The following is a 110,853-nucleotide window of genomic DNA, read 5'->3' as shown; positions in this document are numbered from 1 at the left end:
CCATCACCCGCCTGTCCCTGGCGCTGCCGCGGCTGCGCGCGGGCACGCTGGTGCAGGCGCATGCGCTGCTGCTGCCATCGCCGCGCGCCAATCTGCTGGTCGTTCGCGAGGACGCGGCGGCGCTGCCGGTGGTGCGGCGCTTTGCCGACTGGGTACGCGCCGAGGCAGAAGTCACAGCCGCCGAGCTCGCGTGCTACGGCTAGGGGAGCGCCGGACGAGAATCGGATCGCCATGCCGACTCCCTCCTGCCTGCGGCGCCAGCTCCTGGTGCTGCCCCTCGCAGCCGCGCTGCCGTCGGCCCGTGGCACCGGCACGCCGCTGACGCTGCGCCTGCCCGACCCCAATGCCTACAGCGCCCACGGCGCCTTCTTCATCGAGGCCTTGAAGCTGGCCCTGAGCAAGACGGCCGACGGCGAGCCGGCGCCGATCCTGGTTCACGCGGCACCCGATCTGCCCCGCCCGCGCATGCGCCAGATGCTGCAGGACGGCCTGCTGGACCTGATGTGGAGCACCACCACGCCCGAGCGCGAGGCGCAGGCACTGCCGGTGCGCTTCAACCTGCTCAAGGGCATCAACGAGCTGCGCCTGCTGCTCGTGCGAACCGCCGACCTGCCCGCGCTGCGCCCACTGCGCACGCTGGACGCACTGCGCCGGCTGCGGGCCGGCGCGGGCACCTACTGGAGCGACGCGCAGATCCTGCGGGCCAACGGCTTCACCGTCGAGACGGCGACCAAGTCCGAGCTGCTGTTCCGCATGCTCAAGGCCGGCCGCTTCGACTTCATCCCACGCACCCGCGAGGAGATTGACTCCGAGCTGCTGCAATTCGCCGATCAGGGCTTCGCCGAGCTGCCAGGGGTGGCGTTGCAGTACAAGCAGCCGCTGTACTTCTTCGTGGCACGCGACAAGCCGCAGCTGGCCGAGCGGCTGCAGCGCGGCCTGGCGCTGGCGGCGGCCGATGGCAGCTTCGACGCCATCTTCATGGCCGAACCCGGGCTGAAGGCCGCGCTGATGCAGTTGCGCGGCTACACGGGCCTGAGGCTGCAGTTGCGGGCGCTGGAGGCCGAGACGCCGCGTTGACGCAGGCTCAGGGCGCGCTCGCTGCGCTGGCGGCCTTGGGCGGCGAGGCCTCGACCTTCTCCACCTTGGGGTCGTCCCAGGTGCCGGTGATGTGGAACTCGCGCGTGTTGGCCGCAGCCATCGGGCGGCTCAGGATGAGCTGGGCCAGGAAGGCACCCAGCGCGATGGCCGGGTTGATGGCCGCGTAGGCCAGCGACGCGCCGCCGGCCGACACCTCGGGCACGACGACGACGCGCAGCTTCTGCGTCTCGGCCGCCAGGTCGGCGCTGCCGTCCACCAGCACGGCGGCCTGCAGGCCGCGGATGCGGATGTTGTCGCTGCGGGCCACGCCGGCGGCGATCTTCACGTCGCCGGTCACGCCGTCGAAGGTGAAGCCCTCGGCGAAGACGTCGCGGAAGTCCAGCAGCAGCCGGCGCGGCAGCGACTGCAGGCTGAGTACGCCCAGCAGCCGGCCGACGCCGGGTTCGGCCTTGAGGAAGGTGCCGGTGTCGAGCTGCACGTTCAGCGCGCCGGCCATGCTGGCGTAGTGCGGCGCCAGCGGTGAGCCGTCCCAGCCGACCTGGCCGGCCAGCGCGCCCTTGCCGCCGCGCAACACCTGGCCCTGGCCGAGGCGCTCCAGCAGCTTGCCGGCGTCGGCGATGTCGAGCTTCCAGTCGAGCTGGGTGCGCCGTGTGGCGCCGGGGTTGCCACCCTTGGCCGCGCCCCACACGCCACTGGCGTGCAGCGTCGCCTCGGGCGAATGGAGTTCCAGCTTTTCCAGCTTCCAGTCGCGCGCCGCCGCGGGCGCCTGGGCCAGCACTTCAAGCCGGCCCAGCCGCTTGCCGCGCAGCTCGAAGTCGTCGACCTCGATGTCCAGCGAGGGCAGCGGGCTGCCCGCCGTGTCGGCCTTGCCCGGGTCGATGAGCTCGGTGACGGAATCAACCTCCTGGCGCGGCAGCGACAGCCGGGCCAGACGCGCCTGCACGGCATCGATCTGCCCGCCCTTGACGCCCTTGAGTTCGATGCGACCGGCGATCTGCTCGGCATCGACGTTGATGCGCCAGTTGGCGCCGTCGCGCGCCACCAGCGCCGACGCGCGGCCCAGCTGGCGGCCGCCCACCTTGAGCGCCTGGCTGCGCAGCGAAATCTGGCTGGGCAGCAAGCCGGCGTCGTCGCCGTCACTACCGCCACCGTTGCTGCCGGCCAGCGCACCCAGCCGCTGCTGCCAGGCGTCCAGGTCCAGCGCGGCCACGTTGACCTGCAGCAGCACGCCGCTGGCCGGCAGCGCGGGGAGCTTGTCCTGCACGGCCAGCACACCGCGCAGCACCTGCGAGCTGGCGCCGGACACATCGCGCTGCAACTGGGCCTGCAGCAGCGGCGCCGCGCTGGTGCCAACTTCCAGCCTCAGCTCATCGCGGCCCACGCCGGTGGGCGTCATCAGCAGCCGCAGCGGCAGCACGGCCTCAGCCTCCTTGCGGCCTGGCGCCGGCAGGTCCAGCGCCAGGCCTTGCAGGTTGCTGGTGACGCTGAGTTCGCTCTGGCCATCCTTGGGAATGGCGAGCTGGAAACGGTAGGCCGCCTGGCCGCTGGCGGCCTGCGCCAGGCGGGTGACGGCGCCCAGCTCGGTGGCGCGGCGCAGACCGTCGGCGGTGGCCTGGCCCTGCACGGCGAAGCGCAGGCCACCGCCCGGCTGCGTGCCGCCTTCGATGCCGGCGTCGCCGCCGAGCAGGCGGGCCGTCACGCCGGCCAATTGCAGGCCCTTGCGGTCGAAGTCGACGCGGCCGCGCACGCTGCCCAGCGCCGGCAGCTCGGGGCGCAGCTTGAGGTCGACACCGCCGAGCTGGAGCTGGCCCTTGAGCGTCGTCTGGGAGGTGTCGTCCAGCGGGATGCCAATGCCAAGCTTGAGCCCGACCGGACCCTGGGCCGAGGTGGTGCTCAACGCGTGGCCCAGCCATTCGTCCAGCGGCGAGGCGCGCACGAAGCGCAGCAGGTCGACACCGGCGCCGCGGCCGTTGCCGTCGAGCTGCAACAGGCGGCCGTGGTGCAGGTCCTTGATGCCGCCGTTGACGCCGCTCAATTCATAGCCCAGCACCTTGGCGTGGCCGTCCTTGATGAACATGCCGGCGCGCTCGAAGACGAGTTCGGCCTCCACGCCTTCCATGGCCGGCCAGTTGGTGCCGACGTCGCTGGGCGGCACGTAGGCCAGCGTCACGCCCTGGGCTTGCGTCGCAACGCGGAAGACCCCGCTGGACTTGGGCGCGTCGAAGGGGAAGTCGGCCAGTTCGCCCTTGATGCGCACGCTGGTGTTGCGCGCTTCGCCGCCAAGAATGGCGCGCGTCACATAGCTGCGCGTGTTCGGTAGGCTCTGCGGGATGTAGCGGGCCACGCGCGTGGCCTCCACGCGCTGGATGCGGCCGGTCAGGTCCAGGAAGCCGGGTGTCGCGGCACCGGTGGGGCGCCGCCAGGCGACGTCGAACTCGCCGCTCAGGTCGGGCGTCTGCAGCTGGAGATCGCGCAGCTTGAGCTCGACATCGCCAGGCGTCTTGCCACCGGGCTGCGGAAGCTGCCAGCTCATCTGCGTGGACAGCCGCGTGATCGGCAGCCGCGGGTCTTCGAACAGGCCCGGCAGCTCGACCTCGCCGTCATGCACGGCCAGCCGCGCCGAGCCACCGCGCTCGCTGGCGTCCAGCTCCAGGCTGGCGCCGCGCAGGCCGGGACGGCCGACGTGGCCTTCCTGCTCGCTGGGCTTGGCAGACAGCCCCAAGCCGTCGATCTGGGCCTTGACGCGGTAGCTGCGCGGCGCGTCCAGCGTGCCCTGCCACTGGCCGTTGAGCGCCGTCAGCACGCCGCGCGGCTCCAGCTCGGTCAGCAGCTTGTGGGCGCGCTCGCCCAGCGGCAGGCGCTGGGCGATCTGGGCCATCAGCGCAAAGTCCAGGCGCTGGGCGTTCACCTCGCCGCCCAGCACAGCGTCGCCGGCGCCCAGCTGCAGCACCACGCCCCAGTCGGAGCGCGGCCAGGCCACGCCGTCGCCGCTGACGAAGCCGAGCTGGTGGGCCTGCAGGGTCAGGCGGTCCTTGGCGCGGGCCAGGTCCAGCCGGCCCTCGATGTGGTCCAGGTCCAGCTCGGGCGCGGACTCCAGCAGCCGCAGCCGCACGGCGCGCAGGGCCAGGTCCAGCGTGGCGGCCACCGGCTGGCCGTCCTTGATCTCGCCCCAGGCGCGCACGGCGCCGTCGCCCTCGCTGAGCTGGAAGGGCAGGTCGACGTGGCGGCGCAGCTGGCTGAGGTCGGCACGCGGCAGCTCGGCGTAGAGCTGGCCGCTCCAGTGCTGGTACTCGCCGGGGCGCTTCAGCAGGCTTTGCGTGAACTTGCCGCGCAGCGTGAAGCGCTGGCCCCAGTCGGCGGGCGGGGTGGCGTCCAGCCGCAGTTCGTGGCGGCGCAGGCCGTTGCGCATGATGAAGTTCAGCGCCGACAGCTCCAGCGGCCGCGCATCGGCACGTTTCTCGTCCACCCAGCGCACGCGGCCGTTGACGATGGCGAGTTCGGGCTGGCTGAACAGCCAGTCCATCCCGGCCTCGGTGGTGCCGGCGTCCGTCTTCTCGGCATCATTCAGGTCCAGGCCGCCAATGAAGATGCGGCCCTTGGCGTCGCGGCGGATGATGAGTTCGGGGGTGTCGACCAGCAGCTGCGAGAAGCGCGGCTCCAGCGCGAGCAGCGAGTGGGCCGACAGCACGGCCGCAACACGCGGCAGCCGCAGCGCCGGGCGGCCGGCGGCGTCCAGCACCTGCACGTCACCCAGCTCCATGCGTGGCATCCAGCCGCCGGTTTCGACCGTGATGCGGCCGATGCGCAGCTCTACCCCCAAAGCCTTTGAGGCTTCCTTTTCCAGCCAGGGACGCCAGTCATTGGCGTGCGGGAGAATGGCCCAGTGCAATACGGACCACGCCACCACCGCCAGGGCCCACACCAGGGCCAGGCCCAGCAGCAACCAGCGCAGGCTGTGCCAGCACAGGCGCAAAGGCCAGCGCGTGGCGCGGGTGCAGCGGTGGAGGGCGGCCGAGAAGAAGTCAGACACGTTGTCTTGGGGCACGTGGAGAAGAACCGGCCGGCAGTCAATCTAGCACAGGGTCATGAACGCACTGTTTCCCGTTCTTGCTGAACACAGCCGCTACGTACAGCGGGTTCGCCGCCGTTACACGGCCGAGTTGACGCTGCTGCCGGCGGGCCTGCCCGACCGGGCGGTCATCGCGGCGCTGATAGCCACCCTGGCCGCGGGCCGGCCACTGGCGAGCAGCCTGCGCGTGGCCCGCCACCTGGTGCTGGAGCGCCTGGCGGTGCTGGACATCGAACAGGCCGCGACCGTGGAAGATGTCACGCTGGCGATGACGCACCTGGCCGAGGTCACGCTCGACATGGCGCTCACCGCCGCACGAACCGAGCTGGATGCCATCCACGGCGAACCGCGCAATGCGGAGGGGGGCGACATCGCCTTCTGGGTGCTGGGCATGGGCAAGCTCGGTGCGCGCGAGCTGAATGTCTCGTCGGACATCGACCTGATCTATGTTTACGAAGACGACGGCCAGACGCAAGGTCCAAGGCCCGTCACGGCGCACGAGTACTTCTCCAGCGTGGCCAAGCGCCTCTACACGCTGATCGGCGACGTGACCGACGACGGCCAGGTCTTTCGCGTCGACCTGGCGCTGCGCCCCAACGGCAAGAGCGGCCCGCCGGTCGTCAGCCTGGCGATGCTGGAGGAGTATTTCCTCGTGCAGGGCCGCGAGTGGGAACGCTTTGCGTGGCTGAAGAGCCGCGTCGTCTCGCCGCTGTCGGGCATGGGCTCGCCGAGCGATGCGCGCACGCTGCAACTGCGCCACCTCGTCACGCCCTTCGTCTACCGCCGCTACCTGGACTACGGCGTCTTCGAAGGCCTGCGCCAGCTGCACGGCAAGATCCGCAGCGAGGCCAAGGCGCGCGCGGCCGGCCGGCCCGAGCGGGCCAACGACGTGAAGCTGTCGCGCGGCGGCATCCGCGAGATCGAGTTCATCGTGCAACTGCTGCAGGTGGTGCGCGGCGGCCAGTTCCCCGAGATCCGCACGCGCTCCACCGTCAAGGCCCTGGCCCAGCTCGCCGGTGGCGGGCTGATGAAGGCCGAGACGGCGCAGAAGCTCAGCGAGGCCTACGTCTTCCTGCGTCGCGTGGAACACCGCATCCAGTTCCTGGACGACCAGCAAACCCACTGCCTGCCGCAGGGTGACGCCGACCTGGCCTGGATCGCCGCGTCGCTGGGTCTGAAGTGCACGCGTGAAGCCTGTGAGCTGTTCGAGCAGCTCGGCGAGGTGCGCGAGCTGGTGGCCACCGAGTTCGACGCGCTGCTGCACGAGGGTGGCAAGCCTCAGGGCGGCTGCAAGGGCGGCCAGTGCGGTGGCCCCAAGCCTGCCGTGGACGGTGAGGACTTCCTGGCCGGCCTGCCGCCGCCGCTGGCCACCGCCGTGCGCGCGCTGGCCGACACGCCGCGCGTGCAGGGCCTGCGCGAGGAATCGCGCCAGCGCCTGGCCAAGCTCTTCCACCGCGCGGCGCAAGCCGTGGCGGCCGAGGAATGCTCGCTGGACGCAGCCCTGCGCTTTGTCGACTGGGTGGGCCCGCTGCTGCGCCGCGAGAGCTACCTGGCCCTGCTCGTCGAGCGCCCCGCCGTGCAGCAGCGCCTGCTGCGCCTGCTGGGCCTGGCGCGCTGGCCGATGCGCTACCTGATGCAGCACCCGGGCGTCATCGACGAACTCGCCGACCCGCTGCTGCTGACCGCCCGCTTTGACCGCGAGGCCTTCATCACCGACCTGCTGGAACGTGAGCAGGGCTGGGAGCGCAGCGGCGAGGCCGACGAAGAGGCGCTGCTGGACACGCTGCGCCGCGCCCACCACGCGGAAGTCTTCCGCACGCTGGTGCGCGACGTCGAGGGCCGCATCACCGTCGAGCAGGTGGCCGACGACCTGTCGCTGCTGGCCGATGCCGTGCTGCAGATCGCCATCACCTGGGCCTGGGCCCGCTTCGGCAAGGCCCACCGCCCAGATCCCCGCCTGGCCGTCATCGCCTACGGCAAGCTGGGCGGCAAGGAGCTGGGCTACGGCGGCGACCTGGACGTGGTGTTCGTCTTCGACGACGAAGACGAGAACGCCAGCGAGATCTACGGCGCCTTCGTGCGCCGCCTCATCACCTGGCTGACGCTGCGCACGGCGGCCGGCGAGCTGTTCGACATCGACACGGCGCTGCGGCCGAACGGCAACTCGGGGCTGCTGGTCACGTCGCTGGCCCACTTCGAGGCCTACCAGACCGGTCGCGGCAGCAACACCGCGTGGACCTGGGAGCACCAGGCCATCACGCGGGCGCGCTTCTGCGCCGGCAACGCCGAGCTGGCCGAGCGCTGCGAGGGCGTGCGCCGCCAGGTACTGACCGCGCCGCGCGACGCCGAGGCGCTCAGGCGCGAGGTGCAGGCCATGCGCGAGAAGGTGCGCGCCGCACGCCCGGTGCGCGAGGGCCTCTTCGATGTGAAGCACAGCGAGGGCGGCATGATGGATGCCGAGTTCGCGCTGCAGACGCTGGTGCTGGCCAACGGCGCGGATCACCCCGAGCTGCTGGACAACCTGGGCAACATCGCACTGCTGCAGCGCTGCGAAGCCGTCGGCCTGCTGCCGGCCCGCGTAGGCGTTGGCGCCGCCAATGCCTACCGCGAACTGCGGCGCGTGCAGCACAAGGCCAGGCTGGACGAGCAGTCCACCGCGCTGGACGCCGAGGCCGCCGCACCGCTGGCCGCGCATCGGGACGCCGTGCGCGCGCTATGGCAAGCCGTGTTTGGTTGATGCTCTGCGCGGCGCTCGCCGCGCTTTCGCTGCTGGCCTGGCCATTGCCGCGTGAGGCGCTGGACTGGCAGCCGGCACTCGTCGTATCGCAACCCTGGCGCGCAGTCACGGCCGCCTTCGTCCACTGGACGCCTATCCACCTTGCGGCCAACCTGGCCGGCTGCGCCGTCCTTGCGCTCCTCGGCCACCGCGCCGCCCTCGGCAAGCCTGAAGCCCTCGCAGGCCTCATCGCGCTGCCGCTGACTCAGGCAGGCCTGCTGCTGCGCCCCGAGCTGCTGCGCTACGCTGGCCTTTCCGGCGAACTGCACGCGCTGGCCGCCATCGCTGCGCTGGCCCTCGTCGTGCGTGGCGGCCGTGAGCGCCTCATCGGCGCAGCAATAGCCCTCGGCCTGGTCATCAAGCTCGCCCTCGAATCTCCGCTCGGCCCCGTGCTGCGCACCACGCCCGGCTTCGACTTCCCCGTGGCGCCCTTCGCCCACCTCACCGGCGCCATTGCCGGTGCGGTTGCTGGTGCGTTGGTGTGGCGATTGACATTTCGGACAATACCGAAATAATTGCTTCCTCCCACGGAGGACAGCGATGAGCACCACCCCACACACCGCCTTCGGCATCGGCCATTTCGACGTCGCCGGCCCCGACCTCGAACGTCTCAGCCCCTTCTACGCCGGGGTCTTCGGCTGGCAGATTGAACCGCGCGGCCCGGGCTATGCGCAGCTGCAGACGCCCGCCGGCAGCCCCAACGGCGCCCTCGTCGAGCAGCCCGAGGCGGCCATCACCTTGGGCATCGTCGTGCCCGACCTGGCCCGCGCGCTGAGCCAGGCCGAAGCGACCGGTGGCCGCGTCGAGATGCCCGTCACCGACAATGGCTGGGTGCGCAAGGCCCAGGTGCGCGATCCGGCGGGCAATCTGCTGACGCTGATCCAGGGTGACTGAGACCGAACTCGACGAGGCCTTGCGCGCGCTGGCCCACGCCGAGCGCCGCGTTTTCGTGCGCGAATGCCTCAACCGAGAATGCGCGGCCGGTGAGCTGGCCGAGATTTCGTCCCTGGCCATTGCCAGCGTGTCCGAACACCTGAAGGTGTTGCGCAAGACGGGCTTGTTGACGCTGGAGGTGCGCGGCAGGTTCTGGATGTACCGCACCGACCCCGCGCGCCTGCAGCAGGTGCTGGCCGCCTTGCAAGGCAGTTTTGAATTGGAAAGAGAGAACGACCATGGGACGTGAAGCCCTTTGCACCGCCCGAGTGGGCACCGAGACCGCGGAGGTCACGGCCCTGCTCGAATCGACCACCGTCGTGCTGCGCGGCGACATCAAGCGCCGTTGGGAGATCGCTGCGCTGCAGAACTTGCGCATCGCCGGCGAGGAGCTGCTGTTCGAGTTTGGCGATGAAGCCGTCGCCCTCGTGCTGGGCGAGAAGGAAGCCGGCAAGTGGTTGAAGAAGCTGCAGACGCCGCCGCCCACGCTGGCCGCCAAGCTGGGCGTCAGCGCCGAGACCCCCGCTCTGCTGATCGGGCCGACGGTGGGCACGCTGGACCCGGCGCTGGCCGAAGCACTGGCCGGCGGCATCACGACCAATGTGCGCGAGGCGCGCATGCTGGTGGCCGTGCTGAGCAACCCGTCCGAACTGCCGCGCATGGCCGAGTTCCATGCCGACATGATCTGCAAGACGGTCTGGGTGGTGCACCCCAAGGGCCCGGAAGCCAGCCCGTCGGACACCGAAGTGCGCGTGGCGATGCGCGGCTGGGGCTATGTGGACAACAAGACCAGCGCGGTGTCGGACAAGCTGACGGCGACGCGCTACGTGCTGACCACGCCGCCGGCCAAGAAGCGCGTACGCAACCGCTGAGTTGAAACTGCCCCTCGCCCAATCTCGCCGTGCTGGACGCCGGCGAGCTTGGTCGGTCCCCCGAGGGGGCGGCGATGCTTGCGGCATTGAGCCGCAAGCACATCGCCAGCGCGGGCCGGCTTGGGAGCGGCCCGGCGCTTGGCCCGCAAGGTTCATGCGTCGCGGGTAACGCGAATGCGGAATGAGTCGCCTAAGCCTCGGGCTCTAAATCACATTGGCTTCGACGAGAGGCCGACCATCGAGCAGGCGCTGCGGCGTCAGCGCGGCGATCAGCGGTGCCTCCAGGCCCGCGATCAGCCGCGCCATCGAGAACCCCACGGCCGGCGACTGCTGCATGCCGTGGCCCGAGAAGCCGCAGGCCGTGAAGGCATTCGCGTACCCCGGCAGCCTGCCCGCCAGGCCGTTGTGGTCGAAGGCGTTCATCTCGTAGTAGCCGGCCCAGGCCGAGCGCACGCGCAGCGCCTCCAGCGCCGGCACGCGGGCGGCGAGCGTGGGCCAGAGCTGCTCGTCGAAGAGGCCGAGGTCGATGTCATCCAGCGAGGCGTCGTCGACATCGGCGCCACGCGGCGGGCCGCCGGCCAGGATCAATGAGCCCTCGGTGCGAAACCAGAAGCCACTCGGGTCGATGACCAGCGGGCAGCCGGGCAGCGCGGCCTGCGTTTCGAGCACGAAGACATCGCGCTTCCTGGCGCTGACGGGCAGCTCGAAGCCGAGGGCCTGGCCCAGCGGCGCGCTCCAGGCACCGGCCGCAATCACGAAGGCGTCGCCACCGATGCGCGTGCCGTCTGCGCAGCGCACGGCGGCCACACGCTCGCCCTGGGTGTCGAAGCCTCGCGCCTCGGCTTCAACAAAACGCACGCCACAGGCCTTGGCCTTGCGCCGAAAGGCGCGATGCAACGCGGGGCCGTCGAACCAGCCCTCGCCGCTGAGGCCCAGCGATCCGAGTGCGAGATCGCCCACGGCCAGCCACGGAAAGCGGGCCACGAGTTCGGCCGGGCTCAGCAGTGCGACGTCCACACCCTCGGCTCGCTGCAGGGCATGCACCTCGCGTAGCGTCGCTGCGCCGGCTGCGGTCGCGAGATAGAGATAGCCCGGCTCGACAAGGCCGATGGCGGGCCGGTCGTCGGCCGTCGCCAGCTCGTCCGCCGCGCGGCGCAGGAACTCGATGCTCCATCTCGACAGCGCCATGTTGACCGGCTGCGAGAACTGCTGGCGGATGGAGCTCAGCGACAGCGAACTCGACGCCCGCGCGTAGGAGGGATCGCGCTCGATGACGGTCACCGCAGCGCCATGGTCGCGAGCCAGGAAGCAGGCGGTGGCGGCGCCCATCACGCCGCCGCCGATGACGGTCACTTCGAACATGCTGGCAGCATAGGGGGCATGAGCCCCCAGACCCGCCACACCCATCTCGACCCCCGCGCCATCTCCCTGCTGCTGCTGTGCTGCTTCCTCTGGGGCATCAACCAGGTCGCCGCCAAGGCCGCGCTGACCGAGATCACGCCGCTGTGGCAGGCGGGGCTGCGCTCGGCCGTGGCGGGCCTGCTCGTCTGGCTGTGGTCGCTGTCGCGCGGCATCAAGCTGTTCGATCGCGATGGCAGCCTGGGCGGCGGCCTGCTCGCCGGCCTGCTGTTCGCGGCCGAGTTCGCCTGCATCTTCGTGGGCCTGCAGTACACCAGCGCGTCGCGCATGGTGGTGTTCATCTACCTGTCGCCCTTCGTCGTGGCCCTGGGCATGCCGTGGATCGCGCATGGGGAGAAGCTGTCGGCCAGGCAATGGGCCGGCCTCGTGCTGGCCTTCGGCGCGGTGGCCTTTGCGTTTGCGGAAGGCTTCTCGGCACCGCACAGCCCGCGCCAGTGGTGGGGCGACGCCCTCGGCGTGGCCGCCGCCGTGCTCTGGGGCGGCACCACGCTGGCCATCCGCGCCACCAAGCTCAGCGCCGCGCCGGCCGAGAAGACGCTGCTCTACCAGCTCGGTGTGTCGGCCCTGGCGCTGTGCGCGGCGGCCGTGTTCGCCGGCGAGGCGCTGCCGCTGCACTGGTCGCCACGCCTCATCGGCCTGTTCGGCTTCCAGGCCGTCATCGTGACGTTTGCGAGCTATCTGGCCTGGTTCTGGCTGATCCGCCACTACGCGGCCACGCGGCTCGCCGTCTTCACGCTGAGCACGCCGCTCTTCGGCCTGCTGGCGGGCGCCCTGCTGCTGGGCGAGGGCATCAGCACCCGGCTCATGGTGGCGCTCGCCGCGCTGGCCGCCGGCATCGTGCTCGTCAATCGCTGATGTCGCCGGTGCGCTAGAGCCCGCAAGCCAGCCTGCATAGACTGCATGCTTCCACTCAGGAGACACCCATGATCACGCTCTGCGGCATTCCGCTCTCGAACTACTACAACAAGGCCAAGCTGGCTCTGCTGGAAAAAGGCATTCCCTTCACCGAGGAATACGTGAAGACGCATTCCCATGCCGAGGAAGTGCTGAGCTGCTCGCCGCTGGGCAAGGTGCCCTTCCTGAAGACGCCCCACGGCGCGCTGTGCGAGAGCCAGATCATCGTCGACTACCTCGAAGCCGCCTACCCCGACGCGCCCAAGCTGATCCCGGACGACCCCTGGCAGGCCGCCAAGGTGCGCGAGCTGATCACCTATGTCGACCTGCACCTGGAGCTGGTTGCGCGCGAGCTGTATGCGGAGGCCTTCTTCGGAGGCCAGGTCAGCGACGGCACCAAGAAGCGCGTGGCCCGCGTGCTGCCCGAGAACATCGCCGCCTTCAAGCGCCTGGCCAAGTTCGGCCCCTATCTGGCTGGCGACACGTTCACGATGGCCGACTGCGCCGGCTGGGTCAGCCTGCCGCTGGTGGGCATGACCACCAAGATCATCTACGGCGAAGACTTGCTGCAGGCCGGCGGTGTGGACTGGAAGCCCTACGCCAAGCTGATCGGCGAGCGCCCGCATGCCATCAAGGTCGCGGCCGACCGCAAGGCCGACCAGGAACGCTCGCTGGCGGCCAACCGCGCCTGAGACTCACCCCGCCTTGACCGCCGCCCACGCCGAGATCGAACTGAAGTTCCTTGTGCCGGCGGCATCCCGCGCGGCGCTGGCGGCGGAGCTAGCTGGGCGGGGCACACCGCGGCGCGTCTGGCTGACAGCCGCCTATCTCGACACGCCCGACTTGCGCCTGGCCCGCGCCGGCCTGGCCTGGCGCATGCGCCGCGAAGGCGGGCGCTGGGTGCAGGCCCTGAAGACGGCCGGCCGCGGCGCGCTGGAACGCTTCGAGCATGAGGTCGTGCGCCACGACGGCAGCCCCGACGCGACCGCCCACGCCGATACGGCGCCCGGCCGTGCACTGATCGAACTGCTCGGCCAGGCGAGCGCGCAGGGGCTGGACGCCAGCGTGAGCTTCCAGACCCAGGTGCGGCGGCTGACGCGGCGCGTGCGCACGCGCGGTGCCGTCGTCGACATCGCGCTGGATGAGGGCCGGCTGCTGGCCGGTGACGCCGTGCAACGCCTGCGCGAGGTCGAGTTCGAGCTGGTGTCGGGCTCACCCGTCGCGATGCTGGCGCTTGTCGAGCGCTGGCGCCAGCGCTTCGGCCTCGTCTACGACCCACGCAACAAGGCCGAGCGCGGCCATCTTCTCGCCGCTGGCTTGCCCCACCCGCCGTTGCGCAAGGCCAAGACGCCGCGCTATGCCGCGGACGCCAGTGCGACGGAGGCCTTCGGCGCCGTGCTCGACGAATGCCTGGCCCATATCGGCCACAACGCCATCGGACTGGTCGATGGCGACCCGTCGCTGTGCGTCGAGCATGTGCACCAATTGCGCGTCGGCATCCGCCGGCTGCGCAGCGCGCTGCGGGTCCACCAAGGCTGGGTAGCAGAGCCACCGACCGAACTCGTCGACGGCCTGCGCGGGCTGTTCGCGGCCCTGGGCGCGGCGCGCGACCGCGACGTGCTGGGCAGCGGCGTCGCAGCGGACCTCGCCCGCGCCGGTGCGCCCACGCTGGCCCCGCCTGCCGATGCCGAGGTGCCCGACCCCGCCGTCCTCGTGCGCGCCAGTGATACACAGCGCCTGCTGCTGGCCTGGATCGCCTGGCGCACCGGCCTGCCGCCTGTGAGTGACACGCCCGAGCCGTTGAAGCGCCTCGCGCGCCGCCGCTTGCGCCGCTGGCACAAGACCCTCGTCGAGGGTTGCAAGGCCTTCGACGAACTCGACACCGCGGCCTTGCACACGCTGCGCAAGCGCGTGAAGCGCCAGCGCTATTGCCTGGAGTTCTTCCTACCCCTGCTGCCGCGCAAGGCCACCGCGCGCCATCTGCAGGCGCTGGCCGCGGCCCAGCAGGCGTTGGGCGAAATCAACGATCTCGGCGCGGCCCGCGACGCCTATCAGGCCCGCGTGGCCACCGAGCCGGCCGCCTGGTTTGGCGTTGGCTGGCTGACCGCCCGCCTCGCAGAGGCTCGCGAGCGGGCGCGCGATGAACTGGGCCGGTTGGCGGCTGTCGAGAGGCTGCTGCGCTAGGCTGCGTGCAGCCGTTGCACTGCCAAGGGGCCCCTCCTGGAAATCATCTTCGAACTGCTCGCCGAACTGCTCTTCCAGGTCGTTGGAGAGTTCCTTGTCGAGCTGGGCCTGCACTCGCTGGCAGAACCCTTTCGCAAGCAACCCAACATCTGGGTCGCCGTGCTGGGCTATCTGCTGCTCGGAGCGCTGCTGGGTGCGCTGAGCCTGTGGATCTTCCCCAGCCACCTGACACGCGATGGCTGGCCGCGGCTGGCCAACCTCGTCGTCACGCCCGTGATCGCCGGCTTCGCCATGACGCTGATCGGCTTGTGGCGCGCGCGCCGTGGCGATGCGGTGCTGCGCATCGACCGCTTCGCCTGCGGCTATCTGTTTGCGCTGACGGTGGCCGTCGTGCGCTACAACTTCGCGAGCTGAGACGCCATGGATGCGGTTCGCTGGATCCTCATCCTCATCGCGGTCGGCACCGCCGCTGCCGCGGCGCTGTGGCTGGCGCTGAGCGGGCCGGCCGCCAGCCCGACCCCGGCGCCGCAGGCTACGACCGTGACGGCCTTGCCTTTGAATCTGCCAACAGCCGCTTCGGCGGCTTCGGCGACCAGCAGCACCACGGTGCGTGCCACGTCAGCAGCATCCACACCCTTGCCCGCGGCCAAGCCGCCGGCACTGCGCATCGGCTCCGAGGGCTATGGCCCGCACATCGATCGCGCACTCACCGGCAACGACGCGACGGCGGCCTGGGAGGCGGTGCAATGGCTGCGCAACTGCGCCTCGACCGAGCAGCGCCGCACCAGCTACGAGATGGTGCGAGCCCAGGGCGTGGCGCCCGAGATGTTGACCCAGATGATGCAGGAGGTGGACGCCGAGGCGCGGCGGTGCCAGACCGTCACGGCCCAGCACCGCGCCATGCTGCCCGAGCTGGCCTCGCGGGCCATGCGCGCCGGTGTACCCGAGGCCGGGTCGGCCTACGCGGCGGCCGTGTTCGCCGAAGACCTGACGCCAGCGCAAAGGCGCGAGGTGGCCGATGCGATGCGGCGGGACGCGCTGGCGGGCCACCCGCTGAGCCTGCTGAATGCCGCGCTGGCCAGCGAGGCCTGGGGCCTGACCGAGGCCGAGCGGCTGGCCTTCGTCTATGCCTATGGCGAACTGCCCGACCAGCCCGCCGCCAAGGGCACGCTCAAGTCGCTGGCTGAAACGGGCGCGCTGCGCTTCAAGACACCGCCCACGCCGGAGCAGCTGGCCGCCGCCAAGTTGGCGGGGCAGCAGATCCTGGAGCGCGCCCGGGCCGGCCGGCAACCCTGAGCACGCCTCAGGGCATGCCGTTGTCGACGAACTCGGCGAACCCCGGCCGGCTGCTCAGCCGCTGCATCCAGGCCTCGACAGCCGGCAGCGCCGCGCGCTCGATGGGCGCGTTCTTCCAGCGCTGGGTCGACAGGCCGAGCACCACGTCGGCCAGCGTGAATTCAGGCCCGACAACGAAGGCGCCGGTGCGCGCAAGCTGCGCGTCCAGGATGCCCATGTGCTTGTTCCAGTTCGCCACGCCGGCCGCAATGGCCTCGGGCGCCGCGGGCTGGCCGCGCACCAGGGCCATGAAGGCGACGCGCCAACTGTTGTTCAGCTCGCTGGCCTGCCAGTCCATCCACTGCTCGACCGTGGCGCGCTTCTTGGGCTCGGTGGGCAGCAGCTCGCTCGCATGGAGCTTGGCGGCGAGGTAGCGGCTGATGGCATTGCTCTCCCACAGCGTGAAGTCACCGTCGATGAGGACGGGAATCAGGCCGTTGGGGTTCATCGCCAGATAGCCCGCCTCCTGGGGCGAACGAAAGCCGGCGCCCCAGTCCTCGCGTTCGAGATCGAGGTCGAGCTGCGCGGCAGTCCACATGACCTTGCGGACGTTGATGGAAGTGAGGCGACCGAGCAGCTTCATCGTGGCAGTTGAACGAGGGATGGAGCGGGCCATTGTGTCAGCCGGACCCCGCGGCACAGCCATGCAAAATCGCGCCCTTGCTGGCCCTCTTCACCCCGACAAAGGTATCGCCATGTTCCTGAAGGTCAAGGATGTGTTGACCGCCGCCGAGATCCACGAGCTGACGCGGATTGCCGGCGGGCTCCAGTTCGTGGACGGGCGGGTATCCAACCCGCACAGCCTGGCCAAGAACAACCTGCAGGTGGACATTGCACAGCCCGACGCGGGCCGGGCCGCGCAGATCGCCGGCGAGGCCATCATGCGCAACGAGGAGATCCGCAACTTCGTGTTCCCCAAGCGCATCGCGGCGCCTCTGCTTGCCAAGTACGACCCCGGCATGACCTACGGGATGCACGCCGACGCGGCCTTCCTGCCGGTGCCCGGCGGGCCGCTGCGGTCGGACGTGTCGGGCACGCTGTGGCTGGGCGATCCCGCGGCCTACGAAGGTGGCGAGCTGCGCATCCATCTCGGGACGGAAGCCGTCACGATCAAGGGCGAGCCCGGTTCGATGATCCTCTACCCGTCGACCACGCTGCACGAGGTCACGCCGGTCAGGTCCGGCCAGCGGCTGGTGATGATCACCTTCATCGAAAGCTACATCCCGGACCAGACCCAGCGCGAACTGCTCTGGACGCTGAACGAGGTGAACGCGCTGGAGGGCTACAACATCAGCTGGGAAAACCGCACGCGGCTGAACTACATCAGCTCCAGCCTGCACCGCATGTGGTCGGCCTGAGGGGCTGGCCGTCGGCGCATCTCCCGGTGTGGCTCAGCCGAAGGCCAGCACGATGTCCCAGGACACGGCCAGCGCATCGCGCTCCTGCCTGGCTGCCGGCGTGCCGGGCCGCGAGATCAGGGTCTTGCGGTCCTCGGGCTCCTGCAGCTTGAGCAAGGGGTCGGTCTCGTTCAGGGCCTCGCCCTCGAAGTACATCTGCGTGACCAGCCGCGTGGCCTTGCCGCGCACGTCGAAGTGGATGTGCCGGGTGCGGCCGCCATAGGCGCCGGGCTGGATGGTCTTGAGCAGATAGCTGCCGTCGGGGCCGCTGCGGATACGCGCATAGCCCTGAAAGTTCGAGTCCAGCGGCGCCTTGCTGGTGTCGCCCGGGTGGCTGTAGCGCCCGGCGGCGTTGGCCTGCCAGACCTCCAGCACCGCGTTGGGAATGGGCTCACCACGCGGGTTGACCACGCGGCCACTCACATAGAGCAGTTGCCCCAGCGCACGCGCCTTGTGCCCGGCCATGAGGCTGAGGTCGAAGTCCTGGTCTTTCGGCAGGCTCAAGGGGTAGAACGGGCCGAGCGCGTCCTCGGCGGTCTCGTGGCGCAGCGGCTCGCTGCCTGAGGCTCGCGACACGCCCACCAGGGCTGCCGCGCCGCCGAGAAGGCGGCGCCGGGACAGGGCTCCGACGGGATGCTGATAGAGGTCGAGCTGGACGGCGGTCGGTGTCAGCATGGCTGAGCCTCTCAAGACGAGCGATCGGCCATCCTAGTCCTGCCGCCGCCGGCGTACATGTCAGCTCGCCGTCCGGCGCAGCCACATCCCGAACAGCAGCGCCGTCACATACATGCTGACCGAGTAGAGCGCGGCCGGCAGCGCCACCGGGAACTGCTGCAGCACGCCGAGAGCGAGATAGAGGGCCAGCGTCGAGTTGTGCACGCCGACCTCGTAGCCGATGGCGATGCACAGCGGCCGCGGTAGGCGCACCGCGCGGCCCAAGCCATAGCCGGCACCCAGGCTCAGCAGGTTGAACGCCAGCACCGCGCTACCGAGCTCGCCCGCGGCACCGAGCAGGGCCTCGCGCTCCTTGGCGATGGCCGCCACGGTCAGCACCACGAGCAGCACGGCCGACAGCACCTTCACGGGCTTCTCCAGCCGCGCAGCAAGCTCGGGCTTCGTGCGGCGCAGCACCATGCCGAGCAGCACCGGCACGGCGATGACGCCGATCACCTCGACGAGCTTCTGCCATGGCAGCGGCACAACCTGCCCACCACCGGCGTAGTGCGCAATCGCCCAGTTGGCGATCAGCGGCAGCGTGACGAGGGACAGCCCCGTGTTCAGCGCCGTCAGCGACAGGTTCATCGCGACATGCCCGCCGAACAGATGGCTGAACAGGTTGGCCGTGATGCCGCCAGGCGACGCGGCCAGCAGCATCAGGCCCACGGCGTACAGCGGCGGCAGGTTGAAAGCGGCGATGACGCCCACGCAGGCAAGCGGCAGCACGATGAGTTGCAGGCCGAGTGCCAGCACGGCGGCCAGCGGGTAGGCACGCAGGCGCCGGAAGTCGTCCAGGGTCAGCGAGAGACCCAACCCGGCCATGACGATGGCCAGCGCTGCGAGCAACGCGTTGGTGAGCACGGCAGTGGTCATGATCAATCGCGGTGGTTGCTGTTGAGACGGTCCAGCTTGCGCAGCAGCGCCGGCCAGACGAAGGCACCGCCCATGCCCCCGGTCTGCACGCGCATGGCCTCGGCGGTGCCGCGCAGGATAGCCGGGTCAACCTCGGTCAGCGCACCGCCGCCGCTCTGTGCGGCCAGCTGGATGCGGCAGGTGGCCTCGAAGGCGTGCATCGCGAGAAACGCATCGGCCACCGAGCCGCCCACGGTCAGCAGGCCGTGGTTCTTCAGCAGCAGAAAGGTGTTGGCGCCCAGGTCGGCCTGCAGGCGCGGGCCCTCGTCGGGGCGGAAGGCCACGCCCTCGTAGCCGTGCGTGCCCAGCGACGCGAGCACGAAGGTGGACTGCTGCGAGATGGGCAGCACGCCGCCCGCCTGCGCACTGACGGCCACGCCAGCGGTGGTGTGGGTGTGCAGCACGCACTGCACGTCGTGCCGCGCCGCATGCACGGCGCTGTGGATGACGAAGCCGGCCGGGTTGACGGGGTAAGGCGACTCGATGACCTTGCGGCATTCACCGTCCACCTTGACCAGGCTGCTGGCCGTGATCTCGTCGAACATCAAGCCGTAGGGGTTGATGAGGAAGTGGTGCTCGGGGCCGGGCACGCGGGCGCTGATGTGGGTGAAGACGAGATCGTCCCAGCCCATCCACGCCACGAGGCGATAGCAGGCGGCGAGGTCTTCGCGCAGCTTCCATTCCTCGGCCGATACCTGGTTGCGCAGGGTCGTCGTCATCGCGGTCTCCTTGGTTTTTGAATGACGCGATTGGGGCATGCGCGGAGCGCGGCGCTCTGCCTGAAACCCGACAATCCAGGGCATGTCCGAATCCCAAGTGCTGCGTGACAACCCCTGGTTCGCCTCGCTGCCACCGCCCTTGGCCGATGCGGTGCTGGCCGCCGGCCGCGTGCACAAGCTGGCTGCGGGCGAGGTGCTGTTCCGCCAGGGCGACGCGCCGGGCGACTGGCACGCGGTGTGCCGCGGCGCGATCAAGGCGAGCACCTTCGCCGCGGACGGCACCGAGGCCATCCTCGCCGTGCTGGAGCCCGGCAACTGGTTCGGCGAGATCTCGCTGCTGGACGGCGGGCCGCGGGTGCATGACGCCACCGCCGTCGGCGCGACGGCCGTGTTCGCCGTGTCGGCCATGGCCTTCGCACGGCTGATGCAGGACGCTGTCTTCGCGACAGCACTGGCACGGTTGATGGCGGGCCGGCTGCGCACGCTGTTCGGCGTGCTCGAGGACGCAACGCTGCGGCCGACACGTGCACGCTTGGCGCGGCGGCTGGCATTGCTGGCCCGTGGTGACGCGACGCTGGCGGCCGAGCCACGCCAGCGCATCCCGGTGTCACAAGAGGCACTGGCGATGATGCTGGGCCTGACGCGGCAGACCCTCGGCAAGGAGCTGGGTGAGCTGGCCCGCGCCGGTGCGCTGAAGCTGGGCTATCGCAGCATCGACATCGTCGATGCGGAACTGCTGGAGCGGCTGGGCACCTAGGTCACCGCCGGCCGCGCCGAAGCCCCGGCATCAAGCGGATGGCGGCTTCGGGGAATCCGGGTCAGGCGGCCAGCGGCAGCGGTGTTTCGGACTGGGTTTCTGAGAGCAGCGCCTCGATGTCGGTCAGCACGACGGTGCGGGCCTCCAGGCTGGCGATGGCCACCAGGTAGCGCTGGTCGGGCCCGCCCTTCATGCGGGGCATGGGACGGATCTGCCCGGGCGTCAGCTCGACGACGTCGTTGACGCGGTCGACCACGATGCCCATGCAGCGTTCACCCAGCGTGATGACGACGGTGACGGTGAAGGCATCCGCCTCGGCCACCGGCAGGCCCAGGCGCCGGCGCAGATCGATCAGGGGCACCACTTCGCCGCGCAGGTCGATGACGCCCAGCACGAAGTCGCGCGCACCGGCCAGCCGCGTGGGCGCCTGGAAGGAGCGGATCTCCTGCACGCAGCTCAGCGCGATGCCGTACTCCTGCCCGTCCAGCAGGAAGACCAGCGCCTTGCTCGTACCCGGCGCGTCGGCGCGGAAAACGGCAGAGGACGTGGCCGGGACGAGTTGAACGTTGCTCATCTGGAACCAGGGTTAGTACGGTGACTTCATGCTATTTGCTGAAGATGCCCCCTGGTTGCCTCATTTCATACCGTTTGCACGGATTCGCCCGCCGTCAGCGCTGGCCGGCGGCGGTGATGCAAAGGCGTCGCAGCGGCGAGGCGAGCCGGGCGCTCAGCCGCCCTCGAGCGCCGCGCGGCCGGCAGGCGTCAGCCTGGCCACCCAGCGCCCGGCGTCATCGCAGGCCAGCTGAACGAAGCCCGGCCCGCTGACGCCGCCGATGCTTGCGTCGCCCAGCGCCGTCAGCTCGCGCAGCAGCACGCTGACGCGCTCGTCCAGCCGCTTGGCCAGCCGTGTCAGCGCCACCGGCTCGCCGCCGGGCGCCAGCTCATGCAGCGTCTGCAGCAGCTGCGCTTCCATGGGGCGTCAGCACGACGGGGATGGACTTGGAGGTGGGCGTGCGCGCCACCAGCGAGAAGCTTTCCAGCGGCACGAGCGGATTGGTCTCGGGGTAGTAGCTCGCCAGGCAGCCGCGCGGGATGTCGTAGGCCACGAGCAGGAAGCGCTCGGCGTGGCGTTGCTGCACGTCGGCACCTGTCTCGCTGACGTAGAGGCTGGTGATGTCCACCCAGTCGCCGGCCTTGAGGCCCAGGTCCTTGATGTCGTCGGCGTGGATGAAGACGACGCGGCGATGACCGTAGACGCCGCGGTAGCGGTCGTCGTGACCGTAGATGGTGGTGTTGTACTGGTCGTGCGAGCGCAGCGTCGTCAGCGTGAACACGCGAACGTCGCGGTTGCGCTCGGCCACGCGCTGGGTCGCCAGGTCGGTGGGCATCGCATGCGTGCTGAATTCGGCCTTGCCGCTCGCCGTGGCCCAGACGCGCTCGCTGGCGGTGTTGCGCAGCCGGAAGCCGCCGGGCTGCTTGATCTTGTCGTTGAAGCCGGCGAAGTCGGGCAGCACGGCCTCGATCTTGTCGCGGATGGCGGCGTAGTTGCCGGCGAGTTGCAGCCAGGGCGTGCGGCTGTTCTTCAGCGTGGCCGCGGCCATATGCGCGACGAGCATGGGCTCGGACAGCAGGTGCTCGCTGGCCGGCGCGTTCATGCCGGCCGACAGATGCACCATGCTCATGGAGTCCTCCACCGTGACGCCCTGCGGCCCCGTGGCCTGCACGTCGATCTCGGTGCGGCCCAGCACCGGCAGCACCAAGGCCTTCCTGCCGTGCACGACGTGGCTGCGGTTGAACTTGGTGGTGATGTGGACGGTCAGCTCGCACTGGCGCAGCGCACGCCAGGTGGCGGCGGTGTCGGGCGTGGCCGCGGCGAAGTTGCCGCCCATCGCGATGAAGACCTTGCCCTTGCCATCGAGCATGGCCTGGATGGCACCGACGGTGTCGAAGCCGTGCTCGCGCGGCGGCTCGAAACCGAACACGGCGCCAAGCTTGTCCAGGAAGGCGGGGGAGGGCTTCTCGTAGATGCCCATGGTGCGGTCGCCCTGCACGTTGCTGTGGCCGCGCACCGGGCAGGCGCCGGCGCCGGGCCGGCCCAGGTTGCCGCGCAGCAGCAGCAGGTTGACGATCATCTGGATGGTCGCCACCGAGTGCCGGTGCTGGGTGATGCCCATGCCCCAGCAGGCGATGACGCGCTCGCTGCTGGCGTAGATGTCGGCGGCCTGCTCGATCTGGGCGCGGCTGAGGCCCGAGGCCTCGACGAGCGGCTCCCAGGGCTGCTCGCGCAGCTCGGCCACGAAGGCGTCGAAGCCACGGGTGTGCTCGGCGATGAAGCTCCGGTCCAGCACGTCGAGCTCGACGACGCGCTTGCACATGCCCTTGAGCAGCGCGAAGTCGCCGCCCACCTTGAGCTGGAAGTAGTGGCTGCTGATCGGCGAGTCGCCGAAGGTGACCATTTCCAGCTTGTCCTGCGGGTCGGCAAAGCGCTCCAGGCCGCGCTCCTTCAGCGGGTTGAAGCTGACGATGCGCGCGCCGCGCTTGCGGGCCGCGCGCAGCTCGCCCAGCATGCGCGGGTGGTTGGTGCCGGGGTTCTGGCCGAAGACGAGGATGGTGTCGGCCTGCTCGAAGTCGTGCAGCGTGACCGTGCCCTTGCCCACGCCGATGGTCGGCCGCATGCCCGAGCCGCTGGGCTCGTGGCACATGTTGGAGCAGTCGGGGAAGTTGTTGGTGCCGTACTCGCGCACGAACAGCTGGTACAGGAAGGCGGCCTCGTTGCTGGTGCGGCCCGAGGTGTAGAAGATGGCCTGGTTGGGGTCAGGCAGCGCCTGCAGTTCGGCGGCAATCAGGGCGAAGGCGGCGTCCCAGGTGGTGCGCTGGTAGCGGTCGGTCTGCGGGTCGTAGATCAGGGGCTCGGTGAGACGCCCGGTCGCTTCCAGCTCGTAGTCGGACGCCTCGGCCCACTGGGCCAGCGTCTTCGCGCCGATCACTTCGGGCGTGGCGCGCCGCGCGGTGGCCTCAGCCGCCACGGCCTTGGCGCCGTTCTCGCAGAACTCGAAGGTGGAGCGATGGTCGCGGTCGGGCCAGGCGCAGCCGGGGCAGTCGAAGCCGTCGGTCTGGTTGGCGTGCAGCAGTGTCTTGGCGCCCTTGACGGCCACGCCCTGCTCGCTCAGGTGCTTGGCCACGCTCTTCAGCGCGCCCCAGCCACCGGCCGGGCCGTCGTACAGCTCGATCTTTTGTTCGCTCATGAATCCACCCTCGGGAAGGAAAAAGCCCCGCACCGTCGGCCGGCAGCGGGGCTTCAGACTAGCAAAGCCGGGTCAGTTGAAGAACTTGCCCACGTTGATCAGGGTCTTGTAGATGCCCCAGGCCAGCGGCAGGCCCACTGCGGCCCAGGCCAGCACCACGACCACGGTCGACGTGGCGCCACCGGCGCCCGAGCCGCTGCCGACCTCTGCCGCTGCGGCGCGCTCGTGCGCCAGGCGCTTTTCCTCGGCCAGTTCGGCGTCGGTCATGAAGTACTTGTCGGCCACCGGCTTGATCAGCAGGTTGGCGATCAGGCCCACCACCAGCATGCCGACCAGGATGTACATCGTCTGGTTGTAGACCTGCTCGCGCGGCAGGCCCAGGCCGAGCTGGTAGTCGCGCATGTAGTTCACGACCACCGGGCCGAGGATGCCGGCCGTGGCCCACGCGGTCAGCAGGCGGCCGTGGATGGCGCCCACCATCTGCGTGCCGAACAGGTCGGCGAGGTAGGCCGGCACGGTCGCGAAACCGCCGCCGTACATGCTCAGGATGATGCAGATGGCACCGACGAAGAACAGCTTGTTGCCGGCCGCCGCGCTGCTCGGGATGCTGGCGTACATCAGGCCGCCGAGCAGGAAGAACACCACATAGGTCATCCTGCGGCCGAGCTTGTCGGACAGGCTCGCCCAGAAGAAGCGGCCACCGATGTTGAACAGGCTCAGGAGCGCCGTGAAGCCGGCGGCGACGCCAGCAATCGCGGCGAGTTGCACCTTGTCGAGTTCGCCGAACTTGGCGGGCACGTTGATCAGCGAGCCGCCGAACACTTCCTGCAGCATCGGGCTGGCCATGCCGATGACGCCGATGCCGGCCGACACGTTCATGCACAGCACGATCCAGACAAGCCAGAACTGCGGAATGCCCCAGACCTTCTTCACGTGCACGTGGCGCTGCGTGATCATGGTGTTGCCAGCCTGCGCGGCCGGTGCCGTCCAGCCCTTGGGCTTCCAGCCGGTGGGCGGCACGCGGTAGCCGAAGGCGCCGCCGATCATGAACACGAAGTAGAGGAGCGCCATGACGATGAAGGTCTGCGTCACGCCGACGTCGGTGGCCGTGGCGAACTTCTTCATCAGTTCTGCAGCCAGTGGCGAACCGATCATCGCGCCGCCGCCGAAGCCCATGATGGCCATGCCGGTGGCCATGCCGCGGCGGTCAGGGAACCACTTGATCAGCGTGCTGACCGGGCTGATGTAGCCCAACCCCAGCCCGATGCCGCCGATGACGCCACTGCCGAGGATCATCAGCCAGAACTGGTGCAGGTGAATGCCCAGCGCCGAGATCAGCATGCCGCCGCACCAGCACACGGCCGACACGACACCCGCCTTGCGCGGCCCGGAGCGTTCCAGCCAACCGCCCCACAGCGCGGCGGAGCAGCCCAGGAAGACGAAGAACAGCGTGTACATCCAGCCCAGCGTGGACACCTTCCAGTCGCACTGGGTGGTGAACAGCTCGGCCCAGAAGCCCACCTCGGGGCCGCATTTGATGGCTTCCTTGATGCCCAGCGCCTTGGACAGCGGCAGCCAGAACACCGAGAAGCCATAGGCCATGCCGATGCACAGGTGAATTGCGAGCGCGGCGGGCGGCACCAGCCAGCGGTTGAAACCCACACCGGCGATGGTGCGTTCCTTGTCGAGCCAGCCCGCGCTTCGGCCCGGACCGGGCACGGCGTCAATTCCCACTGAGGACATTGCTTTTCCCTTCGACGTTGTTGAAGGCCGCGGTGGCGGCGCGTTGCTTGCCCTGACGCGGGGCGCGCAAGGCGGCGCAGGATAAGGGCAGGGCAAATCCCCTGCCATGTAATGGAAATCAGGTAAACACCTAGACGGGGTGGCTCCGCAGTAACCGGTCGTTAAAGGTGTGGACAAAACCGAGCCTCGTCGGGCACCTGGGCGCGCTCTGCGCGCGGCGAGCCGTGCAAGCGCCCGCCGCGAGGAACTTATCCTCCGCCCCATGCGACGCGTACTGATCATTGACGACCACCCCGGCGTGGGCCAGGCACTGGAGCTGCTGCTGTCCCTGCACGACATCGAAGCCAGCGTTGCGACCCGCCCCGACGAGGGCCTGGTGCTCCTGGAGAAGCACGCCTTCGGCCTCGTCATCCAGGACATGAACTTCACGGCCGACACGACCTCGGGCCACGAGGGCGAGCAGCTCTTCCGTGCCATCCGCGCCAAGCGCCCAGACCTGCCGGTCATCCTGTTGACGGCCTGGACGCGGCTGGACGCCGCCGTCGCCCTCGTCAAGGCCGGCGCGGCCGACTACCTGGCCAAGCCCTGGGACGACGCCAAGCTGCTGGCGACCGTGGAGAACCTGCTGGAACTGGGCGAGGCCAACCGCGAGATCGCACGGCTGCGCGAGGCCCGGGCCGCGCGGCGGGCCGCGCTGGCAAGGCAGCACAACCTCGCCGGCCTCGTCTTCGGCTCGGATGCGATGGCCAACCTGCTGGAGCTGGCCGGCCAGATCGCCGCGGCGCCGGTGCCGGTGCTGATCACCGGGCCGAACGGCGCGGGCAAGGAGCGCATCGCGGCCTTCGTGCACGCGAACTCGGCCGCGCGCGACGGGCCTTTTGTCGCACTGAACTGCGGCGCGCTGCCGGCCGACCTGATCGAGGCCGAGCTCTTCGGCAGCGACAGCGGCGCCTACACCGGCGCGGCCAAGGCACGCGTCGGCCGCTTCGAGGCGGCGGACGGCGGCACGCTCTTTCTCGACGAGATCGGCAACCTGCCGCTGGCCGGCCAGGTCAAGCTGCTGCGGGTGCTGGAAACCGGGCAGTTCGAGCGCCTGGGCTCCAGCAAGACGCGCCAGACCCGCGTGCGCGTGCTGTCGGCCACCAACGCCGACCTGCGCGCGATGGTCAAGACGGGCGCCTTCCGCGAGGACTTGTTCTACCGCCTCAACCTCATCGAGCTGAAGCTCCCGCCGCTGGCCGAGCGCCGCGACGACGTGCTGCCGCTGGCCGAGCACTTCCTGGCCGCCCGCGCACGCCTGAGCGACGCGGCCCGCGAGGCGTTGCTGGCCCACCGCTGGCCGGGCAATGTGCGCGAGCTGAAGAACGCCGTCGAACGCGCGGCGCTGCTGTGCCAGGGCGGCGAGATCACGCCGGCGCTGCTGGGGCTGGAGGAGGCCAATGCCAGCGGCGCCGGTGGCGCCTGGCGCAACCTCGACGAACCCAGCCGCGACACCGTCGTCGCCGCGCTGGCCGCAGCGGGTGGCGTCGTCAGCCGTGCGGCGACGCAGCTCGGGTTGTCGCGCCAGGCGCTGTACCGGCGGCTGGAGCGTTACGGGATCGAACCCTGATGACCGCGCATCTGTCACTGCGCACCCGCGCGCTGCTGGCACTCGGCGCAGCGGCCGTGGTGCCGCCACTGGTCATCCTGGGCGTGCGCCGCGCCGGGCTGGATGCAGGCGTGGCTCTTGCCGTGGCCGTGCTCGTCATGCTGCCGCTGGTCGGCTGGCTGGCGGCCTTCTGGCTGGCGCCGCTGCTGCGGCTGACGCGGGCGCTGGAAGGTGCCGTGCTGAGCTACCGCGACGGCGACTTCAGCCTCAACCTCGTGCCCGACGGACCGCGCGAGCTGGTCCAGCTGACGCGCCTGCACGCCGAACTGGGCACGGCCCTGCGCGAGCAGCGCCAACACCTGGCCCAGCGCGAGCTGCTGCTGGACACCGTCGTGCAGAACACGCCGGTCGCCCTGGTGCTGACCTCCGCGAGCGAGCGCATCACCATCGCCAATCTCGCCGCGCGCCAGTTGCTGGGCGACGGCCGCAGCCTGACCGGGCTGGACTTCGCCACCGTCATCGCCTCGCTGCCGGAGACGCTGCGCGAGGCGCTGGCCGGCGACGGCGACCGGCTCTTCGCCGTGACGCTGCCCGACGGCTCGGAGGAGACCTTCCACCACAGCACCCGGTCGTTCCGGCTGCAGGGCCAGCCCCACCGCCTGCGGCTGCTGCGGCGCATGACGCGAGAGTTGTCACGGGCCGAGGTGGCGACGTGGAAACGCGTCATCCGCGTGCTCAGCCACGAACTGAACAACTCGCTGGCGCCGATCTCGTCGCTGGCCCACAGCGGCGCCGAACTGGCGCGGCGCGGCAACATCGAGCGGCTGCCCCAGGTGCTGGCCAGCATCGGCGAGCGTGCGGCGCACCTGCACGGTTTCCTGAGCGGCTATGCGCGCTTCGCCAAGCTGCCCGCACCGCGCCGCGAGGCGGTGGACTGGCCGCCCTTCCTCGCCCGGCTGGCCGCGCTGGGCGAATTCCGCGTCGACGGCGCCGTGCCCGAGCAGCCCGGCTGGTTCGACCCGGCCCAGCTCGAGCAGGCCCTGCTGAATCTGATCAAGAACGCCCACGAGTCGGGCAGCGACCCCGATGACGTGGCATTGCGCCTGCGCCTGCTGGGCGGCGAGCTGCGCATCGAGGTGCTGGACCGCGGCCCGGGCATGAGCGAGGTGGTGCTGGCCCAGGCCCTGCTGCCCTTCTATTCCACCAAGCGCTCCGAGCCCGGCTCAAAAGGTGAGGGCCAGGGCGGCACGGGCCTGGGCCTGGCGCTGGCGCGCGAGATTGCCGAGGCCCATGACGGCCATATCGCGCTGGCCAATCGCGACAACGGCGGGCTCCGCGTGACGATCCGGCTGCCTATGCCCGCCACCGCGGCCGTCCTGACGAATGGGGATGGCAAGCCTGGCAATTCGTGACAGACTGCACGAATTGTTTCAACGGGCCAGCGTTGGCTTGTTGCACCGGGAGTCGTGTCATGTCGCTTCGCATGTCCTTTCGAGCCCTGGCCATTTTGGGCCTCTCGTCCCTTGCTTTCAGCGCCCAGGCGCAATCGCAATTCCGCGTCTACAGCGAGGCCTACGGCGGTTACTACAACTACGTCCAGACGACGAGCCCCGTCTTCGGCCTGGACGCCGGCGGCAACCCGAACACCGTCTACGGCACCGTCTATTACGGTTACGACTCCAAGAGCGCCGCCGCCTATGACCAGACCACGCCGCTGCCCAACGTGACAGCCGGCGGCGTCTGGGCAGGCGATGCCAGCCAAAACATGACGACCGTGACCAGCAATGCCTACGGCATGACGGACTGGGGCAGCAACCATGCCAGCGCCTCGCTGTCGGGCTACACCCAGGTCAACCAGAGCTACAACGGCCAGTTCGTCGTCGGCCCCAACAGCTGGCCCATGCATGTGGACAGCAGCAACTACACCTACTCGACCGGGCGCTCGATCTGGGAGGAGCTCTACCAGATCGGTGGCGGCACCGGCACCGGCCAGTTCACCGGCACCATCCACATCGACGGGACGCTGGCCGCCACCGCGGGCAGCGGTAACGCCTCCATCGACTGGTCGCTGAAGACCTTCTCCAACCAGCTGGTCGCTTCCGTCTACGCCTACTACGACGCTGGCGCCGATACCTGGAACATGGATGTCTACAGCAACGGCCAATGGACGAACACCAACGGCACCGGCACGCTGACGATCAACGAGGACGTCATCGGCGGCTACAGCTTCACCTACGGCGCGGCGCTGTATCTGAAGTCCGAGCTGAACACCAGCGTCAGCGGCAATGGCAATGCCGACTTCTCCAACACCGTGCAGTTCACCGGCATGAAGCTGCCGCAGGGCTCGTCGGTCTATGTGCTGTCCGGCGCCAGCGCGGCGGACTACGGCATCAGCTTTACCGGCAACGGCAGCGGCACCATCTGCCAGAACCTGGCCTGCGCGACTGGTGGCGGCCTGCCCATCCCCGAGCCCGAGACCTACGCGCTGCTGCTGTCGGGTCTGGGCGTCATCGCCTGGGTGGCGCGGCGCCGCAGCCGCCGCTGATCGCATCAACAAGGCAGCCGGGATGACGCGCGCGACGCGGCCGCCGTTCGCGCCATAGCGCTCGGCCAGCGGCGACATATTGCCGGCGACCGGCAACGCAAGGAACGGGAAGGCCGTGGCGAGAACGGCGAGTATCGGCACGCATCGGCATCGAGGCTTGTGAGCGAATGCGCGGACAGGCCCGGTTTGTAACAACGGGGGGTGGCAGCCCCCTGGGGTGACCCCTAATATGCCGCGCCATGCGCATGCCCAACCTGTCACTGCCGCCGCCGGCCGCCGCCGCTCCGCTGGAGGAAGGCCAGGCCCTGGGTGTGTGGCGGCTGATCCGCCCGCTGCCCGACGGCGAGCAGGCGCACGCAGGCCAGTGGTACAGCGCCCACCATGCGCTGGCCACCGAGCAGCAGTCCGCCGTCCTCGTGCTGGACCGCAGCGACCAGGGCGCTGGCGTCATGCTGCGCTATGCCGACCAGGCGGGCGACCTCGGCAAACTGCAGCACCCGCACATCGCCGTGCCCAGCGACAGCGGCGTGACGCCCGATGCCCACCCATACCTGATCGTTGAAGGCACGCATGGCGAGCCGCTGCTGCCCCGGCTGCACACCTTGCGCCTGCGCGAGCGCGTCGAGCTCCTCGTGCAACTCTGCGAGGCGCTGCGTTCGGCCCACCAGCAGGGCTGGCTGCTGGCCGAGATCGACCCCGCCATGATCTGGCTCGACCCGGCCGGCGACGTGCGCCTGATGGGCCTGGGCCTGACCAAGATCCCCGACCCGACCGACCCCTTCGACCGCGGCCTGAGCCTCGGCGCCTCGCCCGCCTTCGTCGCACCGGAGCGCCGCAACGGCGAGCCGCCCACGCTGGCCAGCGAGGTCTACGGCCTGGGGGCGTTGGCGCGCGTCTTCGTTTGCGGCTGGGAGGACACGCCCAAGGGCCTGGCCCCGCTGCGCGGCAGTGCCGCCGATCAGTGGCCGATGATGAAAGAAGCCCAGCAGATCAAGCTCGACACGCTGCTGCGCTCAGCCATGGCCGAGTCGCCCGAGCTGCGCACGCGCGGCGCCGAGAGCCTGGCCGATGAACTGCGCGAGTGGCTGGGCCTGAGCCCGCGCAGCACCACGGCGCCTGCCGAACTGAAAGAGCCCAAGCCGACGGCCTGGTGGAAGCGCTGGCTATGGCTGGGCGCCGCAGCCGGCCTCGGGCTGCTGGCCATGGCGGCGCGCGTTTCCGAACCCGCACAGCCAACCGCCAGCTCGCACAGCCAGTCAGCCGGCTGAGCGCACGACCGGGGCGCCGATCGGCGCGCGCCGTGGGGATTGTTTGGGGATGCGCCGCGCGCACGCCTCGGCAACAATGCGAGACCCAACCCCGGAGGTTCCCATGGCACGTTCGCTGCGCGCGACGCTGATCGCCACCTGCACCGCCCTGCTCGTCGTCGCGCCCGCCGCCTCGGCTGCTGGCTTCGCAACCGATGCCGAGGGCTGGACAACCACCAACGGCGGTGTCCAGACCTGGGTGGCCACCGGCGGCAACGGTGGCGGCTGGCTGCGCGTGGCCGACGACACCAGCGACGACTTCCTGCTGAACGCCCCTGCGGCCTGGCTGGGCAACTGGTCGGGCCTGCTCGGTGGCACGCTGTCCTTCGACGCGCTGAACGCCAACGGTGAGTCGCCCGACTGGGCGCCCTTCGGCGAGGTGATCATCACCGGCGCCGCAGGCAGCGTCGTCCTCGACGCCGTGGCGGCTAACAACCCGCCGGCCGACGGCCTGTGGCATCACTACAGCGTGTCGCTGTCGCCTGCCGCCGGCTGGAGCGGCAGCGCCTCGCTGGCCGCCGTGCTGGCCAACGTGACCAGCCTGACCATCAAGGGTGAGTTCCACGCGGGCGTGTCCGAGGTCGTCGGCCTGGACAACATCGAAGTCACCGCGGTGCCTGAACCGGCGAATGCGGCCCTGCTGCTGGCCGGGCTGGGCCTGCTGGCCGGCCTGCGGCGCAAGCGCTGATGGCTGCCGTCGGCGCCACACCCGCCCCCGCCGGCCTGATCGGCCTCGGCGAACTCAAGCTCAATCTGCCGGCCACGCGGCTGCAGTGGCTGGCCCTGGTGGCCGGCCTCGGCCTGGGGCTGATCGGCGCCGAGCTGGCCTGGCACCACCCGCTGTCCGGCCCGCTGGCGCTGGCGGCCTGGGGCGTCGCCGTGCTGCTGGCGGCGCTGTTCTGGGTCAAGACGCCGGTGCTGCTGTTCGCGCCGCTGCCGCTCATCGGCCTGGCGCCGTGGACGGGCTGGATCAGCTTCGAGGAAATGGACCTGCTCGTCACGGCCTGCGGCTGCGGCGGCTACCTGGCCTATGCGCTGCAGCTGAACGCCCGCGACCGCGCGCCGGCCTGGCGCCATGCCCTCGTCTACTCGCCGGTCGTGGTCGTCCTCATCATCGCGCTGGCGCTGTCGGCGGCCTGGAGCGTGAAGCGCGGCTTTGCCGATGCCGGTGGCTTTGCCTTCGGCTGGTTCCACGGTTACCACGAGGCCATGAACTCGGTGCGCAACGCCAAGGCCATCTTCCTTGTGCTGGCCCTGCTGCCGCTGTGGACGGCCGCCGCCGCCGCGCGCCCGCGCGGCTTCTCCCGCGGCCTGATGCTCGGCCTGGTGCTGGCCCTGGCCGGCGGCAGCGCGGCAGCGCTTTGGGAGCGCCTGGCCTACACCGGCCTGCTGGACTTCTCCACCGACTACCGCACGACGGCGCTGTTCTGGGAAATGCACGTCGGCGGCGCGGCGCTGGACGGCTTCCTCGTGCTGACCCTGCCCTTCGCGCTGCTGGCCCTGCTGCGCACGCGCTCGCCGTGGCGCTTCGCGGTCGGCATGCTCATCGCATTGCTGGCGGCCTATGCCTGCCTCACCACCTTCTCGCGTGGCGTCTACCTGGCCTTGCCGCTGGCGCTGATCCCCATGGTGCTGCTGGCCGATGCGCAGCGCCGCCGTGCCGTGACCTCGGGACCGGAGAGCAGCCATATCGACAGCACGCTGGGTGCCGTTGACGAACCGCTGCCGCGCCTGGCCAAGATCGGCGCCCTGGCCATGGCCGGCGCCTTCGCGCTGGCGGCGGCCCTCGTCTTCGGCGGCGGTGGCTACCGCGGCCTGCTGGCGTTGTTCTTCGTGCTGGTCATCCTGCTGACGATGCCGGCCAGCCTCTGGCGGCCGAGCCTGGGCCAACGGCTGACGGCCCTGATCATGGGCGGCCTGCTCGCCTTGCTGTTGGGCGGCGCGAGCTGGGCGCTGTCCATGGCCGTGCCCAAGGCGGCTTATGTGCTCAACGTCGTCGCGCTGCTGTGCTGTGCGCTGCTGCGCTGGCGCGACGAACCCGGCCAGGCCCGGCCCATCTATGTGCTGCTGGTGTCGACGGCCTGGTTCTGGCTGCTGGCCACCATGGTCATCGTGGCCGACTACTGGGGCGGCACTGCGGGCCGCTGGACGGCGCTGGCCGCCGGCTTCGCCCTGGCCGGCGTCTGGGCCGTGATGCTGCTGGAGCCGCGCCTGTGGCCGCTGCAGGGAGCCGGCAGTACCGGCAAGGCCGGGTGGCGCAAACGCGCCCTGCTCGTGGCCGGGCTGCTGCTGGTGATGGCCATCGTCGCGGCCCTGGGTGGCGGCGGCTATCTGCGCGACCGCGTTGCGACGTGGAAGGAAGATGGCCAGACCCGCCTGACCCATTGGCGCGAGAGCCTGCAGCTGCTGCACGGCGGGCGCCAATGGCTGCTGGGCAAGGGCGCGGGGCGTTTCGTGCCGAGCAATTTCTATGAAAGCCCGTTGAGCAGCCAGGTCGGCGACTACCGGCTGCGCACGGACGAGGCCGAGGCCTATCTCGCACTGGCCGCCGGCAAGCATCTGCTGGGCCACGGCGAGCAGTTGCGCGTCAGCCAGCGCATCTCTACGCCTGTGCCCGGCCCGGCAACGGTGCAGATCGTCGCCCGCACGGCCACAGACGCCAACCTGATGATGCAGGTCTGCGAGAGGAACCTGATCTATCCGGACAACTGCAGCACCCACGAAGCCCTGCTCAAGCCCTTCAGGCCGGACACACCCTCCGACGGCACTGCCGACGCCACCACGCCCGCAGCCCCGGCTACCGGCATGGGCAGCTGGCAGACCAGCCAGTTCAAGCTCGGCCCGGTGCCCGCCATGGGCGGCGACTGGTGGGCGCCGCGCTTCGTGACCTTCTCGATGGCCCTGGACACGCGCGGCGCGCGCGTCGACATCAGCCGCGTCGCCCTGCAGGACGCCCAGGGTCGCCAGTTGCTGCGCAACGGCGACTTCAACCGCGAGATGGCGCACTGGTTCTTCTCCAGCGACCGCCACCACCTGCCCTGGCACATCAAGAACGCGGCCCTGCATGTGCTGTTCGAGCAAGGGCTGGTGGGCCTGGCGCTGCTGGGCGGCGCCTATCTGCTGACGCTGGTGCGCCTGTCATTCGGCCGCGGCCGCGACCATCCGCTGGCGCCGGCCATCGTTGCCGCACTGATCGGCTTCGGTGCCGTCGGCGCTTTCGACAGCCTGCTGGACGCACCGCGCATCGGCTTCATCTTCTTCACGCTGCTGCTGCTGGGGCTGGGACTGAGGGCTTTGCCGGGAGAGGGTGTGGCGCGGGTGGCATGATCCGCCCCCCATGTCTGCCGCCCCGCCCCCAGGCCAAGCATCGGCCGGCCTCAACCCGGCCCAGCTCGAAGCCGTCTACCACCTGAGCGGCCCCTGCCTCGTCATTGCCGGCGCGGGCTCGGGCAAGACACGCGTCATCACGACCAAGATCGCGCAGCTGCTGGTGTCCGGTTACCGGCCCAGCCAGATCGCCGCCATCACCTTCACGAACAAGGCCGCACAGGAAATGCGCGAGCGGGCCAAGGCGCTGGTGGGCAACAAGGCGGCCAAGGACCTGGCGATCTCGACCTTCCACTCCCTGGGCGTGCGCCTGCTACGCGAGGAAGGCTCGCGCGTCGGGCTGAAGGAGCAGTTCTCCATCCTCGACAGCGACGACGTGCTGAACGTGTTGAAGGACGCCGGCAATACGACCGACATCAACATGGCGCGTCGCTGGCAGTGGACGATCTCGCTGTGGAAGAACCAGGGCCTGGACGCCGCCCAGGCCGCCCAGGTGGCCAAGGATGAGGACGAGCGCTCGGCCGCCGCCGTCATGGTGCGCTACCAGGAACGCCTGGCCGCCTACCAGGCCGTGGACTTCGACGACCTCATCACGCTGCCCTTGAGGCTGCTGACGAACGACGCCGAGGCCCGCGAGAAGTGGCAGAACAAGCTGCGCTACGTGCTGGTGGACGAATACCAGGACACCAACGCCGTGCAGTACGAGCTGCTGAAGGCGCTGGTGGGCGAGCGCGGCATGTTCACCGCCGTGGGCGATGACGACCAATCCATCTACGGCTGGCGCGGCGCGACCATCGAGAACCTGAAGCGCCTGCCGGTCGACTACCCGAGCCTCAAGGTCATCCCGCTGGAGCAGAACTACCGCTCCACAGGCTCCATCCTGCGAGCGGCCAACAACGTCATTGCCGGCAACCCCAAAATCTTCGAGAAGAAGCTGTGGAGCGAGTACGGCGACGGCGAGCCCATCGCGCTGCTGGAGGCCGACGGCGAGGAGCACGAGGCCGAGCGCGCCGTCGCGCGCATCCAGCAGCTGCGCGCCGACGGCAAGGGGCCGCAGTTCAGGGACTTCGCCATCCTCTATCGCGCCAACCACCAGGCGCGCATCTTCGAGCAGGCCCTGCGCCGCGCGCAGATCCCGTACAAGGTGTCGGGCGGCCAGAGCTTCTTCGACAAGGCCGAGATCAAGGACCTGTGCGCCTGGCTGCGCCTGCTGGTGAACCAGGACGACGACCCGGCCTTCCTGCGCGCCGTGACGACGCCCAAGCGCGGCATCGGCCACACCACGCTCGGGGCGCTGGGCACCTTCTCTGCGCAGTGGAAGTGCAGCATGTTCGAGGCGCTGTTCTCCGAGAGCCTGGCCACCTCGCTAACCAAGCGCGCGCTGGACGGCCTGCACGAGTTCGGCCGCACTGTGAACGAGCTGCAATACAAGGCCAAGCACACCGAGGGTCACACCGCCGCGCATGCGTTGCTGACCGAGTGGCTCAAGGACATTGCCTACGAAGCCCATCTGCTTGACAACGAAGAGAACGAGAAGGTCGCGCAGGCGCGCTGGGGCAATGTGCTGGACTTTGTCGACTGGGTTGCCAAGCGTTGCGGCGGCCAGCAGAGCGAGGAAGGCGGCGTCAGCTTCACCGAACCCAAGCAGAGCGTGCTGGACGTGGCTCAGACCATCAGCGTCATCCTGTCCCTGGCCGAGCGCGGCGAAGACCAGGACCAGGTCACGCTGACCACGCTGCACGCCTCCAAGGGCCTGGAATGGCCCCATGTCGTGCTGGCCGGCGTCAACGAGGGGCTGCTGCCCTTCAAGCGCGAGGAGGCCGAGCTGACGGCCGAGGCGCTGCAGGAGGAACGGCGGCTGATGTACGTGGGCATCACCCGCGCGCGCACGACGCTGGCGGTGTCGACGTTGCGTCGGCGCAAAAAGGGCCGCGACACGGTGGTGGGCATCCCCAGCCGCTTCCTGGCCGAGATGAAGCTGCACGAGGGCAGCACCCGCGAGGATCCGCGCGAGAAGCTCAAGCGCATGCGTGAGGAACTGGCCGCCAAGGCAGCCGCCCGGGCCTCATCAGCCGGTCAAGACTGAATCGCTCATTCGCGGGGGGTCCCCTCAAGCGCGTGAAGTCTTCACATCCCAGCCACGCTACGCTGCGAACAATGCGTTCCAGCCCTTCCTTTTCACGGTGAGCCGCATGAAAGCCCTGGTCCTTGCTGCTGTCCTCGCTGCCTTCACTTCCATCGCCCCGGCCGGTGCCGCGCGTGACGTGCATCCGCAAGCCGTGGTCGACAAAGCGACCGCCACGATGATTGCCGACGCCGGCCGCCTGGGTTCGGCCAGCCTGACGTCGCTGAATGGCAACAACAGCCCCTGGACGCCTGCAAGCCGCCAGTCCGAGGCTGATTTCGACACCCTCACCGCCCAGGTTGACACGGGTACGCTGTTCATCGCCGTCGGCCTGCTGGCCGCGGCGTTGGCGCGCCCGGTCAGCCGTGTGCTGCGCCGCCAGGAGCAGCATCGCCGCGCCGCGGCACTGGCCAGCACCCTGAGCCACGGGCCGCACGCCTGAGGCGCGTGCCCCTGCAGTGAATTGCGTCACAGGCCGCACACTGGCCTGAGGGGGTTGTTTCAGCGGGCGTGAAGTCTGCACCCGGCGCGGAGCGAGCGAGGCCAAAGAATCGCGGTCATTCGCAACGCCTGCCGCCCCCGCCCATGAAGCACACCCTGTCCCTGATCGCCCTGCTCGCCTCGGGTGCCACTGCCTTCGCCGCCCCGGTGCCGGCCGGCAACCTGATCGTCAACGGCGGTTTCGAAAGCACGGTCGTCGCCAACGGCAGCTGGGTCAACGTCGCAACGACGCCGGGCTGGACCTGGCTCGGCGGCTCCGGCACCGGCTTCGAGATCCGCAACAACATCGCTGGCGCCGCGCAGGAAGGCCGCAACTACATCGAGCTGGACACGAACGGCAACACGCTGATCGGCCAGTACCTGGACAACCTGGCGGGCGGCACGCAGTACGACCTGAGCTTCTGGTATTCGCCGCGCGAGTTCCAGGCCGCGTCGACCAACGGCCTGCAGGTGTTCTGGAATGGCCAGCTGGTGGACGCCACGCTGACCGGCCTCGGCGGCAGCGGCAACGACTGGACCCAGCACCAATACCGCCTGACGGCCCAGGCCGGCCGCAACCTGCTGAGCTTTGCCTCCGTCGGCACCAACGACAGCCTGGGCGGCAATCTCGACAACGTCAGCCTGAACCGCATCCCCGAGCCCGGCACGCTGGCGCTGACGCTGGCAGCACTCGCCGGCGTGTTCCTGCTGCCGCGCGGCCTGCGCCGCCAGGCCGAGCTGCGCCGCGCCGCCGCTTTGGCAAGCACGCTGCCGCGTTAAATCGCCAGCGGGTCGACGTCCACGGCCCAGCGCAGCACGGCCTTGTGTTCGCGCTTGAGCGCGATCAGCTCCGGCACCCAGCCGCGCAGGAAGGCCTGCAGCCGCGCTCGCTGCGTGGCCTCCACCAGCATCTGCATGCGCTCCACGTCAGCCACCCGCGCCACCGCATGCGGCACCGGCGGGTACACGAGCACACCCTCGTCATGCGCCAGCTCCGCCGCAGCGTTCAGGAAGGCCTTGGCGGCCTCCACCGTGCGCCCCTCGGCCCGCAGCAGGGCCAGATGCGAAAACGGCGGCAGGCTGGCCGAGCGGCGCTCGTCGAGCTGGGTCTTGGCAAAGCGCACATAGTCGTGCCGCGCCAGCGCCTGGTAGAGCGCGTGCTCGCGATGCCAGGTCTGCACCCACATCTCGGCCGGCGTCTCGCCTGAAGCATCTCGCCCCGCCCGGCCACCGGCCTGCATCAGCAGCGCGAACAGGCGCTCCGGTGCGCGGAAGTCGCTGCTGAACAGCGCACCGTCCGGGTTCACCGCCGCGACGAAGCGAATGCGCCGGAAGTCGTGGCCCTTGGTGATCATCTGCGTGCCGACGAGGATGTCGACGTCGCCGTCGTGCACCGCCTGCAGCTGTGCCTCCAGCTCGCCCTTGCGGCGCGTGGAGTCGGCGTCGATGCGCAGCACGCGCGCGCCGGGCAGCGCCTCGCTCAGCTGCTCTTCCAGCTTCTCCGTGCCTCGCCCGATGGGCGCGATGTCATGGTTGCCACAATTCGGGCAGGCGCTCGGCACGCGCTCGGTGAAACCGCAGTGGTGGCAGCGCAGCGTGCGGTCGCGCTTGTGGAAGACGCGCCACGCGCTGCAATGCGGGCAGTCGCTCTTCCATTGGCATTCGCCGCAGTGCAGCACCGGCGCATAGCCGCGGCGGTTCAGGAAGACGAGGCTTTGCTCGCCGCGGTCCAGGCGCTCCTTCAGCGCGGCCAAGAGTGGCGCCGTGAGCGCGGTCGTCACGCCGGCAGAAGGCGGTAGCGCCTTCATGTCGAAAAGGCGCACCCTGGGCAGGGAGCCACCGCCGATGCGGGCGGCCAGCGTCAATCGCTCATAACGCCCACTTTCAGCGTGCTGCCAGCTTTCCAGTGACGGCGTGGCCGAGCCGAGGACGACAGGAATCTTCAGGTCGTGCGCACGCCAGACGGCCAGGTCGCGCGCCGAGTAGCGGGCCCCATCCTGCTGCTTGTAGGACGGGTCATGCTCCTCGTCGACGACGATCAGCCCCAGCGCCGGCAGCGACGCGAACACGGCCAGCCGCGTACCCAGCACGAGACGCGCGCGGCCGAGGTGGGCGGCCAGCCAGTTCTGCAAGCGCTGGGCCGGCGTCAGCGCGCTGTGCAGCGAGACGATGGCCAGCGGCTGCGGCAGCAGCGCGGCGAAGCGCTCGGTGAAGCGGGCCTCCAGTTGCGGCGTCAGGTTGATCTCGGGCACCAGCACCAGCACCTGGCGGCCGGCGGCCAGCGCGGCCTCGGCGGCGCGCAGATAGACCTCGGTCTTGCCGCTGCCGGTCACGCCGAAGAGCAGCACGGGCTTCGGGCTGGCCGAGTCCATCTGGGCCGCGATGCGCGCGACGGCCTCGGCCTGCTCGGGCGCCAGCTCCGGCTTGACGGGATCGGGCACGGCGACGGCCTTGGCCGCCTTGCGGTCCAGCTTGCGCAGCCGCGCGGCCAGTTGCTCGGGCGACAGCTCGCGCAGTTGCGGCGGCAGCACGGCGCTGGCCAGTTCACCCACGCTGCGCTGGTAATAGCCCGCGGCGAAATCCAGCAATCGGCACCAGTCGACGCCCAGCGGCGTCAGCATGTCGAAAACGGCTGCCACCGGGCGCAGGGCAACCTCGGGCGCCGCGGCTTGCTCGCCCGGCCAGACGACGCCCAGCAACTCGCGCTTGCCCAGCGGCACTCGCACCAGCGAGCCTGATGCGAGCACCTGCTCACTCGCGTAATCAAGCGGACCATTCAAGCCGCTGTGCTGAGGTGCGTCAACGGCGACGCGCACCGTCGTGGGACCTGCTCCGTCAGCCATGTGCAGCTCCGCGCTTCTTGTGAAGCAGTGGCTCAGCAAGTGGCTGCAAGTGCATGATTCTTAAAGGCTCTTGGGTTGCCCACAATTTCTGTGGATAAGTTTGTGAGCAAATCAGCCAGCAAGGACCGATAGAAGGCAAATGACAGCCACATCACCCCAAACTCGCTCCCCGACTCGTTTTGCGTGCCGCCTTGAAAATCAAGCACTTAGCACGGATTCGGGAAAACTCTTAGGTGCGTCGCACCAAATATCGACTTCATCGCTCGCCCCCCAACATTTGGGGATAAGTCAGCGGGCAAGTGCAGATTTGACGACCCAGTCAGAGCCCCGCGCGCAGCTTGCGGGAATGGCTGTGGACCTCGTCGACCAAGGCCGTCACGCTCTCGGGCGGCGTGAACTGGCTGATGCCGTGGCCGAGGTTGAAGACATGGCCGTTGCCTGCGGTGGGCTTGCCGAAACTGTCCAACACCGCGCGGGCCTGGGCGCGCACGGCGTCGGGTGGTGCGAAGAGCACGTTGGGGTCGAGGTTGCCTTGCAACGCAACGCGGTCGCCGACGCGGGCGCGCGCGGCTCGCAAGTTCATCGTCCAGTCCAGGCCCACGACGTCGGCGCCAGCATCGGCGATCTCGTCCAGCCACAGCCCACCGCCCTTGGTGAACAAGAGGCGCGGGATGCGCACGCCGTCATGCTCGGTCTTCACCTGCGCCAGCACCTGGCGCGAATAGGCCAGGCTGAACTGCTGGAAGGCGCCGTCGGCCAGCACGCCGCCCCAGGAGTCGAACAGCATGACGGCCTGGGCACCAGCTTCAATCTGTGCATTCAGATAGGCCGCCACGGCGCGGGCGTTGACGTCCAGGATGCGGTGCATCAGGTCCGGGCGGGCATACATCAGGCTCTTGACGAGGCGGTAGTCGTCTGAGCCACCGCCCTCGACCATGTAGCAGGCCAGCGTCCAGGGGCTGCCCGAGAAGCCGATCAGCGGCACGCGGCCATTCAGGGCCTTGCGAATCGACGTGGCCGCGTCGAACACATAGCGCAGCTTGTCCATGTCCGGCACTTCCAGCGCCGCCACGGCCGCCTCGTCGCGCACTTGCCTCGCGAACTTCGGGCCCTCGCCCTGCTGGAAGCTCAGGCCCAGGCCCATCGCGTCGGGCACGGTCAGGATGTCGCTGAACAGGATGGCCGCGTCCAGCGGGTAGCGCTCCAGCGGCTGAAGCGTCACTTCGGTCGCGTAGTCGCGGTTGGTGGCCAGGCCCATAAAGCTGCCGGCCTTCTCGCGCGTGGCGCGGTACTCGGGCAGGTAGCGGCCGGCCTGGCGCATCAGCCAGATGGGCGTGTGTTCGGTGGGCTGGCGCAGGCAGGCGCGCAGGAAGGTGTCGTTTTGCAGGGGGGCGAACATCGCCGGATTATCGGCGGCGCCCCCGCACCGCCAGCTGATTCAGAGCAAGCCGAGGCTCTGCCGCCCCACCCAGCTCTCGCCGGCCTGCAACTCGACCGGGCGGCCGACGCTCGCCGCTTCCACGCAGAGCATCTCGCTCCAGCCTTCGGGCGGCATGTCCGCCAGCTTGGCACAGCGCTCGGGGCCGGGGTTCCAGATCACCGCATCGTCGAAGCCCTGCTGCCGGATGACGACCTGGCGTCGGTCCTCGGCCACCAGCAGCGGGCGCTCCTTCACACCGAAGTAGATGCGGTCCAGGTCGAGCACGCCCTTCTCGCCGGTCAGCAGCAGGTCCATGCGCTGCAGCGCCTCGGCCTGCTTGATGCTGTCGAAGTAGCGCAGGCCGGCCAGGCCCTCGACGCTGACCGCGTCCAGGTCCGCCACACGCAGATAGGTGTGCAGGGCCGCGGTGAACTGCAGCGGCGTATCACCGAGGTTCTCGCAGGCCAGCTCGATGTCGAGCGCACGGCCGCCCACACGCACGCTCAGCTCCAGCTCGAAGGCATGGGGCCAGAGGCGGCGTGTCTCGTCGTTGTCACGCAGGCGAAGGACCGCCAGCGCGTCGTCCTTGCCCTGCTCCTGGCTGACCAGCTCCCACGGCCGCGTGCGCGCAAAGCCGTGCTTGGGCAGCGGGCCGCGCTCAGAGAACTGCGGGAAGCACACCGGCACGCCACCACGGATGGCCTTGCCGGGCACGAACTCACTGCGTGGGGACAGGTAGAGCTGCTCGGGCGCACCAGCGGGCTTCCAGGACAGCACATGGCCGCCATCGAGGCTCACCGTCACATTTGCGCCGTCAGGGGCGATGAGCTCGAATGACATGATCAGGGCTTTCCGTAGTTGGGTGAGCGCGGGCCGTAAAGCAGCCCGTTCGGTCGGCCGGCGGCCAGCAAGCGCTGGCTGGCGATACCGGCCATCGGGTGGCTTCTGTCCGTGGAAGCCGAGATGATCTGGTCGATCACCGCCTTCACGAGCAGGCCGATCAGCCCGCCTTGGCTGTTGTTTTGCTGCTCGGCACTGGATGCGCTGGCACTGCCTTCCCACAACAGTTGGCCGCTGCGCAGGTCCACCAGCTTGGCCTCCAGCGTCACGGCCGTTTCGCTGTTGAGGACCTTGTAGACCGAACCGTAGCGCGAAACCTTCACATAGAGGCCCGCGTCCGCACCGAAGATCTCGCGCAGCTTGGCTGCGGGGATCTGCTGCGCGTCGTCGGGCGTGTGCATGCCGTTGCCCTTGAGCGTCTCGTCGACGAGGGCCACGGGCAGCACGTAGTAGCCCGACTCGGCCAGCGGCTGCGTCATCTGCGCCATCACACTCGACGTCGCCTGCACCTCGGGTGTGCCATTGATGGGCGGCAGCACGAGGATGGAGGCCGGCTTGGCCTCCCTGTAGGCCGTGTAGTCATAGGGCTTGGGCGGCGTGGCGCAGCCTTGCAGCACGAGCAGCGCGGCAGAGCCGGCTGCCGCCGTGGCGATGCGGCGCACGGACTGAAGTACAGCAATCATTGTTCTCTCCCTCAAGTCTTGGGCTGGCTGGCTGCCGCGGCGGGGGCGCCGGCAGAGCTGCTGGCCGCATCTTTCTTTGTCGTCTTCAGCAGGAAGTCCACATAGGTCGCCGATTCCGGGAACTGCGCCCGCTCGGCCTCCAGGTGGCGCCTGGCGGCCACGTCGTCACCCATCTTGGAGTAGAGCAGCGCGAGATGAGCGCGCATGCCGGGGGGAGTGGCCATGCCCGAGGCCTGGTTCTTCTCGATTTGGGCCTCAAGCGCGGAGATCTGTGCGCCGGGCTCGCTGCCGTTGGACTTCAGATGCTGGTAGACGGCGGGCTGATAGCCAGCCCACTGGTACAGCGGCTTGGAGCCGGGCTGGTGGGCACAGCCGGCGAGGGCCAGCGAAACCATGAGTGCCAGCGATTTCACGGCCGACCTCACCGGGCAGGCTTCCATGCGCCGCTGTCGATGCCGGCGGTGAGCGCATTGACGGCTTCGCGGATGGCGAGGTCCAGCACCTTGCCGTTCAGCGTGGCGTCGTAGCTGGCCGTGCTGCCAAAGCCCAGCACCTCGCGCTCGGACAGGCTGTATTCGCCGGCGCCCTGCACCGAATAGACAACCTCGGACGTGGCCGGGTTGACGATGTTCAGCGTGACCTTGGCATAGGCCACCTGCGACTTGCCGCGGCCCAGCAGGCCGAAGAGCTGCTTGTCGCCGACGTCCTTGCGGCCGAACTCGCTGACCGCGCCGGTCACGAGATAGTCGGCGCCCTTGATGGTCTGTGCGACGCCCTTGTACTGGGCTTCCAGCTTGGACTCTTCGAAGTTGTCGCGGTCCAGCACGCTGAAGCGGTTGGTCTGTTGCAGGTGCGAGACCAGGATGGTCTTGCTCTGGCCGCCGAGGCGATCAATGCCGTCCGAGAAGATGCCGCGCTGGTAATTGCTGCGGTTGTCGAACTTGCCGACGGCGATCGGCGCGCGGGCGCCTTGGTAGGCTGGCGCCGTTGCGGCGGCAACCTTGGGCACTTCGAGCGAGCGCGATTGCTCGGTCGTGGCGCAGCCGGTCAGGGCAATGGTCAACGCGACGGCAGTCAGACCACACGCCGATGTTTTCAGACTTTTCATGTGCTCTCCCTATTCAAAAGCGGCGGGAGTTTAACGACCGCTGCGGTGACCCAAGCCTTCGATTCCGCTCAGCCTAAGAAGTCCGCCTGCAACAAGAGAAAGTCGTCGCCCATGCGGGCGGATTCCGCCGGCCGGCGCATCTGCGCAAAGGCCTGATCCGGTGCGCTGCCGCTGGTGGGCGGCAGGCAGGCGAGCAGGGCTTCGAAGTCGTCCAGCTGCAGGCAACGCCCGCTGCGGTCCGTGAACTCGAAGGTGCCCTTGTTGAAGATGTGCAGGCGGCTGCCAGGCGGCACTGTCAGGCTGTCTTCGACGAACTCCGTGCCAGGCAACAGGCCGACGGGCGGGTTGAGCGCGTCCAGGCGCAGCATCTCGCCATCCGGCACACGCAGCAGCGCGGCGTGCTGGCCGGCGCAGGCGTGGCTGAGGTGGCGCGTTGCGGGGTCATACACGGCGGCCCAGGCGGTGAAGAAAAGGCCGACGTGGGCGCCTTGCCGCCACCGCTCATGGAGTTGCTGGAACAGCTGGGCGGCGCCCGCGGGATCGCCGACGTCCTGCAACTCCTGCAGCACGCGGGCGGCGTGGCGGGCGACGTGCTCGCTCGGGCCGCAGACGTCGATGAGGATCAGCGCGACGCGATCCTGGGCCAGCGGCAGCACGGCGAAGCCGGCGCCCCGAGGCGGCTCGGCGGGGCGGTAGCACCAGTCGGTGCGGACAGGCCCCTTGCTCAGCGGCGCGGGCAGCCAGGCGGCGACCGTCTGGGCGCGCTCTGCGTCGGCGTAGACAGCGCGGACCAGCCTCTCCGGCGACAGGAAATCATGGCGGAACAGGTGCTGGCCCAAGGCCAGCGTGCTGCCCGGCGCAAGATAAGCGCTGCCGTTGATGCGGTGGCCGTTGATGAAGCTACCGTTGGTGGACTTGAGGTCGGTGACCTTGAGAGCCGGCCGGCCGGCTTCGACCTGGACGCGGCAATGCAGGGCCGAAACCTGCAACTCGGGCAGCACGAGGTCTGCGGCCGTGCGGCGGCCGATCACGAGCGGCTTGCTGTCCAGCTCGATACGGCGCCCGGGCTGCTGCCCTTCGAGCACAAGCAGGCTGTGGCGCCATTCGCCGAGCACACTCCCCCCAGAAGTACCGAACGCGGCCGGGGCCGCGCTCGAGGGAGGAGTGCCGAGCGGTTGCTCGTCCATCGCTGTTCGCGACGCCGCGCCTTACTTCTTGCGGAACTTGCGCAGCGCCGCGATCTGGGCTGCCATCGCGGCGAATTCGCTCTGGGCCGCTGCGAAGTCGATGTCGCTCTTGGCGTTCTTCTTCGCTTCCTCGGCGCGCTTCATGGCCTCGGAGGCCTTGGCTTCGTCGAGGTCCTTGCCGCGGATGGCGGTGTCGGCCAGCACGGTCACGCGGTTCGGCTGCACCTCGAGGATGCCGCCGGCGACGAAGACGAACTCTTCGGTGCCATCAGGGCGCTCGATGCGCACGGCGCCCGGCTTGATGCGGGTGATCAGCGGCGTGTGCTTCGGCAGGATGCCGAGCTCGCCACTTTCGCCCGGCAGGGCGACGAACTTGGCCTCGCCGGAGAAGATCTGCTCTTCGGCGGAGACCACGTCGACGTGGAGGGTTGCCATGTTCAATCTTCCTTAGCGAATCAAAGTTGAAGAAGGTTCTGCGAGAGACGGGGTGCGCGGGGCACCCCCGTCAATCTCACTGAATCTTCTTGGCCTTCTCAAACGCCTCATCAATGGTGCCGACCATGTAGAAGGCCTGCTCCGGCAGGTGGTCGCACTCGCCGGCCACGATCATCTTGAAGCCGCGGATGGTTTCCTTCAGCGGCACGTACTTGCCGGGCGAGCCGGTGAAGACTTCGGCGACGTGGAAAGGCTGCGACAGGAAGCGCTGGATCTTGCGGGCGCGGGCGACCGACAGCTTGTCTTCCGGCGACAGTTCGTCCATGCCCAGGATGGCGATGATGTCGCGCAGTTCCTTGTAGCGCTGCAGCACCTGCTGCACGGCACGGGTCGTCGAGTAGTGCTCTTCGCCGACGACGTTCGGGTCGATCTGGCGGCTGGTCGAGTCCAGCGGGTCCACGGCGGGGTAGATACCCAGCGAGGCGATGTCACGCGACAGCACGACGGTGGCGTCCAAGTGGGCGAAGGTCGTGGCAGGCGACGGGTCGGTCAAGTCATCCGCAGGGACGTAGACGGCCTGGATGGACGTGATCGAGCCGACCTTGGTCGACGTGATGCGCTCTTGCAGGCGGCCCATTTCCTCGGCCAGCGTCGGCTGGTAGCCCACAGCGGAAGGCATGCGGCCCAGCAGTGCGGACACTTCCGTGCCGGCCAGCGTGTAGCGGTAGATGTTGTCCACGAAGAACAGCACGTCCTTGCCTTCGTCGCGGAACGACTCGGCGATGGTCAGGCCGGTCAGGGCGACGCGCAGACGGTTGCCCGGGGGCTCGTTCATCTGGCCGTAGACCATGGCGACCTTGGAGTCTTCCAGCTTGTCCTGGACCACGACGCCGGAGTCCGACATCTCGTGATAGAAGTCGTTGCCTTCACGGGTGCGCTCACCCACGCCGGCGAACACGGACAAGCCGCTGTGCGCCTTGGCGATGTTGTTGATGAGCTCCATCATGTTCACGGTCTTGCCGACGCCGGCGCCACCGAACAGACCCACCTTGCCGCCCTTGGCGAACGGGCAGATCAAGTCGATCACCTTGATGCCGGTTTCCAGCAAGTCCTGCGACGGGCTCAGCTCGTCGTAGGCCGGGGCCTTGCGGTGGATGGAGGCGGTCAGCTCGGAAGAGACCGGGCCGCGCTCGTCGATGGGGTTGCCCAGCACGTCCATGATGCGGCCGAGCGTCGCCTTGCCGACCGGCACCTGGATGGTGTCGCCGGTGTTGAAGACTTCGGTGCCGCGGCGCAGGCCGTCGGAGGAGCCGAGAGCAATGGTACGGACGACGCCGTCGCCCAGCTGCTGCTGGACTTCCAGCGTCAGGGCCGAGCCCTCCATCTTCAGCGCGTCGTACACCTTGGGCATACGGTCGCGCGGGAACTCCACGTCCACGACGGCGCCGATGCACTGAACGATCTTGCCGACTGCTTGAGTGTTAGCCATTTTTGCGTTCCTTCAATTCAATTCTTTGCGTGCCGAATCGACTCAACCGACCGCGGCTGCGCCGCTGACGATCTCGGACAACTCTTTGGTGATCGCGGCCTGGCGGGTCTTGTTGTAGACCAGCTTCAGCTCACCGATCAGCGTGCCGGCGTTGTCGGTCGCTGCCTTCATGGCCACCATGCGGGCAGACTGCTCGCTGGCCATGTTCTCGGCCACGGCCTGGTAGACCTGGGCTTCGGTGTAGCGAACCAGCAGCTCGTCGATGACGGTGGCGGCATCAGGCTCGTAGATGTAGTCCCACGAGTGCGCCGGCTTGCCGGTCGAATCGGCAGTGGCCATGTCGCTCGCCTTGAGCGGCAGGAGCTGCTGGACCACCACCTCTTGCTTGATCGCGTTGATGAAGCGCGTGTAGCAGAGGTAGACAGCCGAGAGCTTGCCTTCAGCGTAGGCGTCGAGCAGTACCTTGACCGGGCCGATCAAGGCATCGACATGGGGCTGATCACCCAGCTGAGTGGCATGAGCCACCACCTTGGCGCCGATGCGGTTCATGAAGCCCAAGCCCTTGCCACCAATGGCAACGACTTCAGCCTTCTGGCCGACAGACTCCAGCTCCTTGAGCTTGGCCGTGGCCGCGCGCAGCAGATTGGTGTTGAGGCCGCCGCACAGACCCTTGTCCGTCGTGACGACCACCATGCCCGCCGTCTTGGCCTGCTCGTTCTTGACGAGGAAGGGGTGACGGTACTCGGGGTTGGCCTTGGCGAGTTGAGCAGCGATGTTGCCGATCTTCTCGCTGTAGGGACGAGCCGCACGCATCCGCTCCTGCGCCTTGCGCATCTTGGATGCGGCGACCATCTCCATCGCCTTGGTGATCTTCTTGGTGTTCTCGACCGACTTGATCTTGCCGCGGATTTCTTTGCTTGAAGCCATTCGAACTCCTAGTCAGTGCGGGGCTAAGTTGAGGCTCAGCCCCACGTGTTCCGTGGCTTAAGCGAAGGACTTCTTGAAGGAAGTGATCGCGGCGTTCAGCTCAGCTTCCGCATCCTTGTCCATCGCCTTGTCGTTTTCGAGCTTGGCGAGGAGGGCGGCGTGGCTGGTCTTCAGGTACTGGTGCAGGCCGTGTTCGAAGGCCAGGACCTTCTTCACTTCGAGGCTGTCCATGAAGCCCTTGTTGGCGGCGTACAGCGACGCGCCCATCAGCGAGATGGACAGCGGCGAGTACTGGGCCTGCTTGAGCAGTTCCGTCACGCGGGCGCCGCGGTCCAGCTGCTTGCGGGTGGCTTCGTCCAGGTCGGAAGCGAACTGCGCGAACGCGGCCAGCTCACGGTACTGCGCCAAGTCGGTACGGATACCGCCGGACAGCGACTTGATCAGCTTGGTCTGTGCAGCACCACCGACGCGCGACACCGAGATACCGGCGTTGATGGCGGGGCGGATACCGGCGTTGAACAGGCTGGTTTCCAGGAAGATCTGGCCGTCGGTGATCGAGATCACGTTGGTCGGCACGAAGGCGGACACGTCGCCAGCTTGAGTCTCGATGATCGGCAGGGCCGTCAGCGAACCGGTCTTGCCCTTGACTTCACCCTTGGTGAAGGCTTCGACGTAGTCGGCGTTCACACGGGCGGCGCGCTCCAGCAGACGGCTGTGGAGATAGAACACGTCGCCAGGGTAGGCTTCGCGGCCCGGCGGGCGGCGCAGCAGCAGCGAGACTTGGCGGTAGGCAACGGCTTGCTTGGACAGGTCGTCGTAAATGATCAGCGCGTCTTGGCCGCGGTCGCGGAAGTACTCGCCCATCGTGCAGCCGGAGTAGGCCGACACGTACTGCATGGCGGCGGATTCCGAAGCCGAGGCAGCCACGACGATGGTGTATTCCATCGCGCCGGCTTGCTCCAGCGAGCGCACCACGTTCTTGATCGACGACGCCTTCTGGCCGATGGCGACGTAGACGCAGGTCATGTTCTGACCCTTCTGGTTGATGATCGCGTCGATGGCGACGGCGGTCTTGCCCGTCTGACGGTCACCAATGATCAGTTCGCGCTGGCCGCGGCCGACGGGAACCATCGAGTCGATCGACTTCAGGCCGGTCTGCACCGGCTGGTCCACGCTCTTACGGGCGATCACGCCCGGGGCGACCTTCTCGATGACGTCGGTCATCTTGGCGTTGATCGGGCCCTTGCCGTCGATAGGCTCGCCCAGCGCGTTGACGACGCGGCCAATCAGCTCGGGGCCGACCGGGACTTCCAGGATGCGGCCCGTGCACTTCACGGTGTCGCCTTCCGAGATGTGCTCGTAGGCACCCAGAATCACGGCGCCGACGGAGTCGCGCTCGAGGTTCAGGGCCAGACCGAAGGTCTGCGAGCCGTCAGCGGCGACCGGGAATTCGAGCATTTCGCCCTGCATCACATCGGACAGGCCGTGGACGCGGACGATGCCGTCGGAAACGGACACGACGGTGCCCTGGTTGCGGATGTCCGAGCCAACACCAAGACCCTCGATGCGGCTCTTGATCAGTTCGGAAATTTCAGCGGGATTGAGTTGCATGCTGGGTCTCCAGTACCCGGAGCGACCAAACCATTGCCATGAGGCGGGTCAGTCGCAGGGTGAATCGATGGGATGTCTTGGGTGGCTCAGGCAGCCGTCAGGCAGTCAGGGCGACCTTCATGCGCTCAAGGCGGGCCTTGACGGAGGTGTCCAGCACCTCGTCGCCGACCACCACGCGCACGCCGCCAATCAGCGCCGGCTCGATCTGCACATGCGCGTCGAGCTTGCGGCCGAAGCGCTGTTCCAGCGTCGTCTTCAGCTCAGCCAGTTGGGCGTCGCTGATTTCGTAGGCGCTGTAGATGTGCGCGTCGGACACGCCGGAAGCCGCATTGGCCAGCACGTGGTACTGGGCAACGACTTCGGGCAGCGCCGCGAGGCGGCCGTTCTCGATCACGGCGCGCAGAAAATTCTGCACGCCTTGGGTTAGGTCCTGCTTGGCGGCGGCGGTAATGACCGCGAGCACCTGCTCGGACTGAGCCTTGGGGTGATCGGCGAACTGGCGCAGATCGGCGTCCTGCGCCACCTGGGCCAGCGCGTCGAGCTGACGGCCCCAGGCGGCCAGATCTTGCGACTTGGCGACTTGGAACAGCGCTTCCGCGTAGGGGCGGGCGATGGTGGCGATCTCGGCCATTTACAGCTCCGTCTTCAGGCGAGCCAGCAGATCGGCGTGAACGCCGGCGTTGACTTCCTTGTGCAGGATCTGCTCGGCGCCCTTGACGGCCAGCGCAGCCACCTGCTCGCGCAGGACTTCGCGAGCGCGGGAGACCTGCTGCTCGGCGTCGGCCTTGGCGGCGGCCAGGATCTTGGCGCCTTCTTCCTCGGCGCGGCCCTTGGCGGCGTCGACGATGGCAGCGGCGCGCTTCTCGGCATCCGAGATCAGCTTGCCGGATTCGGCCTTGGTCTGAGCCAGTTCCTTGGCGATCTGCGCCTCGGCGCCGGCCAGTTCGGCCTTGGCCTTGTCGGCGGCGGACAGGCCAGCGGCGATCTTCGCGGCACGCTCGTCGAGCGCCTTGATGATCGGCGGCCACACATACTTCATCGTGAACCCGACCAGGATCAGGAACACGATCATCTGAACGATGAGCGACGCGTTAATAAACACCTTGGTGCCTCACAAAGTTTCGAGTGCGGAAACCGCCGGGGCAACCGTGGCCACGGCGGGTCGACAACTTCGAATTACTTGGCGCCAGCGGCCAGGGCGGTCGCGATCTGACCCAGGAACGGGTTGGCGGTGGCGAACCACAGGGCGATACCGGTGCCGATGATGAAGGCCGCGTCGATCAGGCCGGCCAGCAGGAACATCTTGGTCTGCAGTTCGTTCATCAGCTCGGGCTGACGAGCGGCGGACTCAAGGTACTTGCTGCCCATGATGCCGATACCGATACAAGCACCGAAGGCGCCCAGACCAATGATCAGACCAGCGGCGAGAGCAACAAAGCTAATGACTTCCACGATGACTCCTTAGAGAGATTAGAGAGAAAGGGTTGAGGGAAAACTGCTTGGGGAAAAACTGGTGACGACTGATGCGTGATCAGTGCGCGTCGTGGGCTTGGCCGATGTAGACCAGCGTCAACATCATGAACACGAAGGCTTGCAGCGTGATGATCAGGATGTGGAAGATCGCCCACACCGAGCCCGCGATGATGTGGCCGATGGCCAGGCCGACGCCTGTGGCCGACAAGCTCCAGGCACCACCCATCAGGGCGATCAGCATGAAGATCAGTTCGCCGGCGTACATGTTGCCGAACAGCCGCATGCCGTGGGACACGGTCTTGGCGACGAACTCGATCATCTGCATCAGGAAGTTGACCGGGTACAGGTAGACCTTGTCACCGAACGGTGCCGCGACGAGCTCGTGAGCCCAGCCGCCCGCACCCTTCATCTTCACGTTGTAGATCAGGCAGGTGATCAGCACGCCCAGGGACAGGCCCATGGTCATGGACAGGTCGGCGGTCGGGACGCTGCGCAGCTTGGCGTGATGGTCACCGGTGACGGCTTGCCAGATCACCGGCAGCAGGTCGACGGGCAGCAAGTCCATCGCGTTCATCAGGAAGATCCAGACGAAGACGGTCAGGGCCAACGGCGCGACCAGCTTGCGGCTGTTGGCGTTGTGGACGATGCCCTTGGCCTGATCGGCAACGATCTCGACCAGGATTTCGACCGCGGCTTGAAAACGGCCGGGAACGCCCGACGTAGCGACCTTCGCGGCGCGCCACAGCAGGAAACAACCCACCAAACCCAGCAGGACGCTGAAGAAGATGGAGTCGAGATTGACTACGGAGAAATCGACGATGCCCTTCTGGGCGCCGTTCTGCGCATGCTGCAAGTGGTGAATGATGTATTCACCGGCGCTCGGGGCGGCTGTTTCGTGGCCTTCTGCTGCCATGTTTCGTTCTGCCTCGTCAGTTCTATCGGCGGCCGCGCCACGCGAGCGCCAGCCAGTTCACTTTGATGCACACCGCGAGGGTGACCAGCAGGGCTGGCCAGCTCAGGCCCGGCACCACCTTTGGCGCCAGCACCAGCATCGCGATCGATGCACCGATTTTCAAAAATTCCCAACCCATGAATCCCGCGACCGCACCGGCCGCTGAACTCACGCGCTTCGTCATGCCCCGCGCCAGCAGCATGTTTGGCAACACCACCGCCGCGACGCCGTAGAGCGCCGAAGCCATGGCCACGCCGGATGCCGTCCATAGCCGGATCACGGCCACGCACAGCAAGCCCGCCACCAGCTGCATCCCCAGCACACGCCAGGGCGACAGCATCGGCAACGCGGACTTCAGCGCCGCCGCCTGCTCCGGGTTCAGCGCCTTGACGGGCGGCTCCTCGTTGTCGTCGTCCCAGCCGCCGGCCGTCGAAACAGCGGGGGGCCAGGTCTTTCGGGGGCCGTTCTCGGTCATGGCGCCAGATCCTGGGGTGGGCGGTCAACCCCATGAAACTGCCAGGGGCTGATTGCACCGGGATGACGCCTGAACGCCACCCCACAAAGCCCCTCATTATATGTGACGAGTTACACCGGGGTAAACCTGCCCCAGCCACACGGCATTCAGGCCCGTGTCAGCGTCGCAGGCAAACCCGGCACATCGACACGCAGTTGCAGCACCGCGCCGGCCAGCGGCTGGCGCTCAAGTTCGTCGGCCGGACGCTTCTCGCGCGCGGTGGTGATGAAGAGGGTGCGCAGGTCGGCGCCGCCGAAGGTGGGCATGGTCGGGCAGGCGACCGGCAAGTCGACGCGCTGCAAGACTTCGCCGGTGGGCGCGAGGCGCAGCAGGCAGCCGCCCTCGAACATGGCGGCCCAGTAGCAACCCTCGGCATCCATCACTGCGCCGTCAGGGCGTCCGCCATAGGCCTCGTTGGGCGTGCGCGGCTTGAACTCGGCGAAGACCCTTGGCGCGGACAGCGCACCGGTCGCCGCGTCGAAGTCGGCGACGTAGATGCGATGCGCCTTGGTATCCGACCAATGCACGCGCCGGCCGTCGGGACTCCAGGCCAGGCCGTTGGAGGTTGTCAGGCCGGGCACCTGGACCGAGAAGGTCTGGCCATCGAAGCGGTAGAGCGCTGCCTCCGGTTCGCGGGCATCCGAGATGCTGCCGATCCAGAGCCGCCCCGCCGGGTCGACCTTGCCGTCGTTGAAGCGCAGGCGTGCAGCGTCGTAGGGCGGTGCGCTGACCAGTTGCTGTGCGCCGCTCGCCGGGTCCAGCGCCCACAGCCCATCGCGTCGCGCGACGAGGAGGCCGCCGCCAGCGCGTGCTGCGATGCAGCCAGGCTCGGCATCCTGGGGCCAGACATCGGGCGCGTCGGCGCCGTCGCGCCACCTCAAGACCTGGCGGCCCGGGATGTCGACGGCGTAGAGCTGTTGTTCAGTGGGATGCCAGAGCGGCGATTCGCCGAGCAGGCAGCGGTGGGAGCCGAGGGCTTGGATGTCTTGGGAAGCCATCCCGCCACTCTAGGCGGTTATCCGAAGTAACTCGGCCGGAAGGCGCCGAGCTCGGCCTTCAGATAGTGGGCGCCGGGAAGCGGGTTGAAATAGAACGGCGGCACCTCGACGAAGCCCAGGCTCTCGTAGAGGCCCCGGGCAGCTTCCATGTCGTCCAGCGTGTCGAGCAGCATGGACGAGTAGCCGGCCTCGGTCGCACGGTCCATCAGCGCCTGGGCCAGGATACGACCCAGGCCGAAGCGGCGAAAAGCCGGGCGCACGAACAGTCGCTTCATCTCGCAGGCGTTCGGGTAGTCGGCGTCGGGCAACGGCCGGAAGGCACCGCTGCCGGCAATAGCGCCGTCCACCGTGGCCAACAGCATCAGGCCACCGGGCGGCGCGTAGGCGCCGGGCAATGCGGCCAGCTCCTCCTCGAAACCCTGGAAGTCGAGGTCCACGTCAAGACTGTTGGCGTAGTCGCGCAGCACGAGGCGCGCCTCCTGCCAGTCCGCGGGGGACTCGGGTGTGATGAGCTTGATGTCGGGGCCGACCATAGGCGCTGCAGTTTAGCCAGCGAAACCCAGCACGACCCGGCGGGTCTTGGCTGATTTCTTTTGGTGATCACTCACGTTCGCTGCGCTCACATGAGTGCTCCCCGAAGAAGAGCGCTTCAAGCTGCGCTTGACTGGGCAAAGCCCAGCACGACCCGGCGGGTCTTGGCGCTCTTCTTCTCAATCTTGGTGACAACAACTGCGCCGATCTCCGCGGTGTTCGAGACATGCGTGCCGCCACACGGCTGCAGATCCACACCCTCCACCTCAAGCACCCGCACGCGGCCCAGCCCGCGCGGCGGCTGCACACTCATCGAGCGGACCAGGCCCGGATTCGCGTCGAGCTCGTCCTCGCTGATCCAGCGATGGCTGACCGGATGCGCCTCGGCAACCAGGCGGGTCAGGCCGGCTTGAATCGCCTCCTTGTCGAACGGCTCGTCGGTGTGAAAGTCCAGCCGCGCATAGGTCTCGGTGATGGAGCAGCCGTCGACCGGATAAGGCAGCAGCGCGCACAGCAGATGCGTGGCCGTGTGAAAGCGCCGATGAGCCTGGCGACGAGCGGCATCAACCTCGACGATCACCGCCGTGCCGGCAGCCGGCGGCTCACCCTCGATCATGTGCAGGATGGCGCCGGGCTGCTCCTTGCTCTTGCGCGTGTCGGTGATGCGCCAGCGCTGCTCACCCTGGACCAGCCAGCCGGTGTCGCCGGCCTGGCCGCCACCCAGCGGGTAGCAGACCGTGCGGTCCAGCGTGACGCCGCCCTCCCCTTGCCCCACCACGGTGGCATCACACCGCAGCAGCGTCGCGTCTTCGCGGAACAGTTCTTCCGTCATCACAACCTCACCTGACCATCGATCAGCGTCGTCACGTCGCCGCCAATCCAGACGACGTCGCCCTCGCGCTGCACATGAACACGGCCGGCGCGGCCGAGCGCCGTGCCTTGCGCGACGACATAGGACGGTGGCGCGATGCCCGCGCCGATGAGCCACTGGGCCAGGCCAGCGTTCAGGCTGCCGGTGACGGGGTCTTCCGGCACGCCATCCGACGAGATGAAGGCCCGCACCTCGAACTGCGGCCCGTCCGCGCGCGGCGCCACGGCGCCGACCTTGTGCGGGCCGACAACACCCAGCTCCAGCCCGCCCAGGCGCGACCAGTCCGGCCGCAGCGCCAGCACCTGCTCGGCCGAGGCGAGCATCACGGCGCACCATCCGGGGCCGTTGTCCACCCACTGGTGGGCGACGATGTCCTCGGGCGATAGGCCCAGCCCGGCGCGGATCTGGCTCAGCTTGTCTTCATCCAGCGGGCCGGTGCGCAACAGCGGTGGTGCGGCGAAGGCCAGGCGGTTGCCGTCGCGGCGCACGTTCACGAGGCCGACGCCGCATTGCTGCACGACGGCCTCGCCCCTGGGCCGGCCGCCCGCCGCCAGCCAGGCATGGCAGCTGCCCAGCGTCGGGTGGCCGGCGAAGGGCAATTCACGCACCGTCGTGAAGATGCGCACGCGGTAGTCGGCCGCCGGGTCCGTGGGCGGCAGCAGGAAGGTGGTTTCGCTGAGGTTGGTCCAGTTCGCGAAGGCCTGCATCTCGGCGTCGCTCAACCCCTCGCCATCCACGACGACGGCCAGTGGGTTGCCCTTCAAGGGAACGGCGGTGAAGACATCGACTTGGGCGAAACGGCGCAGTTCAGTCATCAGCGGGAGGCGTTGCAGTCAGGTAGAGCCCCGGCCGCACGATCTCCATGCCGCGGTCCGGCTCCGCCAGGGGCTTGAAGCCATGGCGGACGTAGAGCGGATGGGCGTCTCGCGTGAACAGCATGAAGCGGCGCAAGCATTGCAGGTCCGGATGGGCGAGCAGCGATTGAACCATCCAATCGGCCAGGCCCTGGCCTCTGTGGGCTTCGAGCACGTAGACGTCGCACAGATAGCCAAACGTCGTGCGGTCGGTGACGACGCGCGCGAAGCCGACCTGCCCCTGGCCATCGGCATGCAGCGCAATGCACAGCGAGTGCTGGACAGAGCGCTGCACGGTGGCGAGCGGGATGCCCTCGCACCAGTAGGCACGCGTCAGGAAGGCGTGGGCTGCGACGACGTCGATGTCGGCCGCGTCGAAGCTCAGCCGGTAGCCGGCGCGCTGCACGCTCAGTGGCCGCCGCCGAGGTAGGCGGCCTGCACGGCGGGGTCGTCGCGCAGCTTGGCGGCCGGCCCATGCACGGCGATGCGGCCGTTCTCCAGTACGTAGCCGTAGTCGGCCACCTTCAGCGCCGCGGCGGCGAACTGCTCGACCAGCAACATGGTCACGCCGCGCGCCTTGAGGCTTTCGATGATGCGAAAGACTTCCTCGACGAGGATGGGCGCCAGCCCCATGGACGGCTCGTCCAGCAGCACGACCTCGGGGTTCAGCATGACCGCCCGCGCCATGGCCAGCATCTGCTGCTCGCCGCCGGACAAGGTGCCGGCCAGCTGCATGCGGCGTTCCTTCAGGCGCGGGAAAAGCTCCAGCGCGCGCTCCAGGTCGCCGGCGATGTCGCCCTTGGGGCGCTCGCCGGTGTAGCGCGGGAAGGCCCCCAGGCGCAGGTTGTCGGTCACCGTCATCGTCGCGAAGACGCGCCGGCCTTCGGGCGAATGCGCCAGGCCGCGGCGGGCGATGTGATAACTCTCCAGGCCGTCGATGCGGCGCTCGTTCAACGTGATCTCGCCGCCGCTGGGTTTGATCATGCCGCTGACGGCACGCATGGTCGTCGTCTTGCCGGCGCCGTTGGAGCCGATCAGCGTGACGACCTGGCCCTTGGGCACCTCCAGCGAGATGCCGTGCAGGACCTGGACCTTGCCGTAGCCGGCGCTGAGGTTCTTGATGGTCAGCATGTTCAGGCCCCTCCGCCCAGGTAGGCCTCGATGACCTTTTCGTCGGCCTGCACTTCGGCGGGCAGGCCCTCGGCGATCTTCTGGCCGAAGTCCAGCACCGAGACGCGGTCGCACAGGCTCATGACGACGTCCATGTGATGCTCGATGAGGATGACCGTGACGCCGGCGTCGCGGATCTTGCGGATGATCTCCAGCAGCTCCTTGATGTCGGGCGCGGTCAGGCCGGCGGCGGGCTCATCCAACAGCAGCAGCTGCGGGTCCAGCGCCAGCGCGCGGGCGATCTCCAGCAGGCGTTGCTTGCCGTAGGGCAGGTTGCGCGCCTCCTCGCTGGCAAGCTCGCCCAGGCCGACGAAGTCCAGCAGCGCATGCGCGCGGCCGCGCTGCTCGCGGTCCTCGCGCAGATAGCGCGGCAGGTGCAGGGCCACGTCGATCAGGTTGCTCTTGAAGCTGTGGTGCAGCCCCACCAGCACGTTCTGCAGCGCCGTCATCTCGCCGAAGAGCTGCACGTTCTGGAAGGTGCGCGCGATGCCGGACAACGCGATGTCCGACGAGGTGCGGCCGTTGACCGTGCGGCCGGCGAACACCACCGTGCCGGCTGTCGGCTGGTAGATGCCGGTCAGCACGTTCATCATCGTGCTCTTGCCCGAGCCGTTGGGGCCGATCAGGCCGTGGATGCTGCCGCGCTGGACGACGAGATCGACGTTGTTCAGCGCCTTCAGGCCGCCGAACTGCATCAGCACGCTGCTGGCCTTGAGCAGCTCGGCCTCGCCCTGGGCGGAAGCGCGGGTCAGGGCTGCGGCCGGCGTGAGGCCGTCCTCGCGCTCGACCTTGGCCTTCAGGTTCAGCGCGTTGCGCACGAACCCGACGATGCCATCCTGCAGGTAGTAGACGACGAACAGCGTGATCACGCCGAAGATGGACAAGCGCCAGTCGGTCATGGTCTCGAGCTTGAACGACACGGCTGCCAGCACGATGCTGCCGACGACGGGGATGGCCGCACCCTGCGGCGTCAGCTTGCCGCGCTTGACGCCCACCACGACCGACACCGCCACGATCACCGCCAGGATGACGGCGCCGGTGCGGAACATCTGCAGGTCGTCCAGCAGCTTGGGCAGCATGACGATGATGGCCGCGCCGAGCAGTGCGCCGGTGCGCGTCTTGCGGCCGCCCATGATGACGGCCAGCAGGAACATCACCGTCAGCTCGAAGTTGTAGGTGTTGGGGCTGATGTACTGCTCGGAGTAGGCGTACAGCGAACCCGCCAGGCCGGCCAGGGCCGCCGAGATGACGAAGGCGTAGACCTTGTAGCGGTACACCGACACGCCCATGCAGTCCGACGCGACCGGGCTGCCGCGCAGCGCCTCGAAGGCGCGGCCCAGCTGAGAGCGCAGCACGCGGTGCACGAAGATCAGCGACGCGACGAGCAGGGCCAGCACCAGCCAGTAGAACTCGGTCTCGTCCAGCGCGTGGCCGAACAGCTTCGGCTTGGTCAGCGTGATGCCCATCGGGCCTTCGGTGAGGAAGGTCATCTCGTTGATGAGGATCTGGATGATGGTGCCGAAGGCCAGCGTCACCATCGCGAGGTAAGGCCCCGTCACGCGCAGCGCCGGCAGGGCCAGCATTGCGCCGAACACCGCGGTGACCGCGATGGCGGCCGGCAGGGTTGCGTAGACCGGAGCGTCCAGCTTCAGGATGAGCACGCCGGCGGTGTACGCGCCGATGCCGAACAGCCCCGCGTGGCCCAGCGACACCTGGCCGGTATAGCCGACGACGATGTCCAGGCCGAACAGCACGATCGCGTAGATCATGATGGTCTCGACCAGGTGGATGTAGTACGGGTTGCCGGAGGCGAGGGGGAAGGCGGCGACCGCAGCGATCGCCGCGGCGCCTAGAACGAGTTTCTTGAGGTTCACTTTTTTAGCCTGTTGAGGACAGAGCTACTCGCTTCGCGCGATCAGCCTGCCCCGCAAGTTCATCCAACTCGTCAGACTTTCTTGATGGCCGTCTTGCCGAACAGGCCGGCCGGCTTGACCGCCAGCACGATCAGCAGCAGCACGAGGCCCGGCACATCCTTGTAGCCGGTGGACAGGTAAAAGCCCGTCGTCGTCTCGGCCACGCCGAGGATGATGCCGCCGACGATGATGCCCATGCCGCTGGTCAGGCCGCCGATGATGGCGACGGCGAAGGCCTTGAGGCCGAGCACCGCGCCCATCGTGGCGCCCGTCAGCGTCAGCGGCGCGATCAGCACGCCGGCGAACGACGCCGTCAGCGACGACAGCGCGTACGAGAACGTGATGACCAGCCCCGTGTTGATGCCCATCAGCTTGGCGGCGTCGCGGTCGTTGAAGGTCGCCACCACGGCCTTGCCGTAGATGGACTTGCGGTTGAACACCTCGACGGCCAGCATCATGCCGACCGCGCCAACGATGACCAGCAGCTCCATCGGCAGCACGTTGGCACCCAGGAACTTCATCGGTGCCTCGGGCAGCGGCGACGGGAACTTCAGGTCGTCGCGGCCCCAGACGTTCTCGGCCACGTTCTTGAAGATGATGCCCAGCGCGATGGTGGACATGATCCAGCCGAACTCGCTCTTGATCTTGAGCGCCGGCCTCACGCCGATGCGCTCCACGACCGCGCCCTGCAGCGCGCCGAACAGGCACACCAGCGGGATCATCAACCAGTAGTTGACGCCCCAGCCTACCAGGCTGAGCCCGACGAGGGCGCCGAGCATCAGCGCGTCACCCTGGCCGAAGTTCAGGGTGTCGCTGGTGGCGAAGGTCAGCTGGTAGCCGAACGCGATGACGGCATAGATCATGCCCAGCGCGATGCCGCTGAAGATGAGCTGAGTCAATATCTGCATGTCAGTCTCGCGCTTGGTGCATTCCCGAGCGACTGCCGTGGAACCGGCTTTGCCGGGCCACTGGCAGTTGCCAAGGCCGGAGGCCTTGTCCTTCACCAGGCACAAACAGTCCACAGGACTGTCTGTGTCCGGGCTCAGCCCCCTGGGGGGCCGGCGAAGCCGGTACGGGGGGTCTCATCACTGGCGCTTCTTCTGTTCGAGCGCGCCCTTGGCGTTGAGGTCCTTGATGCGTACCTCGGAGGCCTTCTTGAAGTCATCCGGATACGCGTAGACGACGCGCTGACCCTTGACCTCGCCGAACACCGGGATGTTGGCGGTGATGGCCTCGTGGTCAGCCTTGGAGAAGGGCTTGTTGTAGGTCGTCACGACGCCCTCGACCGGTGTCTTCAGGTCTTCCAGCGCGGCCTTGATCTTGGGGCCGTCCGTCGAGCCGGCCTGCTTGATGGCGGCGGCCAGCAGGTAGATGGAGTCGTAGCCCTGGGCGGCCGACACCGGCGAGTCGATGCGCGAGTTCTTCGGGTTGAAGGTCTTCAGGTAGTTGATGATGAAGCTCTGGCGCTTGGGCGTCGTGGGCTCCTGGATGAAGGTCTGCGGCATGCGCGCACCTTCACCGCCGGGCCCGGCGTTGTCGATGTAATTGGCCATGGACAGCGTCCAGGAGCCGATCATCGGCACCTTCCAGCCGAGCTTGGTCATGCCGTTGGCGATCTGCGCCAGCTCCGGGCCGATGCCGTAGGTCAGCACCGCCTCGGCGCCGGCTTCCTTGGCCTTCAACAGCTGGGCCGTCATGTCGACGTCCTTGATGTTGAACTTCTCGACGGCGACCGGCGTGATGCCCTTGAGCTTGAGCGCGGCTTCCAGGTCGGCGCGGCCGAGCTGGCCGTAGTTGGTGCTGTCAGCCAGGATGGCGACCTTCTTGAAGCCGCGCTTGGTGACGGCCTCTTCCACGATCATCGGCGCCTGGATGGAATCGTGCGCCGAGTTGCGGAAGATGTAGTTCTCGGGCTGGGCCTCGAACTGCTTGGTGACGATGGAGCCTGTGGCCACGTTGTTCATCACCGGGATCTTGGCGTCCTGGAAGAAGCGCTGCGAGGCCAGGGCCACGCCGGTGTTGATATAGCCGACGGTGGCGGCGACCTTTTCCTTGTTGATGAGCTCCTGGGCGATCTGCACGCCGCGCTCGTTCTTGGCCTCGTCGTCGCGCTCAATGAGCTGAATCTGCCGGCCCAGCACGCCGCCGGCCTTGTTGATTTCGTCGGCCGCCAGACGCACGCCGTCACGCATGCTGACACCCATGGACGAGGAGCCGCCGGTGAAGGGTCCGGCTACGCCAATCTTGATCGGGTCGGCGGCCTGCGCGCCCACTGCAAAAACCGCTGCAGCCACGGCTGTCCAAACCTGCTTCATCGTTGCCTCGTCTCCGTTATGCGATCCACCCAGCGACTTTGCCGGGGCCGATTGCATACGATGCCAGAGCGGCAACGAATTGGGGATATGGAAACCCGGGAGACCCTGAAAGGCCCCGGCTTCAGCTATCTGTCAGCCTTGGGGATTAGGGCGCAGGCTCCGCGGCCACCTCCAGCGCCTCGTGAAGCACGCGGCCCAGCTTCTCGACACCCTCCTTGATGAGATCGGGCGTCAACGTGACGAAGGACAGGCGCAGCGTCCGTGCATCAGGTTGGTGCGCGTAGAAGGCCGCACCGGGCACGAAGGCGATGCCGGCGTCCACGGCCTGGGGCAGCAGGGCCATCGCGTCCAGGCCTGCAGGCAGGCGGATCCAGAAGAACATGCCGCCCTGCGGCGACTGCCATTCGCAGCCGGCCGGCAGGTAATCGCGCAGCGCCTCGGCCATCGCGTCGCGGTTGGCCTTGTAGAGGGCGCGGATGGTGGGGATGTGGCTATCCAGGAAGCCGTCGCGGATGACCTCGTGCACGACGCGCTGGTTGAAGCCCGGCGTGTGCAGGTCGGCGGCCTGCTTGGCCTGCAGCAGCTTCGGGTACAGCTCAGGCGGGGCGATCAGGTAGCCGAGGCGGAAGCCCGGTGTCAGCACCTTGGAAAACGATCCCAGGTAGAGCGAGCCTTCGGGCCACAGGCTGGATAGCGAGGCCGGCGGCGGCTCGTCGAACCAGAGGTCGCCGTAGGGGTTGTCCTCGACGATGGGCACGCCAGCGCGGCGCGAAGCCTCGACGACCTCCACGCGGCGCTGGGCGCCCATGACGCGGCCGGTCGGGTTCTGGTAATTGGGCAGCAGGTAGCTGAAGCGCGTGCCGGGCGCGTCGTGCGGCAGGGCGGCGATGGCCTCGGGGCGCGGGCCCTCGTGGTCACTCGTCAGGCTGGCGAACAGCGGCTCGAAGGGCGTGAAGGCCTGCAGGGCGCCGAGGTAGGTCGGCGTCTCGACGGCCACCGGCGCGCCGGCGTCGCAGAGGATCTTGCCCACCAGGTCCAGGCCCTGCTGGGAGCCGCTGGTGACCAGCACCTGGTCGGGCGAGACCTTCATGCCCAAGGTTGCGACGCGCGCGGCCACCCACTCGCGCAGCGGCGCATAGCCCTCGCTGGCCGCGTACTGCAGGGCCTCGCGCGGGGTCTTGGTCAGCACGCGGTCGCAGGCGGCCTTCAATGCGTCCACGGGGAAGGTGTCCGCGCTCGGCAGGCCGCCGGCCATGGACAGGATGCCCGGCTTCTCGGTGACCTTGAGGATCTCGCGAATGATGGACGGGTTCATTCGCGCGGCGCGGCGCGCTTGGGTCCAGACGGTGCTCATGATGGCGTTACGGTGGATTTCAAAGGAGTCAGCCTAGCATCCAGTCGACGGCAGCACGGGCCTGCAAATCGGTGGAGTCGAACAGCGGCAGGGCGGCAGCGCTTTCAGCCGGCAACAGCAGGCCCAGCTCGGTGCAGCCAAGGATGGCGGCCTGGGCGCCGCGGTCGGCCAGCGCCGCGACCTGGGCGCGCAGGGCCTCCCGCGAGGCCGGCTCGAAGCGGCCGCGGCACAGTTCCTCATAGATGAGCCGGTGCACTTCGGTGCGGCCGGCCTCGTCGGGCGTGATGACCTCGATGTCGAAACGGGCCTTCATGCGCTCGCGATAGAAGCCCTGCTCCATCGTGAAGCGCGTGGCCAGCAGGCCGGCGCGCTTCACGCTGGCCGCGCGCAGCGCCTCGGCCGTCGCGTCGACGATGTGCAGTACCGGCAGGCCGGCGGTGCGTTCGATCTCGGTGGCGACGAGATGCATGGTGTTGGTGGCAATCAGCAACGCCTCGGCGCCGGCACGCTTCAGGCCGGCGGCGGCTTCGCCCAGCACGCGCGCCGCTTCGGCCCATTCACCGGCGGACTGCATCGCCGCAATCGGCGCGAAGTCGACGCTGTGCAGCACCAATTGGGCGCTGTGCAGGCCGCCCAGTCGCGCGGCGACGCCACGGTTGATGAGCGTGTACAGATGCTGGGTCGATTCCCAGCTCATGCCGCCAAGGATGCCGAGTGTCTTCATGCAGCGCCTGCCAGATTCATGCGCCAGCCCCGCGCCGGCTTGGCCTCGACTCTGCGCTTGGGCACGGGCTGCAGCAATTGGAAGGCCGCCTCGGGCCAGGCCTCGACGACGACCTCCTGCCCGGCCGCCAGCGTCAGGCCCTCACCGGCTCGGAGCCAATGGTCGTCGGTACCGCCAGACACCGTCAGCCACAACCGGCCGCTCGTGACGACGAGGCGATGCGGCGCGCGGGCAGCAGCCAGCGTCAACGCCTGGCCGGGTGCGAGTCGAGTCGTGAATCGGTCGTTCATGGGAGCCTCCTTCAGTGAACCGGTTGCCGCTTGCCCAGCCACACGACCGCGAGCACGGCGACGGCGAAGACAACGGTCATCGCGTCCAGCCGCTCGCCCAGCAAGGGCACGGCAAACAGCATGGACAAAAAGGGTTGCAGCACCTGCACCTGGCTGACACGCATCGTGCCGCCCAGGGCCAGGCCGCGGTACCAGGCAAAGAATCCAATCCACATCGAGACCAGCGACACATAGGCAAAGCCGCCCCAGGCCGACGCCGCCACCGGCGCGGTCGGCCGCGTCAGCACCGCCAGCGGCACGGTGATGGGCAGGCTGATGACCAGCACCCAGCAGATCACCTGCTCGGCCGTCATGGCCTTGCTGAGCTTCGCGCCGCTGACATAGCCAGCCGACGCGCAAACCACGGCGCCCAGCAGCAGCCCGTCCGCCATCTCCAGCCCACCCGCGCCGCGCCAGGCGGCAAAGCCGATCACCAGTGCCAGCCCAGCCAACGCGCAAATCCAGAACCCCACGCTCGGCCGCTGGCGCAGCACCAGCGCCGCGATGACGGCCGTGGCCAGCGGCAACACGCCGGACACGACGGACGCATGCACCGCATCCACATGGCGGACCGCAAAGCCCAGCAGCAGCGGCCAGCCGAACACGACGCCCACGGCCGTGAACGCCAGCAGCCGCCATTCGCTGCCGCGTGGCCGGCGCGCCCCGGTGGCCAACAGATAGGCGACAGACAACAGCCCCGCCACCACGGCACGGCCGAAGGCGACGAAGGCCGGGTCCAGCTGCGGCGCCGCGGCGCTGCCGCCGGCCAGGCGCGTCATCGGGATGCTGAGCGCAAACATGACGACGCCGGCAGCACCGAGCAGCAGGCCGCGCGTGGCGTCGGACGTGGTGGTCGTCGAGACCGTGGTGGACGTGGAAAACCCTGGCATGAACTCAGTCTGAGGCATGAAACCGATACAGAACCAGTACAGTTGTTCAGCCACATCACGAATCTGTACTGCCATGCCCACCGGTACACACCCCCCGCTGCAACGCGGCGCCAGCCTGCCGCTGGCCGGCCAACTGGCCGAGCGCTATGCCCAGCGCATCCGCGAACGCCTGCTGCTGCCCGGCGCCCGCCTGCCCTCGGTGCGCGACTGCGCGCGCCAGCACGGCGTCAGCCCGCACACCGTCGTGGCGGCCTACGACCAGTTGCAGGCTGCCGGCCTGCTGGAAGCGCGCCGCCAGCGCGGCTTCTTCGTGCGCGAGAGCCGCCCGGCCACGCCCCGGGCCGCCCCGTCCCGCCCGCTCGCCATGGCCATGCCGCGCCAGGCGCCGATGGACGCCACCGCGCTGATCCGCGGCATGTTCGAGGCCGACGCTGCCCGCTCGCCCGGCCTGGGCACGCTGCCGGCCGACTGGCTGGACCCGACGCTGCTGCAATCCGCCCTGCGCCGCCTGCAGAACGCCGACGCGCAGGCCCTGCAGGTCAGCTACGGCGACCCGAGCGGCGACACCCGCCTGCGCGCCGCGCTCGGCCAGCGCCTGCACGATCTGGGCATCCATGCCAGCCCGGCCCAGATCCTGACGACCAACGGCGCCACGCACGCGCTGGACCTCATCATCCGCACCCAGCTGCAGGCGGGCGACGCCGTGCTCGTCGACGACCCCGGCTGGGCCATCATGTTCGCCCGCCTCACGCAGGCCGGCATCCGCCTGCTGCCGGTGCCACGTTCCAGCCAGGGCGCCCACGGGCCCGACCTGGACGTGCTCGGCGCCCTGGCCGCCGCCCACGCGCCGCGCGCCTACCTGACCGTGTCGGTGCTGCACAACCCGACCGGCCACAGCCTCAACCTGGCCACCGCGCACAAGCTGCTGCGCCTGGCCGACGAGCACGACTTCTTCATCGTCGAGGACGACAGCTACGGCTTCCTCGCGCCCGAGCACCTGCCGCGCCTGGCCGCGCTGGACGGCCTGCGCCGCGTGACCTATGTATCGGGCTTCTCCAAGGTGCTGACGCCGGCCTGGCGCGTGGGCTACCTGGCCGCCGCGCCCGAGCGCCTGCGCGCGCTGACCGACACCAAGCTGCTCGACGGCCTCACCAGCTCGCCCGTGCTGGAGCGCGCCGTGGCCCTGTGCCTGGAGCAGGGCCGGCTGCGCCGCCATGCGCAGCGCCTGCGCGAACGCCTCGACACCGCGCGCCAGCGCGTTGCGGCGCTGGCCACCAAGCAGGGCTTTGCCTGGGCCGCGCCACCGGACGGCCTGTTCGGCTGGCTGGACGTCGGCGTCGACACCGAACGCCTGGCCCAGCCCCTGCTGGACGCCGGCTGGCTGATCGCGCCCGGTGCTCTCTTCAGCGCCACGCGCCAGCCGGGCTCGTTGATGCGCATCAACATGGCCACCTCACAGGACCCGGCCTTCTGGCGTCAGCTGCGCGCGGCCGTGGACGCGCTCGGCGGCAGGGCAGCGCCCCCCTAACTTCGCTGCCCCTTCCCATATTCACGGGACAAGCCACTGGCGCCGGCGCGGTGGCGGGCGTCCACTCAGCGGCATACAACCGCTTGGGAGGGATGCCATGCACCGCTTTCACCTGCGCCTCGGTCATCTGATCGGTGGCCTCTCGCTCGCCCTGGCCGCGCTGCCGGCGTTGGCTGATTTCTCCAGCGACATCACCGTCCAGCTGCTCGCGCCGGGCGGCACGACAAGCGGCGGCCCGGCGCCCATCGTGCTGTCGCAGACCGTCGCCTTCGCCGATCTCGCCAACGGCGTGCGCGCCGCCAATCTGGGCGGCTCGGGAGACGTCAGCGGCTACATGCTCGACAACGAGCAGGTCTTCTTCACCGGCACCATGATCCTGATGCGCGTTGCCGTCGGCGACGCCACGGGCGGCATCCTCTCGACCGGTTATCTCGGCAGCGGCGGCCAGCACGCGCGCTACCAGTTCGACGGCATCACCTTCCCCGGCCGTGCCATCACGGGCATCCTGGTCTATGCCTACGACGGCTTCGCGACCTCGGGCCCCGCCAGCGCGAGCGGCCTGCTCAGCCCCGCCGACCCCACGGTGCTGGTGCACCAGGTGGACGCCGACTCCGTCGCCTTCGACCTCGACACCCTCGTCTTCAAGCAGCGCTTCGCCGGCCAGAGCGACAACTACGCCGAGTTCCGCATCGACCTGCTGACGACGCCCGTGCCCGAGCCGAGTGCCGCCAGCCTGCTGCTGGCCGGCGGCCTGTTGATGCTGCTGCGCCGCCGCCGTGGCTGAGGCCGACGCCTTCACGCTGGCGCGCTTCGAGCCGCTGGTGGGCAGCCGCTTCACGCTGCGGCTGGACGAGGCCAGCGCGCTGCCGGCCCAGCTCGTCGAGGCCCGCGCCGGCCGCGGCACGGCGCCGGACGGGCGCCAGCCCTTCAGCCTGACCTTCGAGGCCCCGGCCGAGCCGGCGCTGCCGCAGCGCATCTATCGGCTGGAACACCCGCGGCTGGCCGCGATGGACATCTTCCTCGTGCCCGTGGCCCGCACGGCCACCGGCCTGCACTACGAAGCCGTTTTCGGTTAGGAGCACCCATGTCGACTCCCTTCCTCGGTGAACTCAAGCTGATGAGCTTCAGCTTCCCGCCCAAAGGCTGGGCGCTGTGCAACGGCCAGTTGCTGCCTATCAACCAGAACCAGGCCCTGTTCGCGCTGCTGGGCACCACCTACGGCGGCAACGGCCAGACCAACTTCGCCCTGCCCGACCTGCGCGGCCGCGCGCCGCTGCACAGCGGTGCCGGCGTCACCCTCGGTGAGAGGGCGGGCCAGGAGGCCGTCACGCTGACATCGGGCCAGTTGCCCACGCACACCCACACGCTGACCGCCACCAGCGACCTCGCCAACGCCAGCGTGCCGGGCGGCGCCGTGCCGGCCGCCAAGCCCCGCGGCGGCATGAACCGCTACGCCCCGGCCGGCAACGACACCGTGATGGCCGCGACCTCACTGGCCAGCGCCGGCGGCAGCCAGCCGCACCCCAACCTGCAACCGTTCACGGTGCTGAGCTGGGTCATCGCGCTGCAGGGCATCTTCCCCAGCCGCAACTGAACGAGGAGAGCCCAGATGTCGACTCCCTACATCGGCGAAATCCGCCTCTTTGCCGGCAACTTCGCGCCCGTCGGCTGGATGTTCTGCCAGGGCCAGACGCTGTCCATCGTGGACAACGACGTGCTGTTCCAGCTGATCGGCACGACCTACGGCGGCGACGGCCAGAGCACCTTCTCGCTGCCCGACCTGCGCGGCCGCGTGCCGGTGCACCATGGCCAGGGGCCGGGCACCTCGCCACGCACGATCGGCGAACTGGGCGGCACCGAAACCGTCACGCTGCTGGCCAACCAGATGCCGGTGCACACGCACGCACTGCGGGCCAGCACGGCCGCGGCCAGCGGCTCGGCACCTGGCGGCGCGCTGCTGGCCGCCACGCCCGTGGCCAGCTACGACCCCAACCCGGCCACCACGGCGATGACTGCCGGCGCCGTCGGCAGCACGGGCGGCACGCAGCCGCACGACAACATGGCGCCGACGGTGGCGCTCAACTACATCATTTCGCTGTTCGGCGTCTTCCCGTCGCCGGCCTGAGGAGCACGACATGTCCGACCCCTTCGTCGCCGAGATCCGCGTGCTGCCCTACAACTTCGCGCCCAACGGCTGGGCAAGCTGCGACGGCCAGCTGATGCCCATCAGCCAGAACACCGCGCTGTTCTCGCTGCTGGGCACGACCTATGGCGGCAACGGCAAGACCACCTTCGCCCTGCCCGACCTGCGCGGCAGCTTCGCGATGAGCGCCGGCCAGGGCCCCGGCCTGAGCGACCGCGATCTCGGCCAGCCTGTCGGCCAGGCCACGGTGACGCTGCTCACCAGCGAGATGCCCGGCCACAGCCACGCGCTGATGGCGGGCAGCACACCCGGCTCCACCAGCCCGGCCGGCAACGCGATGGCCCCGACGGCCAGCGGCAGCAGCGTCTACCGCGCGCCCGGTGCCGCTGCGCCGATGGCCGGCACCGCCATCAGCCCGGCGGGCGCCGGCCAGCCGCACGAGAACCGTCAGCCCTATCTGGCGCTGACCTTCTGCATCGCGCTGCAGGGCATCTTCCCTGCTCGAAGCTGAGACCGCTTCCATGGACTACCGCCTGCGCCCGGCTACGCCTGCCGACGAAGACTGGCAGCTCGCCATCTACGCCAGCAGCCGGGCCGAAGAGATGGCGCTCACAGGCTGGGCCGCCGAACAGTGCCGCCGCTTCATCGCCATGCAGCACCGCGCCCAGCAGCAGCACTACGCGCGGCATTTCCCGCGGTCGGTCTGCCAGCTCATCCTGGTGGACGACGCCGTCGCCGGCCGCCTCTGGCTGGACGAGCGGGCCGACAGCCTGCACATCCTCGACATCACGCTGCTGCCCGCCTGGCGCGGTCAGGGCCTGGGCACGCGCTGCCTGCGGGCGCTGGCCCGCGAGGCCCAGGCGCGCGAGCGGGGCCTGAGCATCCAGGTCGAGCTCCACAACCCCGCCCGGCGGCTCTACGAGCGGCTGGGTTTTGTCGCCGAGGGCGCGCCCGAGGGCCTGTACCAGGCCATGCGGCGCCCCGCCACCCGCCCGCAAACCGAGGAGTGCCTGCCGTGATCAACAAGCGCGATTTCCTGAAGGGCAGCGCCACCGCCGCTGTCGCCAGCGTGGGCACCACCGCGGTACTGGCTGCCATGCGCCCCAGCCTGGGCGAGCAGTCGGGCCTGGCCAGTTGGCGGGCCCACGTTGGCCAGCACTTCGAGGTGGATGGCCACGCGGTCGTGCTGCAGGCCGCCACGCCCAAGCCCGGCCGCCACCCGGGCGAACAGTTCAGCCTCAGCTTCACGGGCCGGCTGCCCGGCGACATCGGCGACGGCTTGCACCTGCTAACCGGCCAGGCCGGCGAACCGGTCGCGCTTTACCTTGCACGCACGCCGGGCGGTCTGCGCGCGGACTTCTGCCGTTTGCAAGGCTGACGAAAAGTTCTCCTCTCCTGAGAGGTTTGTCACGGGACCGGTCCACGGCCCCCTGCAAAATTCGCTCTGTCTGATGCCGCTCCGGCCGCGGCACCCGAAGTGACATGAGTGATCCCTTGAAATTTCTCGTTGTAGACCCCCTGGCCGGTGTTCAGACCTTTGCGCGGCAACTGCTGCAAGGCCATGGCTTTGCGGCCGACAGCATCCTCTGCTGTGCCGACACCGACGCCGCGCTGGCGCAAGGCTTGATCTTCAAGCCGCATTTCCTCATCACCGACTGGTTCGCCAAGGCGCCGCTGACCGGCATCCAGCTCTACCAACGCCTGCGCGAAGTGCAGCCGGCGCTGCACCTGTCGCTGCTGAGCTTCGAGGTCACGCCCGAGCACCAGTTCGAGGCCGAGGCCCATGGCGCCCACTTCCTGCTGAAGAAGCCGTTCACGGCCGAGCAGCTCAAGGCCGAGATGACGCGCTCGCTGGAGGCGCTGGCCAAGAACTCGCCCGGCTTGCACGGTCAGGTGCGCGACGTGATGCGCCAGGCTCGCCCGTCACCGCGCGTGCCGCTGCCCGCCATCCCGGCGCCGCCGGTCATCAAGCCCGGCGACAGCGTGCGCTACAAGGGCCAGCGCCATGTGGCGCAGTACGTCGTGCACCGCACAGGTGAGACGGTCGTTCAGCTCAAGGGCGTGGCAGCGTTGATCCCGCTGCACGAGCTGCAGCCGGGCTGATCAAGCCCAGAGGCTGACCGCCATCAGCAACGGGTAAGGCAGCGCCACCGTCGGGCGCTGCGCGCTCTTCAGGTATTGCCCCACCAGCCCCAGGCCACGCGGGCGACGGGTGGCCCAGTCGCTGTGCAACTGCATAGCCGCGGCGTCTGCACCGGCATTCAGGGCCCGCTCGATGGCCAGCAGCCGGTCGCCCAGCCGCCCCTGGAACGTCTTCAGCACGCCTTCCTGCAGCCACAGCAAGGCCAGCAGCGGCAATGTGACCCGCGGGTCCGGCACCAGCACGACGGCGGCGAAGCCGCTGAGCTTCACGCCCAGCGCCAGGGCCTCGTAGCGCTCATGCTGGCCCTGCAAGGCCAGCCACTCCTGGTGCAAGGCGTTCATTTGGCTTCGAGCACTTCCCAGCGGTCCATCAGCGTGAGCAGCTCGGCGTCGATATCGGCGGCGCGGTCAGTCACCTCGGCGATGCGGGTGGCGCCCTGCGTGTAGAGCTCGCTGCCGGCGATCAAGGCGTTGAGCTGCTTCTGCTCGGACTCCAGGGCGGCGATGGCCTTGGGGATCTCGTCCAGCTCGCGCTGCTCCTTGTAGCTGAGCTTGCGCTTGGTGGCGACGACCGGCGCGGGCTCTGGCGCAGCGGGCGGCGGCGTGGGCGCAGCCGCGGGCTTGGGTGCCGCCTGCGCCTGCAGGGCCGCGGCGCGCCTGGACTGCGTCAACCAGTCCTGCACGCTGCCCTCGTACTCGCGCCAGCGCGCATCGCCCTCGTAGACGATGGTGGACGTGACGACGTTGTCCAGGAAGCGGCGGTCATGGCTGACGAGGAAGACCGTGCCGTCGTACTCGGCCAGCAGTTCCTCCAGCAGCTCCAGCGTCTCGATGTCGAGGTCGTTGGTGGGCTCGTCCAGCACCAGCACATTGGCCGGCCGCGCGAACAGGCGCGCCAGCAGCAAGCGGTTGCGCTCGCCACCTGAGAGGGTGCGCACCGGTGAATTGGCCCGCGCCGGCGAGAACAGGAAGTCGCCGAGGTAGCTCTTGACGTGCTTCTTCTGGCTGCCGATCTCGATCCACTCCGAGCCCGGGCTGATGGTGTCGGCCAGCGTGGCGTCGAGGTTCAGCGTGTCGCGCATCTGGTCGAAGTAGGCGACCGTCATCTTCGAGCCCAGGCGGACGGCACCGGTGTCGGGCGCCAGCTCGCCAAGGATCATCTTCAGCAGCGTCGTCTTGCCAGCGCCGTTGGGGCCGATGAGGCCGACCTTGTCGCCGCGCAGGATGGTGGCGGTGAAGTCGCGCACGATGGTGCGCTCGCCGTAGCTCTTGCCCACGTCCTCCAGCTCGGCCACGATCTTGCCGCTGGCGCCGCCGGTGTCGATGTCCAGCCTGACCTTGCCCTGCACGTCACGGCGAGCCGCGTGGGCCTGGCGCATCACCTCCAGGCGCTGGATGCGGGCGACCGAACGCGTGCGACGGGCTTCCACGCCCTTGCGGATCCAGACTTCTTCCTGCGCGAGCAGCTTGTCGAAGCGGGCGTTGAACAGCGCCTCGTTCTCCAGCTCATAGGCCTTGGCGGCCTGGAAGGCGGCGTAGTTGCCGGGGTAGCCGCGCAGCTGGCCGCGGTCCAGCTCGACGATGCGGTTGGCGACGTTGTCCAGGAAGGCGCGATCGTGGGTGATCAGCAGCAGCGAGCCCTTGAAGTCGTTCAGCAGGCCTTCCAGCCAGGTGATGGCGTCCAGGTCCAGGTGGTTGGTGGGCTCGTCCAGCAGCAGCACATCGGGCTGGGCCACCAGCGCGCGGCCCAGGGCTACACGCTTCTTCAGGCCGCCGGACAGGCTGCCGACGAGGCGTTCGCCGTCCAGATCCAGTCGGTGCAGCGTTTCTTCGACGCGCTGCTCCCAGTTCCAGGCGCCGATGTGCTCGATGCGCTCCTGCACCCAGGCCAGGTCGTCGTTCTCGTCGTGGATCTCGTAGCGCTCACGCAGCGCCTTGGCCTCGGCCACGCCCTCGCTGATGACGTCGAAGATGGTCGCGTCGCCGCGCAGGATGGGTTCCTGCGGCACATAGACGTTGGTGAGGCCTTGTTGCTGCTGCAGCAGGCCGTCGTCGAGCTTCTCGAGGCCGGCGAGGATTTTCAGCAGCGAGGACTTGCCGGTGCCGTTGCGGCCGATGAGGCCGACGCGCTCGCCGACTTCGAGGGAAAAACCGGCACCATCGAGGAGGGCCACGTGGCCGAAAGCGAGGTGGGCGTTGGTGAGGGAGAGGACTGCCATCCCCTGATTGTCCCCTGGCGACTCAAATCACCCGCGATGGCTGCCCCGCGCGGCTGCGGCGCCAGGCCGCCGGCGGCTCGCCGTATTCGCGGCGAAAGGCACGGCTGAAGGCCGTGTCGGTCTGGTAGCCGACCTCCTCGGCAATGCGGGCCAGCGGCGCATTGCTGCCGGCGAGCAGGTTGGCCGCCAGCAGCATGCGCCAGTGCGTCAGGTACTGCATCGGCGGGCTGCCCACCAGTTGCAGGAAGCGTTCGGCCAGCACGGTCCGCGAAGTGCCCGCCGCGCATGCCAGGTCCTCCACCGTCCACGGCCGGGCCGGCTGTTCATGCAGGGCCTGCAGGGCGGCGCCGACGATGCGGTCCCCCACGGCCGCGAGCCAGCCGGTGCGGTCGGGCGGCTGCCCGTTCATGTACAGCCGCAGCACCTCGATGAACAGCACCTCGGCGAGCTTGGCCAGCACGCCCTCACCACCTGGGCGCGGCGAGCGGGCCTCGGCCAGCGCGTAGCGGATGGAACTCTCCAGCCACGCCCCGGAACTTGAGCCGCGCACGTTGACGTGCACCAGCGGCGGCAAGCCGGCCAGCAGCACGCGCGCCAGGCGTGTGTCGCAGGCCAGGTAGCCGCACATCAGTTGCGTCTCGGCGCCGCCGCCGCCGTGGCTCAGCAGCCGCGGCCGGCGCGCCAGCAGGCGGTCGAGCCGCGCGCCCTTGGCGGCCGGCAGGGCCGGGTCGGACGCCATGCGGTGCGCATCGCCGTGGGGGAAGACGATGACGTCGCCCGCGGTGAGCTTCACCGGTGCGGCGCCGTCCAGCGTCACGTGGCATTCGCCCTGGGTGATGAGGTGGAAGATCACCACCCGCTCGGCATTCGGTTCGAGCAGCGGGGCGGCGAGGTCGGCATGGGGTGACTGGTAGCACCAGGGCGCGGTGAATTTGCCCTGCAGAAAGATCGCGCCGACCAGGCGCACCACGCGCAAGGTGTGAGACAGCGCGTCCATCAGCGCGTCTCGGCCCTGGTCTCGTCCACCTCGATGTCCAGCGTCAGGGGCACCGGCTGCCGCAACGCCGCCGGCACGGGTGAGCGCTGGCAGCTCTGCTCGACCAGCTCGCGGGTTTGCTCATCCGTCAGGCCCGCGACCGAGATGCGGACATGCAGCGTCATCACCGCAGGCCCCGCACCGACGGCTTGCCCGTCCGCATCGGCCAGCCCCAGCAGGCCGCGCGTGTCGGAGCGGCTGGAGACCCAGGCGTCGAGCGCCCGCAGCTCCAGCCCTCGCGCGGCCGCGTTCATGACGATGCAGGTGACGGCGCAGGAGGCCGTGCCCGCCCGCAGCAACCAGCCCGGCGTCACTCCTTCGCCACTGCCGCCGAGTTCGCGGGGCATGTCGGTGTCCAGGCGCAGGCCGCTGTCGTGCAAGGCCGAAATGCGCAGGCCGCCTTCCCAGCGCACCCGCGCGGGCGCGTCGTCGTGCAGGCCGAGTTCCGGCCGCTTGCGCATGACGGCAGCCACGCGCTCCAGCGCGGTGGCAATGTGATGCAGGGCCATGGCCAATCTCCGTCCGCAACGTCGATCGATTATGGGCGCCAGCCTGCGTGCGCCCGCCTGGGGGGCCGGACGCTCGGGCAGGAAATGCGGGCGTCCGGGCAGGACTCGGGCGCCGCGGAGCGCGAAGCTGGCGGCCTCGCCATCCGGAGACACCCCATGAACGCACCACTCGACCTCGCCGCCCTCAAAGCCCGCCAGCAAACCGCCTGGGCCAGCGGCGACTACGCCGTCATCGGCACCACCCTGCAGTTGGTAGGCGAACAGCTCGCCGAGGCCTGCGACCTGCGCTGGGGCGAGCAAGTCCTCGACGTCGCCGCGGGCAACGGCAACGCCAGCCTGGCCGCCGCACGCCGCGGGGCCACGGTCACGTCCACCGACTACGTCGACGACCTGCTCAAGCGCGGTGCCGCCCGGGCGGATGCCGAACGCCTGCAGATCGAGTTCCGCGTCGCCGACGCCGAGGCCTTGCCTTTTGCTGATGCGAGCTTTGACGCAGTGTTGTCGACCTTCGGCGTGATGTTCACGCCGGACCAGCCCAAGGCCGCCGCCGAGCTGGCGCGCGTCTGCCGGCCCGGCGGGCGCATCGGCCTGGCGAACTGGACGCCTGAGGGTTTCATCGGCCAATTGTTCAAGGTGATCGGCCGCCACGTGCCGCCGCCGGCTGGCGCGCAACCGCCGTCGCTGTGGGGCAAGGAGTCGCACTTGAACGAGTTGTTTGGCGACTCGGTGAAGGACGTCTCCGTGATCCGGCGGCACTTCCAGTTCCGCTACCGCTCGCCCGCGCATTTCGTCGAGGTGTTCCGTACCTGGTACGGCCCGGTGCACAAGGCCTTCGCCGCGCTGGGGCCGGAGCAGGGCGCGGCGCTGGAGCGGGACCTGAAGGATCTGCTGGCCACGCTGAACCGAGGCGGCACGGACAGCCTCGTCGTGCCGAGCGAGTACCTGGAAGTGGTGCTGACGCGCCGCTGAACCCGGCCGTCCGGCGCCCTAGACGACGCGCAGCGCCGGCGGCTGCGCGGCCTCCAGGTGCTCGGCCACCTGCTCCATGACGGCGGGGTCGTTGAGCAGGCGGCGGTGGCCCAGGTTCTCGGTCATGTGCAGGCGGCCCGCGCTCAGGCCGGCGAGCAGGGTCTCGCTGCCGGCCAGCGGCGCGGTCAGGTCGCCACGGTCATGCACCAGCAGCGTTGGCTGGTTCACGCGCAGGCTCAGCCAGCTGGGCTCGAAGTGCCCCAGCGACGCACCTTCGCGCTGCTCAAAGTGGCCGCGCATGCGCGCCGCCAGGCTCTCGCTCGTGCCCATGGCCTGGGCGAACCAGCGCAGGAACTGCCAGGGCGCCGGCGCCAGCGCGATCAGCGCGGCGCGCCGCACCGGCAGGCCGCGCGCCAGCGCGTGGGACATGGCCATCGCACCCAGCGAATGCGCGACAACGCCCTCCCACGGCCCGAAGCGGGCGGTGACGGCAAATATCGCCCGCACCCACTGCAACAGATTGCTGCGCCAGCCGCTGCTGCGACCGTGGGCGGGCAGGTCCAGCAGCACCGGCTCGAAGCCTGCGGCCGCCAGCGTGTCGGCCAGCGGCCGCATCTGCTGGGCGTCACCCGCCCAGCCGTGAGTCAGCAGCACCTTGGGGCGACCCGGTTCGCTGAGCTGGAGATCACTGCGCTGCCAGACGCTGATGTGCCCGCCTTCGAAGGGCAACTGGCGCTCCACCCAAGGGCGCGGCACGGCGCGCGAACGGGCCAGCCATTTGGTGGGCATGGGCGTGAAGAAGATGCCCAGCGCCAGGCGCGTGCCGAGCGTGGGCGAGACGTGCTGCAGGCCGCGCAGCAGGGCGGCGATACCGCGCGCAGCGGGCGAGGCGAAGAAGGCGGCGGCGGGGTTGTGGGCAGTGGTCACAGTAGCTCCATATTTCGCACGACCGTGCGACGAAAAAGCAAACGAAAAACCGAGGGCATGCGGTCGCCTCAGGGCACAGGGCTTGGGATGGGCGGCAGGCTGTCGTTCAGCAGCCGCTGCCAGGCGCGCTCGGCACGCTCAGGCGCGCGCGGGTCGCGCAGGAAGCGGGCGTCGTGCAGCAGGATGGTGAAGATGGCGTCCATCTCGAACACCATCTGCTCGGCATCGAGGTCGGCGCGCAGGTGGCCGGCTTCCATGGCCTGCAGCACGGTGCGGCGCAGCGTGGCGCGCCAGCGCAGCACGCCGTCCAGCAGGTGTTCGCGCACGGGGCCTTCGCGGTCGTCATACTCGAAGGCGCCAGCCGTGTAGAGGCAGGTCTTGTGGCGGTCGACGTCGCTGGCCCAGAGCAGCCAGCGGCGCATGACGGCCTGCAGCCGCGGCAGGCCGCGCGCCTCGCCCATGGCGGGCACGAAGACGGTCTGCACGAAGCGCTTGTCGAACTCCAGCAGCACGGCCACCTGCAGCTGCTCGCGGGAGCCGACGCGCGAGAACACGCCGCTCTTGGACAGGTCCAGCCGCTTGGCCAGCTCACCGATGCTGATGCTCTCCAGCCCTTCGGTGACGGCCATGTCCAGCGCCGCGCCGACGATGGCGGCCAGCGTGGTCTCGGCGCGTTCGCTGCGGGTTTCCATGGCCGAAATTTAGCACGACCGTGCGGAAACCCCATCGCGCAGTCAGGCTATTTCGCCATGTGCTGATTCACGACGTCCAGCACTTCCTCCGGCTCTTCGGCCTCGGCCGGGGTTTCGTTGTTCAGCACCGCCTGCATGCGTGCCGTGTCGAGATCACCCGTCCACTTGCCGACGACGACGGTGGCCACGCCATTGCCGATCAGGTTGGTCAGCGCCCGCGCCTCGGACATGAAGCGGTCGATGCCCAGGATCAGCGCCAGCCCCGCCACCGGCACGCCGCCCACCGCCGACAGCGTGGCCGCCAGCACGATGAAGCCGCTGCCCGTCACGCCGGCCGCGCCCTTGCTGGTGAGCAGCAGCACGCCCAGCAGCGTGAGCTGCTGCGTCAGCGTCATCGGCGTGTCGGTCGCCTGGGCGATGAAGACGGCCGCCATCGTCAGGTAGATGGAGGTGCCGTCCAGGTTGAAGGAGTAGCCGGTCGGGATGACAAGGCCCACCGTGGACTTGCGCACGCCCAGGTTCTCGAGCTTGGCCATCATGCGCGGCAGCACCGACTCGCTGGAGGAGGTACCCAGCACGATGAAGAGCTCTTCCTTGATGTACTTGATGAACTTCCAGACCGAGAAGCCATGCACCTTGGCGATGGTGCCGAGCACGATGAAGATGAAGATCAGGCAGGTGGCATAGAAGGCGCCCATCAGCTTGGCCAGCGAGACGAGCGAGCCCAGGCCGTATTTGCCGATGGTGAAGGCCATCGCGCCGAAGGCACCGATGGGGGCGACCTTCATGATCATGCCGACGATGGCGAAGAGCACGTGCGAGGTCTTCTCGATGCCGTCGAACACCAGCGTGCCGCGGCCGCCGAAGCGGTGCAGCGCGAAGCCGAACAGCAGCGCGAACAGCAGCACCTGCAGCATCTCGCCCTTGGCGAAGGCGTCCACCACCGTCGTGGGGATGATGGCGAGCAGGAAGTCCACCGTGCCCTGCAGCTTGCCCGGCCCGGTGTAGGCGGCGATGCCCTTGGTGTCCAGCGTCGATGGGTCCACATGCATGCCTTCGCCCGGCCGCAGCACGTTGACGACGACGAGGCCGACGATGAGGGCCACGGTCGACACGATCTCGAAGTACAGCAGCGCGTAGCCGCCGGTCTTGCCGACGCGCTTCATGTCCTCCATGCCCGCGATGCCTACCACCACCGTGCAGAAGATGATGGGGGCGATGATCATCTTGATCAGCTTGATGAAGCCATCGCCCAGGGGCTTGAGCGCCTCACCCGTCTGCGGCCAGAAGTGGCCGACAAGAACGCCGATGACGATGGCCGTGATGACCTGGGCGTAGAGGGATCGGTAGATGGGCGGGCGCCCGGTGGGGGTGGCTTGCATGCGCGTCTCCATCAGTTCTTCGAACGGAACTCGGTTTGGCGGCAGCTTAGGCGCGAACGCGGGCGGTGGCGACTGTGGCTTCCCACATTTGCAAGCAGCCAGCCGCCGCTTGCCGCCTTACCCCCTAACAACCAATTGGCTGGCGTGGTGGCGCAGGTGATCGTCCATGAAGCTGGCGATGAAGTAGTAGCCGTGGTCATAGCCCGCGTGGCGACGCAGGGTCAGGGGTTGACCCTTGGATGCGCAGGCGGCCTCGAAGGCCTCGGGGTGGAGTTGTTCGGCCAGGAATTTGTCGGCCAGGCCCTGGTCGATCAGGATGCCTTCGGGAAAGGGCGCGCTGGCTTGAGACTGCATCAACGCGCTGGCGTCGTGGGCGGCCCAGGCGGCACGGTCGTAGCCCAGGTAGCCGCTGAAGGCCTTCTGCCCCCAGGGGCACTGCATGGGCGCGCTGATGGGCGCGAAGGCCGACAGCGACTGGAAGCGGCCCGGGTGGCGCAGCGCCAGCGTCAACGCGCCGTGGCCGCCCATGGAGTGGCCGAACAGGCCGACGCGGTCCAGGCCCGTCTCACGCTGCACGAGGGGCAGCAACTCCTTCATCAGCCAGCTCTCCATGCGCCAATGCCTGGCCCACGGTTCCTGCGTCGCATCGAGATAGAAGCCGGCGCCGACACCGAAGTCCCAGGACTCGCTCTCGCCCGGCACCCCGGCGCCGCGCGGGCTGGTGTCGGGCGTCAACAGCGCCAGGCCCAGCTCGGCCGCCAGCGCCTGGGCGCCGGCCTTCATCGCGAAGGTCTCCTCGGTGCAGGTCAGGCCGGCGAGGAAGACGAGCAGCGCGCGCGGCTGCGGCGGCGTGAAGAGCGCAAAGCGCATGGGCAGGCCGATCTCGGCCGAATCGTGCTGATGAAAGCGCTGAGTGCCGCCAAAGCAGCGGTGTTCGTTCAGGGTCTGCATGTCGCAAGTGTGGCCGCAGAATGCAGGCGATGTTCAAGACCTATCTCGTCGGCGGCGCGGTGCGCGACCGCCTGCTCGGACTGCCGGTGCAGGACCGTGACTGGGTCGTCGTCGGCGCCTCGCCGAAGGACCTGCTCGCTGCCGGCTACCTGCCCGTCGGCAAGGACTTCCCCGTCTTCCTGCACCCCCAGACGCGCGAGGAAGTGGCGCTGGCCCGCACCGAGCGCAAGACGGCCGCGGGCTATCACGGCTTTGCGTTTCACACCGCGCCCGACGTCACGCTGGAGCAGGACCTCGCGCGCCGCGACCTGACGATCAATGCGATGGCGCAGGACGAGCAGGGCCAGGTCATCGACCCCTACGACGGCCAACGCGACCTGGCGGCCAAGGTGCTGCGCCATGTCTCGCCCTCCTTCGCCGAAGACCCGGTGCGCATCCTGCGCCTGGCCCGCTTCGCGGCGCGCTTTGCCGACTTCACGGTTGCCCCCGAGACGGTCGAGCTGATGCGTGAGATGGTCGCGGCCGGCGAGGTGGATGCGCTGGTGGCCGAGCGCGTCTGGCAGGAGTTGTCGCGCGGGCTGATGGAAGCCCGGCCCTCGCGCATGTTCGAGGTGCTGCGCGAGGCCGGCGCCCTGGCCAAGCTGCTGCCCGAGGTCGAAGCCCTGTTCGGTGTGCCCCAGCCCGAGGCCCACCACCCGGAGATCGACACCGGCATCCACCTGCTGATGGTGCTGGACCAATGCGCCCGGCTGAGCGCGCCGCTCACCGTTCGCTACGCCTGCCTCTGCCACGACCTCGGCAAGGGCACGACGCGCAAGGAAGAGCTGCCGCGCCACATCGCCCACGAGGCACGCAGCGAGAAGCTGGCCCGCGAGGTGAGCGCCCGCTGGAAGGTGCCAACCGACTGCCGCGAGCTGGCCGAGCTGGTGGCCCGCGAGCACACCCATGTGCACCAGAGCACCGGCTTCAGCGCCGAAGCCCGGCTGCGCCTGCTGGAGCGCTGCGACGCCTGGCGTCGGCCCGACCGTTTCGCCGAACTGCTGTGGGCCTGCGAGTGCGACGCCCGCGGCCGCCTGGGGCTGGAGGACCGCGACTACCCGCAGCGCGAGCGCCTGGGTGCCGACCTGGCCGCGACGCAGAAGGTCGACCTGGCCGCCGCCAGCGCCGAGGCCATCGCCCGCGGTGCCAAGGGGGCGGACATCGGCCGGGCCGTGCAACGAGCGCGGCTCGCGGCCCTTCAAGGGCCTGCACGCTGAACGCGCCGCCTGGGCCACACGTTAGGCGTGGCCGCCTCCATCGGCCGAGGGCTTTGCGTTGCTTCACCGGCGTGAAAGCGATTGCATGGATAAAGTTAGTGGTTTTGCTTCGCGCGCCAAAGGTGGCGCCGGGCCGGGCCGGCAAGAAGCAAGTCGAACAGGACGCAATGATGAAGTTGGCACGGGATAGCAAGGCAAGGCTGGGCGCGACGGTCCTGTTGATGACGGTGCTGGGCGCCGGCCTGCAGGGGTGCAGCCCGTCCAGCGGCCAGGCGCCGGCCGCAGCCCCGCCGCCGCCCGAGGTGGGCGTCGTCACGGCCACACCGGGCCGGGCCGACCTGACCACCGAACTGCCCGGCCGGCTGGAGGCCTTCCGCGTGGCCCAGGTGCGCGCACGCGCCGCCGGCATCCTGCAAAAGCGCCTGTTCACCGAGGGCTCGGACGTGAAGGCCGGCCAGCCGCTGTTCGACATCGACGCCGCGCCCTACCGCGCCGCGCTCGCCACGGCACAAGCCCAGCTCGCCCGCGCCGAGGCCAACCTGCTGCAGGCCCAGTCGCTGGCCGACCGTTACGCCCCACTTGCCAAGAGCCAGGCCGTCAGCCAGCAGGAAGCGCTGGGCGCCCAGGCCGCAGCCAGCCAGGCCAAGGCCGACGTGGCCGCAGGCAAGGCCGCCGTGCAGACGGCCCAGATCAACCTCGGCTACGCGACGGTCACCTCGCCCATCGCCGGCCGCGCGGGCCGCGCCCTCGTCACCGAAGGCGCCCTCGTGGGCCAGGGCGAGGCCACGCCGCTGGCCATCGTGCAGCAGATCGACAAGCTCTACGTGAACTTCACCCAGCCGGCCAACGAGGTCATGCGGCTGCGCAAGGCGCTGGCCGCCGGCCAGCTGCAACGCGCGGCGGGCAAGGAAGCGGCGCAGGTGCAGGTGCTGCTGGAAGACGGCAGCGTCTACGCGCAGCCCGGCAGGCTGCTGTTCTCGGACCTGAGCGTGGACCCCGCCACCGGCCAGATCACGCTGCGCGCCGAGCTGCCCAACCCGCAGGGCCAGCTGCTGCCGGGCCTGTATGTGCGCGTGCGCCTGGCGCTGGCCGAAGTGGCCGACGGCATCTGGCTGCCGCAGCAGGCCGTGGCACGCACGGCGCAGGGCGACACCGTGCTCGTCGTCGGCGAGGACGGCAGCGTCAGCGCGCGGCCGGTCAAGCTCGGCCCGCCGCGCACTGGCCAGTCCCTGGTGCTGTCGGGCCTGAAGACGGGCGAAAAGGTCATCGTCGACGGCCTGCAGAAGGCGCGCGCCGGTGGCAAGGCCAGGCCGGTGCCGTGGACACCGCCGGGAGCAGCCTCAGCCCCCACGCCCGCGCCTGCCGCCTCGGCCGCCTCCAAGGCCTGACCCCGACATGGCGCAGTTCTTCATCAACCGGCCCATCTTTGCGTGGGTCATCGCCCTCTTCATCGCCGTCATCGGCGGCGTCGCGGTCAAGCAGCTGCCGATCGCGCAGTACCCGCCGGTGGCGCCGCCCGCCATCTCGCTGTCGGTGACCTACCCCGGTGCCTCCGCACAGACGCTGGAAGACGCCGTCATCAGCATCATCGAGCGCGAGATGAACGGCTCGCCCGGCCTCATCTACATGGAAGCCGTCAGCCAGGCCGACGGCACCGGTTCGCTGACGCTGAACTTCGACCCCGCCACCAACCCCGACCTGGCCCAGGTGGACGTGCAGAACCGCCTGGCGCGCGCCCAGCCGCGCCTGCCGGCGGCCGTCATCCAGCAGGGCGTGCGGGTGGACAAGGCCAACCCGAACTTCCTGCTCTTCACCATCCTGTCCAGCGACAACCCGGCCTTCGACCCGGTGGCCCTGGGTGACTACGCCTCGCGCACCGTGCTGCCCGAGATCCAGCGCGTGCCCGGCGTCGGCCAGGCCAGCCTGTTCGGCACCGAGCGCGGCATGCGCATCTGGCTGGACCCGGCCAAGCTGCTCGGCTACCGCCTCTCCCCCGCCGACGTCAACGACGCCATCCGCGCGCAGAACGCGCAGGTCGACTCCGGCACCATCGGCGACCAGCCCAGCGTGCCCGGCCAGACGTTGTTCGCCACCGTCGTCGTGCGCGGCCAGCTCACCAGCGCCGAGCAGTTCGGCAACATCGTGCTGCGCGCCAATGCCGACGGCTCCACCGTGCGGCTCAAGGACGTGGCCCGCGTCGAGCTCGGCGCCCAGACCTACGGCGGCCGCTCCACGCGGCTGAACGGCCAGCCCTCGGTGGGCATCGGCGTGCAGCTGGCGCCCTCGGCCAACGCGTTGCAGACGGCCGACCTCGTCAAGAAGCGCCTGAAAGAACTGCAGCCCTACTTCCCGGCCGGCGTGAAGGCCGCCATCCCCTTCGACAGCTCGCTGTTCATCGACATCTCCATCTCCCAGGTCGTCGAGACGCTGGTGGAGGCGGTGGCGCTGGTGTTCGTCGTGATGTTCATCTTCCTGCAGAACATCCGCTACACGCTGATCCCGACGCTGGTGGTGCCCATCGCGCTGCTGGGCAGCTTCGCCACGCTGCTGGCCCTGGGCTTCTCGATCAACGTGCTGACGATGTTCGGCATGGTGCTGGTCATCGGCATCGTGGTGGACGATGCCATCGTCGTCGTCGAGAACGTCGAGCGCATCATGAGCGAGGAGGGGCTGTCGCCGCTGCGCGCCACGCGCAAGGCCATGGGCCAGATCTCCGGCGCCATCGTCGGCGTGACCGTGGTGCTGATCTCGGTGTTCGTGCCACTGGCCTTCTTCGGCGGCGCCATCGGCAACATCTACCGCCAGTTCGCGGCCGTCATGGTCAGCTCCATCGCGTTCTCGGCCTTCCTGGCGCTGTCGCTGACGCCGGCCCTGTGCGCCACGCTGCTCAAGCCCGTCGAGGCCGGCCACCACCTGGAGAAGCGCGGCTTCTTCGGCGCCTTCAACCGCGGCTTCGCGGGCATGGCCAGGCGCTACGAGAGCGGCGTCACCCGCATGCTCAAGCGCGCGCCGCGCTGGCTCATCCTCTACGCGGCCGTCATCGCCGTGGCGGTGTTGATGTTCCAGAAGCTACCCACCTCCTTCGTGCCGAATGAAGACCAGGGCAGCATCCTCGTCAACGTGCAGCTGCCGCCCGGCGCCACGCAGGAGCGCACGCTGGCCGTCATGCAGCAGACCGAGGCCTACATGCTCAAGCAGCCCGAGGTGGAGAGCATGGTCAGCGTCGTCGGCTTCAGCTTCGCGGGCTCAGGCCAGAACGCGGCCCTGGGCTTCATCACGCTCAAGCCCTGGGACGAACGCCACGGCGCGGAGCACACCGCCCAGGCGCTGGTGGCACGCTCCTTCGGCGCCTTGAGCAAGATCCGCGACGCGATCATCTTCCCGGTCAGCCCGCCGCCCATCCGTGACCTGGGCCGTGCCAACGGCTTCGCCTTCCGTCTGCAGGACCGCAGCGGCCACACGCGCGCCGAACTGCTGGCGGCACGCGGCCAGCTGCTGGCCGCCGCCGCCAAGAGCCCGCTGCTGGCCGCCGTGCGGCCCGACGGCCTGGAAGACGCCGCCCAGCTCGAACTCAGCATCGACCGCGAACGCGCGCTGGCCCTGGGTGTGCCCATCGGCTCGGTCAACGCGGTGCTCGGCACGTCGCTGGGCTCCAGCTACGTGAACGACTTCCCCAACGCCGGCCGGCTGCAGCGCGTCGTCGTGCAGGCCGAAGCGCAGGCGCGCATGACGCCCGAGGATCTGCTCAAGCTCAATGTGATGAACACGGCCGGCCAGCCCGTGCCGCTGGCGGCGTTTGCCAGCAGCAAGTGGATCAGCGGCGCAATGCAGACCGTGCGCTACAACGGCTACCCGACGATGCGCATTGCCGGCGAGGCGGCCAAGGGCGTGTCCAGCGGTGCGGCGATTGCCGAGATGGAGCGCATCGCGGCCGAGCTGCCCGCCGGCTTCGGCTACGAGTGGACGGGCCTGACGCGCGAGGAAAAGCTCTCAGGCTCCACCGCCTTCATCCTGTTCGGCTTCTCGCTGCTGGCCGTCTTCCTGTGCCTGGCCGCGCTGTACGAGAGCTGGAGCATCCCGATGGCCGTGCTGCTCGTCGTGCCGCTGGGCGTGCTCGGCGTCGTGCTGGGCGCCAACTTCCGCGGGCTGGAGAACGACGTCTATTTCAAGGTGGGCATGATCACCATCATTGGCCTGGCGGCCAAGAACGCGGTGCTCATCATCGAGTTCGCCAAGGACTTGCAGGCCCACGGCAAGGGCGCCGTCGAGGCGGTCATCGAGGCGGCGCACCTGCGCTTCCGGCCCATCCTGATGACGTCGCTGGCCTTCATCCTGGGCGTGCTGCCGCTGGTGCTCGCCAGTGGTGCGGGCTCGGCCAGCCAGCGCGCCATCGGCACCGGCGTCATGGGCGGCATGATCACCGCGACCGCGCTGGCCGTCTTCCTCGTGCCGGTGTTCTTCGTCATCGTGCGCCGGTTCTTCCCGGCCAGCGAACGCCAACGGCGACGCGACGCCCACGAGTCGGAAGAAGAGTCGGGGAGCCAGGCATGAAGCACGCCCTGACCCTGCTCGCCGCAGCCGCCCTGCTGGCCGCCTGCGCCGGCCCTGAACCGAAGAAACCCACGGCCGCTGAAGCCGCCCAGGCCGCCTTGCCCGCGGCCACCTTCCCGGACGCAGGCGGCAGCGGCACCGCGGCGGCGGCCCTGCCCTGGGCCCAGGCCTTCCAGGGCACGCGGTTGCAGCAGCTGATCCCGCTGGCGCTGGCCAACAACCGCGATCTGCGCGTGGCCGCCGCCAATATCGACAGCGCCCGCGCCACGGCCGCGGCGCGCGACGCCGATCTCTGGCCCACCGTCAACGCCGGCATCAGCGGCTCGCGCACGCCCACGGCCAGCGGCGGCATTGCCAGCCTCTACCAGGCCGGCCTGCAGGTCACCGCCTACGAGCTGGATCTGTTCGGCCGCCTGCGCAACCTGGGCGCCACCGCGCAAGCTCAATTGCTGGGCGCCGAAGCCAACCAGCAAGCCGTGCGCAACGCGCTGGTGGCCGCCGTCGCCACGGCCGAGATCGCTCTGCAGGCCGACGAAGCGCTGCTCAAGCTCACGCGCGACACGCTGGCCAGCCGCGAGCAGTCGCTCAGCCTGATCCGACAGCGTTTCGAAGGTGGCATCACCAGCGAGCTGGACCTGCGCGCCGGCGAGTCCGCCATGCAGGCGGCCCGCGTGGCACTGGTGCAGACGCAACGCCAGCGCACGCTCGACGAGAACGCGCTGGTGCTGCTGCTCGGCTCGGCACTGCCGGCCAACCTGCCCGCACCGACCGGTGCACTGGCCGACTTCGAGCCGCTGGCCGAGCTGCCCGCCGGTGTGCCCAGCGAGGTGCTGACGCGCCGCCCCGACATCCGCCAGGCCGAACAGCAGCTCGCTGCGGCCGACGCCAACATCGCCGCCGCCCGCGCCGCCTTCTTACCGCGCATCACGCTGACCGGCAGCTTCGGCACTGCGAGCAACCAACTCGACGGCCTGTTCAAGAACACGGCCTGGAGCTTTGCGCCGTCGCTCATCCAGCCGCTGTTCGACGCCGGCCGCAACCGCGCCAACCTTGCCGGCGCCCGTGCCACGCGTGATGCCGCCACGGCGCAGTACGAGAAGGCGGTTCAGAGTGCGTTCCGTGATGTCGCCGACGCACTTGCCAGCCGCGCGACGCTGGCCGAGCAGCGCACGGCGCAGGCCGCCCTGGTGGACGCCGAGACGCGCCGCCTGGCGCTGTCGGAGGAGCGCTACCGCGCCGGCATCTCCAGCTCGCTGGACGTGCTGGATGCGCAGCGCTCGCTGTTCGCGGCCCGGCAAGCCCTCGTGCAGGTGCAGAGCCTGCGCGCGCAGAACCTCGTGGCCGTCTATCGCGTGCTGGGCGGCGGAGGCTGACCATGCGCCGGTTCGCGTTCGCCCTGGCGCTCTCGCTGCTGCTGCCCGCAGCGCAGGCTCAAGAGACGATGCGCGAACGCATCAAGGCCCGCATCGAACAGCGCCGCGCCGAGAAGGGCGGCGAAGCACCTGCCAAGGGCGGGTTGCAGGAGCTGCAGGTGCAGGGCCGCAAGGTGCTCGTCCACCTGCCGGCAGGTTATGACGCCGCACGGCCGGCACCGCTGGTGCTGGCCTTCCACGGCGGCGGCGGGCATGCGGAATACATGGCCGACGACGAGAAGTACGGCCTGCAACGCAAGGCCGACGAGGCAGGCTTCGTGGTCGCCTTCCCCAATGGCTACAGCAAGCTTCCCGGCGGCAAGTTCGCCACCTGGAATGCAGGCGGTTGCTGTGGGGACGCGCGCGACCGCAACGTCGACGACGTCGGCTTTGCACGCGCCGTCGTAAAGGCCGTCCAGGCCCGCCACAGCATCGACGCCACGCGCGTGTTCGCCACCGGCATGTCCAACGGCGGCATGCTCAGCCACCGCCTGGCCTGCGAGGCGGCCGACGTGTTCCGCGCCGTCGCCTCTGTCGCCGGCACCGACGCCACCGCCAGCTGCACGCCGAGCAAACCGATCGCCGTGCTGCACATCCATGCCAAGGACGACGACCACGTGCTGTTCAACGGTGGCGCCGGCCCGAACGCCTTCCGCGACGAGAGCAAGGTGATGGCCTTCGTCTCCGTGCCCGAAACGATCGCGCGCTGGGTGCAGCGGGACCACTGCACGGCCCCGCCCCAACGCATGTCAGGCACGCTGGACAAGCCCGGCGCCACCTGTGAAGCCCACACCGGCTGCGCGGGCGGCGTGTCCGTGCAGCTCTGCGTCACCGACACCGGCGGCCACTCCTGGCCCGGCGCCGACAGTGTGCGCCGCGGCAAGCCCGCCGCGTCACAGGCCCTGGATGCCAACGACGTGATCTGGCGCTTCTTCGAGCAGGCATCCCGCTAACCCGCCTTGCGGTTGCACGCCCCATTCACAAGCGCATTGACAGCCGCTTCGCTCACGCGCTTGACACCGCTGTCATTTTTCATGCAACATCGCTTGAAAGCGCTTTCAAGCGCTTTTGAGCATTTGCGCCACCGCCCTCCGATATGCCCCTGACACGACACCCCGCGACCCTGCGCTCCCTCACCGCCACCCTGCTCCTCGGCGCCAGCCTGGCCGCCCATGCCGGTGGCCCGCCCGCCATCTACGACGAAGCGGCCGACGCCAAGGCCGCCATCCGCGCCGCGCTGGATGACGCTGCCAAGGCCAAGCTGCCCGTCCTCGTCGTCTTCGGTGCCAACTGGTGCGGCGACTGCCGCATGCTGGACGCGACCTTCAAGACCGGCCCCAGCGCTCCGCTGATCGCCAAGAGCTTCAAGGTCGTCAAGGTCGACGTCGGCCGCTTCGACCGCAATGTCGACATCGCCGAGAGCTACCGCGTGCCGCTGAAGAAGGGCATCCCGGCCGTCGCCGTGCTGTCGCCCCAGGGCAAGCTGATCTACGCGACCGAAGGCGGCGAGTTGGCCGACGCCCGCAAGATGGGCGACCAGGGCGTCTACGACTTCTTCAGCCGTGTGACTGCGACGGCCAAGTGACCAACCCCTCCCTCGCCAGCGCGTCCATCGCGCTGCGCACGCAGTTCTTCGTGCTGGGCGTCATGTTCGCCACCTGGGGCGTGCATGTGCCCACGGTAAAGGCCCACTACGGCCTGGGCGAGCAGGCGCTGGCGCTGGCGATGCTGGCCGGCGGCGTCGGCGCGCTGCTGGCGCTGGCCCAGGCCGGCCGCGTGGTGGGCCGCTTCGGCCCCAGCGCCGTGGCGGCCACGATGGGCGTGCTGTGCTGCGCCAGCGTCGCCTGCCTGCTGGCCTTCTCGTCCTACGCGGGGCTGCTCGTCGTCATGCTGGGCTTCGGCATCACCGGCAGCCTGCTCGACGTGTCCGTCAACGTCGAGGCCACCGAGATCGAGCGCCTGTCCGGCCGGCCCTTGATGAGCGGCTTCCACGGCATGTTCAGCCTCGGCGGCATGGCCGGCGCGGGCCTGGGCAGCGTGGCGCCGGCGCTGGGCCTCACGCCGCAAGGCCATCTCTTCGTGGCCACGGGCCTGGGCGCCGTCTGCGCGCTGGTGGCCAGCCGCGCCATGCTGCCGGTTGAGCCCGGTGCGGCCGACGAGAAGCGGCCGCTCAGCATCCCGCGCGGCCCGCTGCTGCTGCTGGGCGTGCTGGCATCCATGGGCCTCATCGCAGAAGGCGCGATGTACGACTGGAGCGTGCTCTTCATGAAGCAGGAGCGCGCCAGCGAGGCCAGCACCGCGGCCCTGGCCTACGCCAGCTTCAGCGGCGCGATGGCGGCGGGCCGGTTCGGCGGCGACTGGGTGCGCGCCCGCATGTCGGGCACGAAGCTGATGCGCGCCAGCGGCGTGCTCGGCGCCGCCGGCATGGCGCTCGCGCTGGCCGTGCCGTCACCGGTCGTCGCGCTGGTCGGTTTCGCGTTGGTCGGCCTGGGCCTGTCCAACGTCGTGCCGGTGATCTTCAGCGCCGCGTCGCAGGTGCCCGGCGTGTCATCCGCCCACGGCATCGCGGCCGTGTCGGGCGTAGGCTATCTCGGCATGATGGCCGGCCCGCCGCTGATCGGCCTCGTGGCCGAGCATTCGTCGCTGACCGCCGGCCTGGTCGTCGTCGTCGTGTTCGCCATCTTCATGGCGCTGTCGGCGAAGCGGGCGATGCGGGGCGCTTGAAGCCACCGTCGTGCGGCGCGCGCAGCTGGCGTGACGCCACGCCCTGCGCCGCCTCGACCTGCGCGGCGCTGAGGCCCAGGTCAAGCCCGGCGCGGCTCTGCGCACCCAGGCTCGCGGGGTCGCGGCCGGTGAGCTGGCCGAAGAGAACCAGCGCCTCCAGATAGCTGCCCCAGGCGCTGAGGTGGTAGCTGTCGTCGCCCCACAAGTTCACCTTGCCAGCGTCGATGCCGTCGTAGGGGTCGCGGTCCGCCACGCCCTCCTGCACCGCACGCAGCGCCGCGTCGCCCACCGGCAGCACGCCGGCGATGCACGCGGCGCGCGCCGACGCCTGCGCGTAGGCCATGTGCAGGTCACCCTGCATGGCCTCCAGCGTCTTGCCGGCCCAGCGGCCACCTGGCGTGCGGTACACCTGATCGGCACGCGCCCAGGTCTCAAGCAGGTAGACGCGTGCGGCCGGATTGGCGCCGTGCACTGCCGCCTCCAGCTGGCCGGCCGCCGCGACGAAGGCCGTCGCATCGCCGGGCCGCTGTGGGCTCAGCGTGCTGTATTCCTGCAGCACGACGATGTCCCAGGGCCGGCTGGTGATGAGCGCGCGCTTCTCGTCGAGGTGGAACTTCAGCGTCTGGCCGCTGACCAGCTCGCTGGCGACCTCGACATGCAGCCCCGCGTCGTCGGCGAGCTGCTTGAACACCCCCGGCACACCGCCGTAACCGCTCCCGTTCAAGTCCGCCACGCGGGCCGCGTTGTAGTGCAGCACCGGCGGCGCGTGGCCGTGCAGGAAGCTGTTGCCGACGAAGAGGATGCGCTGCGGGGCCTGCGCGGACGCGGATGGCAGCGGGGTGCGGTCGCACGCAGCGGTGGCTGGGATGGCGGCGGCGAGCAGGAGCGAGGGCAGGAGGTGGCGCGCGCGGGTCATCTGCGGAGTATGGCCAGGAACGGCAACTGCCGATGGATCCACGGCTGGTACGCTCATCTCTCGCCCTTGAAAGGCTGTGCGCCCATGACCACGCGTTCTGAACCGCGGCTGCCAGATTCCGAGGTCGTGGCGCATTCCCACCGCTTCACGTTGCAGGGAAGCCCCAGCTCGCTGAGCTTTCCGCCGCTCTGCCCCAATTGCGGAAACTCGGCATCAGTCGAGATTGAGTACGCCAAGGTTTTCCAACGGGTTCACAGCGACGCGCCAACGGAGCACGTCGTGACGAGCGTGCGCGTTCCAATCTGCAGCCAGTGTGCCGCGGTCCATCACGCGCAAGCCGCTCCTCCCAGCCGACTGTCACAGGTGCTCTCAAGTTTCGCCACGGGCGAGATGCTGGGCGCCGTACTGCCAGCGATGGCAGCGGTGTTCGTGGTCTATCTGGCGTTGAAGCAGGTGGTCAAGGGTCGCTTCGATGCAGCTGGAATCTTCGTTGTCGTGGCGGCCTTTTTTGCCGCGATTGCCTGGTCGCAGCGTCGCCACGTCTGGCGCGCGACGGAGCACCTTCGGGTCGCCCCGCCCACCGAGATGACCACGGCTTTTGATTTCAGCGACGACATCGCACCGGCCTTTGAGTCGCCTCGGTTCGTCTGCACGATGCGAAATGAGCGCTTCGCCAAGGACTTCATCACGCTCAACCACCAGCTCGAATACCGCGCCGACAGCACAAGCGCAGTCGCTGATCGAAGGAAGGCCAGTCGGACCACGTGGCTGGTCGGCGCGGTGGTCCTGGCGCTCGCGCTACTCGGCTACCTCTTGGGATGAACCCGTTCACCGCTCCGGTGACGGCATAGGCGCGATAGCCATACAGCTGGAGCTTCGCGAGCTGGCAGAAAGCTGGGGCGGAACGATTTCCGCTTGATCAAGAACCGACAGACAGTGCAGCCCATCCCCCCGAATCTGCAGTCTGTCGCCCCCCGCTAGGTCACCCCCGGGGTCGGAGATATGGTGTGCTACATCAGCAACACACCTCGGAGCTCCCATGACTCCCACCTGGACAGACCAGGCACCGATCTACCAGCAGCTCGCCGACCGACTGGCCGTGCAACTGCTGGACGGCAGCCCCCCGGAAGGCGAGGCACTGCCCTCGGTGCGCGTACTCGCCAGCCAGTACGTCATCAATCCGTTGACGGTCACTCGTGCGCTGCAGGCCCTGAGCGACCACGGCCTGATCGAATCGCGCCGCGGCCTGGGCATGTATGTCATGTCCGGCGCCCGCGAGCGGCTGCTGCGGCAGGAGCGTGAGCAGTTCCTGCAGAAGGACTGGCCGGCGCTGCGCGCCAAGCTCAAGCGCCTCGGCCTGAACGCCAAGGATCTGAACTGGGAGTCGACATGAACCTCATCGAAATCAAGAACGTGACGCTGCGCTACGGCAAGAAGACGGCGCTGAACGACGTTTCCCTCACCGTGCCCAAGGGCCGTGTCGTCGGGCTGCTGGGCCACAACGGCGCCGGCAAGACCTCGCTGATGAAGGCGCTGGTGGGCCTGCTGCCGGTACAGGGCGACATGACGGTGCTGGGCCTCAAGCCCACGCAGGACCGCCAGACGCTGCTGGAGCAGCTGAGCTACATCCCCGACGTAGCCGTGCTGCCGCGCTGGGCCAAGGTGAACGAGCTGATCACGCTGATGGCGCGGCTGCAGCCCAAGTTCTCGGCCGAGCGGGCGCGCGCGCTGCTCAAGCGCACCAGCGTGAGCGAGAACGACAAGGTCAAGAGCCTGTCCAAGGGCATGGTGGCGCAGACCCACCTGGCGCTGATCGCCGCCATCGACGCCAAGCTGATGATCCTGGACGAGCCGACGCTGGGCCTGGACGTGGTGTCGCGCAAGAGCTTCTACGAGATGCTGATCGACGAGTGGTGCGACGGCGAACGCAGCGTGCTGATCTCGACCCACCAGGTCGAGGAGGTGGAGGCACTGCTGAGCGACGTGATCATGCTGGACGAAGGGCGCGTGGCGCTGTCGATCAGCCTGGAGGACATCGACCGCCGCTTCGTGGCGCTGAGCCACGACCCGGCCGCTGCCGACGCGATGGCCGCTGCCCACCCGCTGCTGCGCTACCGCGAGCAGGGCCGCACGACGTCGCTCTTCGACGGTGCGCCGCCCGAGCATGTCGCCAGCCTGGGCCAGCGCGTGCGCCCCAGCCTGGTTGACCTCTTCATGGCGCTGACCCGCAACCCGGCGCTGAACAGCAAGCAAGCCTGACGGCCTCACACAAGAAGGAACCGCCATGACATCCCATATCCCCACCCTGCTGCTGCGCGAATGGATGCAGCACAAGCGCGGCTGGCTGATCGCCGCCATCGCGCCGCCCGTGCTCTTCCTGGCCATGCTGCCGTTCGGCAACGTGCAGGGGCTGCCCAATGAGCACAAGGAGCTGCTGTCGCTGGCCATGCTGCTGATCACCGCCTGCGCCGTCTACGCGATTTGCCTGTTGGTGGCGCTGTTCCAGCTGCCGGGCCTGGCGCGGCGCGATGCGCAGGACCGCTCCATCGAGTTCTGGCTGTCCCTGCCGGGGCGGCCGAGCGAGAGCGTGGCGGCCACAGTGCTGGCCCATGCATGGCTGGCACCGATCGGCGGGGCCGCCATCGGCACGCTGTTCGGGCTGCCGATCGCGATGGCGGTGCTGACAGGCCATGGCGGCTTTTCCGCCGTCACCAGCGTGAACTGGGGCGAGGTCATCGCCGCGGCGCTGCCGCTGCTGCTGCGCGGCCTGGCCGGCACGCTGCCGATGCTGCTGTGGCTGGCGCCGCTGATCTTCGTGCTGATGGCGGCCTCGGCATGGCTCAAGCGCCTGGGCGTGCCGCTGGTGCTGGTGGGCAGCCTGGTGAGCGTGCTGGTGCTGGAGAAGGTCTACAGCATCGACTGGCCGCTGCGGGCGCTGGCCGCATGGAACGCGCAGGTCAACAGCAGCATCGTCCATGACAGCCACGGCCTCAAGGACGCGCTGATGTCCGACGTCAACCTGTGGACCTGGGTGCTGCGCGACTACGGCAACGCGTTGGCGGAGCTGGCGTCGGTGCAGTTCCTGGGCTGGGCCGCCGTGGCCGCCGCGGGCTTCGCACTGGTGGTGCTGAAGCGCTCGCGGGCAGGCTGATCAGAGTTTGACGAGGGCTCAGGCCGGCTTGACGGCCAGGCCTTCACCCGCTGGCGGCACGATGCGTGCCGCCATTTCCTTGCGGAAGCGGTTGAGCTCCTGCACGGTGGCGAAGCTGCGGTCCATCAGCAGGCTCATGTTGTGCAGGATGCGCTCGACGACCTTGTTCTCCCACACGGTGTCGAACTGGATCTGCTTGTCCAGCCAGCGCTCCAGCCACTCGGGGTCGGGCACGCGGCTCTGGATGGTGTCGCGCGGGAAGAGCTTGGCGTTGACGTGCAGGTTGGTGGGGTGCAGCGCCTGGGCCGTGCGGCGAGCGCTGGCCATCAGCACGCCCACCTTGGCGAAGGCGGCGCGCGCCTCGTCACCGAACTTGGCCATGGCGCGCTTCATGTAGCGCAGGTAGGCGCCGCCGTGGCGGGCCTCGTCGCGCGACAGGGTCTCGTAGATGGCCTTGATGACCGGCTCGGAGTGCCACTCGGACGCGCGGCGGTACCAGTGGTTCAGGCGGATCTCGCCGCAGAAGTGCAGCATCAGCGTTTCCAGCGCCGGGGCGGGGTCGAAGTCGAAGCGCACCTCGTGCAGCTCGGCCTCGGTGGGCACCAAGTCGGGGCGGAAGCGGCGCAGGTATTCCATCAGCACGAGGCTGTGCTTTTGCTCTTCGAAGAACCAGACCGACATGAAGGCGGAGAAGTCGCTGTCTTCCCGGTTGTCGCGCAGGAACATCTCGGTGGCCGGCAGCGCCGCCCACTCGGTGATGGCGTTCATCTTGATCGTCTGTGCCTGCTCGTCGGTCAGCTGGCTGGCGTCGAACTTGTCCCAGGGGATGTCGCGGTCCATGTTCCAGCGCACGGCTTCGAGTTGCTTGAACAGTTCGGGGTAAAGCATGTCGGGTCCTCGTCTAGAGGCGTGATTCTAAAAGTTCGCGCCAGCGCTGCATTTCTGGCCCTACGGCGTCAAGGCCATAGAGGCAGCGCACGCCCTCGGGGCAGCCCGCCACACGCAGCGCACGACTGCTGCCGCCGGCCCAAATCTCCACTTCCGCCGGCAATTGGCCGCGCAAGGCGGCCAGGCCGTCGAGCACGGCCCGGGCGGGCAACTGGCCGCTGAAGCTCAGCGCAACGACATTGGCGCGGTAGGCGCTTGCGGCGGCCGTCAGCTGGGCCAGCGGCGTCTGCGCGCCCAGCGACAGGCAGACCGCGCCCTCCAGGCTCAGCAGGGCCTCGGCCATCAGCAGGCCCAGCGCATGGCCTTCGCCCGGCAGCGTCGTCAGCAGCACGCGCGGCCCCCCGCCCTGCGCCTGCGGCGGCAGGGCATGGATGGCCTGGCGCAGCACCAGCTGCAACGACTCGCTGTAAACATGCTCCTCAAAGATCTGCAGCTCGCCGTTCATCCACAGCTCGCCCACGCGCGTCGTCAGCGGCGCGATGACCTCGGTGACGCCCCCCGCCAGGCCGCGGCGCAACAGGGCCTGCGACAGCGTGCGGCGCAGGCCGTCGATGTCATGCGCCTGCAGCATGGCCGTGCAGGCGCGGATCTCGGGCGCCTCGGGCACCGCCGTCGCCAGGGCTGGCATGGCTGCCGGTGGATGCAGCAGGGTGGCCAGCTCCTGCGGTGACGCGGCGACGACGCGCCCGGGCCGGTGGCCTGCGTCCAGCAGCCGCTTGACGAGGCGCAGCCTGTGCACCTGCTCGGGCGGATACAGGCGCTCGCCGGCGGCGTCGCGCCAGGGCGCCGGGAAGCCGTAGCGGCGCTCCCAGACGCGCAGCGTCTCCTTGTTGATGCCCGTGTCGCGCTCGACGACGGCGATGCCCATGCCACCCGCCTGCGCACCCGCATCCGCGCTGTCGCTGCCCACGTAGACCGAGGGATCAGTCATCGCGACGGCTCTGCCGTTCGGTGGCATGCCGCAAGACGATGCACTTCATTTGTCCTGGACAAAACTGAGACAACTCAAGATTCATGACTTAATATAGGCCTGCAAACGCCGTTTGCACAGGACAAACCATCAACACCACGCTTCGATTCTCCCAGCAAGCGGCCGTCTCGTGCACTGTTTGCAAACCAGGGCCGGAACGTCGAGGCAGCGCGGAACACCCAACCATGACGACAACAATCGTCGCCCGAACTGGGTACAGCGCCCAGGAACTTCATGCTTCGGAGCGCCTCTCAGGCTACACACACAGTGAAAACCCGAGTCCTGCTCCGGCCCGGGTTCCTCCGTCCAACCTCGAATTCGGGTCGCGCAACCTCTCTGAGACTAGAGCAGCAATCTCGGAGCCGTTCTCCTCCTCCTCCCTCCCTCCCTCGTTGGCTTCGAGGCGTTCTGCGACCGCTTTTACAACCCGGGCCCGTGTCGATGACGCGGGCCCTTCGTTTTCATCGGCCGGCACGGCGCATGCGGCGCCCGTGCTCGACCTGCTGCATGGCCGCGGCCACCCGCGCACGCCGGGCGAGAACACGGGCAAGCGCATCGCCGTCGTCGGCGGCGGCATCGCGGGGCTGTCGGCCGCCTGGGGCTTGAGCGACCGCGCCCACGTCACGCTGTTCGAGGCTGGGCACTACGCCGGCGGCCACACGCACACGGTGGACGTGACGCTGGAGGGGTTCAACCACGGCGTGGACACCGGCTTCCTCGTCTTCAACGAGCGCACCTACCCGCTGCTGATCCAGCTCTTCGACCAGCTCGGCATCGCCGTCGCGAAGAGCAACATGAGCTTCTCGGCCCAGGTGCCTGCCGACGGCATCGAGTGGAGTGGCACCAGCCTGGCCAGCGTCTTCGCCCAGCGCAGCAACCTGCTGCGCCCGGCCTTCTGGGGGATGCTGGCCGACCTGCTGCGCTTCAACCGGCTGTGCACGGCGCTGGCCACGCACGGCGAGGAGGCTGCGCTGTCCGAGCCCATCGGCGAGTTTCTGGACCGCCACCGCTTCGGCCGCGGCTTTCGGGACTGGTACCTGCTGCCCATGGTCGCCTGCATCTGGTCGTGCCCGACGGCGCAGATGCTGCAGTTCCCCATCCGCACGCTCATCCGCTTCTGCCACAACCACGGCCTGCTGCAGGTCAACGACAGGCCGCAGTGGTGGACGGTGCGCGGCGGCGCGCGGCACTACGTGGATGCCATGCTGCCGGCCATTCACGACGTGCGCCTGGCCACCCGGGTGCAGGCCGTGCGCCGCCTGCCCGGCGGTGGCGTCATGCTGAACGTGAACGGTGCCGAAGAGCGTTTCGACGCCGTCGTCCTCGCCGGCCACAGCGACCAGAGCCTGGCGCTGCTGGCCGACGCCAGCGTCGCCGAACAATCGCTGCTCGGCGCCATCCGTTACCAGCCCAACGTCGCCGTGCTGCACACCGATGCCACGCTGCTGCCGCGCCGGCGCAGCGCCTGGGCAGCGTGGAACTACGAGAGCGGCAGCGATGGTTCGTCGGTCTGCCTGCACTACCTGCTGAACCAGCTGCAGCCCCTCCCCTGGCGCCAGCCCGTCGTCGTGTCGCTGAATCCGCTGCGCCAGCCAGACCCGGCCCGCGTCATCGGCCGCTACGACTACGCACACCCGGTCTTCGACGACGCCGCCGTGCGCGCCCAGGCCCGCCTGCCCGAGATCCAGGGCGTGGGCGGCGTCTGGTTTGCCGGCGCATGGACGCGTTATGGCTTTCATGAGGACGGCTTGCTGTCGGGCCTGACGGCCGCCCGGCAAGTCATGGAGCAGGTGCTGTCGTGAACACACCTTTGCTCGGCACGGGCCAAGTATTCCACCGCCGGCTGCGCCCGCGTGAACACGCCTTCGCCTACCCGAGCTATTTCCTGTGGCTGCCGATGCGGGCGCTCCGCCGCGAGCCCAGCACGGCGCTGAACCGCAACGGCTGGGGCTGGCTGAGCTTTCACGACGCCGACCACGGCGACGGCGGCAGCGACGCGTTGGACTGGCTGCACGGCGTGCTTGCCACCGAAGGCATTGCCGATGCCGACGGCGAGATCTGGCTGCAGACCTATCCGCGCGTGCTGGGCCATGTCTTCAAGCCGGTCAGCTTCTGGTTCTGCGAGCGCGCCGACGCCACGCTGGCGGCCGTCGTCGTCGAGGTCAACAACACCTTCGGCGAACGCCACTGCTATCTGCTGCGTGGGCCGAACCTGGCCTGGGGCAGCGAGCAGACGGCCGCCAAGGTCTTCCACGTCTCGCCCTTCTGTGGCGTCGAGGGGCGCTACCGCTTTCGCTTCCTGCGCACGGGCGACCACGTCGTCAGCTGCGTGGACCACGACGACACCGCCGGCCCGCTGCTGCTGACCAGCCTCAGCGGCCGACTGCGCCCGCTGACCTCGCGCCGCGCCCGCACCGCCTTCTTCACGATGCCGGCACTGACGCTGATGGTCGTCGCCCGCATCCATTGGCAGGCACTCAAGCTCGCTCTCAAGCGCGTGCCCTTCTTCTCCAAACCCCAGCCGCCAGAGCGCTTCATCACGCGCTGACCGCCATGACGACAACAGCCTCCACACCCGCCCTCGCACCGACGCTGCCCCGCCACGCACGCCGCGTGCTCACCCTGCTGCGCCATCTGCGCCACGGCAGCCTCGACCTGCAGTCACCCGACGGCGAGATGCTGCACTTCGGCGGCCAGCAGCAACCCCGCGCGGCTATCCGCATCGTCGACTGGGCCGTCTGCGAGGCGGCGCTGAAGTCCGGCGACGTCGGCTTCGCCGAGAGCTTCGTCCACGGCCAATGGACCAGCCCCGACCTGAGCGCGCTGCTGGAACTCCTCATCCGCAACCGCACGGAGCTGGAAGCGTTGTTCTACGGTGGCTTCTGGGGCGGCCTGCTGCACCGCGTCCGCCACGTGCTGAACCGCAACACGCGCGCCGGTAGCCGCAAGAACATCCACGCCCACTACGACCTCGGCAACGCCTTCTACAAGCTGTGGTTGGACCCGACGATGAACTACTCCAGCGCCTGGTTCGCCGGGGCGCCGCAGGGCGACCTGGTGGAAGCGCAGCAGGCCAAGATGCGCCGCGCGCTGGCGGAGGCCGGCGTTGAGGCCGGCAGCCGTGTGCTGGAGATCGGCTGCGGCTGGGGTGCCATCGCCGAGGTCGCGGCGCGCGATTTCGATGCGCGGCTGACCGGTGTCACGCTGTCCACCGAGCAACTCACCTGGGCCCAGGACCGCCTGAGCCAGGCCGGCCTGGGCGCCGACCTGCGCCTGCAGGACTACCGCGACATCGCCGACGAGCCCTTCGACGCCATCGTCTCCATCGAGATGTTCGAGGCCGTCGGCCGCGAATACTGGGACGGCTATTTCCGCACCGTGGCTGACAAGCTCAAGCCGGGTGGCCGCGCCTGCATCCAGAGCATCACCATCCGCGACGACCTGTTCGACCGCTACGTGCGCTCGACCGACTTCATCCAGCAGTACATCTTCCCCGGCGGCCTGCTGCCCAGCCCGAGCCAGTTCCGCGCGCACGCCGAGAAGGCCGGCCTGCGGGTCGTCAACGAGCTGGCGTTCGGCGCCGACTACGCCGAAACGCTGCGCCACTGGCGCGAGGCCTTCCTGCGCCACGACGGCCGCGTGCGCGAACTCGGCTTCGACACCCGCTTCATGCGGCTGTGGGAGTTCTATCTCGCCTACTGCGAGGCGGCCTTCACGGCCGGCAACACCGACGTCATGCAGTTCACGCTGGTGCGCAACTGATGCTGCGCCGGGCCGCCATCGCCACCCTCGGGCTCTCGCTGCTGTCGAGCGCCGAGTGCGCGCCGGAACTCGCCGGCCTGCAGCTGCGTGGCCAGGGGCGGTTCCGCTACTTCGGCCTGTCGATCTACGACGTGCGGCTGTGGTCGGCAGAGCCCGTGGGCGCCGCGAAATGGGCCGAGCAGAAGCTGACGCTGGAGCTGCAGTACGCGCGCACGCTGGTGGGCCGCGAGATCGCCAAGCGGTCGCTGGCCGAGATGCGCCGCCAAGCCGCCGTCACCGACGCACAGGCCCAGGCCTGGCTGCAGGAGATGGAGGCGGCCTTTCCCGACGTGAAGGCCGGCGACCGGTTGAGCGGCCAGTACGAGCCCGGTGCCGCGGCCAGCTTCTTCTTCAACGGCCAGCCGCGCCGCCGCATCGCCGACGCTCAGTTCGCGCGGCTGTTCTTCGGCATCTGGCTGAGCCCGCAGACCTCGGAGCCGGCGCTGCGCGAGCAGCTGCTGGGCGGCGGTGATGGCGGCTGACTTCGCACCACGCGACGGGCTGCGCTACGGCGCGCTGGGCCTGGCGCTGGCCTTCGTGGCGCTGCCGCTTTACGTGCACCTGCCGGCGCACTACGCGACGCGCTTCGGCCTGCCGCTGGCGAGCCTGGGCGCGCTGCTGCTCGCCGCCCGCGCCCTCGACGCCATCGTCGACCCCTGGATAGGCCGGCTCTGCGACCGCGCCCTCGGCCGCCCGGCACTGGCCTGGCAGATGGCCGCCGCTGCGGTGCTGCTGGCGCTGGGCTTCACCGGCCTCTTCTTCCCGCTGCCGCGCGAGCCAGGCCCGCTGCTGGCCTGGGCTGGCGCAGGCCTCGTGCTGACCTACCTCGCCTACAGCTGGCTGGCCGTGTTGCACCAGGCCTGGGGTGCGCGGCTGGGCGGTGGCGCCGCCCGGCAGAGCCGCATCGTCGCCTGGCGTGAGGGCTTTGCGCTTGTCGGCGTCGTCAGCGCCAGCCTGCTGCCGTCCGCCGCCGGCTTCGGTCCGACGGCCCTCGTGCTGGCGGTGGCACTGCTCGTGGGCTTGGCACTGCTGAGCCAGGCGCCCCGCCCCGGCATCACGGCCGACACCCCCGTGCCGCTGGCCCTGGCTTGGCGCGTGCCCGAGTTCCGCCGCCTGCTGGCGGTCTTCCTGCTGAACGGCATCGCCGCCGCAGTGCCGGCGACGCTGCTGCTCTTCTTCATCGACGACCGGCTGCGCCTGCCCGAATCGCAGGGCCTCTTTCTGGCCAGCTATTTTGCGGCGGCCGTCGTGTCGCTGCCCGTCTGGCTGCGCCTCATCGCCCGCCTTGGCCAGCCCCGCGCCTGGGGTTTGGGCATGCTGCTGGCCATCGCGGCCTTTGTCTGGGCCGCCGCACTGGGCGCAGGCGACCGCCTGGGCTTCCTGGCCGTCTGCATCGCCAGCGGCGCGGCCCTCGGCGCAGACCTCGCCATTCCCGGTGCGCTGCTGGCCGGCGTCATCCAGCGCGCGGGCTTCGCCGGCCGCGCCGAGGGCGCCTTCTTCGGCTGGTGGAACGCGGCCACCAAGCTCAACCTGGCGCTGGCCGCCGGCCTGGCGCTGCCGTTGCTGCAGCTGCTGGGCTACGCACCGGGCCAGCGCGATGCGCAGGCGCTGCAGGCCCTGACCATTGCCTATTGCCTGCTGCCCTGCCTGCTCAAGCTCGGCGCCGCCGCGCTGCTGTATCGCCACTTCATCGCCACACCATGAACCGACGCCTGCTATTGACCACCCTTGTGCTGGCGGGCTGCGCCAGCGCCCCGACGCCCGAGGACTACGCCGCCGAGAAACCGGCGCTGGACCTGAAGACCTATTTCAACGGCCCGATGACCGCCCACGGCCTCTTCACCGACCGCGCGGGCAAGGTGAAACGCCGCTTCGTCGTGCAGCTGGTGGGGCGCTGGCAGGGCGACGTCGGCACGCTGGAGGAAGACTTCAGCTACAGCGACGGCAAGACCGAGCGCCGCGTCTGGACGATCACGTCGCTCGGTGGCGGCCGCTACCGCGGCACGGCCACCGACGTGGTCGGCGAAGCGATCGGCGAGGCGCGCGGCAACGCGCTGCGCTGGAGCTACACGCTGCGCCTGCCCGTCGACGGCAGCACCTACGACGTGCAGTTCGACGACTGGATGTACCTGATGGACGGCCGGGTCATGCTGAACAAGGCGCGCATGAGCAAGTTCGGGCTGCACCTGGGCGACGTGACTTTGTCCTTCTACAAACCATGAGCCTCAACCCGAAGCTGCGCGACTGGCAGGGCCGGACGGTCTGGCTGATCGGCGCGTCCACCGGCATCGGCCGCGCGACGGCCAGCGCGCTGCATGCGGCCGGTGCGCGCGTGATCGTGTCGGCGCGCCAGGCACCGTTGCTGAACGAGTTCACCGCGCTGCACCCCGGCAGCCACGCGCTGCCGTTGGACGTGATGGACCTGTCGGCGCTGCAGGCAGCCCTGGCCCAGATCGACACGCCCGACCTCTGCATCTACTGCGCCGGCTACTACCGGCCGATGGGCGCCACGAGCTTCGATCTCGCGGACGCCCGACGACATCTCGACATCAACTACATCGGCGCGCTGAACCTGCTCGACGCGCTGCTGCCGCGCCTGCTGGCCGCCGGCCGCGGGCACTTGAGCCTGGTGTCCAGCGTGGCCGGCTACCGCGGCCTGCCCAAGGCGCTGGCCTATGGCCCGAGCAAGGCAGCACTGACGCATCTGGCCGAGGCGCTTTACCTCGATCTGCAGCCGCGCGGCATCGGCGTGTCGGTCGTCCATCCGGGCTTCGTCACGACACCGATGACAGCGCAGAACGACTTCCGCATGCCCGCGGAGATCAGCCCCGAGCAGGCGGCACAAGCCATGCTGGCCGGCTGGGCGTCAGGCAAGTTCGAGATCCATTTCCCGAAGCGTTTCACGCTGGTGATGAAGGCGCTGCGGTTGCTCGGCGACGGCGCCTATTTCCGCCTCGTCAGCAAGACCAATCGATGACCCATTCCGACCCTCGCGCAGCGGCGCTGATCGCTCTCTTCGAAACCCTGGGGCCTACCGATCTGGACCACCTGGCGGCCCTCTACGCCGAAGACTGCCGCTTCAAGGACCCTTTCAACGAGGTCCGCGGCCGCGCGGCAGTCAAGGGCGTCTTCGCGCACATGTTCAAGACCGTGGAGGCACCGCGCTTCGTCGTCAACACGGTGCTTGTCGAAGGCGACCTGTGCTTTCTGGGCTGGGACTTCCACGCCGGCGAGTTCGTCATCCGTGGCGCCAGCCATCTGCAATTCGACGCCGCCGGGCTCGTCGTGGCCCACCGCGACTACTGGGACGCGGCCGAGGAGCTGTACGAAAAGCTGCCGGTGCTGGGCGCCTTAATGCGCCTGCTGAAGCGGCGGCTGCGGGCTACTTGAGCCAGCCTTTTCTACGGAAGTAGATGAAGGGCGCGGCGACGGACAAGAGCATCAGCACCAGCGCGAACGGGTACCCCCAGCTCGACTCCAGCTCCGGCATGTTCTTGAAGTTCATGCCGTAGATCGACGCGATCAGCGTGGGCGGCAGCAGAGCGACGCTGGCCACCGAGAAGATCTTGATGATCTTGTTCTGGTTGATGTTGATGAAACCGACGGTCGCATCCATCAGGAAGTTGATCTTGTCGAAGAGGAAAGCGGTGTGTGAATCGAGTGAGTCGATGTCACGAAGAATCTGCCGCGATTCCTCGAACTGCTCGGCGTTGAGCATGCGGCTGCGCATCATGAAACTGACCGCGCGGCGCGTGTCCATCACGTTGCGGCGGATGCGGCCGTTCAAGTCTTCCTCGCGCGCGATCGCCGACAGCACCTCGCCGGCGGCCGCATCGGTCACGTCGCTCTTCAGCACGCGCACGCTGACGGCTTCGAGCTTGTCGTAGATGCCCTCCAGCACGTCCGCCGAGTACTCGGCGTCGGCGTCGTACAGCTTGAGCAGCACGTCCTTGGCGTCCTCGATCAACGCCGGGATGCGCCGCGCCCGCAGCCGCAGCAGGCGGAACACCGGCAGGTCCTCGTTGTGGATCGAGAACAGGATGTTGTTGAACAGGATGAAGGCCACGCGCACGTTGCGCGCCGACTTGCCGTCCGGGCCCTCGTCGCCCTCGATGAGAAAGTCGGAGCGGATGTGCAGCTCGCCGTTGTCTTCCTCGTAGAAGCGCGCCGATTCCTCCAGATCCTCGTCGACGATGTCTTCAGGGATGGTCAGGCCGAAGCGGTCATGGATCCAACCCTTCTCCTCGACGCTCGGGCTTTCCAGGTCCACCCACACCGGGCGCGACTGGGCCAGATCCTCGGCGGTCTCGATTTCTTCCTGGAACAGGCCGCCCTTGAGGCGCCCGTTGTCCAGTGTGAACACATTCAGCATGCATCGTCTCCAGCAGCGCTGGCAACAGGGACGACGGCGGAGCGCCGTCCGGGGTGGCGGGATTCAGTTCAACCGTCTCACTCCGGGCGGGCGCGGCTCATGAGATCAACTCAAGGCCGAGCGGCGGGAGTGGACGGTCACCGAGGGTGATCGCTGTCCAAGAATCGCTCCGTAGGGGGAATAGCCGCGGATTATTGCACCCGCCCCGTGCGTGAAAGAAGCCGCAAAAACGAGGCCGGGAAGCCCACAAACGGTCACCGTCATCCCCTTGTCACGCAGCCGCTTCGCGCGCAAACTGGGCTCGTCGATTTCCCCACTCCCACCCACCTCCGCTACCCGAAAGACCCCTCCTCCTCCCTCCCCCTTCGTCTGAAGTTTTCTCAGTTTTCTGGTTTGTTTTCCGACCTATTCCTCTGAAAGGAGGCTTTATGAATCTGACGATCAGTGGCCATCATCTCGAAGTCACGCCCGCTCTGCGAGAGTACGTACTCACCAAGCTGGACCGTGTGACCCGCCACTTCGACCAGGTCGTTGACATCAACGTCCTGCTGACCGTAGAGAAGCAAAAGGAGAAGGAACGCCGCCAGCGCGCCGAAGTCACGCTACACGTCAAGGGCCGCGACATCTTTGTCGAGCAATCGCACGAGGATCTGTACGCCGCCATCGACCAACTGATGGACAAGCTGGACCGGCAGGTTTGCCGCCACAAGGACAAGGTCCAGGATCACCATCACGCCTCGGCCAAGCGCCTCGAGGTCTCGGCATCCTGAGCCCTGCGGCTCATCTCGGCGGCCTGCGGGCCGCTTTTGTTTTTTGTCATATGCAATCCGTGGCGATCCGCCGCAATCGGTTGTTGCTGCAGTGCCGCAAAAACCCGCATTCAGGGGTGCACAGGGGCGTTTTCCACGGCTCTAGGGTCTGCCGCCCACCCCAAAACGGCGCAGGGTTCCATAATCTGCGGCTCTGTTTGACCCATTTGCCCGGCTGCGGCCGCGCCCATCAGGCGCCCCCGATGCTCGGCCCCAACCCATGAACCGTCTCGCCGCCATCCTGCCCGCCGATAACGTGTTGGTGAATGTGGATGCGTCCAGCAAGAAGCGCGCCTTCGAACACGCAGGCTTGCTGTTCGAAAACCACCACCAGATGGCCCGGGCGCTGGTCACAGACAACCTGTTCGCCCGCGAGCGCTTGGGCTCGACCGGCCTCGGCCACGGCGTCGCCATCCCGCATGGCCGCGTCAAGGGCCTGAAAAACCCGCTGGCCGCCGTGCTGCGCCTGCAGCAGCCTATCGCCTTCGACGCGCCGGACGACGAACCCGTCAGCCTGCTGATCTTCCTGCTCGTGCCCGAAGCGGCCACGCAGCGTCATCTGGAGATCCTGTCCGAGATCGCCGAGATGCTGTCCGACCGCGAATTGCGCGAGCAGCTCAAGGCCGAACCGGATGCCGCCACGCTGCACAAGCTGATTGCGGCCTGGGAACCGCTGAAATCCGTCGCCTGAAGCCCCAGTTCGGCGCTTCGCGTAAACCCTTAGCGACTGACCTCTCGACTTGAAACCGACCTCCATCAGCGCCGAGCGGCTGTTTGAAGAGCACCGCGAGGCCCTCCGCTGGGAATGGATTGCCGGGCACGCCCACCCGGAGCGCCGCTTCGACGAGGCCGCCGTGCGCGATGCGCAGAGCGCGGCCGACCTGGTCGGCTACCTGAACTACATCCATCCCTACCGGGTGCAGATCGTCGGCCGCCGTGAAGTGGCCTACCTGAACCAGGAGGGCACCGACGTCCAGGACCGCCGCATCTCCCGCATCGTCACGCTGGAGCCGCCGGTCCTCATCGTCGCCGACGACACCGTGCCGCCGCCGCGCCTGGTGGCCATGTGCGACCGAGCCGAGATTCCGCTGTTCCGCACGAAGGAATCCGCCGGCCATGTCATCGATCTGGTGCGCGGCTACCTGTCGCAGCTGTTCGCCAACCGCACGACCCGCCACGGCGTCTTCATGGACATCCTGGGCCTCGGGGTGCTGCTGACGGGTGAATCGGGCCTGGGCAAGAGCGAACTCGGCCTGGAGCTGATCTCGCGCGGCCATGGCCTGGTGGCCGACGACGCTGTCGACTTCTTCCGCATCGCCCAGACCGCCATCGAGGGCCGCTGCCCCGAGCTGCTGCTGAACCTGCTGGAAGTGCGCGGCATCGGCCTGCTGGACATCAAGTCCATCTTTGGCGAGACCGCCGTGCGCCGCAAGATGCGCCTGAAGCTCATCGTGCACCTGGTGCGCAAGGAGACGATGGAGCGCGACTTCGAGCGCCTGCCCTACGAGCCGCTGTACGAGGACGTGCTGGGCATGCCGGTGCGCAAGGTCGTCATCGCCGTGGACGCGGGCCGCAACCTGGCCGTGCTGGTGGAAGCCGCCGTGCGCAACACCATCCTGCAGCTGCGCGGCATCGATACCTACAAGGAATTCGTCGAGCGCCACCAGCGCGCCATCGACAACGGTTCAATGGATTGAACCCGTTGAACGGCTTCAGCGACATCGCCCGCCTGCTCGTCCTCAACACGGACAGCTACAAGACCAGCCACTGGCTGCAATACCCGCCGGGCACGCAGACCGTCTTCAGCTACATCGAAGCCCGCGGCGGCTCGCTGCCGTACACCGTGTTCTTCGGCCTGCAGGCGCTGCTGAAGGAGTACTTCACCAAGCCCGTCACGGCCGACGACGTCGCGCTGGCGGTCGACGTCTGCGCCGCTCACGGCGTGCCCTTCAACCGCGACGGTTGGCTGCACATCGTCAACGCCCACGGTGGCCGGCTGCCGCTGCGCATCCGCGCTGCGCCCGAAGGCACCGTTGTGCCGGTCAACCATGCTCTCGTCACCGTCGAGAACACCGACCCGGCCTGCTGGTGGCTGACGAGCTATGTCGAGACGGCGCTGCTGCGCGTCTGGTACCCGACGACGGTTGCCACGCACAGCCACGCGACGCGCAGCCTCATCGCCGAAGCGCTGGCGCGCAGCGGCGACCCCGCCGGCCTGCCCTTCAAGCTGCATGACTTCGGCGCGCGTGGCGTGTCGTCACTGGAGTCGGCCATGCTGGGCGGCATGGCGCATCTCGTGAACTTCCAGGGCACGGACACGATGACGGCCCTGCTCGGTGCGCGCCTGTACTACGGCGAGCCCATGGCCGGCTTCTCCATCCCGGCCGCCGAGCACAGCACCATCACGGCCTGGGGTCGCGACGGCGAGCTGGCCGCCTACCGCAACATGCTGCGTCAGTTCGGCAAGCCCGGCGCGCTGCTGGCCGTCGTGTCCGACTCCTACGACCTCGACGTCGCCGTCAGCCGGCTCTGGGGCGGCGAGTTGCGCAGCGAGGTCATCGCCAGCGGTGCCACCGTCGTCATCCGCCCCGACAGCGGCGACCCGACGACCATCGTGCTGCGCACCGTCCAGGCACTCGACGCCGCCTTCGGCAGCGAGCTCAATGCCAAGGGCTACAAGGTGTTGCGGCACGTGCGTGTCATCCAGGGCGACGGCATCACGCGCGCTTCCATCGCCAGCATCCTGGCCGCGCTGGAAGCGGCCGGCTACTCGGCCGACAACGTCGCCTTCGGACAAGGCGGCGCGCTGCTGCAGCAGGTCAACCGTGACACGTTGGGCTTTGCGATGAAGGCCTCGGCCGTGCAGGTTGACGGCCACTGGCGCGATGTCTTCAAGGCACCCGTCACCGACCCCGCCAAGCGCAGCAAGGCCGGGCGCCTCACGCTGATGCATAAGGGCGATGTCTTCGCCACCGTGCGCCTGGACTCGCCCGGCTGCCACGAGGCTCGAACCTCAGGTGCAACCGAAGTGCTGCGCACCGTCTTCGAGGATGGCCGGCTGCTGGTGGACGACAGCTTCGCGGCGATCCGGGCCCGCGCCCGCGCTGCGGACTAGCTGCGGTTCGGGCAGTCCGTCTTCACGCAGCTCGCGTACAGCGCGAGCGAGTGTTCCTGCAGATGAAAGCCGCGCTCGTTCGCGATCGCGTGCTGGCGCTCCTCGATGCCCGGGTCGAAGAACTCCTCGACCTTGCCGCAATTCAGGCACACGAGGTGGTCGTGGTGGTGCCCCTCGTTGAGCTCGTACACGGCCTTGCCGGTCTCGAAATGGTTGCGGCTGAGCAGGCCCGCCTGCTCGAACTGCTGCAGCACGCGGTAAACCGTGGCCAGGCCGATGTCCGCACCCTCGCCGAGCAAAGCCTTGTAAACATCTTCAGCGGTCATGTGGCGCTGGGCCGCGCGCTGGAAGATCTCGAGGATCTTGATGCGCGGCAGCGTCGCCTTGAGGCCGCTGTTCTTGATGTCGCTGGTCTGGTTCTTGGCGGAAGAGCTGGTCATGGCACGTGGACCGGGGCCCAAAAGGGGCCCCGCTAGAATCCGGCCGATCATAGCCAGCCGAGCCTCGGCTGGTGCTTCCCGTCCCTTCTGTCAGCCGCCCCATGCGTCCCCTGCTTGCCTCTCTCCCGCTGCTTGCGTTGCTTGGCGGCTGCTCCTATCTGCCGACCTGGGATTCCCTGCCCTCGCTGCCTTCCGTCACTGGCGAGAAGGTGCTGGGCGTGCTGACGCCCTACCGCGTCGAAGTCGTGCAGGGCAATGTGCTGACCAAGGAAATGGTTGCCCGCGTCAAGCCCGGCATGCCCAAGGCCCAGGTGCGCGACCTGCTCGGCTCGCCGCTGCTGACCGACGTCTTCCACGAATCGCGCTGGGACTACGTCTTCACCATCCGCCGCCAGGGCACCGCACCGCAGCAGCGCCTGGTCGTCGCGATCTTCGACGGCGACAAGCTCCAGTCGCTCGACGTGCCGGGCGACCTGCCGGCCGAGAACGACTTCGTCGCCGCCATCAACACCTTCAAGCCCGATGGCAAGCAGCCCAAGCTGGAGCTGAGCGAGGCCGAACGCGGCGCGCTGCCGCCGCCCAAGCGCAGCGCCGAGGCCGCCCCCACGGCCGCCGCCGAAGGCCCGGCACCCGGCCGCGTCTACCCGCCGCTGGACGCCAAGCCGGGATCGGGCTCGTGATCAAGGTCGCCGTGATGGGCGCCTCCGGGCGCATGGGCAAGATGCTCATCGAGGCCGTCGAGGCAGCCGACGACTGCACGCTGCATGTCACGCTGGACAAGGGCGACGACGTGCGCGCGGGCCTGGCTGGCGCCGACGTGATGATCGACTTCACCCGCCCCGAGGCGACGCTGGCCCATCTGGCCGTCTGCGCCGACCTGGGTGTCAAGGCTGTCGTCGGCACGACCGGCTTCGACGCAGCCCAGAAGGCCGAGATCGCCAGGCACGCCGAGCGCACGGCCATCGTCTTCGCGCCCAACATGAGCGTTGGCGTCAACGTCGTGCTCAAGCTGCTCGACATGGCCGCCCGTGCGATGAACGAAGGCTTCGACATCGAGATCGTCGAGGCCCACCACCGCAACAAGGTCGACGCGCCCAGCGGCACCGCGCTGCAGATGGGCCAGGTCGTCGCCGACGCGCTGGGCCGTGACCTCAAGGAATGCGCCGTCTACGGCCGCGAAGGCGTCACCGGTGTGCGCGACCCGTCCACCATCGGCTTCGCCACCGTGCGCGGCGGCGACATCATCGGTGACCACACCGTGCTGTTCGCCGGCACTGGCGAGCGCATCGAGGTCAGCCACAAGGCCAGCAACCGCGGCATCTACGCCCAGGGCAGCCTGCGCGCTGCGCGCTTCCTGGCGGGCAAGACCACCGGCCTGTTCGGCATGAACGACGTACTCGGATTCAACAACTGATATGGGCGGCTTCGCGGACTTCTGGGCCCAAAGCGACCTGGTTGGCCGCGCGGTTGCACTGCTGCTGCTGGCCATGTCCGTCAGCGCCTGGGCGCTGATCCTGTGGAAGGCCTGGCTGCTGCGCCGCGCCCGCCGCGGCCTGGTGCGCGCCGTGCCGGCCTTCTGGGCCGCCGCGGGCGTGCCTGAGGGCCGCAACGCGCTGCAGAGCTTCGACACCGAAGGCCTGCTGCTGCCCCTGCTGGACGCCGCCACGGCCGAGACCCGCGGCGCCACGCTGGAAGCCGCCGGCAAACGCGAATCCCGCCTGACCCGCCGCCTGCGCGACGCGCTGCACGCGGTGCTGGCCAAGCTGCAGTTCGGCCAGGTGCTGCTCGCCTCCGTCGGGGCCACCGCGCCCTTCGTGGGCCTGTTCGGCACCGTCTGGGGCATCTATCACGCGCTGGCCAGCATCTCGGCGGCGGGCAACATCACCATCGAGAAGATCTCCGGCCCGGTCGGTGAAGCGCTGATCATGACGGCCGCCGGCCTCGCCGTGGCCATTCCTGCCGTGCTGGCCTACAACGTCTTCGGCAAGCTGGTGGCGGCCTGCGAGGCGGACCTCGAAGGTTTCGCGCACGACCTGCGCGAACTCCTCGACCACGACTGATCATGAGCTTCGGGCGCCTAGAAAGACCCGACGCGTCGCGGCCCATGAGCGACATCAACATGACGCCGCTCATCGACGTCATGCTGGTGCTGCTGGTCATCTTCATGATCACGGCGCCCTTGATGACGGCGTCGCTGCGCCTGGACCTGCCCAAGAGCGAGGCCGCCACGCCCAGCGATGCGCCGAGCTTCATCGCCGTGGCCATCACGCCGGACGGCAAGCTGCATCTGGGCGAGGACGAACTCGACGCCAAGGCCTTCCAGCAGCGCATCAGCGACCTCGGCCGCGCCAATGCGCAGCTGGAGGTGCAACTGCGCGCCGACCGCACCGTGCCCTACGGCCAGGTGGCCGAGCTGATTGGCTGGGTGCAGGCCGCCGGGCTCAACCGCATCGCGTTCGTGGCGCAGCAGCCCTCGCCTTGAGCGATCTAAGCGCCAGCGCGGCACACCCGAGCAACGCCAGCAGGGCCGTCGACGGCTCGGGCACCGCGGTCAGGAACGCACCCGACTGCGAACTCAGCGTGTAGCCGGGCGGCAGCACATAGGAGAGTTGCTGGCTGGTCGTGACCTGGCCAAACACCTCGGGGTTGCTGTAGGTCGAGACGATGGTGTAGGCGGAGAAGTTGATGTTCACGCCGGGCTGTACCTGCAGGTTGAGGACGACCTTGCCGTCCACGACGCCGGCCGTCGTCAGCGGCTGGTTCACGTCGCAGGGTTGGCCTATGCACTCGATGGAGTCCTCGTTGAGGGCGCCCGTGTCGAAGTACGTCTTGCGGCGCATGATCTCCATCGTGGAGTACAGCGTGCTCTCCACGCTGATGAAGCTGCTCAGCCACAGCGTGACCCCATCGCTCGCGCCCATGCTGGGGTCTACCGTCATCAAGGCGTCGACGTCCATGCGCAGTTGCAGCGGCACCAGCGCCGAGCCGGGGCCCACGACCTTGATCATGTCGAAGAGCTGGGCCGCGCTCGCGGCCGCCGGGCTGCTCAGGAACACCGAATGGGGCGTGGCGGCGACATTCGCGAGCATCAGGCCGCTGGCCAGGCTGGCCGAGCCCGAGAAGTCGACGGTGTAGGTGGCGTCGTCTATGTGCTGACTGCCCTGGGCCGACACCGGGCCGGTGAAGGGCGGCACCGTGCCGGGCCCGCCGAAGGTGACCGACGCCTCGGCGCCATAGGCCCACATCGGCGCGGCGAGCAGCACCAGTGCTGCGGCGCGCTGCCAGCGGGCGGGGGAGGATTCAAGGCGTGATGCAGACATGATCGCGCTCCCTGCGAGACACACCGCTTGAGTAAAGCACTTCGACCTGGATTCCGACAGTCGCAAGCTAGGGGTCGCCCATGAGCCCCCACCTACAATTTGAGTATGAACGCCAAGACCGAAGCGCCCAGCTACAACCCGAACGAGATCGAAGCCGCCGCCCGTGCCTACTGGACGGAGCGCGATGCCTACCGCGTGACCGAAGACGCGAGCAAGCCGCACTTCTACGCCTGCTCGATGCTGCCCTACCCCAGCGGCAAGCTGCACATGGGCCATGTGCGCAACTACACGATCAACGACATGCTGGCCCGCCAACTGCGCATGAAGGGCTACAACGTCCTCATGCCCATGGGCTGGGACGCCTTCGGCCTGCCGGCCGAGAACGCCGCCATGAAGGGCAAGGTGCCGCCGGCGCAGTGGACCTACTCCAACATCGCCCACATGAAGGGCCAGATGCAGGCCATGGGCCTGGCCATCGACTGGAGCCGCGAAGTCGCGACCTGCCAGCCCAGCTACTACAAGTGGAACCAGTGGCTGTTCCTGAAGATGCTGGAGAAGGGCATCGCCGAGCGCCGCACCCAGGTCGTCAACTGGGACCCGGTGGACCAGACCGTGCTGGCCAACGAGCAGGTCATCGACGGCCGCGGCTGGCGCTCCGGCGCCCTGGTCGAGAAGCGCGAGATCCCGGGCTACTACC

114 protein-coding genes (2 of these 114 only partly in view) are annotated in these 110,853 nt (G+C 68.9%); 61 read left to right on the top strand and 53 right to left on the bottom strand.

Annotation, left to right across the window (positions count from 1 at the left end; all coding sequences use genetic code 11):
* Positions 1-203: the 3' end of a LysR family transcriptional regulator gene (locus AC07V5_RS07125; protein ID WP_495114937.1), read on the top strand. The gene continues 697 nt to the left of window position 1, outside the view; the window shows 203 of its 900 coding nt (coding positions 698-900); the start codon falls outside the window, past its left edge; its stop codon occupies positions 201-203.
* A gap of 28 nt (positions 204-231) precedes the next feature.
* Positions 232-1,077, top strand: a complete 846-nt coding sequence (locus AC07V5_RS07120) for a substrate-binding periplasmic protein (protein WP_495114936.1) — start codon at positions 232-234, stop codon at positions 1,075-1,077.
* 7 nt (positions 1,078-1,084) lie between these two features.
* Here the strand turns inward: AC07V5_RS07120 and AC07V5_RS07115 are convergent, their stop codons facing one another.
* Positions 1,085-5,143, bottom strand: a complete 4,059-nt coding sequence (locus AC07V5_RS07115) for a YhdP family protein (protein ID WP_495114935.1) — start codon at positions 5,141-5,143, stop codon at positions 1,085-1,087.
* Positions 5,144-5,183: 40 nt separating this feature from the next.
* On the opposite strand from AC07V5_RS07115, the gene glnE reads away from it, so the two are divergent.
* From glnE to AC07V5_RS07090, 5 genes are read left to right on the top strand one after another with little or no spacing between them, the layout of a single operon-like run.
* Positions 5,184-7,904, top strand: a complete 2,721-nt coding sequence (glnE, locus tag AC07V5_RS07110) for a bifunctional [glutamate--ammonia ligase]-adenylyl-L-tyrosine phosphorylase/[glutamate--ammonia-ligase] adenylyltransferase (RefSeq protein ID WP_495114934.1) — start codon at positions 5,184-5,186, stop codon at positions 7,902-7,904.
* Positions 7,883-8,458 carry a rhombosortase gene (rrtA, locus tag AC07V5_RS07105; protein ID WP_495114933.1) on the top strand — a complete coding sequence of 192 codons (576 nt, stop codon included), beginning with the start codon at positions 7,883-7,885 and terminating at the stop codon, positions 8,456-8,458. The genes glnE and rrtA overlap by 22 nt, the downstream gene beginning before the upstream one ends.
* Before the next feature lie 25 nt (positions 8,459-8,483).
* Entirely contained in the window at positions 8,484-8,837 is a 354-nt protein-coding gene (locus tag AC07V5_RS07100) for a VOC family protein (RefSeq protein ID WP_495114932.1), read from the top strand.
* Complete coding sequence (locus tag AC07V5_RS07095) at positions 8,830-9,126, top strand: ArsR/SmtB family transcription factor (protein ID WP_495114931.1); 297 nt, start codon at positions 8,830-8,832, stop codon at positions 9,124-9,126. Before AC07V5_RS07100 ends, AC07V5_RS07095 begins: the two co-directional genes overlap by 8 nt.
* Positions 9,116-9,748 carry a hypothetical protein gene (locus tag AC07V5_RS07090; RefSeq protein ID WP_495114930.1) on the top strand — a complete coding sequence of 211 codons (633 nt, stop codon included), beginning with the start codon at positions 9,116-9,118 and terminating at the stop codon, positions 9,746-9,748. The genes AC07V5_RS07095 and AC07V5_RS07090 overlap by 11 nt, the downstream gene beginning before the upstream one ends.
* Before the next feature lie 204 nt (positions 9,749-9,952).
* Here AC07V5_RS07090 and AC07V5_RS07085 read toward each other — a convergent pair whose 3' ends face one another.
* Positions 9,953-11,110, bottom strand: a complete 1,158-nt coding sequence (locus AC07V5_RS07085; RefSeq protein ID WP_495114929.1) for an NAD(P)/FAD-dependent oxidoreductase — start codon at positions 11,108-11,110, stop codon at positions 9,953-9,955.
* Between the two features lie 18 nt (positions 11,111-11,128).
* Here AC07V5_RS07085 and AC07V5_RS07080 point away from each other — a divergent pair, with 18 nt between their 5' ends.
* From AC07V5_RS07080 to AC07V5_RS07060, 5 genes are all read left to right on the top strand, one after another.
* Entirely contained in the window at positions 11,129-12,022 is an 894-nt protein-coding gene (locus AC07V5_RS07080) for a DMT family transporter (protein WP_495114928.1), read from the top strand.
* A 68-nt stretch (positions 12,023-12,090) separates the two neighbouring features.
* Positions 12,091-12,753 (top strand): glutathione S-transferase family protein, encoded by a 663-nt coding sequence (locus AC07V5_RS07075; protein WP_495114927.1) that lies wholly within the window; start codon positions 12,091-12,093, stop codon positions 12,751-12,753.
* A gap of 13 nt (positions 12,754-12,766) precedes the next feature.
* A complete protein-coding gene (locus AC07V5_RS07070) occupies positions 12,767-14,245 on the top strand; it encodes a CYTH and CHAD domain-containing protein (RefSeq protein WP_495114926.1) in 1,479 nt (492 codons plus the stop codon).
* Between the two features lie 159 nt (positions 14,246-14,404).
* Entirely contained in the window at positions 14,405-14,659 is a 255-nt protein-coding gene (locus tag AC07V5_RS07065; protein ID WP_495114925.1) for a hypothetical protein, read from the top strand.
* A 6-nt stretch (positions 14,660-14,665) separates the two neighbouring features.
* Positions 14,666-15,541: a hypothetical protein gene (locus AC07V5_RS07060; RefSeq protein WP_495114924.1), complete on the top strand. Its 876-nt coding sequence runs from the start codon at positions 14,666-14,668 to the stop codon at positions 15,539-15,541.
* 7 nt (positions 15,542-15,548) lie between these two features.
* Here the strand turns inward: AC07V5_RS07060 and AC07V5_RS07055 are convergent, their stop codons facing one another.
* On the bottom strand, positions 15,549-16,163 hold the full coding sequence (locus AC07V5_RS07055) for a glutathione S-transferase family protein (RefSeq protein ID WP_495114923.1): 615 nt from the start codon (positions 16,161-16,163) through the stop codon (positions 15,549-15,551).
* Positions 16,164-16,275: 112 nt separating this feature from the next.
* Here AC07V5_RS07055 and AC07V5_RS07050 point away from each other — a divergent pair, with 112 nt between their 5' ends.
* Positions 16,276-16,938: a Fe2+-dependent dioxygenase gene (locus AC07V5_RS07050; protein WP_495114922.1), complete on the top strand. Its 663-nt coding sequence runs from the start codon at positions 16,276-16,278 to the stop codon at positions 16,936-16,938.
* 33 nt (positions 16,939-16,971) lie between these two features.
* Here AC07V5_RS07050 and AC07V5_RS07045 read toward each other — a convergent pair whose 3' ends face one another.
* Genes AC07V5_RS07045 through AC07V5_RS07035 form a run of 3 tightly spaced genes read right to left on the bottom strand, consistent with a single transcriptional unit; the run spans position 16,972 to position 19,325 of the window.
* Positions 16,972-17,652, bottom strand: coding sequence for a dioxygenase family protein (locus AC07V5_RS07045; protein WP_495114921.1), 681 nt, complete (start codon positions 17,650-17,652; stop codon positions 16,972-16,974).
* A gap of 60 nt (positions 17,653-17,712) precedes the next feature.
* Positions 17,713-18,567 carry a bile acid:sodium symporter family protein gene (locus AC07V5_RS07040; RefSeq protein ID WP_495114920.1) on the bottom strand — a complete coding sequence of 285 codons (855 nt, stop codon included), beginning with the start codon at positions 18,565-18,567 and terminating at the stop codon, positions 17,713-17,715.
* A 2-nt stretch (positions 18,568-18,569) separates the two neighbouring features.
* Positions 18,570-19,325, bottom strand: coding sequence for a class II aldolase/adducin family protein (locus tag AC07V5_RS07035; RefSeq protein WP_495114919.1), 756 nt, complete (start codon positions 19,323-19,325; stop codon positions 18,570-18,572).
* A gap of 82 nt (positions 19,326-19,407) precedes the next feature.
* Here AC07V5_RS07035 and AC07V5_RS07030 point away from each other — a divergent pair, with 82 nt between their 5' ends.
* Positions 19,408-20,082: a Crp/Fnr family transcriptional regulator gene (locus AC07V5_RS07030; RefSeq protein WP_495114918.1), complete on the top strand. Its 675-nt coding sequence runs from the start codon at positions 19,408-19,410 to the stop codon at positions 20,080-20,082.
* Between the two features lie 61 nt (positions 20,083-20,143).
* Here AC07V5_RS07030 and AC07V5_RS07025 read toward each other — a convergent pair whose 3' ends face one another.
* The 4 genes from AC07V5_RS07025 to AC07V5_RS07010 all read right to left on the bottom strand — a co-directional run bounded on the left by AC07V5_RS07025 (position 20,144) and on the right by AC07V5_RS07010 (position 25,070).
* A complete protein-coding gene (locus AC07V5_RS07025) occupies positions 20,144-20,656 on the bottom strand; it encodes a chemotaxis protein CheW (protein WP_495114917.1) in 513 nt (170 codons plus the stop codon).
* Positions 20,657-20,809: 153 nt separating this feature from the next.
* Complete coding sequence (locus AC07V5_RS07020) at positions 20,810-21,055, bottom strand: hypothetical protein (protein WP_495114916.1); 246 nt, start codon at positions 21,053-21,055, stop codon at positions 20,810-20,812.
* Positions 21,024-23,327, bottom strand: coding sequence for an FdhF/YdeP family oxidoreductase (locus AC07V5_RS07015; RefSeq protein ID WP_495114915.1), 2,304 nt, complete (start codon positions 23,325-23,327; stop codon positions 21,024-21,026). Before AC07V5_RS07015 ends, AC07V5_RS07020 begins: the two co-directional genes overlap by 32 nt.
* Before the next feature lie 72 nt (positions 23,328-23,399).
* Positions 23,400-25,070 carry an OFA family MFS transporter gene (locus tag AC07V5_RS07010; RefSeq protein WP_495114914.1) on the bottom strand — a complete coding sequence of 557 codons (1,671 nt, stop codon included), beginning with the start codon at positions 25,068-25,070 and terminating at the stop codon, positions 23,400-23,402.
* Positions 25,071-25,332: 262 nt separating this feature from the next.
* Here AC07V5_RS07010 and AC07V5_RS07005 point away from each other — a divergent pair, with 262 nt between their 5' ends.
* The 9 genes from AC07V5_RS07005 to AC07V5_RS06965 all read left to right on the top strand — a co-directional run bounded on the left by AC07V5_RS07005 (position 25,333) and on the right by AC07V5_RS06965 (position 37,222).
* Entirely contained in the window at positions 25,333-26,679 is a 1,347-nt protein-coding gene (locus AC07V5_RS07005) for a sigma-54-dependent transcriptional regulator (protein WP_495114913.1), read from the top strand.
* Positions 26,679-28,070 carry a sensor histidine kinase gene (locus AC07V5_RS07000; protein ID WP_495114912.1) on the top strand — a complete coding sequence of 464 codons (1,392 nt, stop codon included), beginning with the start codon at positions 26,679-26,681 and terminating at the stop codon, positions 28,068-28,070. The genes AC07V5_RS07005 and AC07V5_RS07000 overlap by 1 nt, the downstream gene beginning before the upstream one ends.
* A 71-nt stretch (positions 28,071-28,141) precedes the next feature.
* On the top strand, positions 28,142-29,203 hold the full coding sequence (locus AC07V5_RS06995) for a PEP-CTERM sorting domain-containing protein (RefSeq protein ID WP_495114911.1): 1,062 nt from the start codon (positions 28,142-28,144) through the stop codon (positions 29,201-29,203).
* A 239-nt stretch (positions 29,204-29,442) separates the two neighbouring features.
* The gene (locus tag AC07V5_RS06990; protein ID WP_495114910.1) at positions 29,443-30,471 is read left to right on the top strand and encodes a serine/threonine-protein kinase; all 1,029 of its coding nucleotides are present in this window, start codon (positions 29,443-29,445) and stop codon (positions 30,469-30,471) included.
* A gap of 103 nt (positions 30,472-30,574) precedes the next feature.
* The gene (locus AC07V5_RS06985) at positions 30,575-31,198 is read left to right on the top strand and encodes a laminin B domain-containing protein (protein WP_495114909.1); all 624 of its coding nucleotides are present in this window, start codon (positions 30,575-30,577) and stop codon (positions 31,196-31,198) included.
* Entirely contained in the window at positions 31,198-33,837 is a 2,640-nt protein-coding gene (locus tag AC07V5_RS06980) for a hypothetical protein (protein WP_495114908.1), read from the top strand. Before AC07V5_RS06985 ends, AC07V5_RS06980 begins: the two co-directional genes overlap by 1 nt.
* A gap of 10 nt (positions 33,838-33,847) precedes the next feature.
* Positions 33,848-35,923 (top strand): ATP-dependent helicase, encoded by a 2,076-nt coding sequence (locus tag AC07V5_RS06975; RefSeq protein ID WP_495114907.1) that lies wholly within the window; start codon positions 33,848-33,850, stop codon positions 35,921-35,923.
* A 106-nt stretch (positions 35,924-36,029) separates the two neighbouring features.
* A complete protein-coding gene (locus tag AC07V5_RS06970; protein ID WP_495114906.1) occupies positions 36,030-36,404 on the top strand; it encodes a hypothetical protein in 375 nt (124 codons plus the stop codon).
* 143 nt (positions 36,405-36,547) lie between these two features.
* A complete protein-coding gene (locus tag AC07V5_RS06965) occupies positions 36,548-37,222 on the top strand; it encodes an FxDxF family PEP-CTERM protein (protein ID WP_495114905.1) in 675 nt (224 codons plus the stop codon).
* Here AC07V5_RS06965 and AC07V5_RS06960 read toward each other — a convergent pair.
* The 29 genes from AC07V5_RS06960 to AC07V5_RS06820 form a co-directional block, all read right to left on the bottom strand.
* Positions 37,219-39,285 carry a primosomal protein N' gene (locus AC07V5_RS06960; RefSeq protein ID WP_495114904.1) on the bottom strand — a complete coding sequence of 689 codons (2,067 nt, stop codon included), beginning with the start codon at positions 39,283-39,285 and terminating at the stop codon, positions 37,219-37,221. The two genes, AC07V5_RS06965 and AC07V5_RS06960, sit on opposite strands and share 4 nt — an antisense overlap.
* Before the next feature lie 319 nt (positions 39,286-39,604).
* Complete coding sequence (hemE, locus tag AC07V5_RS06955; RefSeq protein ID WP_495114903.1) at positions 39,605-40,684, bottom strand: uroporphyrinogen decarboxylase; 1,080 nt, start codon at positions 40,682-40,684, stop codon at positions 39,605-39,607.
* Positions 40,685-40,723: 39 nt separating this feature from the next.
* Entirely contained in the window at positions 40,724-41,545 is an 822-nt protein-coding gene (locus AC07V5_RS06950) for a D-hexose-6-phosphate mutarotase (RefSeq protein WP_495114902.1), read from the bottom strand.
* A gap of 2 nt (positions 41,546-41,547) precedes the next feature.
* On the bottom strand, positions 41,548-42,228 hold the full coding sequence (locus AC07V5_RS06945) for a DUF799 domain-containing protein (protein WP_495114901.1): 681 nt from the start codon (positions 42,226-42,228) through the stop codon (positions 41,548-41,550).
* Positions 42,229-42,239: 11 nt separating this feature from the next.
* Entirely contained in the window at positions 42,240-42,641 is a 402-nt protein-coding gene (locus AC07V5_RS06940) for a DUF4810 domain-containing protein (RefSeq protein ID WP_495114900.1), read from the bottom strand.
* An 8-nt stretch (positions 42,642-42,649) separates the two neighbouring features.
* Positions 42,650-43,336, bottom strand: coding sequence for a CsgG/HfaB family protein (locus AC07V5_RS06935; RefSeq protein WP_495114899.1), 687 nt, complete (start codon positions 43,334-43,336; stop codon positions 42,650-42,652).
* A gap of 68 nt (positions 43,337-43,404) precedes the next feature.
* The gene (locus AC07V5_RS06930; RefSeq protein ID WP_495114898.1) at positions 43,405-44,451 is read right to left on the bottom strand and encodes a SpoIIE family protein phosphatase; all 1,047 of its coding nucleotides are present in this window, start codon (positions 44,449-44,451) and stop codon (positions 43,405-43,407) included.
* 93 nt (positions 44,452-44,544) lie between these two features.
* Entirely contained in the window at positions 44,545-44,958 is a 414-nt protein-coding gene (locus AC07V5_RS06925; RefSeq protein ID WP_495114897.1) for a F0F1 ATP synthase subunit epsilon, read from the bottom strand.
* Between the two features lie 76 nt (positions 44,959-45,034).
* Complete coding sequence (atpD, locus tag AC07V5_RS06920) at positions 45,035-46,447, bottom strand: F0F1 ATP synthase subunit beta (RefSeq protein WP_495114896.1); 1,413 nt, start codon at positions 46,445-46,447, stop codon at positions 45,035-45,037.
* A gap of 42 nt (positions 46,448-46,489) precedes the next feature.
* Positions 46,490-47,374, bottom strand: a complete 885-nt coding sequence (gene atpG / locus AC07V5_RS06915) for a F0F1 ATP synthase subunit gamma (protein ID WP_495114895.1) — start codon at positions 47,372-47,374, stop codon at positions 46,490-46,492.
* Positions 47,375-47,431: 57 nt separating this feature from the next.
* Positions 47,432-48,985 (bottom strand): F0F1 ATP synthase subunit alpha, encoded by a 1,554-nt coding sequence (atpA, locus tag AC07V5_RS06910; RefSeq protein WP_495114894.1) that lies wholly within the window; start codon positions 48,983-48,985, stop codon positions 47,432-47,434.
* Between the two features lie 97 nt (positions 48,986-49,082).
* Positions 49,083-49,616: a F0F1 ATP synthase subunit delta gene (locus tag AC07V5_RS06905; protein WP_495114893.1), complete on the bottom strand. Its 534-nt coding sequence runs from the start codon at positions 49,614-49,616 to the stop codon at positions 49,083-49,085.
* A complete protein-coding gene (locus tag AC07V5_RS06900; protein WP_495114892.1) occupies positions 49,617-50,087 on the bottom strand; it encodes a F0F1 ATP synthase subunit B in 471 nt (156 codons plus the stop codon). It lies immediately after the preceding gene.
* 74 nt (positions 50,088-50,161) lie between these two features.
* Entirely contained in the window at positions 50,162-50,437 is a 276-nt protein-coding gene (gene atpE, locus AC07V5_RS06895) for a F0F1 ATP synthase subunit C (RefSeq protein WP_056205553.1), read from the bottom strand.
* Between the two features lie 79 nt (positions 50,438-50,516).
* Positions 50,517-51,371, bottom strand: a complete 855-nt coding sequence (gene atpB, locus AC07V5_RS06890) for a F0F1 ATP synthase subunit A (protein WP_495114891.1) — start codon at positions 51,369-51,371, stop codon at positions 50,517-50,519.
* Positions 51,372-51,393: 22 nt separating this feature from the next.
* The gene (locus tag AC07V5_RS06885) at positions 51,394-51,885 is read right to left on the bottom strand and encodes an ATP synthase subunit I (RefSeq protein WP_495114890.1); all 492 of its coding nucleotides are present in this window, start codon (positions 51,883-51,885) and stop codon (positions 51,394-51,396) included.
* Positions 51,886-52,031: 146 nt separating this feature from the next.
* Positions 52,032-52,922, bottom strand: coding sequence for an SMP-30/gluconolactonase/LRE family protein (locus AC07V5_RS06880; RefSeq protein WP_495114889.1), 891 nt, complete (start codon positions 52,920-52,922; stop codon positions 52,032-52,034).
* 17 nt (positions 52,923-52,939) lie between these two features.
* Positions 52,940-53,455, bottom strand: a complete 516-nt coding sequence (locus tag AC07V5_RS06875; protein ID WP_495114888.1) for a GNAT family N-acetyltransferase — start codon at positions 53,453-53,455, stop codon at positions 52,940-52,942.
* Positions 53,456-53,571: 116 nt separating this feature from the next.
* Positions 53,572-54,288, bottom strand: a complete 717-nt coding sequence (locus AC07V5_RS06870; protein WP_495114887.1) for an alanyl-tRNA editing protein — start codon at positions 54,286-54,288, stop codon at positions 53,572-53,574.
* Complete coding sequence (locus AC07V5_RS06865; protein ID WP_495114886.1) at positions 54,285-55,139, bottom strand: PhzF family phenazine biosynthesis protein; 855 nt, start codon at positions 55,137-55,139, stop codon at positions 54,285-54,287. Before AC07V5_RS06865 ends, AC07V5_RS06870 begins: the two co-directional genes overlap by 4 nt.
* On the bottom strand, positions 55,132-55,584 hold the full coding sequence (locus AC07V5_RS06860) for a GNAT family N-acetyltransferase (RefSeq protein WP_495114885.1): 453 nt from the start codon (positions 55,582-55,584) through the stop codon (positions 55,132-55,134). The genes AC07V5_RS06865 and AC07V5_RS06860 overlap by 8 nt, the downstream gene beginning before the upstream one ends.
* 2 nt (positions 55,585-55,586) lie before the next feature.
* Complete coding sequence (locus AC07V5_RS06855) at positions 55,587-56,309, bottom strand: ABC transporter ATP-binding protein (protein WP_495114884.1); 723 nt, start codon at positions 56,307-56,309, stop codon at positions 55,587-55,589.
* A gap of 2 nt (positions 56,310-56,311) precedes the next feature.
* Positions 56,312-58,222 (bottom strand): branched-chain amino acid ABC transporter ATP-binding protein/permease, encoded by a 1,911-nt coding sequence (locus AC07V5_RS06850; RefSeq protein ID WP_495114883.1) that lies wholly within the window; start codon positions 58,220-58,222, stop codon positions 56,312-56,314.
* A gap of 71 nt (positions 58,223-58,293) precedes the next feature.
* Complete coding sequence (locus tag AC07V5_RS06845) at positions 58,294-59,169, bottom strand: branched-chain amino acid ABC transporter permease (RefSeq protein ID WP_495114882.1); 876 nt, start codon at positions 59,167-59,169, stop codon at positions 58,294-58,296.
* A gap of 177 nt (positions 59,170-59,346) precedes the next feature.
* The gene (locus AC07V5_RS06840) at positions 59,347-60,576 is read right to left on the bottom strand and encodes an ABC transporter substrate-binding protein (RefSeq protein ID WP_495114881.1); all 1,230 of its coding nucleotides are present in this window, start codon (positions 60,574-60,576) and stop codon (positions 59,347-59,349) included.
* Positions 60,577-60,721: 145 nt separating this feature from the next.
* Positions 60,722-61,930, bottom strand: coding sequence for an aminotransferase-like domain-containing protein (locus AC07V5_RS06835; RefSeq protein WP_495114880.1), 1,209 nt, complete (start codon positions 61,928-61,930; stop codon positions 60,722-60,724).
* Between the two features lie 28 nt (positions 61,931-61,958).
* Positions 61,959-62,654 carry an aspartate/glutamate racemase family protein gene (locus tag AC07V5_RS06830; protein WP_495114879.1) on the bottom strand — a complete coding sequence of 232 codons (696 nt, stop codon included), beginning with the start codon at positions 62,652-62,654 and terminating at the stop codon, positions 61,959-61,961.
* The gene (locus tag AC07V5_RS06825; RefSeq protein WP_495114878.1) at positions 62,651-62,944 is read right to left on the bottom strand and encodes a DUF2917 domain-containing protein; all 294 of its coding nucleotides are present in this window, start codon (positions 62,942-62,944) and stop codon (positions 62,651-62,653) included. The genes AC07V5_RS06830 and AC07V5_RS06825 overlap by 4 nt, the downstream gene beginning before the upstream one ends.
* 11 nt (positions 62,945-62,955) lie before the next feature.
* Complete coding sequence (locus tag AC07V5_RS06820) at positions 62,956-63,873, bottom strand: DMT family transporter (RefSeq protein ID WP_495114877.1); 918 nt, start codon at positions 63,871-63,873, stop codon at positions 62,956-62,958.
* Between the two features lie 73 nt (positions 63,874-63,946).
* On the opposite strand from AC07V5_RS06820, the gene AC07V5_RS06815 reads away from it, so the two are divergent.
* The 9 genes from AC07V5_RS06815 (at position 63,947) to AC07V5_RS06775 (ending at position 69,647) form a co-directional block, all read left to right on the top strand.
* Positions 63,947-65,401, top strand: coding sequence for an aminotransferase-like domain-containing protein (locus AC07V5_RS06815; protein WP_495114876.1), 1,455 nt, complete (start codon positions 63,947-63,949; stop codon positions 65,399-65,401).
* Positions 65,402-65,498: 97 nt separating this feature from the next.
* On the top strand, positions 65,499-66,185 hold the full coding sequence (locus tag AC07V5_RS06810; protein ID WP_495114875.1) for a PEP-CTERM sorting domain-containing protein: 687 nt from the start codon (positions 65,499-65,501) through the stop codon (positions 66,183-66,185).
* A complete protein-coding gene (locus AC07V5_RS06805; protein WP_495114874.1) occupies positions 66,178-66,477 on the top strand; it encodes a DUF6916 family protein in 300 nt (99 codons plus the stop codon). The genes AC07V5_RS06810 and AC07V5_RS06805 overlap by 8 nt, the downstream gene beginning before the upstream one ends.
* Positions 66,478-66,485: 8 nt before the next feature.
* Positions 66,486-66,995: a phage tail protein gene (locus tag AC07V5_RS06800; RefSeq protein WP_495114873.1), complete on the top strand. Its 510-nt coding sequence runs from the start codon at positions 66,486-66,488 to the stop codon at positions 66,993-66,995.
* A 15-nt stretch (positions 66,996-67,010) separates the two neighbouring features.
* Entirely contained in the window at positions 67,011-67,526 is a 516-nt protein-coding gene (locus tag AC07V5_RS06795) for a phage tail protein (protein WP_495114872.1), read from the top strand.
* 10 nt (positions 67,527-67,536) lie between these two features.
* Complete coding sequence (locus AC07V5_RS06790; RefSeq protein WP_495114871.1) at positions 67,537-68,055, top strand: phage tail protein; 519 nt, start codon at positions 67,537-67,539, stop codon at positions 68,053-68,055.
* Between the two features lie 10 nt (positions 68,056-68,065).
* A complete protein-coding gene (locus tag AC07V5_RS06785; RefSeq protein WP_495114870.1) occupies positions 68,066-68,563 on the top strand; it encodes a GNAT family N-acetyltransferase in 498 nt (165 codons plus the stop codon).
* On the top strand, positions 68,560-68,922 hold the full coding sequence (locus tag AC07V5_RS06780) for a DUF6916 family protein (protein WP_495114869.1): 363 nt from the start codon (positions 68,560-68,562) through the stop codon (positions 68,920-68,922). The genes AC07V5_RS06785 and AC07V5_RS06780 overlap by 4 nt, the downstream gene beginning before the upstream one ends.
* Before the next feature lie 116 nt (positions 68,923-69,038).
* A complete protein-coding gene (locus tag AC07V5_RS06775) occupies positions 69,039-69,647 on the top strand; it encodes a hypothetical protein (RefSeq protein ID WP_495114868.1) in 609 nt (202 codons plus the stop codon).
* Here the strand turns inward: AC07V5_RS06775 and AC07V5_RS06770 are convergent, their stop codons facing one another.
* The 4 genes from AC07V5_RS06770 to AC07V5_RS06755 are packed head-to-tail and all read right to left on the bottom strand — an operon-like array spanning position 69,648 to position 73,450.
* Positions 69,648-70,028, bottom strand: coding sequence for a hypothetical protein (locus tag AC07V5_RS06770; protein WP_495114867.1), 381 nt, complete (start codon positions 70,026-70,028; stop codon positions 69,648-69,650). It abuts the gene before it with no gap.
* A complete protein-coding gene (locus tag AC07V5_RS06765; protein WP_495114866.1) occupies positions 70,025-71,905 on the bottom strand; it encodes an ATP-binding cassette domain-containing protein in 1,881 nt (626 codons plus the stop codon). Before AC07V5_RS06765 ends, AC07V5_RS06770 begins: the two co-directional genes overlap by 4 nt.
* A 22-nt stretch (positions 71,906-71,927) precedes the next feature.
* Positions 71,928-72,902 (bottom strand): AraC family transcriptional regulator, encoded by a 975-nt coding sequence (locus tag AC07V5_RS06760; RefSeq protein ID WP_495114865.1) that lies wholly within the window; start codon positions 72,900-72,902, stop codon positions 71,928-71,930.
* The gene (locus AC07V5_RS06755; RefSeq protein WP_495114864.1) at positions 72,902-73,450 is read right to left on the bottom strand and encodes an OsmC family protein; all 549 of its coding nucleotides are present in this window, start codon (positions 73,448-73,450) and stop codon (positions 72,902-72,904) included. Before AC07V5_RS06755 ends, AC07V5_RS06760 begins: the two co-directional genes overlap by 1 nt.
* Before the next feature lie 156 nt (positions 73,451-73,606).
* On the opposite strand from AC07V5_RS06755, the gene AC07V5_RS06750 reads away from it, so the two are divergent.
* On the top strand, positions 73,607-74,419 hold the full coding sequence (locus AC07V5_RS06750) for a class I SAM-dependent methyltransferase (protein ID WP_495114863.1): 813 nt from the start codon (positions 73,607-73,609) through the stop codon (positions 74,417-74,419).
* 18 nt (positions 74,420-74,437) lie between these two features.
* On the opposite strand, the gene AC07V5_RS06745 is transcribed toward AC07V5_RS06750, so the two are convergent.
* From AC07V5_RS06745 to fghA, 4 genes are all read right to left on the bottom strand, one after another.
* Positions 74,438-75,346, bottom strand: a complete 909-nt coding sequence (locus tag AC07V5_RS06745) for an alpha/beta hydrolase (RefSeq protein WP_495114862.1) — start codon at positions 75,344-75,346, stop codon at positions 74,438-74,440.
* Positions 75,347-75,414: 68 nt separating this feature from the next.
* Positions 75,415-76,038 carry a TetR/AcrR family transcriptional regulator gene (locus AC07V5_RS06740; RefSeq protein ID WP_495114861.1) on the bottom strand — a complete coding sequence of 208 codons (624 nt, stop codon included), beginning with the start codon at positions 76,036-76,038 and terminating at the stop codon, positions 75,415-75,417.
* 47 nt (positions 76,039-76,085) lie between these two features.
* On the bottom strand, positions 76,086-77,420 hold the full coding sequence (locus AC07V5_RS06735) for a dicarboxylate/amino acid:cation symporter (protein ID WP_495114860.1): 1,335 nt from the start codon (positions 77,418-77,420) through the stop codon (positions 76,086-76,088).
* Positions 77,421-77,537: 117 nt separating this feature from the next.
* On the bottom strand, positions 77,538-78,371 hold the full coding sequence (gene fghA, locus AC07V5_RS06730; protein WP_495114859.1) for an S-formylglutathione hydrolase: 834 nt from the start codon (positions 78,369-78,371) through the stop codon (positions 77,538-77,540).
* Positions 78,372-78,400: 29 nt separating this feature from the next.
* Here fghA and AC07V5_RS06725 point away from each other — a divergent pair, with 29 nt between their 5' ends.
* The 7 genes from AC07V5_RS06725 (at position 78,401) to AC07V5_RS06695 (ending at position 88,314) form a co-directional block, all read left to right on the top strand.
* Positions 78,401-79,627: a multifunctional CCA addition/repair protein gene (locus tag AC07V5_RS06725; protein ID WP_495114858.1), complete on the top strand. Its 1,227-nt coding sequence runs from the start codon at positions 78,401-78,403 to the stop codon at positions 79,625-79,627.
* Positions 79,628-79,794: 167 nt separating this feature from the next.
* Entirely contained in the window at positions 79,795-81,015 is a 1,221-nt protein-coding gene (locus AC07V5_RS06720) for an efflux RND transporter periplasmic adaptor subunit (RefSeq protein ID WP_495114857.1), read from the top strand.
* Between the two features lie 7 nt (positions 81,016-81,022).
* Positions 81,023-84,178 carry an efflux RND transporter permease subunit gene (locus AC07V5_RS06715; protein WP_495114856.1) on the top strand — a complete coding sequence of 1,052 codons (3,156 nt, stop codon included), beginning with the start codon at positions 81,023-81,025 and terminating at the stop codon, positions 84,176-84,178.
* Positions 84,175-85,551, top strand: a complete 1,377-nt coding sequence (locus AC07V5_RS06710; protein WP_495114855.1) for an efflux transporter outer membrane subunit — start codon at positions 84,175-84,177, stop codon at positions 85,549-85,551. The genes AC07V5_RS06715 and AC07V5_RS06710 overlap by 4 nt, the downstream gene beginning before the upstream one ends.
* Before the next feature lie 2 nt (positions 85,552-85,553).
* Entirely contained in the window at positions 85,554-86,543 is a 990-nt protein-coding gene (locus tag AC07V5_RS06705; RefSeq protein WP_495114854.1) for an extracellular catalytic domain type 1 short-chain-length polyhydroxyalkanoate depolymerase, read from the top strand.
* A gap of 143 nt (positions 86,544-86,686) precedes the next feature.
* The gene (locus AC07V5_RS06700; RefSeq protein ID WP_495114853.1) at positions 86,687-87,175 is read left to right on the top strand and encodes a thioredoxin family protein; all 489 of its coding nucleotides are present in this window, start codon (positions 86,687-86,689) and stop codon (positions 87,173-87,175) included.
* Positions 87,172-88,314, top strand: a complete 1,143-nt coding sequence (locus AC07V5_RS06695; RefSeq protein WP_495114852.1) for an MFS transporter — start codon at positions 87,172-87,174, stop codon at positions 88,312-88,314. The genes AC07V5_RS06700 and AC07V5_RS06695 overlap by 4 nt, the downstream gene beginning before the upstream one ends.
* Here the strand turns inward: AC07V5_RS06695 and AC07V5_RS06690 are convergent.
* Positions 88,274-89,230 (bottom strand): SGNH/GDSL hydrolase family protein, encoded by a 957-nt coding sequence (locus tag AC07V5_RS06690; protein ID WP_495114851.1) that lies wholly within the window; start codon positions 89,228-89,230, stop codon positions 88,274-88,276. The genes AC07V5_RS06695 and AC07V5_RS06690 overlap by 41 nt on opposite strands.
* Positions 89,231-89,314: 84 nt before the next feature.
* Here AC07V5_RS06690 and AC07V5_RS06685 point away from each other — a divergent pair, with 84 nt between their 5' ends.
* The 4 genes from AC07V5_RS06685 (at position 89,315) to AC07V5_RS06670 (ending at position 92,381) form a co-directional block, all read left to right on the top strand.
* Positions 89,315-90,052 (top strand): hypothetical protein, encoded by a 738-nt coding sequence (locus AC07V5_RS06685; RefSeq protein WP_495114850.1) that lies wholly within the window; start codon positions 89,315-89,317, stop codon positions 90,050-90,052.
* Positions 90,053-90,269: 217 nt separating this feature from the next.
* A complete protein-coding gene (locus AC07V5_RS06680; RefSeq protein ID WP_495114849.1) occupies positions 90,270-90,623 on the top strand; it encodes a GntR family transcriptional regulator in 354 nt (117 codons plus the stop codon).
* On the top strand, positions 90,620-91,489 hold the full coding sequence (locus AC07V5_RS06675; protein WP_495114848.1) for an ABC transporter ATP-binding protein: 870 nt from the start codon (positions 90,620-90,622) through the stop codon (positions 91,487-91,489). The genes AC07V5_RS06680 and AC07V5_RS06675 overlap by 4 nt, the downstream gene beginning before the upstream one ends.
* Positions 91,490-91,514: 25 nt before the next feature.
* The gene (locus AC07V5_RS06670; RefSeq protein WP_495114847.1) at positions 91,515-92,381 is read left to right on the top strand and encodes a hypothetical protein; all 867 of its coding nucleotides are present in this window, start codon (positions 91,515-91,517) and stop codon (positions 92,379-92,381) included.
* Positions 92,382-92,399: 18 nt separating this feature from the next.
* Here the strand turns inward: AC07V5_RS06670 and AC07V5_RS06665 are convergent, their stop codons facing one another.
* The gene (locus AC07V5_RS06665; protein ID WP_495114846.1) at positions 92,400-93,269 is read right to left on the bottom strand and encodes a ferritin family protein; all 870 of its coding nucleotides are present in this window, start codon (positions 93,267-93,269) and stop codon (positions 92,400-92,402) included.
* A 13-nt stretch (positions 93,270-93,282) separates the two neighbouring features.
* Positions 93,283-94,260 (bottom strand): MerR family transcriptional regulator, encoded by a 978-nt coding sequence (locus tag AC07V5_RS06660; RefSeq protein ID WP_495114845.1) that lies wholly within the window; start codon positions 94,258-94,260, stop codon positions 93,283-93,285.
* A gap of 530 nt (positions 94,261-94,790) precedes the next feature.
* Here AC07V5_RS06660 and AC07V5_RS06655 point away from each other — a divergent pair.
* The 8 genes from AC07V5_RS06655 to AC07V5_RS06620 are packed head-to-tail and all read left to right on the top strand — an operon-like array spanning position 94,791 to position 101,490.
* Entirely contained in the window at positions 94,791-96,101 is a 1,311-nt protein-coding gene (locus AC07V5_RS06655) for an NAD(P)/FAD-dependent oxidoreductase (protein ID WP_495114844.1), read from the top strand.
* Positions 96,098-96,847 (top strand): DUF1365 domain-containing protein, encoded by a 750-nt coding sequence (locus AC07V5_RS06650; protein WP_495114843.1) that lies wholly within the window; start codon positions 96,098-96,100, stop codon positions 96,845-96,847. Before AC07V5_RS06655 ends, AC07V5_RS06650 begins: the two co-directional genes overlap by 4 nt.
* Before the next feature lie 5 nt (positions 96,848-96,852).
* Positions 96,853-98,061, top strand: coding sequence for a class I SAM-dependent methyltransferase (locus tag AC07V5_RS06645; RefSeq protein WP_495114842.1), 1,209 nt, complete (start codon positions 96,853-96,855; stop codon positions 98,059-98,061).
* A complete protein-coding gene (locus tag AC07V5_RS06640; RefSeq protein WP_495114841.1) occupies positions 98,061-98,582 on the top strand; it encodes a chalcone isomerase family protein in 522 nt (173 codons plus the stop codon). The genes AC07V5_RS06645 and AC07V5_RS06640 overlap by 1 nt, the downstream gene beginning before the upstream one ends.
* Positions 98,572-99,804 carry an MFS transporter gene (locus AC07V5_RS06635; RefSeq protein ID WP_495114840.1) on the top strand — a complete coding sequence of 411 codons (1,233 nt, stop codon included), beginning with the start codon at positions 98,572-98,574 and terminating at the stop codon, positions 99,802-99,804. The genes AC07V5_RS06640 and AC07V5_RS06635 overlap by 11 nt, the downstream gene beginning before the upstream one ends.
* The gene (locus AC07V5_RS06630) at positions 99,801-100,322 is read left to right on the top strand and encodes a DUF3833 domain-containing protein (protein WP_495114839.1); all 522 of its coding nucleotides are present in this window, start codon (positions 99,801-99,803) and stop codon (positions 100,320-100,322) included. The genes AC07V5_RS06635 and AC07V5_RS06630 overlap by 4 nt, the downstream gene beginning before the upstream one ends.
* The gene (locus AC07V5_RS06625; protein ID WP_495114838.1) at positions 100,319-101,077 is read left to right on the top strand and encodes an SDR family NAD(P)-dependent oxidoreductase; all 759 of its coding nucleotides are present in this window, start codon (positions 100,319-100,321) and stop codon (positions 101,075-101,077) included. The genes AC07V5_RS06630 and AC07V5_RS06625 overlap by 4 nt, the downstream gene beginning before the upstream one ends.
* Positions 101,074-101,490, top strand: coding sequence for a nuclear transport factor 2 family protein (locus AC07V5_RS06620; RefSeq protein ID WP_495114837.1), 417 nt, complete (start codon positions 101,074-101,076; stop codon positions 101,488-101,490). Before AC07V5_RS06625 ends, AC07V5_RS06620 begins: the two co-directional genes overlap by 4 nt.
* On the opposite strand, the gene corA is transcribed toward AC07V5_RS06620, so the two are convergent.
* Positions 101,483-102,472, bottom strand: coding sequence for a magnesium/cobalt transporter CorA (gene corA, locus AC07V5_RS06615; RefSeq protein WP_495114836.1), 990 nt, complete (start codon positions 102,470-102,472; stop codon positions 101,483-101,485). The two genes, AC07V5_RS06620 and corA, sit on opposite strands and share 8 nt — an antisense overlap.
* 428 nt (positions 102,473-102,900) lie before the next feature.
* Here corA and hpf point away from each other — a divergent pair, with 428 nt between their 5' ends.
* The 4 genes from hpf (at position 102,901) to AC07V5_RS06595 (ending at position 106,396) form a co-directional block, all read left to right on the top strand.
* Positions 102,901-103,242, top strand: a complete 342-nt coding sequence (hpf, locus tag AC07V5_RS06610; RefSeq protein ID WP_293500614.1) for a ribosome hibernation-promoting factor, HPF/YfiA family — start codon at positions 102,901-102,903, stop codon at positions 103,240-103,242.
* 259 nt (positions 103,243-103,501) lie between these two features.
* A complete protein-coding gene (gene ptsN / locus AC07V5_RS06605) occupies positions 103,502-103,972 on the top strand; it encodes a PTS IIA-like nitrogen regulatory protein PtsN (RefSeq protein ID WP_477899657.1) in 471 nt (156 codons plus the stop codon).
* A 49-nt stretch (positions 103,973-104,021) separates the two neighbouring features.
* Complete coding sequence (gene hprK, locus AC07V5_RS06600; protein ID WP_495114835.1) at positions 104,022-104,978, top strand: HPr(Ser) kinase/phosphatase; 957 nt, start codon at positions 104,022-104,024, stop codon at positions 104,976-104,978.
* Complete coding sequence (locus AC07V5_RS06595) at positions 104,975-106,396, top strand: nicotinate phosphoribosyltransferase (RefSeq protein WP_495114834.1); 1,422 nt, start codon at positions 104,975-104,977, stop codon at positions 106,394-106,396. Before hprK ends, AC07V5_RS06595 begins: the two co-directional genes overlap by 4 nt.
* Here AC07V5_RS06595 and fur read toward each other — a convergent pair.
* Positions 106,393-106,836, bottom strand: coding sequence for a ferric iron uptake transcriptional regulator (gene fur / locus AC07V5_RS06590; protein WP_495114833.1), 444 nt, complete (start codon positions 106,834-106,836; stop codon positions 106,393-106,395). The genes AC07V5_RS06595 and fur overlap by 4 nt on opposite strands.
* A 101-nt stretch (positions 106,837-106,937) precedes the next feature.
* Here fur and AC07V5_RS06585 point away from each other — a divergent pair, with 101 nt between their 5' ends.
* The 4 genes from AC07V5_RS06585 to AC07V5_RS06570 are packed head-to-tail and all read left to right on the top strand — an operon-like array spanning position 106,938 to position 109,318.
* Positions 106,938-107,516 (top strand): outer membrane protein assembly factor BamE, encoded by a 579-nt coding sequence (locus AC07V5_RS06585; RefSeq protein WP_495114832.1) that lies wholly within the window; start codon positions 106,938-106,940, stop codon positions 107,514-107,516.
* Positions 107,513-108,250 (top strand): 4-hydroxy-tetrahydrodipicolinate reductase, encoded by a 738-nt coding sequence (gene dapB / locus AC07V5_RS06580; protein WP_495114831.1) that lies wholly within the window; start codon positions 107,513-107,515, stop codon positions 108,248-108,250. Before AC07V5_RS06585 ends, dapB begins: the two co-directional genes overlap by 4 nt.
* A gap of 1 nt (position 108,251) precedes the next feature.
* On the top strand, positions 108,252-108,896 hold the full coding sequence (locus tag AC07V5_RS06575; RefSeq protein ID WP_495114830.1) for a MotA/TolQ/ExbB proton channel family protein: 645 nt from the start codon (positions 108,252-108,254) through the stop codon (positions 108,894-108,896).
* Between the two features lie 2 nt (positions 108,897-108,898).
* A complete protein-coding gene (locus tag AC07V5_RS06570; RefSeq protein ID WP_495114829.1) occupies positions 108,899-109,318 on the top strand; it encodes an ExbD/TolR family protein in 420 nt (139 codons plus the stop codon).
* Here AC07V5_RS06570 and AC07V5_RS06565 read toward each other — a convergent pair.
* On the bottom strand, positions 109,278-110,156 hold the full coding sequence (locus AC07V5_RS06565) for a hypothetical protein (RefSeq protein WP_495114828.1): 879 nt from the start codon (positions 110,154-110,156) through the stop codon (positions 109,278-109,280). The two genes, AC07V5_RS06570 and AC07V5_RS06565, sit on opposite strands and share 41 nt — an antisense overlap.
* Before the next feature lie 105 nt (positions 110,157-110,261).
* On the opposite strand from AC07V5_RS06565, the gene leuS reads away from it, so the two are divergent.
* Positions 110,262-110,853: the 5' end (the start) of a leucine--tRNA ligase gene (gene leuS / locus AC07V5_RS06560; protein ID WP_495114827.1), read on the top strand. Its footprint extends 2,039 nt past the window's final position; the window shows 592 of its 2,631 coding nt (coding positions 1-592); the start codon lies at positions 110,262-110,264; its stop codon lies beyond the right edge, outside the window.

The organism is Roseateles sp. GW821-FHT02E12 (genome assembly GCF_059421665.1).
Note: the sequence above shows the minus strand (reverse complement) of the source record. Positions and strands in the feature narration are given on the sequence as shown.

Bases quoted from the DNA above. Each gene is read 5' to 3' on its own strand.
- AC07V5_RS07120 (WP_495114936.1), top strand. From the start codon at position 232: ATGCCGACTCCCTCCTGCCTGCGGCGCCAGCTCCTGGTGCTGCCCCTC.
- glnE (WP_495114934.1), top strand. From the start codon at position 5,184: ATGAACGCACTGTTTCCCGTTCTTGCTGAACACAGCCGCTACGTACAG.
- rrtA (WP_495114933.1), top strand. From the start codon at position 7,883: ATGGCAAGCCGTGTTTGGTTGATGCTCTGCGCGGCGCTCGCCGCGCTT.
- AC07V5_RS07100 (WP_495114932.1), top strand. From the start codon at position 8,484: ATGAGCACCACCCCACACACCGCCTTCGGCATCGGCCATTTCGACGTC.
- AC07V5_RS07090 (WP_495114930.1), top strand. From the start codon at position 9,116: ATGGGACGTGAAGCCCTTTGCACCGCCCGAGTGGGCACCGAGACCGCG.
- AC07V5_RS07085 (WP_495114929.1), bottom strand. From the start codon at position 11,110: ATGTTCGAAGTGACCGTCATCGGCGGCGGCGTGATGGGCGCCGCCACC.
- AC07V5_RS07080 (WP_495114928.1), top strand. From the start codon at position 11,129: ATGAGCCCCCAGACCCGCCACACCCATCTCGACCCCCGCGCCATCTCC.
- AC07V5_RS07075 (WP_495114927.1), top strand. From the start codon at position 12,091: ATGATCACGCTCTGCGGCATTCCGCTCTCGAACTACTACAACAAGGCC.
- AC07V5_RS07060 (WP_495114924.1), top strand. From the start codon at position 14,666: ATGGATGCGGTTCGCTGGATCCTCATCCTCATCGCGGTCGGCACCGCC.
- AC07V5_RS07055 (WP_495114923.1), bottom strand. From the start codon at position 16,163: ATGAAGCTGCTCGGTCGCCTCACTTCCATCAACGTCCGCAAGGTCATG.
- AC07V5_RS07050 (WP_495114922.1), top strand. From the start codon at position 16,276: ATGTTCCTGAAGGTCAAGGATGTGTTGACCGCCGCCGAGATCCACGAG.
- AC07V5_RS07045 (WP_495114921.1), bottom strand. From the start codon at position 17,652: ATGCTGACACCGACCGCCGTCCAGCTCGACCTCTATCAGCATCCCGTC.
- AC07V5_RS07040 (WP_495114920.1), bottom strand. From the start codon at position 18,567: ATGACCACTGCCGTGCTCACCAACGCGTTGCTCGCAGCGCTGGCCATC.
- AC07V5_RS07035 (WP_495114919.1), bottom strand. From the start codon at position 19,325: ATGACGACGACCCTGCGCAACCAGGTATCGGCCGAGGAATGGAAGCTG.
- AC07V5_RS07030 (WP_495114918.1), top strand. From the start codon at position 19,408: ATGTCCGAATCCCAAGTGCTGCGTGACAACCCCTGGTTCGCCTCGCTG.
- AC07V5_RS07025 (WP_495114917.1), bottom strand. From the start codon at position 20,656: ATGAGCAACGTTCAACTCGTCCCGGCCACGTCCTCTGCCGTTTTCCGC.
- AC07V5_RS07020 (WP_495114916.1), bottom strand. From the start codon at position 21,055: ATGGAAGCGCAGCTGCTGCAGACGCTGCATGAGCTGGCGCCCGGCGGC.
- AC07V5_RS07015 (WP_495114915.1), bottom strand. From the start codon at position 23,327: ATGAGCGAACAAAAGATCGAGCTGTACGACGGCCCGGCCGGTGGCTGG.
- AC07V5_RS07010 (WP_495114914.1), bottom strand. From the start codon at position 25,070: ATGTCCTCAGTGGGAATTGACGCCGTGCCCGGTCCGGGCCGAAGCGCG.
- AC07V5_RS07005 (WP_495114913.1), top strand. From the start codon at position 25,333: ATGCGACGCGTACTGATCATTGACGACCACCCCGGCGTGGGCCAGGCA.
- AC07V5_RS07000 (WP_495114912.1), top strand. From the start codon at position 26,679: ATGACCGCGCATCTGTCACTGCGCACCCGCGCGCTGCTGGCACTCGGC.
- AC07V5_RS06995 (WP_495114911.1), top strand. From the start codon at position 28,142: ATGTCCTTTCGAGCCCTGGCCATTTTGGGCCTCTCGTCCCTTGCTTTC.
- AC07V5_RS06990 (WP_495114910.1), top strand. From the start codon at position 29,443: ATGCGCATGCCCAACCTGTCACTGCCGCCGCCGGCCGCCGCCGCTCCG.
- AC07V5_RS06985 (WP_495114909.1), top strand. From the start codon at position 30,575: ATGGCACGTTCGCTGCGCGCGACGCTGATCGCCACCTGCACCGCCCTG.
- AC07V5_RS06980 (WP_495114908.1), top strand. From the start codon at position 31,198: ATGGCTGCCGTCGGCGCCACACCCGCCCCCGCCGGCCTGATCGGCCTC.
- AC07V5_RS06975 (WP_495114907.1), top strand. From the start codon at position 33,848: ATGTCTGCCGCCCCGCCCCCAGGCCAAGCATCGGCCGGCCTCAACCCG.
- AC07V5_RS06970 (WP_495114906.1), top strand. From the start codon at position 36,030: ATGAAAGCCCTGGTCCTTGCTGCTGTCCTCGCTGCCTTCACTTCCATC.
- AC07V5_RS06965 (WP_495114905.1), top strand. From the start codon at position 36,548: ATGAAGCACACCCTGTCCCTGATCGCCCTGCTCGCCTCGGGTGCCACT.
- AC07V5_RS06960 (WP_495114904.1), bottom strand. From the start codon at position 39,285: ATGGCTGACGGAGCAGGTCCCACGACGGTGCGCGTCGCCGTTGACGCA.
- hemE (WP_495114903.1), bottom strand. From the start codon at position 40,684: ATGTTCGCCCCCCTGCAAAACGACACCTTCCTGCGCGCCTGCCTGCGC.
- AC07V5_RS06950 (WP_495114902.1), bottom strand. From the start codon at position 41,545: ATGTCATTCGAGCTCATCGCCCCTGACGGCGCAAATGTGACGGTGAGC.
- AC07V5_RS06945 (WP_495114901.1), bottom strand. From the start codon at position 42,228: ATGATTGCTGTACTTCAGTCCGTGCGCCGCATCGCCACGGCGGCAGCC.
- AC07V5_RS06935 (WP_495114899.1), bottom strand. From the start codon at position 43,336: ATGAAAAGTCTGAAAACATCGGCGTGTGGTCTGACTGCCGTCGCGTTG.
- AC07V5_RS06925 (WP_495114897.1), bottom strand. From the start codon at position 44,958: ATGGCAACCCTCCACGTCGACGTGGTCTCCGCCGAAGAGCAGATCTTC.
- atpD (WP_495114896.1), bottom strand. From the start codon at position 46,447: ATGGCTAACACTCAAGCAGTCGGCAAGATCGTTCAGTGCATCGGCGCC.
- atpG (WP_495114895.1), bottom strand. From the start codon at position 47,374: ATGGCTTCAAGCAAAGAAATCCGCGGCAAGATCAAGTCGGTCGAGAAC.
- atpA (WP_495114894.1), bottom strand. From the start codon at position 48,985: ATGCAACTCAATCCCGCTGAAATTTCCGAACTGATCAAGAGCCGCATC.
- AC07V5_RS06905 (WP_495114893.1), bottom strand. From the start codon at position 49,616: ATGGCCGAGATCGCCACCATCGCCCGCCCCTACGCGGAAGCGCTGTTC.
- atpB (WP_495114891.1), bottom strand. From the start codon at position 51,371: ATGGCAGCAGAAGGCCACGAAACAGCCGCCCCGAGCGCCGGTGAATAC.
- AC07V5_RS06885 (WP_495114890.1), bottom strand. From the start codon at position 51,885: ATGACCGAGAACGGCCCCCGAAAGACCTGGCCCCCCGCTGTTTCGACG.
- AC07V5_RS06880 (WP_495114889.1), bottom strand. From the start codon at position 52,922: ATGGCTTCCCAAGACATCCAAGCCCTCGGCTCCCACCGCTGCCTGCTC.
- AC07V5_RS06875 (WP_495114888.1), bottom strand. From the start codon at position 53,455: ATGGTCGGCCCCGACATCAAGCTCATCACACCCGAGTCCCCCGCGGAC.
- AC07V5_RS06865 (WP_495114886.1), bottom strand. From the start codon at position 55,139: ATGACTGAACTGCGCCGTTTCGCCCAAGTCGATGTCTTCACCGCCGTT.
- AC07V5_RS06855 (WP_495114884.1), bottom strand. From the start codon at position 56,309: ATGCTGACCATCAAGAACCTCAGCGCCGGCTACGGCAAGGTCCAGGTC.
- AC07V5_RS06845 (WP_495114882.1), bottom strand. From the start codon at position 59,169: ATGCAGATATTGACTCAGCTCATCTTCAGCGGCATCGCGCTGGGCATG.
- AC07V5_RS06840 (WP_495114881.1), bottom strand. From the start codon at position 60,576: ATGAAGCAGGTTTGGACAGCCGTGGCTGCAGCGGTTTTTGCAGTGGGC.
- AC07V5_RS06835 (WP_495114880.1), bottom strand. From the start codon at position 61,930: ATGAGCACCGTCTGGACCCAAGCGCGCCGCGCCGCGCGAATGAACCCG.
- AC07V5_RS06830 (WP_495114879.1), bottom strand. From the start codon at position 62,654: ATGAAGACACTCGGCATCCTTGGCGGCATGAGCTGGGAATCGACCCAG.
- AC07V5_RS06825 (WP_495114878.1), bottom strand. From the start codon at position 62,944: ATGAACGACCGATTCACGACTCGACTCGCACCCGGCCAGGCGTTGACG.
- AC07V5_RS06820 (WP_495114877.1), bottom strand. From the start codon at position 63,873: ATGCCAGGGTTTTCCACGTCCACCACGGTCTCGACGACCACCACGTCC.
- AC07V5_RS06815 (WP_495114876.1), top strand. From the start codon at position 63,947: ATGCCCACCGGTACACACCCCCCGCTGCAACGCGGCGCCAGCCTGCCG.
- AC07V5_RS06810 (WP_495114875.1), top strand. From the start codon at position 65,499: ATGCACCGCTTTCACCTGCGCCTCGGTCATCTGATCGGTGGCCTCTCG.
- AC07V5_RS06800 (WP_495114873.1), top strand. From the start codon at position 66,486: ATGTCGACTCCCTTCCTCGGTGAACTCAAGCTGATGAGCTTCAGCTTC.
- AC07V5_RS06795 (WP_495114872.1), top strand. From the start codon at position 67,011: ATGTCGACTCCCTACATCGGCGAAATCCGCCTCTTTGCCGGCAACTTC.
- AC07V5_RS06790 (WP_495114871.1), top strand. From the start codon at position 67,537: ATGTCCGACCCCTTCGTCGCCGAGATCCGCGTGCTGCCCTACAACTTC.
- AC07V5_RS06785 (WP_495114870.1), top strand. From the start codon at position 68,066: ATGGACTACCGCCTGCGCCCGGCTACGCCTGCCGACGAAGACTGGCAG.
- AC07V5_RS06770 (WP_495114867.1), bottom strand. From the start codon at position 70,028: ATGAACGCCTTGCACCAGGAGTGGCTGGCCTTGCAGGGCCAGCATGAG.
- AC07V5_RS06765 (WP_495114866.1), bottom strand. From the start codon at position 71,905: ATGGCAGTCCTCTCCCTCACCAACGCCCACCTCGCTTTCGGCCACGTG.
- AC07V5_RS06760 (WP_495114865.1), bottom strand. From the start codon at position 72,902: ATGGACGCGCTGTCTCACACCTTGCGCGTGGTGCGCCTGGTCGGCGCG.
- AC07V5_RS06755 (WP_495114864.1), bottom strand. From the start codon at position 73,450: ATGGCCCTGCATCACATTGCCACCGCGCTGGAGCGCGTGGCTGCCGTC.
- AC07V5_RS06750 (WP_495114863.1), top strand. From the start codon at position 73,607: ATGAACGCACCACTCGACCTCGCCGCCCTCAAAGCCCGCCAGCAAACC.
- AC07V5_RS06740 (WP_495114861.1), bottom strand. From the start codon at position 76,038: ATGGAAACCCGCAGCGAACGCGCCGAGACCACGCTGGCCGCCATCGTC.
- AC07V5_RS06735 (WP_495114860.1), bottom strand. From the start codon at position 77,420: ATGCAAGCCACCCCCACCGGGCGCCCGCCCATCTACCGATCCCTCTAC.
- fghA (WP_495114859.1), bottom strand. From the start codon at position 78,371: ATGCAGACCCTGAACGAACACCGCTGCTTTGGCGGCACTCAGCGCTTT.
- AC07V5_RS06725 (WP_495114858.1), top strand. From the start codon at position 78,401: ATGTTCAAGACCTATCTCGTCGGCGGCGCGGTGCGCGACCGCCTGCTC.
- AC07V5_RS06720 (WP_495114857.1), top strand. From the start codon at position 79,795: ATGATGAAGTTGGCACGGGATAGCAAGGCAAGGCTGGGCGCGACGGTC.
- AC07V5_RS06715 (WP_495114856.1), top strand. From the start codon at position 81,023: ATGGCGCAGTTCTTCATCAACCGGCCCATCTTTGCGTGGGTCATCGCC.
- AC07V5_RS06710 (WP_495114855.1), top strand. From the start codon at position 84,175: ATGAAGCACGCCCTGACCCTGCTCGCCGCAGCCGCCCTGCTGGCCGCC.
- AC07V5_RS06705 (WP_495114854.1), top strand. From the start codon at position 85,554: ATGCGCCGGTTCGCGTTCGCCCTGGCGCTCTCGCTGCTGCTGCCCGCA.
- AC07V5_RS06700 (WP_495114853.1), top strand. From the start codon at position 86,687: ATGCCCCTGACACGACACCCCGCGACCCTGCGCTCCCTCACCGCCACC.
- AC07V5_RS06690 (WP_495114851.1), bottom strand. From the start codon at position 89,230: ATGACCCGCGCGCGCCACCTCCTGCCCTCGCTCCTGCTCGCCGCCGCC.
- AC07V5_RS06685 (WP_495114850.1), top strand. From the start codon at position 89,315: ATGACCACGCGTTCTGAACCGCGGCTGCCAGATTCCGAGGTCGTGGCG.
- AC07V5_RS06680 (WP_495114849.1), top strand. From the start codon at position 90,270: ATGACTCCCACCTGGACAGACCAGGCACCGATCTACCAGCAGCTCGCC.
- AC07V5_RS06675 (WP_495114848.1), top strand. From the start codon at position 90,620: ATGAACCTCATCGAAATCAAGAACGTGACGCTGCGCTACGGCAAGAAG.
- AC07V5_RS06670 (WP_495114847.1), top strand. From the start codon at position 91,515: ATGACATCCCATATCCCCACCCTGCTGCTGCGCGAATGGATGCAGCAC.
- AC07V5_RS06665 (WP_495114846.1), bottom strand. From the start codon at position 93,269: ATGCTTTACCCCGAACTGTTCAAGCAACTCGAAGCCGTGCGCTGGAAC.
- AC07V5_RS06660 (WP_495114845.1), bottom strand. From the start codon at position 94,260: ATGACTGATCCCTCGGTCTACGTGGGCAGCGACAGCGCGGATGCGGGT.
- AC07V5_RS06645 (WP_495114842.1), top strand. From the start codon at position 96,853: ATGACGACAACAGCCTCCACACCCGCCCTCGCACCGACGCTGCCCCGC.
- AC07V5_RS06640 (WP_495114841.1), top strand. From the start codon at position 98,061: ATGCTGCGCCGGGCCGCCATCGCCACCCTCGGGCTCTCGCTGCTGTCG.
- AC07V5_RS06635 (WP_495114840.1), top strand. From the start codon at position 98,572: ATGGCGGCTGACTTCGCACCACGCGACGGGCTGCGCTACGGCGCGCTG.
- AC07V5_RS06630 (WP_495114839.1), top strand. From the start codon at position 99,801: ATGAACCGACGCCTGCTATTGACCACCCTTGTGCTGGCGGGCTGCGCC.
- AC07V5_RS06625 (WP_495114838.1), top strand. From the start codon at position 100,319: ATGAGCCTCAACCCGAAGCTGCGCGACTGGCAGGGCCGGACGGTCTGG.
- AC07V5_RS06620 (WP_495114837.1), top strand. From the start codon at position 101,074: ATGACCCATTCCGACCCTCGCGCAGCGGCGCTGATCGCTCTCTTCGAA.
- corA (WP_495114836.1), bottom strand. From the start codon at position 102,472: ATGCTGAATGTGTTCACACTGGACAACGGGCGCCTCAAGGGCGGCCTG.
- hpf (WP_293500614.1), top strand. From the start codon at position 102,901: ATGAATCTGACGATCAGTGGCCATCATCTCGAAGTCACGCCCGCTCTG.
- ptsN (WP_477899657.1), top strand. From the start codon at position 103,502: ATGAACCGTCTCGCCGCCATCCTGCCCGCCGATAACGTGTTGGTGAAT.
- fur (WP_495114833.1), bottom strand. From the start codon at position 106,836: ATGACCAGCTCTTCCGCCAAGAACCAGACCAGCGACATCAAGAACAGC.
- AC07V5_RS06585 (WP_495114832.1), top strand. From the start codon at position 106,938: ATGCGTCCCCTGCTTGCCTCTCTCCCGCTGCTTGCGTTGCTTGGCGGC.
- AC07V5_RS06575 (WP_495114830.1), top strand. From the start codon at position 108,252: ATGGGCGGCTTCGCGGACTTCTGGGCCCAAAGCGACCTGGTTGGCCGC.
- AC07V5_RS06570 (WP_495114829.1), top strand. From the start codon at position 108,899: ATGAGCTTCGGGCGCCTAGAAAGACCCGACGCGTCGCGGCCCATGAGC.
- AC07V5_RS06565 (WP_495114828.1), bottom strand. From the start codon at position 110,156: ATGTCTGCATCACGCCTTGAATCCTCCCCCGCCCGCTGGCAGCGCGCC.